The 115343-nt window shown below is 59.2% G+C and carries 100 protein-coding genes, 1 pseudogene and 1 riboswitch (2 of these 102 cut by a window edge); of the genes and pseudogenes, 40 read left to right on the forward strand and 61 right to left on the reverse strand.

The window, feature by feature from the left end; genetic code table 11:
• Positions 1-406, forward strand: partial view of an MFS transporter gene (locus tag LG294_RS17390; protein ID WP_404287977.1) — the 3' end only. 944 nt of this gene lie to the left of the window's left edge; 406 of the gene's 1350 nt are visible here — the last part of the coding sequence; its start codon lies off the left edge, out of view; its stop codon occupies positions 404-406.
• Between the two features lie 34 nt (positions 407-440).
• Here the strand turns inward: LG294_RS17390 and LG294_RS17395 are convergent, their stop codons facing one another.
• Positions 441-1367 carry a LysR family transcriptional regulator gene (locus LG294_RS17395; protein WP_404287979.1) on the reverse strand — a complete coding sequence of 309 codons (927 nt, stop codon included), beginning with the start codon at positions 1365-1367 and terminating at the stop codon, positions 441-443.
• Positions 1368-1532: 165 nt separating this feature from the next.
• Between LG294_RS17395 and LG294_RS17400 the strand changes: the two genes are divergently transcribed.
• Complete coding sequence (locus LG294_RS17400; protein ID WP_404287981.1) at positions 1533-1955, forward strand: hypothetical protein; 423 nt, start codon at positions 1533-1535, stop codon at positions 1953-1955.
• Positions 1956-2052: 97 nt separating this feature from the next.
• Here the strand turns inward: LG294_RS17400 and LG294_RS17405 are convergent, their stop codons facing one another.
• From LG294_RS17405 to LG294_RS17425, 5 genes are all read right to left on the reverse strand, one after another.
• Positions 2053-3285 (reverse strand): acyl-CoA dehydrogenase family protein, encoded by a 1233-nt coding sequence (locus LG294_RS17405; RefSeq protein ID WP_404287983.1) that lies wholly within the window; start codon positions 3283-3285, stop codon positions 2053-2055.
• Between the two features lie 114 nt (positions 3286-3399).
• Positions 3400-4626, reverse strand: coding sequence for an acyl-CoA dehydrogenase family protein (locus LG294_RS17410; protein WP_404287985.1), 1227 nt, complete (start codon positions 4624-4626; stop codon positions 3400-3402).
• A gap of 398 nt (positions 4627-5024) precedes the next feature.
• Positions 5025-5300, reverse strand: coding sequence for a hypothetical protein (locus LG294_RS17415; RefSeq protein ID WP_404287987.1), 276 nt, complete (start codon positions 5298-5300; stop codon positions 5025-5027).
• A 302-nt stretch (positions 5301-5602) separates the two neighbouring features.
• Complete coding sequence (locus LG294_RS17420; RefSeq protein ID WP_404287989.1) at positions 5603-6664, reverse strand: CdaR family transcriptional regulator; 1062 nt, start codon at positions 6662-6664, stop codon at positions 5603-5605.
• Positions 6665-6768: 104 nt separating this feature from the next.
• Entirely contained in the window at positions 6769-8277 is a 1509-nt protein-coding gene (locus LG294_RS17425; protein ID WP_404287991.1) for an aldehyde dehydrogenase family protein, read from the reverse strand.
• Between the two features lie 207 nt (positions 8278-8484).
• Between LG294_RS17425 and LG294_RS17430 the strand changes: the two genes are divergently transcribed.
• From LG294_RS17430 to LG294_RS17460, 7 genes and pseudogenes are all read left to right on the forward strand, one after another.
• Positions 8485-9489, forward strand: a complete 1005-nt coding sequence (locus tag LG294_RS17430; RefSeq protein WP_404287993.1) for an ABC transporter substrate-binding protein — start codon at positions 8485-8487, stop codon at positions 9487-9489.
• Positions 9490-9559: 70 nt separating this feature from the next.
• Entirely contained in the window at positions 9560-10336 is a 777-nt protein-coding gene (locus LG294_RS17435) for an ABC transporter permease (protein ID WP_404287995.1), read from the forward strand.
• Positions 10329-11156, forward strand: coding sequence for an ABC transporter permease (locus tag LG294_RS17440; protein ID WP_404287997.1), 828 nt, complete (start codon positions 10329-10331; stop codon positions 11154-11156). The genes LG294_RS17435 and LG294_RS17440 overlap by 8 nt, the downstream gene beginning before the upstream one ends.
• A gap of 45 nt (positions 11157-11201) precedes the next feature.
• Entirely contained in the window at positions 11202-12008 is an 807-nt protein-coding gene (locus tag LG294_RS17445; protein ID WP_404287999.1) for an ABC transporter ATP-binding protein, read from the forward strand.
• 2 nt (positions 12009-12010) lie between these two features.
• Positions 12011-13120: a zinc-binding dehydrogenase gene (locus LG294_RS17450; protein WP_404288001.1), complete on the forward strand. Its 1110-nt coding sequence runs from the start codon at positions 12011-12013 to the stop codon at positions 13118-13120.
• A 195-nt stretch (positions 13121-13315) separates the two neighbouring features.
• Positions 13316-13584: pseudogene (locus LG294_RS17455) on the forward strand (ABC transporter substrate-binding protein); the annotation flags it as partial.
• Positions 13585-13621: 37 nt separating this feature from the next.
• Positions 13622-14263: a hypothetical protein gene (locus LG294_RS17460; RefSeq protein WP_404291838.1), complete on the forward strand. Its 642-nt coding sequence runs from the start codon at positions 13622-13624 to the stop codon at positions 14261-14263.
• Here the strand turns inward: LG294_RS17460 and LG294_RS17465 are convergent.
• Positions 14253-15341 (reverse strand): zinc-binding dehydrogenase, encoded by a 1089-nt coding sequence (locus LG294_RS17465; RefSeq protein ID WP_404288003.1) that lies wholly within the window; start codon positions 15339-15341, stop codon positions 14253-14255. The two genes, LG294_RS17460 and LG294_RS17465, sit on opposite strands and share 11 nt — an antisense overlap.
• 110 nt (positions 15342-15451) lie before the next feature.
• On the opposite strand from LG294_RS17465, the gene LG294_RS17470 reads away from it, so the two are divergent.
• On the forward strand, positions 15452-16534 hold the full coding sequence (locus tag LG294_RS17470; RefSeq protein WP_404288005.1) for a zinc-binding dehydrogenase: 1083 nt from the start codon (positions 15452-15454) through the stop codon (positions 16532-16534).
• On the opposite strand, the gene LG294_RS17475 is transcribed toward LG294_RS17470, so the two are convergent.
• Positions 16535-16837: a helix-turn-helix domain-containing protein gene (locus tag LG294_RS17475; RefSeq protein WP_404288008.1), complete on the reverse strand. Its 303-nt coding sequence runs from the start codon at positions 16835-16837 to the stop codon at positions 16535-16537.
• 64 nt (positions 16838-16901) lie between these two features.
• Between LG294_RS17475 and map the strand changes: the two genes are divergently transcribed.
• Complete coding sequence (map, locus tag LG294_RS17480) at positions 16902-17678, forward strand: type I methionyl aminopeptidase (protein WP_404288010.1); 777 nt, start codon at positions 16902-16904, stop codon at positions 17676-17678.
• Between the two features lie 4 nt (positions 17679-17682).
• Here map and LG294_RS17485 read toward each other — a convergent pair whose 3' ends face one another.
• From LG294_RS17485 to LG294_RS17500, 4 genes are all read right to left on the reverse strand, one after another.
• Complete coding sequence (locus tag LG294_RS17485; RefSeq protein WP_404288012.1) at positions 17683-18237, reverse strand: hypothetical protein; 555 nt, start codon at positions 18235-18237, stop codon at positions 17683-17685.
• A 171-nt stretch (positions 18238-18408) separates the two neighbouring features.
• Positions 18409-19557 (reverse strand): flavin reductase, encoded by a 1149-nt coding sequence (locus tag LG294_RS17490; protein WP_404288014.1) that lies wholly within the window; start codon positions 19555-19557, stop codon positions 18409-18411.
• Positions 19554-20984: an MmgE/PrpD family protein gene (locus LG294_RS17495; RefSeq protein ID WP_404288016.1), complete on the reverse strand. Its 1431-nt coding sequence runs from the start codon at positions 20982-20984 to the stop codon at positions 19554-19556. The genes LG294_RS17490 and LG294_RS17495 overlap by 4 nt, the downstream gene beginning before the upstream one ends.
• 9 nt (positions 20985-20993) lie before the next feature.
• Positions 20994-22493, reverse strand: coding sequence for a 4-hydroxyphenylacetate 3-hydroxylase N-terminal domain-containing protein (locus tag LG294_RS17500; RefSeq protein WP_404288018.1), 1500 nt, complete (start codon positions 22491-22493; stop codon positions 20994-20996).
• Between the two features lie 258 nt (positions 22494-22751).
• On the opposite strand from LG294_RS17500, the gene LG294_RS17505 reads away from it, so the two are divergent.
• Together LG294_RS17505 and LG294_RS17510 are read left to right on the forward strand one after the other, a co-directional pair.
• Entirely contained in the window at positions 22752-24131 is a 1380-nt protein-coding gene (locus LG294_RS17505; RefSeq protein ID WP_404288020.1) for an MFS transporter, read from the forward strand.
• 202 nt (positions 24132-24333) lie between these two features.
• Entirely contained in the window at positions 24334-25662 is a 1329-nt protein-coding gene (locus tag LG294_RS17510) for an NtaA/DmoA family FMN-dependent monooxygenase (RefSeq protein ID WP_404288022.1), read from the forward strand.
• On the opposite strand, the gene LG294_RS17515 is transcribed toward LG294_RS17510, so the two are convergent.
• Positions 25659-26594: a LysR family transcriptional regulator gene (locus LG294_RS17515; RefSeq protein WP_404288023.1), complete on the reverse strand. Its 936-nt coding sequence runs from the start codon at positions 26592-26594 to the stop codon at positions 25659-25661. The two genes, LG294_RS17510 and LG294_RS17515, sit on opposite strands and share 4 nt — an antisense overlap.
• A gap of 100 nt (positions 26595-26694) precedes the next feature.
• Here LG294_RS17515 and LG294_RS17520 point away from each other — a divergent pair, with 100 nt between their 5' ends.
• A complete protein-coding gene (locus LG294_RS17520) occupies positions 26695-28272 on the forward strand; it encodes an FAD-binding oxidoreductase (RefSeq protein WP_404288025.1) in 1578 nt (525 codons plus the stop codon).
• Between the two features lie 89 nt (positions 28273-28361).
• Here LG294_RS17520 and LG294_RS17525 read toward each other — a convergent pair whose 3' ends face one another.
• Positions 28362-29072, reverse strand: coding sequence for a GntR family transcriptional regulator (locus tag LG294_RS17525; protein ID WP_404288027.1), 711 nt, complete (start codon positions 29070-29072; stop codon positions 28362-28364).
• 136 nt (positions 29073-29208) lie between these two features.
• Here LG294_RS17525 and LG294_RS17530 point away from each other — a divergent pair, with 136 nt between their 5' ends.
• From LG294_RS17530 to LG294_RS17560, 7 genes are all read left to right on the forward strand, one after another.
• Positions 29209-31191, forward strand: coding sequence for a flavin-containing monooxygenase (locus LG294_RS17530; RefSeq protein ID WP_404288029.1), 1983 nt, complete (start codon positions 29209-29211; stop codon positions 31189-31191).
• A gap of 2 nt (positions 31192-31193) precedes the next feature.
• Positions 31194-32567: a carboxylesterase family protein gene (locus tag LG294_RS17535; protein WP_404288031.1), complete on the forward strand. Its 1374-nt coding sequence runs from the start codon at positions 31194-31196 to the stop codon at positions 32565-32567.
• A 113-nt stretch (positions 32568-32680) separates the two neighbouring features.
• Complete coding sequence (locus LG294_RS17540) at positions 32681-32923, forward strand: nuclear transport factor 2 family protein (protein ID WP_404291820.1); 243 nt, start codon at positions 32681-32683, stop codon at positions 32921-32923.
• A 163-nt stretch (positions 32924-33086) separates the two neighbouring features.
• Positions 33087-33971, forward strand: a complete 885-nt coding sequence (locus LG294_RS17545; protein ID WP_404288033.1) for a VOC family protein — start codon at positions 33087-33089, stop codon at positions 33969-33971.
• Positions 33972-34012: 41 nt separating this feature from the next.
• The gene (locus LG294_RS17550) at positions 34013-34867 is read left to right on the forward strand and encodes a fumarylacetoacetate hydrolase family protein (protein ID WP_404288035.1); all 855 of its coding nucleotides are present in this window, start codon (positions 34013-34015) and stop codon (positions 34865-34867) included.
• A gap of 65 nt (positions 34868-34932) precedes the next feature.
• The gene (locus LG294_RS17555; protein WP_404288037.1) at positions 34933-36552 is read left to right on the forward strand and encodes an FAD-dependent oxidoreductase; all 1620 of its coding nucleotides are present in this window, start codon (positions 34933-34935) and stop codon (positions 36550-36552) included.
• A gap of 2 nt (positions 36553-36554) precedes the next feature.
• Complete coding sequence (locus LG294_RS17560; RefSeq protein ID WP_404288039.1) at positions 36555-37232, forward strand: GntR family transcriptional regulator; 678 nt, start codon at positions 36555-36557, stop codon at positions 37230-37232.
• Positions 37233-37245: 13 nt separating this feature from the next.
• Here the strand turns inward: LG294_RS17560 and LG294_RS17565 are convergent, their stop codons facing one another.
• Together LG294_RS17565 and LG294_RS17570 are read right to left on the reverse strand one after the other, a co-directional pair.
• Entirely contained in the window at positions 37246-38415 is a 1170-nt protein-coding gene (locus LG294_RS17565) for a glycerate kinase (protein ID WP_404288041.1), read from the reverse strand.
• Between the two features lie 109 nt (positions 38416-38524).
• A complete protein-coding gene (locus tag LG294_RS17570) occupies positions 38525-38965 on the reverse strand; it encodes a MarR family winged helix-turn-helix transcriptional regulator (RefSeq protein ID WP_404288043.1) in 441 nt (146 codons plus the stop codon).
• A 92-nt stretch (positions 38966-39057) separates the two neighbouring features.
• On the opposite strand from LG294_RS17570, the gene LG294_RS17575 reads away from it, so the two are divergent.
• From LG294_RS17575 to LG294_RS17585, 3 genes are all read left to right on the forward strand, one after another.
• A complete protein-coding gene (locus LG294_RS17575; RefSeq protein ID WP_404288045.1) occupies positions 39058-40509 on the forward strand; it encodes an MFS transporter in 1452 nt (483 codons plus the stop codon).
• A gap of 194 nt (positions 40510-40703) precedes the next feature.
• A riboswitch (TPP riboswitch) is annotated at positions 40704-40811 on the forward strand.
• Positions 40809-42551 carry a phosphomethylpyrimidine synthase ThiC gene (gene thiC / locus LG294_RS17580; protein WP_404288047.1) on the forward strand — a complete coding sequence of 581 codons (1743 nt, stop codon included), beginning with the start codon at positions 40809-40811 and terminating at the stop codon, positions 42549-42551. (Overlaps the previous riboswitch by 3 nt.)
• 1093 nt (positions 42552-43644) lie before the next feature.
• On the forward strand, positions 43645-45150 hold the full coding sequence (locus tag LG294_RS17585; protein WP_404288049.1) for a SulP family inorganic anion transporter: 1506 nt from the start codon (positions 43645-43647) through the stop codon (positions 45148-45150).
• Here LG294_RS17585 and LG294_RS17590 read toward each other — a convergent pair.
• Positions 45147-46067 carry a GGDEF domain-containing protein gene (locus LG294_RS17590; RefSeq protein ID WP_404288051.1) on the reverse strand — a complete coding sequence of 307 codons (921 nt, stop codon included), beginning with the start codon at positions 46065-46067 and terminating at the stop codon, positions 45147-45149. The genes LG294_RS17585 and LG294_RS17590 overlap by 4 nt on opposite strands.
• Before the next feature lie 240 nt (positions 46068-46307).
• Here LG294_RS17590 and LG294_RS17595 point away from each other — a divergent pair, with 240 nt between their 5' ends.
• The gene (locus LG294_RS17595; RefSeq protein ID WP_404288053.1) at positions 46308-47003 is read left to right on the forward strand and encodes an EAL domain-containing protein; all 696 of its coding nucleotides are present in this window, start codon (positions 46308-46310) and stop codon (positions 47001-47003) included.
• Here LG294_RS17595 and LG294_RS17600 read toward each other — a convergent pair.
• A complete protein-coding gene (locus tag LG294_RS17600) occupies positions 46965-47192 on the reverse strand; it encodes a hypothetical protein (protein WP_404288055.1) in 228 nt (75 codons plus the stop codon). The two genes, LG294_RS17595 and LG294_RS17600, sit on opposite strands and share 39 nt — an antisense overlap.
• On the reverse strand, positions 47189-48274 hold the full coding sequence (locus LG294_RS17605) for a glycosyltransferase (RefSeq protein ID WP_404288056.1): 1086 nt from the start codon (positions 48272-48274) through the stop codon (positions 47189-47191). The genes LG294_RS17600 and LG294_RS17605 overlap by 4 nt, the downstream gene beginning before the upstream one ends.
• Positions 48275-48951: 677 nt before the next feature.
• Between LG294_RS17605 and LG294_RS17610 the strand changes: the two genes are divergently transcribed.
• Together LG294_RS17610 and LG294_RS17615 are read left to right on the forward strand one after the other, a co-directional pair.
• Positions 48952-50322, forward strand: a complete 1371-nt coding sequence (locus tag LG294_RS17610; protein ID WP_404288058.1) for an MFS transporter — start codon at positions 48952-48954, stop codon at positions 50320-50322.
• A 33-nt stretch (positions 50323-50355) separates the two neighbouring features.
• Complete coding sequence (locus LG294_RS17615; protein WP_404288060.1) at positions 50356-50778, forward strand: DUF1801 domain-containing protein; 423 nt, start codon at positions 50356-50358, stop codon at positions 50776-50778.
• Between the two features lie 9 nt (positions 50779-50787).
• On the opposite strand, the gene LG294_RS17620 is transcribed toward LG294_RS17615, so the two are convergent.
• Positions 50788-51897, reverse strand: coding sequence for a hypothetical protein (locus tag LG294_RS17620; RefSeq protein ID WP_404288062.1), 1110 nt, complete (start codon positions 51895-51897; stop codon positions 50788-50790).
• A gap of 238 nt (positions 51898-52135) precedes the next feature.
• Here LG294_RS17620 and LG294_RS17625 point away from each other — a divergent pair, with 238 nt between their 5' ends.
• Complete coding sequence (locus LG294_RS17625; protein WP_404288064.1) at positions 52136-52786, forward strand: class I SAM-dependent methyltransferase; 651 nt, start codon at positions 52136-52138, stop codon at positions 52784-52786.
• Between the two features lie 212 nt (positions 52787-52998).
• Here LG294_RS17625 and LG294_RS17630 read toward each other — a convergent pair whose 3' ends face one another.
• Genes LG294_RS17630 through LG294_RS17650 form a run of 5 tightly spaced genes read right to left on the reverse strand, consistent with a single transcriptional unit; the run spans position 52999 to position 59408 of the window.
• Entirely contained in the window at positions 52999-54471 is a 1473-nt protein-coding gene (locus LG294_RS17630) for a rhamnulokinase family protein (RefSeq protein WP_404288066.1), read from the reverse strand.
• A gap of 8 nt (positions 54472-54479) precedes the next feature.
• Positions 54480-56516, reverse strand: a complete 2037-nt coding sequence (locus LG294_RS17635) for a bifunctional aldolase/short-chain dehydrogenase (protein ID WP_404288067.1) — start codon at positions 56514-56516, stop codon at positions 54480-54482.
• Positions 56517-56556: 40 nt separating this feature from the next.
• Positions 56557-57852: an MFS transporter gene (locus LG294_RS17640; RefSeq protein WP_404288069.1), complete on the reverse strand. Its 1296-nt coding sequence runs from the start codon at positions 57850-57852 to the stop codon at positions 56557-56559.
• Complete coding sequence (gene rhaI / locus LG294_RS17645) at positions 57852-59024, reverse strand: L-rhamnose isomerase (protein ID WP_404288071.1); 1173 nt, start codon at positions 59022-59024, stop codon at positions 57852-57854. The genes LG294_RS17640 and rhaI overlap by 1 nt, the downstream gene beginning before the upstream one ends.
• Before the next feature lie 48 nt (positions 59025-59072).
• Positions 59073-59408 carry an L-rhamnose mutarotase gene (locus LG294_RS17650; protein ID WP_404288073.1) on the reverse strand — a complete coding sequence of 112 codons (336 nt, stop codon included), beginning with the start codon at positions 59406-59408 and terminating at the stop codon, positions 59073-59075.
• Positions 59409-59646: 238 nt separating this feature from the next.
• Here LG294_RS17650 and LG294_RS17655 point away from each other — a divergent pair, with 238 nt between their 5' ends.
• Together LG294_RS17655 and LG294_RS17660 are read left to right on the forward strand one after the other, a co-directional pair.
• Entirely contained in the window at positions 59647-60669 is a 1023-nt protein-coding gene (locus LG294_RS17655) for a LacI family DNA-binding transcriptional regulator (protein ID WP_404288075.1), read from the forward strand.
• A gap of 62 nt (positions 60670-60731) precedes the next feature.
• Positions 60732-60992 carry a hypothetical protein gene (locus tag LG294_RS17660; protein ID WP_404288077.1) on the forward strand — a complete coding sequence of 87 codons (261 nt, stop codon included), beginning with the start codon at positions 60732-60734 and terminating at the stop codon, positions 60990-60992.
• Positions 60993-61003: 11 nt separating this feature from the next.
• Here LG294_RS17660 and LG294_RS17665 read toward each other — a convergent pair whose 3' ends face one another.
• Together LG294_RS17665 and LG294_RS17670 are read right to left on the reverse strand one after the other, a co-directional pair.
• Positions 61004-62755 (reverse strand): plasmid pRiA4b ORF-3 family protein, encoded by a 1752-nt coding sequence (locus LG294_RS17665; protein ID WP_404288079.1) that lies wholly within the window; start codon positions 62753-62755, stop codon positions 61004-61006.
• 94 nt (positions 62756-62849) lie between these two features.
• Positions 62850-64535 (reverse strand): formate--tetrahydrofolate ligase, encoded by a 1686-nt coding sequence (locus LG294_RS17670; RefSeq protein WP_404291822.1) that lies wholly within the window; start codon positions 64533-64535, stop codon positions 62850-62852.
• A gap of 455 nt (positions 64536-64990) precedes the next feature.
• On the opposite strand from LG294_RS17670, the gene LG294_RS17675 reads away from it, so the two are divergent.
• Positions 64991-65161 (forward strand): hypothetical protein, encoded by a 171-nt coding sequence (locus tag LG294_RS17675; protein ID WP_404288081.1) that lies wholly within the window; start codon positions 64991-64993, stop codon positions 65159-65161.
• 477 nt (positions 65162-65638) lie between these two features.
• Here LG294_RS17675 and LG294_RS17680 read toward each other — a convergent pair whose 3' ends face one another.
• Complete coding sequence (locus tag LG294_RS17680) at positions 65639-66208, reverse strand: plasmid pRiA4b ORF-3 family protein (RefSeq protein ID WP_404288083.1); 570 nt, start codon at positions 66206-66208, stop codon at positions 65639-65641.
• A 166-nt stretch (positions 66209-66374) separates the two neighbouring features.
• On the opposite strand from LG294_RS17680, the gene LG294_RS17685 reads away from it, so the two are divergent.
• Positions 66375-67073 (forward strand): maleylpyruvate isomerase family mycothiol-dependent enzyme, encoded by a 699-nt coding sequence (locus LG294_RS17685; RefSeq protein ID WP_404288085.1) that lies wholly within the window; start codon positions 66375-66377, stop codon positions 67071-67073.
• 99 nt (positions 67074-67172) lie between these two features.
• On the opposite strand, the gene LG294_RS17690 is transcribed toward LG294_RS17685, so the two are convergent.
• The 4 genes from LG294_RS17690 to LG294_RS17705 are packed head-to-tail and all read right to left on the reverse strand — an operon-like array spanning position 67173 to position 72336.
• Positions 67173-68006, reverse strand: coding sequence for a bifunctional allantoicase/(S)-ureidoglycine aminohydrolase (locus LG294_RS17690; protein ID WP_404288087.1), 834 nt, complete (start codon positions 68004-68006; stop codon positions 67173-67175).
• Positions 68007-68016: 10 nt separating this feature from the next.
• Complete coding sequence (locus tag LG294_RS17695) at positions 68017-69270, reverse strand: DUF6986 family protein (protein WP_404288089.1); 1254 nt, start codon at positions 69268-69270, stop codon at positions 68017-68019.
• On the reverse strand, positions 69267-70895 hold the full coding sequence (gene aceB, locus LG294_RS17700; protein ID WP_404288091.1) for a malate synthase A: 1629 nt from the start codon (positions 70893-70895) through the stop codon (positions 69267-69269). The genes LG294_RS17695 and aceB overlap by 4 nt, the downstream gene beginning before the upstream one ends.
• Before the next feature lie 55 nt (positions 70896-70950).
• Positions 70951-72336, reverse strand: a complete 1386-nt coding sequence (locus LG294_RS17705; protein WP_404288093.1) for an NAD-dependent malic enzyme — start codon at positions 72334-72336, stop codon at positions 70951-70953.
• 216 nt (positions 72337-72552) lie between these two features.
• On the opposite strand from LG294_RS17705, the gene LG294_RS17710 reads away from it, so the two are divergent.
• Positions 72553-73326: an IclR family transcriptional regulator gene (locus tag LG294_RS17710; RefSeq protein ID WP_404288095.1), complete on the forward strand. Its 774-nt coding sequence runs from the start codon at positions 72553-72555 to the stop codon at positions 73324-73326.
• A gap of 309 nt (positions 73327-73635) precedes the next feature.
• Positions 73636-74580, forward strand: a complete 945-nt coding sequence (locus tag LG294_RS17715) for a CHAD domain-containing protein (protein WP_404288097.1) — start codon at positions 73636-73638, stop codon at positions 74578-74580.
• Positions 74581-74684: 104 nt separating this feature from the next.
• Here the strand turns inward: LG294_RS17715 and LG294_RS17720 are convergent, their stop codons facing one another.
• Positions 74685-75281: a TetR family transcriptional regulator gene (locus LG294_RS17720; protein ID WP_404288099.1), complete on the reverse strand. Its 597-nt coding sequence runs from the start codon at positions 75279-75281 to the stop codon at positions 74685-74687.
• Positions 75282-75476: 195 nt separating this feature from the next.
• Between LG294_RS17720 and LG294_RS17725 the strand changes: the two genes are divergently transcribed.
• The gene (locus LG294_RS17725; RefSeq protein WP_404288101.1) at positions 75477-76508 is read left to right on the forward strand and encodes an aldo/keto reductase; all 1032 of its coding nucleotides are present in this window, start codon (positions 75477-75479) and stop codon (positions 76506-76508) included.
• Between the two features lie 151 nt (positions 76509-76659).
• The gene (locus LG294_RS17730; RefSeq protein ID WP_404288103.1) at positions 76660-77454 is read left to right on the forward strand and encodes a carbon-nitrogen hydrolase family protein; all 795 of its coding nucleotides are present in this window, start codon (positions 76660-76662) and stop codon (positions 77452-77454) included.
• Between the two features lie 169 nt (positions 77455-77623).
• On the opposite strand, the gene galE is transcribed toward LG294_RS17730, so the two are convergent.
• The 9 genes from galE to LG294_RS17775 form a co-directional block, all read right to left on the reverse strand.
• Complete coding sequence (galE, locus tag LG294_RS17735; RefSeq protein ID WP_404288105.1) at positions 77624-78586, reverse strand: UDP-glucose 4-epimerase GalE; 963 nt, start codon at positions 78584-78586, stop codon at positions 77624-77626.
• A complete protein-coding gene (gene galK / locus LG294_RS17740) occupies positions 78583-79779 on the reverse strand; it encodes a galactokinase (RefSeq protein WP_404288107.1) in 1197 nt (398 codons plus the stop codon). The genes galE and galK overlap by 4 nt, the downstream gene beginning before the upstream one ends.
• Positions 79776-80903 carry a galactose-1-phosphate uridylyltransferase gene (gene galT / locus LG294_RS17745; protein ID WP_404288111.1) on the reverse strand — a complete coding sequence of 376 codons (1128 nt, stop codon included), beginning with the start codon at positions 80901-80903 and terminating at the stop codon, positions 79776-79778. Before galT ends, galK begins: the two co-directional genes overlap by 4 nt.
• A 54-nt stretch (positions 80904-80957) precedes the next feature.
• Positions 80958-81902, reverse strand: coding sequence for an aldose 1-epimerase family protein (locus LG294_RS17750; protein ID WP_404288113.1), 945 nt, complete (start codon positions 81900-81902; stop codon positions 80958-80960).
• 104 nt (positions 81903-82006) lie between these two features.
• Positions 82007-83188 carry a multiple monosaccharide ABC transporter permease gene (gene mmsB, locus LG294_RS17755; RefSeq protein WP_404288115.1) on the reverse strand — a complete coding sequence of 394 codons (1182 nt, stop codon included), beginning with the start codon at positions 83186-83188 and terminating at the stop codon, positions 82007-82009.
• Positions 83185-84723 carry a multiple monosaccharide ABC transporter ATP-binding protein gene (mmsA, locus tag LG294_RS17760; RefSeq protein WP_404288117.1) on the reverse strand — a complete coding sequence of 513 codons (1539 nt, stop codon included), beginning with the start codon at positions 84721-84723 and terminating at the stop codon, positions 83185-83187. The genes mmsB and mmsA overlap by 4 nt, the downstream gene beginning before the upstream one ends.
• 99 nt (positions 84724-84822) lie before the next feature.
• Entirely contained in the window at positions 84823-85989 is a 1167-nt protein-coding gene (gene chvE, locus LG294_RS17765) for a multiple monosaccharide ABC transporter substrate-binding protein (RefSeq protein WP_404288119.1), read from the reverse strand.
• Positions 85990-86301: 312 nt separating this feature from the next.
• Positions 86302-86952: a hypothetical protein gene (locus LG294_RS17770; protein WP_404288121.1), complete on the reverse strand. Its 651-nt coding sequence runs from the start codon at positions 86950-86952 to the stop codon at positions 86302-86304.
• Between the two features lie 48 nt (positions 86953-87000).
• Positions 87001-87291, reverse strand: a complete 291-nt coding sequence (locus LG294_RS17775) for a hypothetical protein (protein WP_404288123.1) — start codon at positions 87289-87291, stop codon at positions 87001-87003.
• Between the two features lie 969 nt (positions 87292-88260).
• On the opposite strand from LG294_RS17775, the gene LG294_RS17780 reads away from it, so the two are divergent.
• Positions 88261-89622: a TIGR01777 family oxidoreductase gene (locus tag LG294_RS17780; RefSeq protein WP_404288125.1), complete on the forward strand. Its 1362-nt coding sequence runs from the start codon at positions 88261-88263 to the stop codon at positions 89620-89622.
• Between the two features lie 85 nt (positions 89623-89707).
• Here LG294_RS17780 and araA read toward each other — a convergent pair whose 3' ends face one another.
• From araA to LG294_RS17825, 9 genes are all read right to left on the reverse strand, one after another.
• The gene (gene araA, locus LG294_RS17785; RefSeq protein ID WP_404288127.1) at positions 89708-91219 is read right to left on the reverse strand and encodes an L-arabinose isomerase; all 1512 of its coding nucleotides are present in this window, start codon (positions 91217-91219) and stop codon (positions 89708-89710) included.
• Positions 91220-91261: 42 nt separating this feature from the next.
• The gene (locus LG294_RS17790; protein WP_404288129.1) at positions 91262-91978 is read right to left on the reverse strand and encodes an L-ribulose-5-phosphate 4-epimerase; all 717 of its coding nucleotides are present in this window, start codon (positions 91976-91978) and stop codon (positions 91262-91264) included.
• Positions 91979-92011: 33 nt separating this feature from the next.
• Complete coding sequence (locus LG294_RS17795; RefSeq protein ID WP_404288131.1) at positions 92012-93625, reverse strand: xylulokinase; 1614 nt, start codon at positions 93623-93625, stop codon at positions 92012-92014.
• A gap of 174 nt (positions 93626-93799) precedes the next feature.
• Positions 93800-94861: a LacI family DNA-binding transcriptional regulator gene (locus LG294_RS17800; RefSeq protein WP_404288133.1), complete on the reverse strand. Its 1062-nt coding sequence runs from the start codon at positions 94859-94861 to the stop codon at positions 93800-93802.
• Positions 94862-95187: 326 nt separating this feature from the next.
• Positions 95188-96060: an ATP-binding cassette domain-containing protein gene (locus tag LG294_RS17805; RefSeq protein ID WP_404291824.1), complete on the reverse strand. Its 873-nt coding sequence runs from the start codon at positions 96058-96060 to the stop codon at positions 95188-95190.
• Between the two features lie 39 nt (positions 96061-96099).
• Positions 96100-97164: an ABC transporter permease gene (locus tag LG294_RS17810; protein WP_404288135.1), complete on the reverse strand. Its 1065-nt coding sequence runs from the start codon at positions 97162-97164 to the stop codon at positions 96100-96102.
• 75 nt (positions 97165-97239) lie between these two features.
• A complete protein-coding gene (locus tag LG294_RS17815) occupies positions 97240-98241 on the reverse strand; it encodes a sugar ABC transporter substrate-binding protein (RefSeq protein ID WP_404288137.1) in 1002 nt (333 codons plus the stop codon).
• A gap of 205 nt (positions 98242-98446) precedes the next feature.
• On the reverse strand, positions 98447-99460 hold the full coding sequence (locus LG294_RS17820; RefSeq protein WP_404288139.1) for a LacI family DNA-binding transcriptional regulator: 1014 nt from the start codon (positions 99458-99460) through the stop codon (positions 98447-98449).
• 5 nt (positions 99461-99465) lie between these two features.
• On the reverse strand, positions 99466-100674 hold the full coding sequence (locus LG294_RS17825; protein WP_404288141.1) for a Gfo/Idh/MocA family protein: 1209 nt from the start codon (positions 100672-100674) through the stop codon (positions 99466-99468).
• A gap of 361 nt (positions 100675-101035) precedes the next feature.
• Between LG294_RS17825 and LG294_RS17830 the strand changes: the two genes are divergently transcribed.
• Together LG294_RS17830 and iolB are read left to right on the forward strand one after the other, a co-directional pair.
• Positions 101036-101776: a GntR family transcriptional regulator gene (locus LG294_RS17830; RefSeq protein ID WP_404288143.1), complete on the forward strand. Its 741-nt coding sequence runs from the start codon at positions 101036-101038 to the stop codon at positions 101774-101776.
• A gap of 32 nt (positions 101777-101808) precedes the next feature.
• Positions 101809-102711: a 5-deoxy-glucuronate isomerase gene (gene iolB / locus LG294_RS17835; RefSeq protein ID WP_404288145.1), complete on the forward strand. Its 903-nt coding sequence runs from the start codon at positions 101809-101811 to the stop codon at positions 102709-102711.
• 94 nt (positions 102712-102805) lie between these two features.
• Here iolB and LG294_RS17840 read toward each other — a convergent pair whose 3' ends face one another.
• Both LG294_RS17840 and LG294_RS17845 read right to left on the reverse strand, forming a co-directional pair.
• On the reverse strand, positions 102806-103600 hold the full coding sequence (locus LG294_RS17840) for a TIM barrel protein (RefSeq protein ID WP_404288147.1): 795 nt from the start codon (positions 103598-103600) through the stop codon (positions 102806-102808).
• Entirely contained in the window at positions 103597-104688 is a 1092-nt protein-coding gene (locus LG294_RS17845; RefSeq protein WP_404288149.1) for a Gfo/Idh/MocA family oxidoreductase, read from the reverse strand. Before LG294_RS17845 ends, LG294_RS17840 begins: the two co-directional genes overlap by 4 nt.
• A gap of 96 nt (positions 104689-104784) precedes the next feature.
• On the opposite strand from LG294_RS17845, the gene LG294_RS17850 reads away from it, so the two are divergent.
• Positions 104785-105786: a LacI family DNA-binding transcriptional regulator gene (locus LG294_RS17850; RefSeq protein ID WP_404288151.1), complete on the forward strand. Its 1002-nt coding sequence runs from the start codon at positions 104785-104787 to the stop codon at positions 105784-105786.
• 64 nt (positions 105787-105850) lie between these two features.
• On the opposite strand, the gene LG294_RS17855 is transcribed toward LG294_RS17850, so the two are convergent.
• From LG294_RS17855 to iolC, 8 genes are all read right to left on the reverse strand, one after another.
• Positions 105851-107341: a sugar porter family MFS transporter gene (locus tag LG294_RS17855; RefSeq protein WP_404288153.1), complete on the reverse strand. Its 1491-nt coding sequence runs from the start codon at positions 107339-107341 to the stop codon at positions 105851-105853.
• Positions 107342-107753: 412 nt separating this feature from the next.
• Complete coding sequence (locus LG294_RS17860; protein ID WP_404288154.1) at positions 107754-108638, reverse strand: sugar phosphate isomerase/epimerase family protein; 885 nt, start codon at positions 108636-108638, stop codon at positions 107754-107756.
• A gap of 7 nt (positions 108639-108645) precedes the next feature.
• Positions 108646-109659 carry a Gfo/Idh/MocA family protein gene (locus LG294_RS17865; RefSeq protein WP_404288156.1) on the reverse strand — a complete coding sequence of 338 codons (1014 nt, stop codon included), beginning with the start codon at positions 109657-109659 and terminating at the stop codon, positions 108646-108648.
• A gap of 54 nt (positions 109660-109713) precedes the next feature.
• Positions 109714-110634: a sugar phosphate isomerase/epimerase family protein gene (locus LG294_RS17870; protein WP_404288158.1), complete on the reverse strand. Its 921-nt coding sequence runs from the start codon at positions 110632-110634 to the stop codon at positions 109714-109716.
• 92 nt (positions 110635-110726) lie between these two features.
• Positions 110727-112241, reverse strand: a complete 1515-nt coding sequence (locus LG294_RS17875) for a CoA-acylating methylmalonate-semialdehyde dehydrogenase (RefSeq protein WP_404288160.1) — start codon at positions 112239-112241, stop codon at positions 110727-110729.
• Positions 112242-112303: 62 nt separating this feature from the next.
• Positions 112304-114232, reverse strand: a complete 1929-nt coding sequence (iolD, locus tag LG294_RS17880; RefSeq protein WP_404291826.1) for a 3D-(3,5/4)-trihydroxycyclohexane-1,2-dione acylhydrolase (decyclizing) — start codon at positions 114230-114232, stop codon at positions 112304-112306.
• 30 nt (positions 114233-114262) lie between these two features.
• Complete coding sequence (locus LG294_RS17885) at positions 114263-115192, reverse strand: deoxyribose-phosphate aldolase (RefSeq protein ID WP_404288162.1); 930 nt, start codon at positions 115190-115192, stop codon at positions 114263-114265.
• 2 nt (positions 115193-115194) lie between these two features.
• Positions 115195-115343: the 3' end of a 5-dehydro-2-deoxygluconokinase gene (gene iolC / locus LG294_RS17890; protein ID WP_404288164.1), read on the reverse strand. The gene runs 844 nt beyond the window's last position; only the last 149 of its 993 coding nucleotides appear in the window; the start codon falls outside the window, past its right edge — the gene reads right to left on this strand; it ends in the stop codon at positions 115195-115197.

Here is a 115343-nt window from a genome sequence, read left to right on the forward strand (position 1 = left end):
CAAGCTCGGCCGCCGACCGGTCATGATGGCTGGCATAGCCGCCGGTGCAATCATGGCGCTGCCAATTATGTGGATGCTGGAAATGGGCGAGCTCTGGCTCTTTGCCATCGCACTGTTCATCGCCAACGGCATCGTCCAAGCCACCATCTTCGGACCATTCGGTGCCTTCACCGCTGAACTGTTCCCAACCCGTATCCGTTATACAGGCGCCTCGCTGGTGTACCAGCTTTCCTCCACCGTTGGAGCAGGCTTCACCCCGATGATCGTTACCGGGTTGGTCTTGCTTGGGGGCGGCACACTGTGGATTGCCGGTGCAGTTTGGGCGGCCACATTCGTTGTCGCCGGGCTCGCCCTGCGTGGTGCGAAGGAGGGCCGCGAGGCGGATCTCGAAGCGGAAAACCTATAGCGGAATTCGGTTGAAAGCAGAGCTGGCTAGAGCCTCAAAGACTCTTGCCAGCTCTGCTTTCTTTCTCGACTCCAACCTCTTCACAGAAGTCGAGGAATGCGCGCAGTCGCAAGCTCGGACGGTTCGATGCCGTATAGGCGACACAAATATCGCTCTCACCTACCGGGCCATCAATTTCCAAGATCGCAAGAGGGAGTCCGTCATAGCTGAGATCTACCGGCGGCCGCTGCACCAGCACCGTGTAGCCCAAACCCCGTGCGACCAAACCGCGCACGGCCTCGAAGCTCTGCGAACTCCAGCGCACTTTTGGATCCAGGCCGGACATCCGCAGATTCACCAGCTGGTTATCGCGTACCGTCGGTATATCCAGGGACACGAAGTCGTCTCCTGCGAGTTCCGACAGGGCCACGCTTCCTCGCTTGGCCAGACGATGGTTCCCCCCAACTAGGACATATGGGCGTCCCGACATGACGCGGCGCCACCCTACATGTGGCAAGAGATGCCGGGTATGCGTGAGCACCGCATCTAAATGTCCTTGAAGCATCCGCTCCTGCAGCTCGGCGCCGTCTCCCTCAATGAGGGTCACCTGCAGATCCGGGTGCACGTTGGTGAAGCGTTCGCAGATCACCGGGATCCAGAAAGCCGCCAGCGAAGAATAGCATCCAATAACCAGCGGCCCGGAAAGCTTGGTCTGGCGCTCCACAATCTGGTCTTGCACTTCTTCCGCATGGCGCACCAGTTGCTTAGCATCATGGAGGAAGTCCGTACCTACCGCGGTGAGGACCACTCCACGCGCCCTGCGCCGTACGAGCAATTGGGAGCCAACTACCCGTTCAAGTTCGTCCATCGCTTGCGACATGGCGGCCTGCGAAATATGGCACACGCCGGCGGCCGCGGAGATGGACCCGGTTTCGGCGACGGCGACAAAATACTGTATTTGACGCAGAGTGTAGTTGATCACCCACTCAGTCTAGCCAGCGGCGCAAAGCCCGCCGAAGCAGAATCCATAAAGCATGCTGCGCACAAGCACTCGAAACAACCCAGGCTGGGCGCAGCTTGGAACGGATGCCTACAATGGAAATGCCCGTGATCTTCAGGCATGCCCGCCTAGTGAAGAGGATATAAGTTGCCGCAACACAGAACGTTCAGCAACACACTGAGAGCCCTCTTCCGGTGGGGATCCGCACCGCGCCTCGACATCTATCTGGTCTTCGGCAAGCAGCCCAGCCCCTACCCCGAGCTGGACTTCATCGAACCGATCATCGCGGTCGTGGCCGATGAGCGCCAGTGCTACAAGCTCGAACAAGAACTTTCAAACCTCGAGATCAGCTGGGAGACCCGCGGCGTATTCGACTGCGGCGAGCATCGGATTGCCGACGGTGACGTCCTCTACCTCGCCCATTCATTTCTGAAACCATATGCCACGGATTCTGCAGGGAAGGAGCTCTACGGAATCATGCAATCGCCGAGTCCGAGCGCTGCCTACTATCGGAAGGACACCGCGAATCGCCCGAGCTTTATCTGCAGAGAGTTGTTGTCGGCGAGGTGAATCCAGGGGGTGCCGGAGAGCTGCTCGGTGATTGATGCGCTACACGCTGCAGGCCCAGCACTCAAGATGAGTGCTGGGCCTGCAGCATTTGAGGATGCTACTTCGAGGCGCCGATGGCCCAAACCCGCGGCAGCTCGGTGCCATTGACCGCGAGGTCGCCGATCAGCCGGGCCTTGAACACCCAGGGGTTATGGTTTCCAGCGGTGCGGGCATTGCGCCAGTGCCGATCCAGGTTCTTCGGAATGCTGGTGGCCGAGGCGGCCAACGCGTCAAAGGCGTGGGTGATCGCGTTGAGCACCAGAGGTGTTAAGACCACCTGCGCTTGCGCGGATGCCAGCTCGGCCTGGTCATTGATGCGTTCTTCTTCAGCATTCTCCAGTTCCCCGGCTTGCACGGCGAGCGCCGCTTCATAGGCTGCTTGCAAGGTGTTGGAGACGCGTTCTACCGTGGCGGCCGACGCGAATGCTGCAGCGGATACCTCGCCAATGACCTGCAAAAGCTGTGGATCTTCGGCGGCCACGTTGGCGGCTGCATGGCTGAAGGTACGTTTGCGATTTTTGAGTTCGCGAGCAAAATCGCGTTCGGCAGCTTTGGCGGACCCGGCCAGCACAACCAGCAGCACCTGCTGGTAGAACGCGGTCTGGTACTTGAAGCGGGTGTCGAAGTCGATCAGGTCTTCTTCGGCGACGACCGCGTCGGTGAAGGTGGAGGTTCCGGTGCCGGTGGTGCGCTGGCCGAAGCCGTCCCAGTCATCGGCCAGCGCTACGCCGGACTGGTGCCGGTTGACTGCGGCAATCACACGCTTTCCGGTGTCGGTGCGCTCGGCATAGGTGTCCAGCCAGTCGGCGAAGATGGAACCGGTGGAGTAGTACTTGGTGCCGTTAATCTTAAATCCGCCGTGACCGTCGGGGCTCACCTTGGTGATCACCTCCCCCACCTTCACCGCGCCAATTTCGGTCCACGAATTTCCTACTAATTCGCCGGCGGCAAAGCGTGCAAGCCACGTGTCGCGGCCTTCACCAGGAGCGGCTATCAAACGGTCTTCCACAAAGGCGAAGTGCGCGCGCAGCGCCTGGGCAATGTTTGAGTCGGCTGCGGCCAGCTCAACGAAGAGTTCAAACAGTTCAGGCAACGTGGCGCCATCTCCCCCGCGGGCAACGGGAACACGCACCGCGCCAAAGCCGGCGGCGGCTAACTCTGCGATCTCGTCATAGGCAAGCTTGCCGGTGCGGTCGCGTTCCGCAGCGCCAGCAGCAATATTCTCAAAGTGCGGGCGGAAGCGTTCTTGCAGTGAGGCCAGCCGGTTACGCGAGGTAGCAAGGACAGTCATGTCTCTGATCCATTCTTCAAAGTTGTGGGAGTCTAGTGCTGGTGCCGCCCAACGAACGGTTTAGTCGGCACCAGCAAGCTTCGGTGATGCTCCAATCTCCTGGAGCGGCGCCGTTTAGGTGTATAGCGAGATTGGCTGCGGTTCACCGTGCAAGAAGTACTGACCGACCTCGATCTTCTTGTAATCAACTGGGTCGTGTAGCGAGTGTGTACGTACATTGCGCCAGTACAGATCAAGGCCAATATCGTTGCTAGTCGAGGAGGTGCCGGTGACCTCGAAGATCCTGTTGGCTACGTCAACCCCCGTTTCAGTGGAAACGATTTTCGCTTCGGCAATGGCAACGGCTAGTTCTGCGCGTTGTTGACCCGTGATTTCTCCGGCCTGGGAAATCAGCGAGTCATAGGCGCGGCCGAGCTTTTCAACTAGTGCCGCCACAGCAGCCGTGCGTGCTTTGAGCTCGCCGAGGGTGCGCTGGAAGATCACGTCTCGCGAGTAGGTCTGCGCCGCGGAGAGGAACCACGCGTTTTTGCGCCCCAGCAGGATCTGCTTACCGCGTTCCAAGGCTCCTTCTGCAATGCCGAGGTAGAAGTTCGCAAAGGCAAGCTGCAACCCCGGAATTAGCAGGGTCGATACCGGCTCTTCGGTAACTTCACCGAGAATCTCATCTGCGCCAACGCGAACGTTGGCATAACGCACAGAATTCGAGGCACTCAGTCGCTGCCCTAGGTAATCCCAGTCGTCAACGAGTTCCAAGCCCTCACGATCCGTGGGCAGGACAAAGGCCAATACTTTTCCGTCGTTTCCACCGCCTTGAACCAGTGCGTTGACGATAATTACCTCACCAACGCCAGAACCGGTGGAGAAGCGCTTGGCACCATTAAGTCGGTAGCCTTCAGAGTCTGGCGTCAGCACCAATGTGGGATCAACTGGATTGACCGAGTCTCCCCAAAGCCAGCCGCCGGCCACGGTACGCTCCCACCAGGCGGCTTGTTGTTCGGCCGGAGCGTAGAAAGCAATGCCTGTTTGATTGAAGTAATGGTATGCGAGCAGCTGCGCGATCGATCCGTCGGCAGTAGCCAAGATGCGCACCGCTTCGAAGGCCGTCGCGAAGTGTCCACCGGCACCGCCGAATTCTGCGGGCACCAACAGGTCCAGTAAACCGGAGGAGCGCAACAGCTGCGCTTCAACAAACGGCTGCTCGTTCTTGCGATCACGTTCTAGTGCGTCTTTGGCTAAGGTTTGTGCCACTTCGACGGCTACCGCACGCCATCTGGACAGTTCTTCGTCTGTGGCGTGGCCAAGAAATGGGGTACGAGCAAGTGGTGCTGCGACGACTGGCATGAGCATGATCTTCCTGTTCTCGGGTTCTTGATGGCTTAGACGCTAGCCAGTTATTGCCCGTCAGTCAGGTGCCTCGTTCATCTGGCCACACGGCCTGTCACCCTGCTACACATAGCGTCATGTTGAATCCAGGATGAAGCGCTGACCGCCTAATTCTCGACACAAAACTACTCATGAATCCGTTCATTACCCTCCACGGGCCGTGTGCTTGACAGCAGCGAACCGTCACTTGTAATGACCAAGAGACGAGAACCCAAATTGCTTCTCGTCTCTTGGCGGGATTCGCTGCGGCTAGAGCAGAATCGCTCCAAGAATCCACACGGCAATGAATCCTGCGATGCCCTGAATTGCAGTAGCAACATTCAACATCGTGTACGCGGTACCCACCGGAATGCGGCTCAACTGCGAGACCACCCAGAAATAGGAGTCGTTCGCATGGGAAACCACCAGGTTCCGGCACCGGTGATGATTAAATTGGGCGCCGCGGTACGCACCGATTCGTGCATCTGCTCGTTGAAGCCTGCAAGCTTCTTTTTCCCACGCAACAGCAGGGTGACGGCAAGCAGACCGAACTTCGAGGCGATCACCGGGGTGCCGAGGAAGGACGGAGTTTCCAGCGCCGCACCTTCGCCGAACGGATGGGATGGAAGATTGGCTACCGACGCACCAACCAAAGCAATGAATGGCTGACATTCCGATGTGCGGTAACCAGCACAATGGCTGCCACAAGGATCAGCAGAACTAAAAGTTCGTACATGCGGTAAATGGCTCATTCGCCAATATTTTTACGACTTGTGCAACGAGTCCGGGCACTCGACTGCCTTGGAGTGCCGCCGGGGTCCGCCGTTGGTCTGAACGATTGGGGCCTGTGTCTCGGGGGATAAAACACTTCGCGGCACAGAACATCTTGACAAGTTTAGATGGCACGACAAGGCACACCTATAGGCGTACGACCAGATCTTTTAAGTATCTGAGCTTAGAAGATGTGAAGTCGTCCTAGGGCGATGCTTGCATAGATGGAGTGCTGCAGTCGCAAAAACTGTGCGGAATGCCGGATATCGATGCCGGTCAACTGGCTCACCCGGTCGATGCGCTGCACCAGGGTATTTCGATGGATATGCAAAAACTCCGCTGCTTCCAGCATGCTGTTCGCCGAGGCGATCACCAGCAGCGTGCGGGCTTGTTCGGCATTCACGCTTGCGGCAAGTTCCGCCATCGAGTCAAGGTTTCGTTCAGGGGTGCGCGCAATGGCCACGGCCACTTCGGGACTCCACATGACACGCGAGTCACGACCTGGCACCAAGCGTGGATGCCGGCTCAGTACGCGTAGCACTTCGGCTTCGCTCAAAAGCTGCGCCGCATTTGCAGCGTGCGAAGATCCTAAATATTTGTCGCGTGGCGCCACAGATGCCGCAGCTGAACTCGCGAAGCTCGTGCGCAATCGCCAATAGCCACCTGAGAGGTAAACCCAGGAGGTTCTCTGCCCGTCAATTGCGTGCTGTTGACGCAAGTCCGGTTGCGGTTCGTGCGGGATCCACAATTCCAAGCACCATGGTGCACGCAACCTGTGAGCTGCAAGCCTCCGGGCTATCAGCTCCGTATCGGTTATCCCAGCTAGGAGCGCAGAGAGCAGATCACGGGCTTCGGTTTCACGCCGGTTGCTGCGCCCGTGTTCGCGCTCTTGGGCGAGAAGCAGCTGAACGGTCAGCGCAATCAAGTTCGCCAGTGGCCTGACTTCATGCGGCGCTCCGGTCACGCCGACGACGCCGCACAGCTGCTCATTGAGCATTAATGGTGCATTGACTCCGGGCTGAGTCCCCGCTTCAACGTCGGCTCGGTCAACATCGACAATTCGGTTGTCTCGAATTGCTTCTAGGCTGCTTTCATGGTGTGAGCCGATGCGTGTTTGATCGCTGGACGCAATGATGGTGCCATGGAAATTCATGATGTTCACATGGCGATTAATCGTCGGAGCAATCGTGTCGACGACTTTTTGCGCTAGGTCGCTACTGAGTCTGATCGGTTCGTGCTCTTCCATGACTTCATAGTATCCGCAAGAGCCCTGAGGCATTGAGCGCCTAGGCACGTCCCATTCTGGTTGGCGTCGCTTCGGTACGAGGCCAACCAGAAACAAGGTATTTACTAGTCGATCTTGACGGTGACCGACTTCAACGACGTGTAGGCTTCGATTCCTTCTCGTCCGTTTTCATGCCCCCAGCCAGATTGCTTAAACCCGCCGAACGGCATATTCGCGTCCATCCCTGATCCGGTGTTCACACGAACGTTTCCGGCCTGAATTTTCTTGGCAAACATCAGCGCCTTGGAAATATCTTGACTGAAGATGATTGAGTTCAGCCCATAATCGTTATCGTTTGCGCGGCGCAGGACATCTGCCAGCGAGTCTTCGTCGCTGAAGGTACTCACCGACAGGACTGGCCCAAAAATCTCTTCCTTGGCTACAGACATTTCGGGACTGACATTTTTTAGCACTGTCGGCTGCACGAAGAATCCTTCACCTTCTAGCCTTTCCCCGCCGGTCACGAGCTCGGCACCATCGGCCACCCCTGCGGCGATATAACCCAAGACCCGATCTCTTTGCATTTCGGATACCAGCGGTCCAAGTTGCGTAGTTGATTCTAGGCCTGGACCAATTTTCATATTCTTGGCAAAATTCGCTATGCCCTCGATGACTTGGTCTGCCACATCTTCGTGGACGTAGAGACGAGAACCTGCGGCACATACCTGTCCCGAGTTCGCGAAGATACTCATCGCGGCTCCCGGAATAGCCTTGGCCAGGTCTGCATCTGGATAGATGACTACCGGCGATTTTCCGCCCAACTCCAAACTCAAACGCTTGAGGTTGCCCGCGGCCGAAGCAAGGAGCCTCTTGCCCACTGCGGTGGAGCCGGTAAAGGATACCTTATCCACATCAGGGTGGTCGGCGAGCGCCTGACCGGCTACCGGCCCCAGCCCCTGAACCACGTTCAAAACACCGGCCGGAATCCCAGATTCGAAGGCAATCTGCGCGAGCCTGACTGCGGTCAGTGGAGTCAGCTCCGCTGGCTTGAGCACCACCGTGCAACCTGCCGCCAAGGCAGGGGCAATTTTAGACATGGCGATGGTGAAGGGCACGTTCCACGGAACGATGAGCCCTGCAACGCCCAGTGGTTGGCGCAGCGTGTATGCATGCCACGTTCCCGGAAGGGATATCTCTCTGGTTTCACCATTGAGCTTAGTTGCCCAACCCGCGTGATAACGAAGGATCTCGATGCCCATTGGCAGTTCGCCGAAGCGGGCGACATTAAATGGCTTGCCGCAATTCAAAGCTTCCAAGGTTGCCAGTTCTTCAAGGTTCTCTTCCAATGCATCGGCAAAACGGTGCAGCGCACGCTGGCGTTGCGCTGGAGTGAACTCCGCCCAGAGTCCCGATTCGAAAGCTTTCCGAGCCGCACTCACCGCAAGATTAACGTCTTCAACCGTGGCAGCGGAAGTCATGGCCAGCTGCATGCCGGTAGAAGGGTCGGTGACTTCCAACGGTTCGCCGCTTCCCGCGACGGATTCACCGTTGATGAACAACGGGAGTCGAGATGCTGCGAGCTTTTCACGTAACGGATCCGCCATCGGTGCGAGTGCGGTTTCGATTGCTGACATCTGAGTTCTCCTATTTCCCGGTGCGAAGCTCAAAGTTCTTCGCACACAATTTGCCTGTGAGCCTTGCCACATAATCTACTAGAAGATATATTGTGAAACAAGAAATAGATTTTGGTTCGATGTTTGTTTTCACGTTCCGGCTGCAGGGCACACCGGAATTCACTCGCAGGCCAGCCACTGGCCGACCAATTCCAAGGAGACCTTCCCATGGTCAAGAATCGACTCACCACCCGCAAGGCTTTTTCCGCGCTGGCAGTCTCGGCACTTGCGATAGGCGCATTGACTGCCTGCGGCAGTGGTGAAGACGCCAACGCAGACGGACCGACCAAACTGCGTGTTGCCGTCGCCCCCATCCAATTCGAAACCGCCTATGTCGCAGAATCAGAAGGATTCTTCGAAAAGCAGGGCCTCGACGTTGAAATCGTCAATGGAGCCGACCCCGCAGCACTGCTCGCACAGGTGGTCTCAGGTGACGTAGATGTCGCCATTGGCTCGTGGATCAACGTCGCAACGTCCTACTCTCAGGGCGTCCCGATTCAGGTAATCGGTGGCAATGGCATGGTCGACGACAAATCCGACAATTCAGGTGTTTTGGTCGCCAAAGATTCAAACATCAGCTCACTGGCTGATTTGAAAGGCAAAACCATTGGTGTCGTAGGCGTGAAATCCGGCGGTGACATCCCCGTCCTCCAGGCGCTGGAAGGCGCTGGAGTGAAACTCGATGAAGCCAAGGAGGTAGCCATTCCATACGCGGGAATGGAAGCCGCGCTGGAACAGGGCACCGTGGATGCGGTAGTTCCAGCGGACTCCTTCTACCACCAGATGCTCGATTCGGGGTACAAGTCGATTTCCAATCCGGTCCGCGAATACCAGGGCAATATGCCGGTCACCGTGTGGACTGCGAAGAAGGACTGGTTGGACTCCAACGCCGAAACCGCCACCGAGTTCCTCACCGCGATGGAGCAGGCAGTCGCCTTCTACGAAGATGACGCGAACCTGAAGACAGTTCAAGAAGCGCATGCAAAGGTCAACCAGATCGACGTGGCGAAGGCCCCCAAGGATTTCGTTCCAGCAGATGTCACCTTCAACAAAGCCGAAGCACAAGCCGGTATCGACGCGATGGTGCACTTTGAGCTCGTAGCCAACGCCATCAACGTTGATGACGTGCTCTGGGATCAGGCGCCAAGCCGAGAATCCGCAGACAGCAAGTAATTACCGAACTTGGGTGGCGTGCGGGCAACCCCCGCGCGCCACCCACTCCCATATCTTTCTAAGGAAAACCATGAAAGAGTCAACGATCTCTCCGGGCCTGCTCACGGTCCAGCGCATCGTGGCCATCGGCATCCTGTTTGGAATCTGGCAACTGATCATTGCTTCGGGAACCATGCCCTCCATGCTCCCCGGAGTAACTCAAATTTTCGCCGGCATCGGGGAAACATTTATCAGTCCGCTGTTCTGGGAGGCCCTGGGCAAAACGCTCCTGGCGGCTCTCACCGGCTGGGTTCTGGCATCCGTCCTCGGCGTGGTCTTGGGACTGACCATCGGATCGGTCCGCTTCCTGGACAGCTCCACCAACATCCTCATTGATTTCGGACGCTCCTTCCCGGTGCTCGCCCTGATGCCAGTGGTGATCATGCTGCTAGGCAGCAACTCGATCATGGAAATCGTCGTCGTGGCGCTTTCCTGCCTGTGGCCGGTGCTGGTGCAAACCATTTACGGTGCACGTCGCCAAGAAGCGGCAGTTGCCGATACCGTCGCAGTCTTCCGCATTCCCACCATGTTGCGATTCCGTCGTGTCTTGCTGCCTTCGGCTATGCCGTTCATCGCCACCGGTGTGCGAATTTCGGCGTCCATCGCGATCCTTGTCGCCGTAGGCGTCGAGGTCATCAGCCAGGCACCCGGCATCGGACGCCAAATCACCTTGATGCAGCAGGCACAGCGCTGGGACATGGCTTTCGCCTACTTGTTCTTCGCCGGCTTGGCGGGTTGGGGCATCGCGGCACTGTTGCAACTGGGCGAGAACCGCCTACTGAAATGGAAGAGGCAGAACGATGACTAATTCGACTCTCAAGGCTCCGGCCCCTGCGGCTACCAATAATTCCGCCCGAAGGCCCTCAAACGGCGCAGGAAAGAAATTACTGGCATCCATATGGCTCATCGTTGTGGTGGTGGTGATCTGGTGGTTCGCGTCTGCGAACTCGACGAATTTCTTCATCCCTTCATTGCAAGAGATCCTCGAATCCCTAGTCCGAGATCTAGGTAATGGAGTGATCCTCGGCGGCGCGCTGTACTCTCTGACGAACCTCTTCGTAGGGCTGGCCATCGCGGCGGCACTAGGTATTGGCGGTGGGCTGCTGCTGGGTGAACTCCACTGGCTGCGGCGTATCTTCGATCCAATCATTCACTTCTTCCGTTCGGTTCCGCAGGCTGCACTGGTGCCGATGATTATCGGCGTCTTCGGCATGGGCCAGGGCCCAAAAATGGGCACCATCGCCTTCGCCTGTATGTGGCCGATTTTGCTTAACACCATCGATGGCGTGCTCGGCGTGGAACCCACCATCCGAAAATTCTCCAAGGTCTACCGTATTCCCGGGCTACTGTATTTCCGCCGTGTCGTGCTGCCCGCAGCGTTGCCGCAAATCATGGCTGGGGTGCGTGTGTCCCTGCCCATCGGCATCACCGTCATGGTGGTCTCCGAGATGTTCGCGTCCATTGAAGGCCTCGGCTTCTTCATCCTGAATTCATCGGCAACCTTCAAGGTCCCAGAAACTTGGGCCGGCGCACTGCTTGTTGGCGTTATTGGTTACCTCATTTCCATCCTTTTCATCTTCGTGGAAAAGCGCGTCCTGCGCTGGTACCACGCCTCTGGCGCGCAGTAAGCAGCCATGATCCCCGAAGATAACTCTTTCCCCCAAGGAGCTAACATGACCATCCAGGCACCGAGCACCGAATCAACGCAAACAGCACCCCTGCTCATGAAAGTTCGTGGCATGTCCATGAGCTATGGCGAGGGCGCCCAAGAAAACAAGATCCTTGAAAATCTTGATCTAGATGTCGAATATGGACAATTCATCTCAATCGTTGGGCCCTCTGGAGTAGGCAAAACGACCTTGTTGCGTTGTCTCTCCGGACTGCTGCGGCCCAAGGCCGGAACTATCGAGGTCTCCGGCACAGAGATCTCCGGTCCGCACCCGGATCTAGCGGTGGTATTCCAGGATTACTCCCGTTCGCTGATGCCGTGGATGACGACCCGCGAAAATGTGGCCTTCCCGTTGCAAGGCAAGGGCATGGGAAAGGCCGAACGGAACAAGCTCGCTGATGAAAACCTTGCGGCCGTCGGTTTGGCCGGCCAGGGCGACAAGTTCCCCTGGGAGATGTCAGGTGGCATGCAGCAGCGCGTAGCTATTGCCCGTGCCTTGGCATACAACGCCAAGGTGCTTCTCATGGACGAGCCGTTCGCCTCCGTCGATGCGCAGACGCGTTTCGACTTGGAAGATCTGGTCTTGGATCTACAGCACAAACTTGGGGTCACGATCTTGCTGGTCACCCACGACATTGACGAAGCCTTGTACCTCGCCGACAAGGTTGTGGTGATCGCCGAAAAGCCTGCCACCGTCGTGGATGAGATCATCACCGATTTCGGTGACACTCGTGACCAGCTGGCAACCAAGGCCGACCCGCGCTTCTCCGAGGCCCGCGCTCGCATTCTTGTTCGTCTACGAAAGGACTAGATATGCCAACGAATGCACGCGCAGCACTGGTTCGGGGATTCGACGGGACCTTTAGCATTGAACAAATTCAGATCGATGACCCGCAAGGTGCAGAGGTACTGATCGAGGTCCGCGCGGTGGGCTTATGCCAGTCCGATGCGCATCTATCCAGTATTGATCTGGGGATTCCTGCACCACTGCTGATGGGTCACGAGATCTCCGGAATCATCACCAAGGTCGGTGAGCAGGCAGCCGGATTAAAAGTTGGCGATCATGTGGTGGCCACCTTGATCCAATATTGCGCTCACTGCACCGCTTGCCGCTCCGGCGAGGTCTACCGGTGTGAACGGCGTGAACATACCCTGCGTGCAGCTCACGACAACCCGCGGATCACCAGCGGCGAAGCACCGGTGACACAGATGTTCGGCACCGGTGGTTTTGCCCAGTATGCGCTGGTGCATGCGCATCAGGTAGTGAAGATCCCGAAGAACTTCCCATTCCCCCAAGCCGCGGTCATGGCCTGCTCAACGTTGACCGGCGCCGGCGCGGTATTCAATACCGCCAATGTCGGTACCGGAGATTCGGTGGCCGTCATTGGTGCCGGAGGCATCGGACTGAACGCGATTAATGCTGCCCGGATCGCCGGCGCCGCAAAAATCATCGCGGTGGATCTCGCGGATGAAAAGCTGGACCATGCCCGGCGTTTCGGTGCCACGCACACCATTAATGGGGGCACCGAAGATGCAGTAGCCACAGTCCGCGAGCTGACCGGCGGCGGGGTGGACCATGCCTTTGAAATGATCGGACTGGCAGTAACCAGCGCGCAGGCAATTCGCATGACGCGGGTCGCCGGGGATGCCTACCTCGTTGGCTTGCACAAACCAGGCGCGGAACTTGTGCTGGATGCCATGGCAGACATCATCCAACCCCAACGCACTGTGCATGGAATCTACATGGGCTCTTCCAACCCGCAGCGCGATATCCCCCGATACGTGGAGCACTATCTCGCAGGACGCCTTGAACTTGATGCGCTAGTGGCCAGGGAAATGCATATTGACCAAATCAATGAGGGTTTCGAAACAATGAAAAACGGCGCAGCCATGGCTCGCAGCGTAATTACCAGCTTCAGTTAGCCGATCGAGCACTGCCCGATCTAATTGGCTCGACGATTTTACAGAATCGTCGAGCCAATTTTCCTGCCATCCCGTTTCAGCCGCAAGAATCACCACCATGCCATTGGCAAAGCACGCAACTCGATTCCGTCGTGTCACAACGTACGCTGTCATTTCGTCATTAGCCCTGATGGGATTGGCGGCCTGCGGGTCTCGGTGGCAAATATTCAGTTTGAAACCGCCTACCTTGCCCAGTCCCAAGGATTCTTCGAGAATCAGAGACTGGACGTAGAAATCCTCAACGGGGCGGAACCCGCATCCCAGATCGCGCGAGCTATCTCCGGAGAAGTCGATATTGCCACGGGCGCTAGGACCAATGTCGCAACTCGGCGGCCCAAGGTGTCCCGATCAAGGCGGTTGCCGGCAATAGCGTCGTCGATGCCGAGATTGATAATTCAGGAGTCATAGTTGCCAAAGACTCGGAAATTAGCTCCCTGAAAGACTTAAAAGGTAAAACCGTCGGTGTCGTGGGGGATCAAAACCGGAAGCGGCATTCCGCTATTTCAGGCCTTAGAGGCCGTAGGGGTCACCGAAGATGCATTCAACGAGGTGAGCGTTCCCTATGCCGGCGTGCAGGCTGCTTTGGAACAGCACACGGTGGATAAGGCGCTCCCCGCCGGAACTTTCTACCAACAAATGATTGACGCAGGCTTCACGTCGATTGCAAACCCGATCCGCGAGTTCCAGGGCAATCAACCGGGCACCTTATGGGTCGCCACGGCTCAGGGGCTAGGTTCCAACGCCCAGGCTGCAGAGAAATTCGTGGCCGCGATGCGCGAGGCGGTGAGCTTCTATCAGGATCCGGAGAACCTCCAAGAAGTCCGCCAGACGAACGCCGAGGTAAACCAGATCGACATCGCCAAGGCACCAACGATGTTCGTCCCGGCGAGCGTTGATTTTAATATCGCTGAGTCGCAGTCGGGCTTAGACGCAATGTCGCATTTTGGGCTTATTGAGAATCCGGTAACCACCAAGGAAGTACCTTGGGATAAAGCTCCGCGCCGGGATTCTGCCGCCGTGAATTGGTCCGGTCCTTTTCACCATGGCCGTGGGGGCTGCGCAGGCAAATCCCACACAGCCATTAGAAAAAGTTCTAGAACATGATCACGTTGCGCGCGACGGCACCGCCGCGCAATTGCTCATAGCCCTGCTCGATCTGGTCTAGCGTGATGTGCGCCGAGACTAGTTCATCTAGTTTGAAACGCCCTTGCAGGTACAACTCGGCGTACATCGGGATATCCAGTTGAATATTGCTAGACCCCATGGCGACGCCACGAATCCCCTTCTGCTTACCCATCAGGTCGCCAAACGGGGTTACGTCGATAGTCGAGCCCGGCTTGTGGACCCCAATCAGGTAGGCCGTCCCGCCAATTTCCAACATCGCCACTGCCTGCTCCGTGGTGGGCTTCAACCCGATCACTTCGAAAGCGTGGGTCACTCCTCCGCCGGTCAGCTTTTGCACGGTGGCTACCGCATCCACCTCTGCACCGTTAATGACGTCAGTGGCACCGAAGAGCGAGGCAAGTTCCAGCTTCGCAGGCTGCAGGTCGATGGCGATGATGCGCGTCGCACCGGCAAGCTTGGCACCCTGGATCACGTTCAAGCCCACTCCGCCGGCACCGATCACCGCCACGGTGTCCCCGGGTCGAATGCGAGCGGTGTTAATTGCCGCTCCTGCGCCGGTGACCACGCCGCAGCCAAGAAGGGCCGCCCGGTCAAAAGGAATGCTGTTCGGGACTTTCACTACAGTATTTTCATGCACCAGTACCTGTTCGGCGAATCCACCCACGCCAATGAACTGAGTCAGCGCCTGCCCGTCGAGGGACAGCCTGGGGGCGGCGCCCTGGGGACGAGAGGTCTGCGAAGGAACCCGGCATTGGAAAGGGCGTCCGCTGCGGCATCCGGTGCACACCCCGCAGCTATGCACCGGTGAGGTCACCACGCGGTCGCCGACCTCCAGTGCGGTGACCGCTGAGCCCACGCCTACAACCAGGCCGGCTACTTCATGGCCAAGGACCGCAGGCAGTGGAAAACCAAGATCGTTGCTGGCCACGTGAAGGTCCGAATGGCACAGCCCGCTGGCTTTCACATCGATGAGCACTTCGTGTGCCGCCGGATTGTCCACCGTGATGTCCACAACGTCGAAGGCACCCTTGACTTCCGAGATGACTGCAGCCTGCATAGAGCTTCCTCCAAAAGATTTTCGCGAAAAGACGTGACGAAAAGCACGCTTGAAAATATACTAGTAGAAATAATGTATTTTCGATACACAAATCCAACAATGAGGTTTCCATGCGCGCAGCAATCATCAACACCATCGGTGCAGGGTTCGACATCCAAGACGTGGAAGTAGACCAGCCTCGCGGCAAGGAGGTCCTGGTCAAGGTCGAAGCGGCAGGCCTGTGCCATTCGGACCACATTGTGGCCAATGTTGACCGCGGGCGTCCGCTGCCGATGGTAGTTGGCCACGAAATGGCAGGGATCGTAATTGAGCTCGGGCCTGAGGCCACCGACTTTGAAATCGGCGACCACGTCATCGCCACCGAAATCAGCTTTTGCGGAACGTGCGCCGAATGCGTCAACGGGGCGAGCTACCGGTGCACCTCGCCGCAAACTGCCTTGCGCGGCCCGCAGGACCCGGCCAGGCTTACCCGCGATGCGCAACGCGTAGAAGGGTTCGGCGTTGCGGGGTTCGCTGAGTACACCGTCTTGCATCAGAACAAGCTCGTGAAGGTTCCCAAAGAGATTCCGTTTGCGCAGGCGGCGGTACTCGGTTGCGCCACCACGACGGGCGTCGGTGCTGTACTCAACGCGGCAAAGGTCGCTCCAGGTGAAACCGTTGCGGTAGTCGGCTTGGGCGGTATTGGGCTCAACGTCATTCAGGGCGCGCGGCTTGCCGGAGCCAAGAGCATCATCGGGATTGATCTGCAACCGGACAAGCTCGAATTGGCCAAAAAGTTTGGCGCCACCCATGTCATCAACGGCGGCGAGGAGGATGTCGTTGCAGCTATCAAGGAGATCACCGGCTCAGGGGCGCACCATTCCTTCGAAGCCATTGGCTTGGGAGCCACCCAGCGCCAAGCCATCGACGTGACGCGAACCGGCGGCCACGTGCATTTCATCGGACTGCCTCAGGGCAAGCCTTTGGAACTCAATGTCATGCTGGATCTCCTGCTCCACCAGCGCAGCCTGCATGGGATCTATATGGGGTCCTCTAACGTGCGCAAAGACATTCCGTATTATGCAGACCTCTACCTGCAGGGAAGGCTGAACCTGGATGATCTGATCGCTCAGGAAATTCCGTTAGAGAAGATCAACGAAGCCTACGAGAAGCAGGAAACAGGTGCCATTGCCCGTAGCGTCATCCGCTTCTAGCTAGCTTGCCAGCCGCTGCCGCGCAGGCTTGTCGTACTCATCGGCCGTAGGGCTGAAAGTATCGGCAGTCAAGGCCGCCCACAGCTCATCCAAGGAGATCTCCAGGACCCCTGCAATCGCCGCGATAGTGGCGAAAGCAGGGGTGGCAATCCTTCCGGATTCGATTTTGCGTAGCGTCTCCGGGGAGATTCCGGCTTCAAAAGCTACATCGACCATGGTGCGCTCGGAGCGCACACTGCGCAGGAGTGCACCAAGTCGTTCACCGCGCTGGAGCTCTATCAGGGTAAGGGGTAGTCTGACCATAAAACCTATTATAGTACCGGTATAGTATGAACGGTATTATTATTGGTTTATAAGAAGGTTGCTCATGATCGAAATTCTCAACTCCAAGGAAGCGGCACGCGCCCAAGTTACCGGCGCACTCGTGGGAAAGATCCTGCAGACGCTGCGCGAACGAAGCGCGGTAGGCACCAACCTGCTGGAAATTGATACGTGGGCCAAGGAAATGATACTCGGTGCCGGAGCGGAGTCCTGCTACGTGGATTACGCACCATCCTTTGGACGCGGCCCGTTCGGCCATTACATCTGCACCGCAGTCAATGATGCGGTACTGCATGGATTGCCCCACGACTACGCGCTAGCCGACGGCGACCTGCTGACTTTGGACCTTGCAATTTCCAAGGACGGAATCGCCGCTGACGCAGCCATCAGCTTTGTCGTAGGCCAGTCCAAGGACGAGGAAAGTGCCAAGCTAATCGAAACTACCCAGCGCGCCTTGGCTGCCGGGATCGCGGCAGCTAAGCCGGGCGTCAAAATTGGCGATATCTCCTACGCTATCGGGGCCGTCTTACGCGATGCAGGCTACCCAATTAACACCGAATTCGGCGGACACGGCATCGGCTCAACCATGCACCAAGAACCGCATGTCTCCAACACCGGACGGCCAAACCGCGGCTACAAGTTAGTTCCCGGGTTGATGCTTGCCTTAGAACCTTGGGTGATGACCGATACCGCTAATCTCATCACCGATCCGGATGGCTGGACGCTGCGCAGTGCTACCGGTTGCCGCACGGCGCATACCGAACACACCATTTTGATCACCGAAGTCGGCGCACAGATCATGACCCTGCCGAGCCGCGGCTAAGAACTCACTGGCTCTCTTGCTTGGCGCTCTCGGCTCGCTCGGCAACGATAGCGTTAGCAACACGGGAGTTATCCGGGGCAAAGGCGTACAGCTTGCCGTCGTCTTGATGTACCCACCAGCGCCCGCACAGGGTGGTGGTTCGTTGCTCGGCGTCCTGCGGCCACCAGTCAGCTTCGAGGGTACGGAAGGTGACAAAATTACCTGCGTCCAGCTTCTTAGTGCGTGGGTCTGCGGCATAACCCTTTGCCAGTTCGTTGTCGCTAGGCGCCCCCACGCGCTTGAGTGGTTTGCAGCTTTCCGGAGATAGTTCTCCCGAGTAGTCCATGACAAAGATTCGTTCATCTCCGGTACTGCGCTGTTCCAACTTCACGTCGGTGCCACCGTCCGGAACCCATGTGGGAAGCAATCCGGAGGCCACACCCTCCTGGGAAGTTTTTGCACTCTTGGATGCCGACTGTTCGTATTGATCTTGCACCAGATCACTAACGTTGCAGCCGGTCAGCAGCAGCGCGCTCGGGATCGCCAAGACCATCATTGAAAGATACTTTTTCTTCATCATGGCTTTAAATCTAGTCAGCAACGCTCCGGATGGCTTCCGTGCAGAGGGTGAACTCTGGCTACTGGACCTACACCCTGAGGATGAGCTCTGACCGCTGCCAACAGCTCAGGCCGGCCCGCGTCCCCCACTCGCTGAGGAAACGGACCGGCTTGAGTTGGCCTAGTGCAGGTTTTAGACCTGGCCGCCGTGGCGCGATACAACATCGCGTGCCAGCGACTTGGCAAACGCGGTGTGTTCGGCCAGCGCCGCTAACGCAGCTGCCATATCGCGAGTAGCCAAGGCTTCGGTCAGCTTCACTACGTAGCTGTGATCCAGCTGGCGGGCCCATTCTTCACCGGTGAGAGCCTGGCGCCATACGGTACCGATACCCAGACGTCGGAATGAGTCGATCAGCTGGGTAGATCCTGCAACGCCGACCAACGCATCATGGTAGGCCACGTTGAGCGCGAGGAATGCGTCCAGATCTGCGGCTGAATCCTGACGCAAGGTGCCTAACTTCTCGGTGATCTCACGCAACTGCGCAACAGTTTCATCGGTGAGCTTAGACAGGTGTGCGGCAATCACACCGGACTCAATGGTTGCCCGTGAATCGTAGGCTGAGTCGGTGAGCTCTGCGGTAATTGGCTTGGGCTGGTACTTGCCATTTTCGGTACGGAAGACCAGATGCTCACTTTCAAGCTTCACCAGGGCGGTAGCCACATGGTCCACGTCTGCGCGGGAGGCGGCCGCAATTCCGTCAAGATCCAAGTCTTCGCCCAGCGGACTGGTGCGCAGCAATACCCAGTTGCGGGTTGCCTGGTATGCGGCCAGTTCCTTGGTAGGTTCCAGCCGGCCCATGGTTCCGCGGTAGTACGCCAGCGGTTCGCGATCATGAGCTTCGGAGTGGGTGACTAGTCCAAGGAACACGGTATGAGTGCCACCGGTAGGGGTTTCGGCGACCTTGCAGACAATCGTGGCCAGCGCGCCGTCAATCAATGGCACGCCTTCTGCGGACAAAGTATGCGCAACGGTTGCGAACTTATCTTCGCCCTTGCGCCCGAAATGGAACGCGAGCGCACCCTGATCTTCGGCGAGGATATTGATGCCGAAGACGCCGGCTTCAACCACGCGGTCATGAGTGCTGCTGGAGCGATTCAGGCACGCAAGCATCATCGGCGGGTCCATGGACAAGGAGGAGACTGCCGAGGCGGTGGTGCCGTAAAGCTGACCGTCAACCACGGTGGTGATCACGGTGACGCCGGAGGCGAAGTGTCCCACGACGTTACGGAAGATGTTCTGGTCTACGGGCTGAACATTGTGGATTGGTGCGGTGGTGTTCATGAGTACTGCTCCTGACGAATCAAGGTGAAATTTTTGGTGGGATCGAGAGTTTCAAATAACTCTGAAAGGTTTGGGGCCGCACAGAGATTCTTCAACTGCTGCCGTAACGCGTCGCTGCGTTCGGTAAGCTGCGGCGTGCCAAAGCCGAGATTACGAGTGAACTTTTCATCCACCGCTTCTTCAGTCAGCGCGGTGCGTAAGATGTTGCCGTTCGGGTGTTCAACCCGCACATGCTTAATGCTTCCGTCTTTCAGACGGGCGGTGACTTCGGCGGTCAGCCGCTGATTATTAGGCAGTGTTCCGGCAATTTCAATCCGCCCCAACAGTGGAGGCAGCCGCGGATCTGCGAGCGCCTGAGCGGTCAGGTGTTCTGGTCGCACCGTGCCGTGCAGTAACGCCACTGCAGCGGTGAGATGAATCGAAAACAGGGCTGCGGTGGTGCGAGTATCGCCTTCACCGAACCGGGCACCAACAAATCCGCTAAGCGTCCTTTCGGTGACGTGCACGGTAAGGCATTCAATCTCCTGCGCACTCACCGAATGCTCGGTGACCAGTTCGGCACAGGCTTGCAGCGAAGGCTGGGCCGCGCGGCAGGAAGCAAATGGTTTGATAGTGCAGTCCCCGTGGAAGCTTTCACCCAATCCCTGGACCGCAAACGCTGGTTCAGGATCCGTGGTGAACACCTCGAAATAACCATGCTTCCCAGTCAGCGGGTCTTTAGGTCCGCGGATCCCTGCCTGCGCAAGCTGTACTGCGGTGATGCCGGCCCGGGCGGCAAAGGCGATGGGAAGCTTAAAGCCATTTTCTCCGTCGAAGATCGCAGCCACCGTTCCGGCCGCCTGGTTCAACGCGATGCCTACCGCATGGCGGGTCGTTTCGTGATCCAATCCAAGCATTCGCGAGGCAATCAGGCTTGCGCCGATCGCGTTGACGGTTCCGGTATTGTCCTGCCCGGAGTAGACATCGAAGCCACCGGCCACCGCGAGCCGGGCGGTGAGATCATCGCCTACCGCAAGGGCTGTGATGACCTCCGCTCCGCTGGCACCGGTGGACTCCCCTAAGGCGAGAACCACAGGGACGGTGGTGCCGGAGATGTGCGCCGCAACAGTTTTCCCGCCTGGCCCATCGGCTTCCACCGGTTCGAAATCAAAGGAACGGATCAGCACCGCATTAAGGAAAGCCGCCGAGGCTGCCGGAAGCTTTTGGTCGGTACCAAGCACATGCGCTTGCCCCCCGTCTCCCCAAGCGGTGACCGCCTGACGCAACGTGGCCGCATCATCGGCTTGATGCCCGGCCAGCCCCGCACCGACGCTGTCGAGCAGCCGCTGGGTAACTCGGTGCACGGTCTGCGTGGGCAGGTCCGTGAATTGAATTCCCAACGCATGATCAATTAGTGCGTCGAGCAGGTCCGGCGTTCGCGTTTGCATGTCAATTCCTTAGGCGCGCGCCGGGGCGGCTGCGTCGAGGTCGAGGCCTTCGGTGGATACCGGGGCGGGAAAGATTCCCGCTTCGGCAAACATTGCCTCGTAGGCTCCGGTCTCGCCCTTCATCTGGGCCTTCTTGTGGTCCAGCGCGCGAGCGCGGCCAATGGAGCCCAGGTAGAAGCGTTCGTAAAGTTCGTTGCGGCTTCCCAAGGCGGAACCGGCGAAGTCCCACGCGGTGCGGAAAATCTTCGCGCGCTCCTCCGGTGCGATGCCGTTGGCCCCTGGCAGGTACTTCTTCAGCAGCGGACCAAGACGGGTCTCTTCGAAGGCTGCCGCGGTAGGCGTAGCCAGCAGGTTGTGCGAGCCCATGGACTTGATGATGTCGTTGACCCGAGCCATCCACAACGGCATCATGGTGCGCAGGCTGGAGATGTCATCGTGGCAGAAGAACGCTCCGCCACCCCACTCGGAGGCATTAACCTCAGCCGAGTGGATCACCGCACGGGCAATCCGCAGGTAAGAGTAGATTTCGCCGAGCATCGACGCGGTTTCCGGCTTGGTGTCCGTGGCGGTCACCTTGGCCATCTGCACGCACAGATCATAAGCGAATTCGAGCTTCACCGACGCGCGGATGGCGGTCTGCTGCTGGGTGTTGCCGGTGGCGGTACCCGCATTCAGGGAGTTGTAAACGTCCAGCTGGCCATCGATGAACACACGATCCCAAGGCACCAGAACATCATCAAAGATGATCACCGCATCCTGCTCATCGAAGCGTGAGGAGAATGGCTTGTCCACGATTGGCTGGTCCACGCCGTAGTGATCACGGCAGACCGAGACGACGCCCTTGGTAGCAACCGGGATCGCGAAGGATAGTGCGTATTCCTCGTAGCCCTTCTGAATTGGCACCGCTGGGTAAACGTAGAGTTCGTCGGCAATTGGGCCCAAGGTTGCGAGCATCTTTGCTCCGCGGACAATAATGCCTTGATCGGTGCGCTCAACTACGCGCAGAGTTAATTCTTCGTTGATGCCCTGCAGTTCGCCCACCGACTTGTCAATGGCGGCATGCACGATGGTGTGGGTCAGGGCCAAGTCCTGCTCCTGGACCAGACGCCAGTAATTCTGCAAACGCTCGAAGTAGACCGGGTCGCCGGACTTGGCGAAAATGTCCGGGCGGGAGGCGTGGCCGGCCAGTACTACGTTGACGTAGTCCGGAGTGCGGCCGAGCATGCCGTTGGAGTAGCGGGCCAGGCGATCAAAAGCACGGTGGCGGCGTGCGATGTCCGCAGCGTTGCGCGGGCGCAGCAGTGAGACGTTGTGCTGTTCGCCGGTTTCCGCATCTTCCATCAGGCAGTCATCAGCGTACTTGTGCTGGTAGTCAAAGTAGGCGGCCATGCCGTTGATCGAACCTTGGAACGCGGGATGCTCCGTGATATCGATCTGTTCGTTGCCGAGCCATACTTCACGGGAATCCTTCAGACCTGCCCGGTACTGCTCACCAGTGCGTGCACTCATGTGATTACTCCTAACGGATCGTCCCTCACTCGGGATTAAAAATATATTCTGTGCTGAAGTTTATATAACTTGTGTGAAGCAAATCAATCCCTTGGGCGATATTTTTCTCAGAACCCTCGATTTACCGCGGATTTACGGGGAGGTTGCACTCACGGAAAAAATATTCTCTGTTACATAATAGGTAAAAACTGGACGAGAGCATGTGTCGTGGGTCATTATGGGTTGAGTCACAAATCCCCATCAGGAAGGAGTTCCCTCGTGTCTGCACCACGTTCGAACACCGGAGCCGAAAGTTCTCCAGCAGTGCCCAAGAACGATTCGCTCAATACCAAAGACCTGCGCCGCATCCTCGGCTCCAGCTTCCTGGGTAGCGTCATTGAGTACTACGACTTCATTCTCTACGCCACCGCCGCGTCGATTATTTTCGACAAAGTCTTCTTCGGAAACCTCACCCCGGGGCTGGCATTGTTCGCCTCCTTCGGCACCCTCGCCGTGGGCTACCTGGCCCGCCCATTAGGCGGAATCATCTTTGGCCACTTCGGTGACCGCGTGGGCCGCAAGAAAATGCTGGTGCTGTCCATGATGATGATGGGCTTTGCCACCATCGCCATCGGCCTGCTGCCAACCACCGCTACCATCGGCATTGCCGCGCCGATCATCTTGATCCTGCTGCGCTTGGTGCAGGGGGTCTCGGTGGGCGGCGAATGGGGCGGCGCCACCTTGATGGCTCTGGAACATGCACCGGCTAATAAGCGCGGCTTTGCCGCTTCTTTCGCCAATGCCGGCGCACCTGCTGGTGGCTTGCTTGCCACCTTCCTGGTTTCCTTTGTTTCCTTCAGCACCGGGGACGCCTTCCTCACCTGGGGCTGGCGAATTCCATTCTTGTTCTCCGCCGTCTTGATCCTCATCGGCATGGTGATTCGCTTGAAGGTCGCCGAATCGCCGGTATTCCAGGAGCTTGACCAGAAGGCAGCGAGCAAGCAAAAGGAACGCAAAACTCCGATTTCCCTAGTGCTCAAGCACCACTCCAAGACCGTCGTCATCACCTTGGTCGCCTCCCTGGGCTTCTATACCTGCCAGGGAATCCTGACCTCCTGGGGCGTCTCGCAGGCCGTCGGGCTTGGCGTTGACCGTTCCTTCGTGTTGAACACCAAAGGCTACGCCGCGATCATCACCATCGTGGTCTGTCTGCTCGCCGCGAGGCTTTCGGACCGCTATGGCCGCAAAACGATCTTGACCGTCGGCGCTGTAGCCGGCATCCTATGGGCCTTCCCGGCCGTCGCTCTGATGAGCAGCGGAACCGGCTGGGGATTCATGATCGCGGTGCTGGTTGGCAACGGCTTGATCCAGGGCATCCTCGCCGGACCGATCGGCGCCTACATCTCCGAACTATTCCCGGCAGACGTGCGCTACACCGGGGCATCCCTGGCTTACCAGGGGTCCTCCACCCTAGGCGCCGGCTTCACACCGATGATTGCCACCGCGCTGGCCATGACCTTCGGCGTCATGTCGGTCGGCATCTTCTGGGTCGCCATTCTAGTGATCGGATTCATCGCGATCCGCATCAGCCCCGAGGGTGCAGCCTTGGAGCACAAGAAGCTCACAGTGGACAACAGCAAGGGCCGCGTCAGCGCCTAACCTGCCCGGTTTCCAACGTTTGCCGCGGCGCCATTCGGCCCGCGGCAAACTTTTAGAACCAATCATCAATTTTATTGATGCTATACAGCAAAAACTTCTCTATTTACGACTTACTACTCGCTTGGCACCATAGATATAAGTGCCCTGGGTTACACCCGCGAAATTCATGCCGCGGGTTCCCATTTGGAAAGGAACAGCCAGAATGACTCCCAAAAATCCGAAGCACATGGTGCTCACCACGTTCATGCTTCCCGCCGGATACCACAAGGATTCCTGGCGCATGGATGGCTCGCGTTCCGACGAGCTCGCTAACCTCGAATTTGTCTATGACCTGACCAAGATGGCCGAAGACGCCAAGCTCGACGCGATCTTCTTCGGAGATATCGTGCACGCCAATACAGTGATGCGCGGCGACATCAAGATGAACGGCTTCTACGAGCCGATGACAGTGCTCGCGGCGTTGGCGGCGCGCACCAAGAACATCGGTCTGATCGGCACCGTGTCCACTTCCTTCTCCGAGCCGTACAACGTGGCCCGGCAGATGGCTGGACTGGACCACATGTCTGGCGGGCGGGCCGGCTGGAATATCGTAACCAGCTCCGATGGCTTCCAGAACTACGGCATCGAATCCGCGCCGGATCCGGCCACCCGTTACCGCCGCGCCACCGAATTTGTCGACGTCGTCCAGCAGCTCTGGGATTCTTGGGAAGATGACGCAGTCATCAACAACAAGGAAACCGGCTGGTACGTAGACACCGAAAAGATCCACCCGATCAATCACTCGGGCGAGTTCTTCCAGGTCCAAGGACCTATCAACATGCCGCGCAGCCCGCAGGGCCGCCCGGTTCTCGTGCAGGCAGGCTCCTCCGGCCCGGGCATGGACCTGGGCTCCTCGGTGGCGGACGGCATCTACACCGCGCAGCCGCTGAAGGAACCTTCGGTGGAGTTCTATGCCAAGTTCAAGGCCATGGCGGCAGCCAAGGGCCGCAATCCTCACGACATCAAGGTCATCCCAGGCATTCTGCCGATCCTCGGCGACACCCAGGCCGAAGCCGATGAGCTGGCCGAGCACCTCGCCAACCACTTGCACCTGGACAACGGCCGCGTACAGGTCGGAGCGGATCTGAAAATGGACCTGTCCGAGCTGGACTTCAATGAGAAGATCCCGGCTTCCTGGTTCTCCGATGATCCGGCGCTGGGCTCGCGCTACCAGATCTACCGCCGCAAGTCGGTGGATCAGGGCATGACCCTGCGCGAATTAATCGTAGATCTTGCCCGTTCCACCGGACACCAGTGGATGGCTGGTACCGCAAGCACCGTGGCAGACCGGATGATCGACTGGTTCGATTCCAAGGCCTGCGACGGGTTCAACCTCAACGCTCCGTTCAATCCGGGTGGTTTCAAGCTGATCTGCGACAAACTGGTTCCAGAACTCCAGGAACGCGGCTACTTCCGCACCGAGTACGAGGGCACCACCTTGCGTGACAACTTTGGACTGTCACGTCCGGCCTCGATCCGCGAACGAGTCTAGTTCCCAGCGGCCTGGTCAAAGAGTTCGGCGGCAACTTCCACCCATGCTTGGGCACGGGAGTTCAGCCGGGAACTACGCGGCCAGGCCACCGAGACCGGCACCGCCGCCGTTTGGTTATCTGGCAAGGTCAACGGTTTCAGCACTACTTTCAGCTCCACATACGGCGCTTCCAGTGCAGGTTGCTGGAAAATCACCGCTACGCCACGACCGGTTCCCACGAGGGAACGCATCGTGGCGTAGGAGCGGGAACGATGCCTGATCTGCGGGATGATTCCGCAGCCTTGGTACATCCCTAGGATGCGTCGGGTCAGTGGTTCAGATTCGTAGAGCACCAACGGGTCTTGCGCAATCTGGGCTAAGGAAACAGAGGACTCCGCGGCCAAGGCATGGTCCGCCGGAAGCAGCACGTAGGCCGGGGCCATGGCCACGGTGGCCGAACGCAGGGCCGGGGAAATATCTGCTCCGTAAAGGAAGGCGACATCGATGGAACCATCTAGCAGCGCATCTTGCATGTCTTGGTGGAATCCTTCCATGAAGTCCACCTCTACCTTGGGGCACTGCAGTGCAAAGGCGTTGAGCATCGGCGGGATGATGGTCGGCCCCAGCGGCATGAAACAACCCACCGTCAGCGGACCGGTCAGCGACGCACGGGTTCCGTGCCCCATGGTTTCCAGGTCATGGGCCAGTTCCAGCAGCTCACGGGCCTGGCGCACGACGGTGCGGCCGGTGGCGGTGAGCGTCAGCCCCTTGGCGCGGCGCTTGATGGCCAGTTCGGATCCGACAATGCGTTCCAGCTCGGCAATTGACATTGAAATTGCCGAGGGTGCCATATGCAGCCGTCGTGCGGCTTCGGCCATCGTGCCGGCCTCGGCGGCAACCACGAAGTGCCACAGCTGACGCAGGGTAAGTTGCGGATGCGATACGAGGCTCATGTCGTCAATCATATTGATGGCAAAGATAATGCAAAGCAAAAGTTTCGATTAAGACTTAACTGCCACCGCCCTTGTGCCGGTGGCCAAAGAAGGGTGAATCATGGACCGTCGTGAAGACTTCCTGCGCGAAGCCGCTGTCATCGTTGGCGAGGAAAACATTGTCTCGCTTGGAGATTCCGAAGGGTACCTTGACCCTTACCCGCTGAACCCCGGACGTACACCGTGGCCCGGCATCCGCCCTGCCAGCACCGAAGAAGTCCAGGGAATCGTCGCGCTGGCCACTAAGCACGAGGTCCCGCTGTGGACCTTCTCCTGCGGCAAGAACCTGGGCTACGGCGGACCTGAACCCCGCGACGGCGGCATGGTTGCCTTGGACCTGAGCCGGATGAACCGGATCATCAAGGTTGATGACCGGCTGTGCTACGCGGTGGTGGAACCCGGAGTGACCTTCTTTGATCTCTTTGAATACATCAAGGAGCACAAGCTCAATCTCTGGATGTCGGTTCCGGCCCTGGGCTGGGGCTCGGTACTGGGAAATATGCTCGACCGCGGATACGGCATGACACCTTACGGTGATCATGTGAAGTCCCTCTGCGGCATGGAGGTGGTGCTTGCGGACGGCGAGCTGGTGCGCACCGGCATGGGCGCCATGGATGGCACCGAACTTGGCCCAATCTTCCAGGGCGGGTTCGGCCCGACCCTCGACGGACTGTTCACCCAGTCCAATCTCGGCGTGGTCACTCAGGTTGGCCTCTGGCTGCAGCCCGCTCCGAACACTTACGTCAATGGCGACATTGCGGTGCATCGCGAGGAAGACCTCCCGCAGCTGATCGACGTCCTCACCACCTTGCGTCGCGAAGAGATCATCCAGAACAATGCCCTGTGCGGCAATGTGGTCCGGGCGGCCACCATGCGCGGAAACCGCGCCCAGTTCTGGGATGGCGAAGGCTCAATCCCCGACTGGCGTTTGGAAGAGATGCGCCAGGAGTTCGGCATCGGACAATGGAACGGCAAGTTCGCCTTCTATGGCGATCGCGCACTGTGCGAACGCCGTCTTGAAATAGTCAAGGAACGCATCGCGCAGATCCCAGGCGCCACGGTGAACGCACGCTTCTACTCCGGAGCCGAGGGCCTGACCCTGCAGCATGATGACATTGCGCCGCTGGATAAGACGCAGATGGCAGGCGTGCCAACGCTGAAACCGCTATCCACCGTGGGATGGGCAGCTGAAAACGGTGGCCACATCGATGCCGCACCGATCATCCCCGCGCGCGGCGAAGCGGTCTACGAGTTCTACCAGGAAGCCAAGAAGCTCTACACAAAGTACGGCTTCGATCTGTATATCGGCTACCACCTGTACCCGCGTCATATGGTTCATGTGACGATGATCTTCTTCGAGCGCGGCAACGAGGAAATGCTCGCGCGGGCCCGCGCCCTGTATACCGAACTGCTGGACGCTGCGCGAGCCCGTGGTTACGCCCCGTACCGCAGCCACGTGGACTACATGGATCGCATCGCGGACGGCTTCGACTTCAACGACAACGCCGCTCGCCGCCTGCAGGAGAAGATCAAGGATGCACTGGACCCAGCCGGCATCCTGGCCCCGGGCAAGCAGGGTGTTTGGCCGGCACGCTACCGCCAGGCGCGTTCTAGCGCTCCGCAGGAACAGCTGAGCTAACAGCCCGCGAAACATCAATGGCGTGGCATGCAGAATTTTCTGCGTGCCACGCCATCAGCGTTACTGCGTTCAACCTCAGGGTGCTGGCTTTAGCTTGCTACGGCTCCGTGGCCCGCGCAGGCCAGCCCGGCCTCGCCGCCGTTGCGCACCGCGTGCAAGGTGATTTCGTAGTGCTTGCGCAGCAGCGCGCCGGTCAGCCGTGCATCGCGGTCCAGTGCCGCGGCCAGGATATCGGCGTGTTCTTGTTCAATATCGCGTTTGACGTCGCGCGTCGCCGGTCCCGCCCAACGCCCGTAAAGCTGGATGAGGTCCGAAAGTGTCTGCGTGAGCTCCGTCAGCATGGGCACACCGCAGGCCTCGACGAGCTTGTTGTGGAATTCCTGGTGCGCGTGGTTCCACGCGGGGGTGTGATTATCCGGATCTTCTGCCGAACGACGCGGGGTGCGGTTCAGTGTGTGGTGGGCGGCTATCAGCTCGCTCTCCCATTCCAAAGGCGCACGTTCAAAGCCGAGCGTGAGTGCGAGTTGCTCGTTGGCGCAACGCATTTCCACGATGTCGCTCAGTTCGGCGAGCGAGAGCTCCGGGACGAAGAATCCACGATTCGGGCGCAAGGTCACCAGCCGATCACCGACCAAGCGCGTGAGCGCCTCTCGAATGACGGTGCTTGAGGTGGCGTAATACTCCGAAAGATGCGTCAATTGCAGGCGCGCGCCCGGCTCCCATCGACCGTCCAAAATATCGGTACGCATGGTGTCTCTGATGTGCTTTGACATCGTTTCCGAGTCGGTCCGCTTAGCCATGACACAAATCATACCAAACAACTCAAAGAATACATTTTTAGTTGACTTATGCATAACTTACGAGTGACACTGGTTACAAATAACGTTGCTGGGAGATCACAATCCGCGCAACCGCCGAAGTCCTGAGGAGTGAAAAATGAGCGAATCCCTGATCGAAACCCGTGCACAGAACAAGGTTGATGACCTGTACTGGCGCGAAAGCTATAGCCCAATCACCGAAGACGACGCAAAGCTGCGCCAGATTGTTGATAGCACCGATCTGCCGCCGCTGATGATCGCCCTCGCCGCCGCGACCGGCGACTACTCGATTCTCCGCGACGAGCTGCGTCCGCCACAGCCGCCAGTGGACACCGTAGGCCAACCGCACGGTGGCATGGATGAGGCCGCGCGCACCGCGGCCCGCGATCTCGCATTCAACGCGCTGCGCCGCGTGCGCGACGAAAAGATCACCAGCATCGGCACCCTCGCCGAAGATCAGGCGACTCAGATCTTGGACTGGCTGACCAACGGCGCTACCCGCGAATACCACCCCATGCTGATGCACGATATGGCACTGGTCCCAGAACACACCGGAGCCCCGCGTTTCCGCAAGGACGAGCTGAACCCACAGCGCAATTTCACCGTGGCGGTCATTGGCTCCGGCGTCGCAGGAATGGCCTCGGCATACCGCCTGAAGCAGGCCGGCCTTGATTACACCGTGTTCGAAAAGGGCCACGAAGTCGGTGGCACCTGGTGGAAGAACACCTACCCAGGCGTGCGTCTGGATACCCCTAACTACGCCTACTCGTTCTCCTTCGCGCAGCGCGACAACTGGCCGCAGCAGTTCTCCGAAGGCGCAGAAATCCACAAATACACCAAGGATGTCGCCTCGCGTGGCGGCATCACCGAGAACATCCAGATGGGTACCGAAATCCTTTCGGCGACCTGGGATGAATCGGCCGGCGAATGGATCCTGGCGATGGTGGTTGACGGGGGCGAGGTTGAAGAACGCCGCTTCAACGCGATCCTCTCCGCCGTCGGACAGCTTGACCGCCCGAAGTTCCCGGACACCCCCGGCCGTGACAAGTTCGCCGGCACCCAAGTGCACTCGGCCCAATGGGATCCATCCATCGACCTGACCGGCAAGAAGGTCGCGGTGATTGGCTCAGGTGCCAGCGCCTACCAGATCGTTCCGGCCATCGTGGATCAGGTCTCCGAACTGAAGATCTTCCAGCGCTCCTCCCCATGGATGCTGCCTACCCCGTTCTACTACGAGGACATGCCCGAATCGGTCACCTACCTCGTTGAGCACCTGCCGCAGTTCGGCCAGTGGCTGCGACTCTGGCAGCACTGGCTGGGCGTCGAAGGCCGCCAGCACTCCACCGCCGCGGACCCACACTGGACCAAAGAAGGCTCGGTCTCGGAGATCAACGAGCGGGTGCGCCAGGAACTGACCGAAATGCTCAAGGTGCAGTACGCGGACCGTCCAGACCTGCTGCCTAAGGTCACCCCGGATTACATTGTCGGCGGCAAGCGCATGCTGCGCGACAACGGCGTCTGGTCCGCGAGCCTGAAGAAGCCGCAGACCACCCTGGTCACCGACGGCATGGTCGAGGTAACCGAAACCGGAATCATCGACGGCGAAGGCACCTTGCACGAACTGGATGTCATCATTTACGCCACCGGTTTCCAAGCCTCGGAATTCTTGGAACCGCTGCGTGTGACCGGTACCAACGGCGTGGATCTGCATGATTACTGGGCAGGCAACGCCACCGCATACGCCGGCATCACCGTGCCGGGCTTCCCAAACCTGTTCATCGTTTCCGGCCCGAACACCGGGCACGTGGTCAACGGCTCGCTCTTCTCCATGATTGAGTACGGTCTGACCTATATCTTGGATGCGATTCGCCTCGTTCTGGAAAAGGACATCAAGGCCCTGGATTTGAAGGAGGAAGTCCTGGAAGAATTCGTGACCGACTTGGACGCGGCGAACCGGATGAAAGCCTGGGGCCACCCAGACGTGAAGACCTGGTACAAGAACAAGTTCGGCCGGGTATCGCAGATCTGGCCTTACCCCATCGTTGAATACTGGAATGTCACCCGCGCCGTGGATGCCTCGCAGTACACAGAGGTCCGCTAGGCATGAGCGTCTACTCGTATGCCACCACCGGCGGTGAACGGTTCGCGCCACTGTCCGCGGTGGCGGAGCTGAGCCCCGTGCAACCGGCAGTGTTCCCGCAAACTCCTGGATCACTGGACTGGTTGCTGGGCCCGGCCCTGCAAGAGCTTCCGCAATCAGAGGATGCCTTCCAGCTAGCGGTCTTTGCGCCGTCGGGAGCAACAAATCTTCCGGTGATGGTCTTCCTGCCGGGCGGCGGCTTTGTCTCCGGCGCCGGAACCGTGCGCTGGTACGACGCGCAGAACTTCGCCGACGCCCAGCAGGCAGTGGTGGTCGTGGTCAATTATCGTATCGGACTGCTCGCCCATCGGCGTTCGGTCGGCGGCGGAAATACCGTGCCCGAAGAGCTGTTGCTGGCGCTTCAATGGGTTCAGCGGCATATCGGCGCCTTGGGCGGCAACGCAGCCAACACCACCCTCGCTGGCCAGTCCGCCGGCGCCTTCTGGGCTTTCGCCCTGGCCCAGCTTGCAGAGGCCAGGGGCCTGTTCCAGCGCGTCTACTTCGGTTCGTTGTCCTTCCAGCCGCCACTGCACAGCGATGCAGCGGCCGAACGCCAAGCAATCGTGGACGCACGGCTGGGCGAGTACGGATTGGAAACAGCCACCACCGACGAATTATTGGCCACCGCCGGAACCATCGGCAAACATTGGGCCGGGCGCGGGCTTGGCCTGTACCCAAGTACCGACAATTCAGTTCCGGGCGATCTGTTCGATGTCACCGCCGCGGCATCTCGTATGCATGTGGATCAGGTGCTGTTGACCCATACCGCAGACGAAGCCACCGCCTTCATCGGCCAAGCGCCGGAGCAAGCATTTGGCGAACCTGCCGTGCAGGGATTTGTTGCCGCGCACTTCACGGATCCGGAATCGGTCGCGGCTCTCTTCGCCCGGGAGGCATCGCTGCAAACGCCGAAGGACTGCATGATTCGAGCCATGACCTTGCATCAGATCGAGTTGTACGCCATCGAACTGGCCGACGCGCTCGCTGCGGCGGGCAAGCAAACCCATCTTGTTCGCTTCGCCGTGGCTTCCGAATTGGCCAAGGCCGGCTCCGCGCACTGCTTTGAGCTTCCTTTTGTTTTCGCCAATGCGCACCGCTGGGCCGATGCACCGATGCTCACCGGCTTGGACCCCGAAACCTATGCGGTTGCGTCCACCGAGTTTGGCGCCCTGCTTGGTTCCTTCTTAGTGGACGGATCTGCTTCCGACGCGCAAGGCAACCATCTGCCAGCCCATCAGGCCGGAACTCCGCGGGCGCAGCAGATCACCGCCGCGGGCATCGAGCCGAGTGACCTGGAGCGCCGCGTGATTGCCAAACGACTGGTAAGCACCCGGTGAAACCTATCTATAAAGCGGAGCAATTGCGCTTGGAAGCGTTCCGCACCGGGGATCTGGAATCCCTGGCGAGCCTGCTTGCCAACGACTTGAGCTACACGCATTCCACCTGACGGATTGATAGCAAACACTCCCTTCTGGAGTTATTGGCATCCGGCGGCAGCAAATATCTCGATCTCACTCACGAGTTCGAAGAGCTGACCGAAATCGGGGACCTAGTGGTGGCCAACGGACGCATGCAGCTGCACCTGTTCACGGCAGGCGTTGAAAAGCGGCTCTCCACCACCACCTGTAGCGTCTGGGTTCAATCGAGCGGGCAATGGCAACTACGCGCATTCATAGATAGCAGCGCGGGTTAGTTCCGCTTCAACTCATCGCCATTTTTGATGCCTGGCCCGAAAATAATCGGGGCAGGCATCAACTCTTTGAAAGAAACTTTGCAACAACTATAGATAATCTGCTTAAACGTAGATAATCTAATTATTGAGACAGATTATATTTGCGTCCTAGGAGAGGATCACCATGGCTTGGGGACTAATCAGGGAAATGGGCCACGTGTCCATCCAAACCAACGACATCGAAAGCTCGATCTTCGATGCCACCCAGCTGTTGGGATTGCGTGTCACCGAACGCACCGAGAACGAGGTCTACCTGGCCGCGAACTCCGTGCACCACGAACTGACCTACGTCGAGTCCGAGGTCAACGGGATCCATTCGCTGGGTTTGATCGCCCGCGACGGCGACGCGTTGCGAGAGATCCGTCGCCGCGTGGAAACCGAGAACTTCAAGGTACTCTCCGAGCGTGCGATCTCCGCCGGCGTCCAGGATGGCTTCTCCTTCATCGGTCCGGAAGGCTGGATCTTCGAGATCTACACCGGCATGCAGCACGACGATCCAGGACTGCTCTCCTTCGGTCCGGACCGCTATGGGCACATCAACTTCCACCCCCGCGATGCCCGCGGGATGATGGAGTTCCTGCGCCGCATCTTTGACTTCCGCCTCTCGGATGTCATCGGCGACGACTTTGCCTACTTCATGCGCTGCAATCCGGACCATCACGGCATTGCGCTGATACAAGGCCAAGGCACCTTCCACCACCACGCCTGGCAGGTGCAGTCCATTGCAGACCTCGCCAAGCTCGGGGATCGCCTGGGACGTGCGGGCCGCGAATTGATCTGGGGTCCGGTGCGCCACGGTGCCGGACATAATATCGCCGCATACTATGTGGAAACATCCGGCGCGGTAGTCGAGCTTTACACGGATCTTGAGCAGATCTATGACGATGAGCGCGATCCGATCATCTGGGGCGAAGACGAAAACTGGTGGAACATGTGGTCCAACCGACGCACCGATGACTTCCGCACCTTTGGCATCCCTACGGTGACCGAACTGAAAACCTTCATCTAATAACTTTCCTTGTTTTGCACTTTTTGAAAGGCACTAATCACATGCAGTACGTATCCTTCCTCGCAGCAAACGGCACTGAAACCTGGGGCGTCGTTGTCGACGGCACCGTGTATGACCTGGGCCCGACCGGCACAAACCTCGCGGCCAACGTCCGCGAACTCATCGAGGCCGGCACCTTCGGCACCGAGCTGGATCTTTCCGGCGCACCGACCCTGCCCGAGGCAGAGATCGAGCACCTGCCCTCGATCACCAACCCGGGCAAGATCATCTGCATCGGCGTGAACTACCTGGCCCACCAGGAAGAGTCCGGCAAGACCGGGCAGACCGCACCAACTGTATTCACCCGTTTTGCCGATACCCAGATGGGCCACCTGGCTCCTGCGGTGAAGCCTACTTCCACCACCAAGTTCGACTACGAGGGTGAAATGGCTCTGGTGATCGGCAAGGAAGCATGGCGCGTCTCCGAGGAAGATTCTTGGGATCATATCGCCGGCTACGCCTGCTACAACGACTTCTCGGTCCGCGACTGGCAGAAGGCAGCCAGCCAGTGGATCCCGGGCAAGAACTTCCCCGCCACCGGCGGGTTCGGCCCTTATCTGGTTCCGGCCAAGGATCTGGGCGATGTTAACAAGCTGACCTTGGAAACCCGCGTCAACGGCGAGGTCCGCCAGAACGCTCCGGTGTCCAATTTGGTCTTCAACATCCCACAGCTGATCAACTACGTCACCGGCTTCACCAAGTTGAACCCGGGCGACGTGGTAGTCACCGGAACGCCGGGCGGCGTGGGTCTGTTCTGGGGCGAAGACGGCCTGCTTAACGACGGCGACGTCGTCGAAGTGGAGATCACCGGGTTGGGCATCTTGCGCAACACCGTCAAGGACGAAGCCGCGGTCTAATCGCCACCGTTTTCGGACCGAAGAAATCCACGCAACACCATTTGAAGCAAAGTAAGGAGCGGGCTGTGGCTGAACGCGCAGAAGTCGACGTACTGGTAATTGGCGCAGGTCCCACGGGACTAACCACCGCCAATCTGCTGGCGGATGCGGGGCTGAGCGTCGCGCTGATCGAGAAGAACTCGGGCAGCGGCGACGAGCCGCGCGCCATCAGCGCCACCGACGAAACCCTGCGCGTGATGCAGCATCTGGGCATCATGGACCTGCTCGCTCCAGAAATGCTCATGGACACCGGGGCACGCTACTTCGGCCTCGGCGGCAAGGTGATTGCCGATGTCCGCCCAGGCAACCCCCGGTTAGGCCAGCCGGGTAAATCCCAGTTTGACCAGCCAGTGCTCGAAGGCCTGCTCTACGAAGCGGCTGCGCAGAACGAGAAAATTAGCCTGCACTTCAACACCGCAGCTACCTCAATCAGTCAGCATGATGACCGCGTTCGCGTTACCGCCACGCGCCTCGGCGAGCGCAGCACCGGGTATAACGGTGCGCTGGCCGGGGACGCAGGATTGCACACCGCACCGGATGCCGATGCCCCCGCCACCGATCTGGAGTTCACCGCCAGCTGGGTGATCGCCTGTGATGGTGGACGTTCCTTTACCCGGCGAGAACTCGGCATCGGGCTGGAGGGATCCACCCAGGTGGAACGCTGGATCGTCGTAGACTTGCTCGATGTCCCGGGAAATCCCGAACCTTTCGCATCCTTCCACTGCAATGGCACCCGGCCAGCGGTAGTCGTCCCCGGCGTCAATGGCAGACGACGCTACGAATTCATGCTCTTTGATCATGAAAACGGCGAAGCGATGATCAGCACCGAATCGATCACGAAACTTGTGGCCCCTTATCAAGACATCACTAAAGTCACTGTAAGGCGAGCCACCGTCTATACCGCTCATCAGCGCATTGCGGACTCTTACCGCTCGGGTCGAGTGCTGCTCGCCGGAGATGCTGCGCATCTCATGCCTCCGTTCGCGGGCCAGGGCTTGAACGCCGGCATCCGGGATGCGGTAGGAGCCTCTTGGCGAGTGGCAGCGGTCCTTAAAGGTGAAGCCGACGAGGCAATTATTGATGACTACGCCATTGAACGGCGCCCACATGCGGCGGACATGGTGAAACTGTCCAAGCGCATTGGCTGGGTGGTCATGAATACGAACCCACTGATCACCCGGATTCGAGATGCGGTGGTTACCGGCACACGTGTCATTCCAACGCTAAACCGCTGGTTGACGCAGATGCGGTTTTTGAAGCAGCCGCATTACACCCGTGGCACCGTAGTTTCGGCGCTTGCCGGGGTGCCTCACCTGGCCGCCGAATTCGTTGGGCGCAGCTTGCCACAACCAGATCTCACCGTCGGCACAAAGACCCAAAAGCTCGATGAGCTCTTAGGTCGGGGCTGGAACCTCATCGAGGTGGCCGCGGGGCATCGGTTGATTTTCACGGACCAACACGGAAACACGCAGATCGCAGTCGATTCCTCACGCGTCTTTGACGCTGCTACGGGAACCGTGCTTTTGCTTCGACCAGACTTCTATGTAGCAGGCATCGCACCAGCACGTGAACGCCGGGCGTTACTGCAGGCGCTGACAGACAAGGTCCCAGGGTTGGGCGCCTTCGATGCTGCGCGAAAACATTAGTGATGGCTAAAGCCTCGACGCATTCCGTGGTGGGGATTCGCAGCGCAATTCTAGAGGGCGATTGGTCCCCGGGCCAGCGGCTCCAGCCGCCGGTGCTGGCTTCACGTTTTGATACAAGCACCACGGTGATTCGAGAATCATTGACTCGACTTGCTGGTGAAGGTCTGGTGCAAATCAAACCCAACCGCGGGTTTTTCGTTCCGGAACTCAACCTGCGCGAGCTGGCGGACATTACCGAGTTGCGCTGCGTCAACGAAGAGTTGGCCAGCGCGCTGGCCACGGAGAGAGGCGATCTCGGCTGGGAGTCCGAGCTGATTGCCGCGCACCATAAGTTGGGGCGAATTCCGCGCCATTTATCCGAGTCCCCTGTGGTCCTAAACCCTGAGTGGGGCCTCGCCCACCGCGAGTTCCATCAGCTGCTGCTTGCCCCTTGTGACTGCGCCCCGATGCTGACGCTGTCGGCAAATCTGGCGAATTCCACACTGCTTTACCGGCGTTGGGCCGCTACTTCCGACGCGGCAAACTCACGTGATGTGGAGCGCGAACATGAAATGCTTCTCGAAGCGGCCCTGGCACGCAATGCACGCGGTCTGGCTACCTTGCTACGGGAGCATTACGAGGAATCGGTACGTGTGATCATGAATGCTGGGTTGCTCAGCGCCGATCCACTGAACGCTTGAAGAGGCGCCTGTCTTAACACAGGTACGTGCGCGCCACGTTGTACGCAGCGCGCCGGATGAGTTCCAGGGCTCGCGCCGAAAGCTCACTGAGATCGGCAGGGCCTTGGGCAATCGAATAAGCTGCCAGGATTCCCGACTCGACGAGCATCTCTTCGTCAAGCTCTACCGATCCGGCGATAACGATAATGTCCGCGTCTTTGCGCGCAGCCTGGAGCACCCCGCTGACCACCTTGCCCTGCAACGATTGAGAATCAAGGCGTCCCTCGCCGGTAATGACCAGCTGCGCGTCGGCAAGAACCTCGTGCGCATTCAATGCCTGCGCTACCAGCTCCCATCCAGGCACGAGTTCAACCTCGCAGTAGGAACCAAGGCAGAGAGCCAAGCCGCCGGCTGCCCCCATGCCGGACTGCTCGCGCAGCTTTCTTCCGGTCCCGGCTTCCAAAGTGTCTGCGAGTCGCGCCAATCCCGCATTCAGCACTTCGACCTCTTGGGGCGAGGCGCCCTTCTGCGGTCCGAAGACCGCGGCCGCCCCGTTGTCTCCCAGCAGCGGGTTGGTGACATCGCAGGCAATTTGCCAGTTAACTCGGGTGGCTCGCGAATCTAAGCCGGAGATATCGATGCATGACAGGTCATTGAGCGCCCCGCCGCCCGCAGTCAATTCTTGGCCCTGAGCGTCTAGGAACTTTGCACCCAGAGCTGCGAGCAAGCCAGCGCCGCCGTCGGTGGTGGCCGAACCGCCAAGGCAAAGAATGATTCGCTGCACCCCAAGCTCCAAGGCTTGGCTGACAAGTGAACCCAGTCCAAAAGTGGTGGCTTGAAGTGGTTGCCGCGGTACGTCGCTGACCTGAGGCAATCCTGCAGCTTCCGCCGCTTCGATCACGGCGGTCCTACCATCTGCAGACAATCCGAAACGCGAGCTGACGGCTCTGCCAAGCGCATCGGTGGTTTCAACGATCTTCGCTTCGGTTCCCCACGCGTCGATCAACGCATCGAGGGTCCCCTCGCCGCCGTCGGCAAAGGGAACGGCGGTGATCGATACCGTGCGGGCTAAAGAGGTAGCCGCCGCATTCACCCCGTCGGCGATCGCGGCCGCGACTTCGCTGGCCTGTGCGCTGCCCTTAAAGGAATCCGGAACGATTGCCACGTTTAGTGCTTGGGTCGTCACTGGGGTGCTCTGTGTCATGGACTCAACATTAGATGCTCGTGAATCCCAGGAATATAGGCAGGAATACATACTTTTGAGTTCCAGCGAGAGAATTTATATGCATTAAGCACCCAAGGTGGGCAAGCTCCTACTTACTTCCACGCTGTTCGCGGTAGTCCTCGATCGACTCATTGAACTTATGCAGAAGTTCCGCAAACTTGTTGACCTCTTCGGCAGGCCAATCCGAGGTAATGCGGTCTATCGCGCTGACCGAAGACTCGCGAACTTCCTTCAGCCGCGCCTCGCCCAGGTTAGTCAAAGCAAACTTTCGCGCAACGCTGCCCGCGGGATCAAGAATTCGTTCGAGAAAACCGTCCCGCACCGCGGTGGTGGTTTGACGTTGCAGGGTCGAGGCATCAAGGAGAAAGACCGTGCTCATTTCACCGATCGACATCGGGCCCTCAACTTCAATGCGGCTCATCAGCAGATAGACGCTGCGATCCAAGCCATCGCCGTTTCGGTGCTGCGCTATGGTGTAGCGGCTGAGCAGGGTTTGCTCGTACTCGATATCTGCTGTGCGACGTTTCATGCAACCAATTCTCCTCTTCTACTCACCCGAGCATACCCGAACATGTATTATGAACATTTTATGTATCTTACATATTGCCCTGAAAGGCCCACGTGTCCAAAACAACCTCTGCAGGAAGACCCGGCTCAGGTCTAGCCGTTGCCGTCCTCGCTTCCGCCGGTATCGCTTCGTCGATCACCCAGACAATGGTCACGCCGCTGATCCCCCAGCTTCCCAGCATCTTCAACACCTCTGCGGACAACACCGCGTGGATCATCACGGCGACGCTTCTGGCAGCTGCGGTAGCCGTGCCTATCTCCGGACGTTTGGGAGACTTGTTCGGCAAACGCCGCATGCTTCTCATCCTGGCCCTGCCCTTGATCCTCGGCGCCATCGTGTGCGCTATGGCTCCCACTGTGGAGGTCATGATCATCGGCCGCGCGCTGCAGGGCCTGGGTGCAGGCATGGTTCCGCTGGGTATCGCCATGCTCCGTGACCTTGTCCCGCAGGAACGCCTCTCCTCGGCGATCGCCACGGTCAGCGCCACCTTAGGTGTAGGCGGCGCAATTGGCATGCCGATCTCTGCCGCTGTCATTGATTTCGCCAACTGGCGCGCCCTGTTCTACGGCAGCGCGGTAGTCACGCTGCTGGTAGTCATCGCCATCTGCAAGTTCATCCCCGCGCTACCGGCCGGCGCCGCCGGACAGCGCTTCGACTGGCTAGGCGCCATTGGTTTGGGCATTGGCTTGATCTCGCTCATGCTCGCAGTCTCCAAGGGCTCCTCATGGGGCTGGTCCGCACCGCTGACGCTGGGACTCTTCGGAATCGCCGCCGCCGCGCTGGGGCTCTGGGGCATTTGGGAAATGCGGACTAAGGATCCGCTGGTTGACCTGCGAACCGCGGTCATTCCGCGCGTACTGCTGACAAATATCGCCTCGATCTTCGTTGGTTTCGGCATGTACGCCAGCATGCTGGTCATGCCTCAGATCCTGCAGCTGCCTTCGCAGACCGGTTATGGCTTGGGTCAGACGATCCTGGCAGCCGGCCTTTGGATGGCGCCGGGGGGCCTGATGATGCTGGTGCTCTCCCCCATCGGCGGACGCCTTTCCGACTCGCGGGGCCCGAAGTTCACGCTGGTTCTCGGCGTTTCGGTCATCGCCGCCGGTTACGGCCTGACCCTCCTGGGTATGGGCAGCGCATGGAGCTTGATGCTCACCAGCCTCGTCATCAATGGTGGTGTGGCACTGGCTTACGGCGCCATGCCTGCAATCATCATGGGCGCGGTACCCCGCAGCGAAACTGCTGCAGCCAATGGCTTTAATACGCTGATGCGCTCTCTGGGCACAACCACCGGCGCCGCGGTGATCGGCCTGGTGCTAGCTCAGATGACCACCGACTTTGGCGGGGTTGAACTACCGTCAGAATCAGGATTCCGCATGGCACTGATCCTTGGCGCTGGCATCTCCGTGGTCGCGGCAATCTTGGCAGCCTGCATTCCCGCAGCCGCGGCGAAGAAGGCCGCGATTGAAGTCGACGCGGCGCAGATGGCCACCTCAAGTAAGTAGTTGCCTCGACTCCTCGCATTTGCCGAGTTTATGCTCAGCTTTGACATAGAAACCCCGAGTAATGTCGTAGACACCTCCTTGAAGGTGCGAGTGATGATCGTAAAGCTCCCGTTGGATATTGCCCAACGGGAGCTTTTCACTTTAAATCGTAGCGACTTCGTTGCAATGCAAGGAAGTTGGTCGTGATACCTTGTTTGAGACCACACGGGTGCCCTGGCAGGGGCTGAGATCGGACTATCGCCGTCCGCGACCGTTGAACCTGTCCGGGTAATGCCGGCGAAGGAAGTGAGTTTCCCAAAGTGGAACAATTTGAACAGCACTCTGCCCACACCCTTGCCTACCGTGAGTCTGAGGGGATTTCCGTTCCCGTCACACAGATCCAGTTGGCGGACTCCCCCAATGGCGAGCCGAACGAACCGCTACAGGTGTATCGCACCAGCGGCCCGGGAAGCGATCCGACCACGGGGCTGAAACCATTTCGAGAGTCCTGGATTCTTGAACGCGGGGATGTAGAAATCTATGCCGGGCGAGAGCGCAACCTGCACGACGACGGCAGATCCGCGGTGCGCCGCGGGACGGCGAGCGCCGAATGGGCTGGGCGATCAGCCCCACCGCTGCGTTCGGTCCCCGGGACGCGAGTCACCCAGATGCATTACGCGAGGCAAGGGATCATCACCCCGGAAATGCGTTATGTGGCCTTGCGCGAAGAGTGCGACGTCGAGCTGGTGCGCAGCGAGCTTGCAGCTGGCCGGGCGATCATCCCGGCGAATATCAACCATCCTGAATCCGAACCGATGATCATCGGCAAGGCCTTTTTGGTAAAGATCAACGCGAACATCGGCAACTCTGCGGTGACTAGCTCCATCGCCGAGGAAGTCTCCAAACTGCAATGGGCCGCCAAATGGGGCGCCGACACGGTGATGGACCTTTCCACTGGCGACGATATCCACACCACCCGGGAATGGATCATCCGCAATGCGCCGGTTCCCATCGGCACCGTTCCGATCTACCAAGCATTAGAGAAAGTCAACGGCGAAGCGAACGAACTGACCTGGGAGATTTTCCGGGACACCGTAATCGAACAGTGCGAACAGGGAGTGGACTACATGACCGTCCACGCCGGCGTGCTGCTGCGCTACATCCCGCTGACCGCCAACAGGGTCACCGGAATGGTCTCCCGCGGAGGGTCGATTATGGCCGGCTGGTGCCTTGCACATCATCAGGAGAATTTCCTCTATACCCACTTTGACGAACTCTGCGAGATTTTCTCCCGCTATGACGTCGCATTCTCCCTAGGCGACGGGTTGCGCCCGGGCTCCATTGCGGACGCCAATGATGCAGCCCAATTCGCCGAACTGGATACCTTGGCAGAGCTGACCAAGCGTGCCTGGAAATACGATGTTCAGGTGATGGTCGAGGGGCCCGGACATATACCCTTCCATCTGGTTCGCGAGAATGTGGAACGTCAGCAGGAACTTTGCGACGGGGCGCCGTTCTACACGCTTGGCCCGTTGGTCACCGATATCGCCCCGGGTTATGACCACATCACCAGCGCCATCGGGGCGACCGAAATTGCACGGTATGGAACAGCGATGCTTTGCTACGTGACTCCGAAAGAACATCTTGGTCTGCCTAATCGGGATGACGTGAAAACCGGGGTAATCACCTACAAGATTGCCGCGCATGCAGCGGATCTTGCCAAGGATCATCCGGGGGCCAGAGACCGCGACAATGCCTTGAGCAAGGCGCGGATTGAGTTCCGCTGGAATGACCAGTTCGCTCTCGCACTGGATCCCGTCACGGCGCAGGAGTTTCACGACGAGACGTTGCCGGCGGAACCTGCAAAGACCGCGCACTTTTGCTCGATGTGCGGCCCGAAATTCTGTTCCATGCGGATCTCCCAGGACATTCGGGACGAATACGGTTCCGCCGAGGCACAGGCTGCACTGGCCGGGATGGCTGAGAAGAGTCGGCAGTTCCTCGCAAGCGGTAGCAAGGTTTATGTCGGGGAAGAGATACCCGTTGGGCCCGGCACGCACTAAGGTAGGGAAATCCGAAGCGTAGCCAAAGTGCCTGCACAGAAAGCACGCTTAGAGTTATAAGTACCTCATTGAAGGTGCGAGTGATGATCGTAAAGCTCCCGTTGGATTGTATTCAACGGGAGCTTTTCACTTTTAACTCTTCGGCTCACTACGCGATCCGCGTCTGTGCACGCCTACGGGAGTGCACAGCGGGAGCGTCGCGTCCGGGCCCCGATGCGAGAGCGATTTTAGAGGATTCAAGAATCCGGCGAAGACGCGGGTCGCCATCGGCTTTGGCCATTTAGGTCTAGTTGTTGGGCCAGTTCTCGGTCGACGGACCGCTTGCCAAACCATTCCCGATGGTCTGCTATCAGGTGCTGAGCTGATCCATGGAACCTTATAACGCAAAATTCCCCGCTGGCCTCAGCAATGCCAATAGTCATCATCTTGGCCACCTGCTCGTCTGATCTTCTTCTTTTGCTGCCCGTTGGATCCAGAGTTCTCACGCTCCGGTATCGAGGCATACCGCCTGCAACCTGCCCATTGCTTGAATACAGAGCCCAACCAAAGCTCCAGCATAGAGTCGTGTTTTAGAGTGGAATTACCTCATTGAGGGTGCGAGTGATGATCGGGAGCATCCCGCCGGGCAACCGGCGGGATGCTTTTGTTAATCGGACAGTTAATACCTGTCAGTGGATTGCCTGGTTACCTCTCCGAATTACTCAGCTCCAGCACAGAGTCGACTCTTAGGCTGGAATTACCTCATTGAAGGTGCGAGTGATGATCGTTAGAATTCCCGCCGGCTTTGCCGGCGGGAATTCTTTGTTAAGCTGGGCACCGCCCATGCCCGTCCCACAGACGACAGGTAGAAAAGCTGTCCAGATTGAAAATCTCATACGGGACGCCGTGAGAGTCAGAACGCTCCCCCTCAGTGGCAGCGTAGAGCGGGGTATTCACCGAGGCCCTAATCGAAGGTTGCGTTTGGGGCTGCTCGGCTAGGACATGTCCTAGTCGTCGTGCACGTGGCGCTCGTTGAGGCTTCGATAAATGCGATAATTTGGTCAGGCCCCTTTGGCAATTTCGACTCGGGGATTTCTAACTGAATGGAGCCCCTATGGCAATCGTGGCCACCGACCTCACTCCGCTAGAACGCCAATCCGTATGGCGCACGCTGAAGTCTCCGAGACTTCTGAAAACCGAGCTTCTAGCCGGGCTAGTAGTCTCGCTAGCCTTGATCCCGGAGGTCATCGCCTTCTCGATCATTGCCGGAGTAGACCCCAGAATCGGTATTTTTGCTTCGTTTACCATGTCGATTGTGATCGCTTTTACTGGTGGCCGCCCTGCCATGGTCTCCGCCGCTGCCGGTGCAGTCGCCCTGGTGGTCGCTCCTCTGGTGCGAAGCCATGGGGTGGATTACTTGTTTGCCGCGGTTATTCTGGCCGGAATCATTCAGGTCGTACTTGCACTGCTGGGTGTGGCGAAGCTGATGCGTTTCATCCCCAGACAAGTGATGCTTGGCTTCGTCAACGCATTGGCCATTCTGATTTTCCTCTCGCAGATGCCCGAGCTGAGGGCTGTACCATGGGCCGTTTACCCTCTGGTGCTGCTTGGCCTCGGCATCGTCTATTTCTTCCCCAAGATCACCAAGGCAGTTCCCGCCCCGCTGATCGCGATCGTGGTGCTGACCCTGATCACCGTGTTTGCAAAGGTCACCGTGCCGACGGTGGGAGATAAGGGAGAACTGCCCGATTCGCTGCCCTTCTTCATCATCCCGCAGGTTCCCTACACCATGGAGACCTTGAAGATCATCGCACCCTACGCGTTAGCAGTCGCATTTGTTGGCTTGTTGGAGTCGCTGCTGACGGCCAAACTCGTGGATGACATCACCGATACCCCGTCAAGCAAGACCCGGGAGTCGTGGGGCCAGGGGACCGCCAATATCGTGACCGGATTCTTTGGCGGAATCTGCGGCTGCGCGATGATCGGCCAAACCATGATTGGGGTGAAGGCATCAGGCGGGCGTACCCGCATCTCCACCATGTTCGCCGGTGTATTCATGCTCTTGCTCGCGGTTGTCTTCGGTGACATTGTGGCGCAGATTCCCATGGCAGCGCTCGTCGCGATCATGATTTTCGTGTCGTTCACGACCTTCAATTGGCACAGCATCCGTCCGAGCACGTTGAAGATGATGCCTAAGAGCGAAACCGCGGTTATGGTCGTCACCGTGGTCTTCACAGTGGCCACCAACAACCTCGCCATCGGGGTAGGCCTAGGAGTGCTGACCGCAGTCGTTCTCTTCGCCAACAGGGTGGCACACTTCGTGACAGTCAAACGCAGCGTCACCGGGGTGAAAGAAGGCCAAGCGGCTATTTACACTGTCGACGGCGAATTGTTCTTCGCGTCCTCCAACGACCTATATACGCAGTTCGACTACGCTGGGGATCCGCATCAGATCATCATCGACATGTCTGCTTCCCATCTGTGGGATGCATCCACAATCGCAGCACTGGATTCCATAACCGATAAATACGAGAAGTATGGCAAGCAGGTTCAGATATTGGGGCTAAACGAGGCGAGCTTGAAAATGCGCGAGCGATTAGGCGGAAAACTCGGCGACTAGGTCAAGCCGTTGCGCTGGCGTTTAGCTTCGTACATGGCACGATCCGCTCGGAGGATCACTGTGCTCAAATTGTCTTCTTTGTGGGCTTGCGCGAGACCATAAGACCACGCATGATTTGAGGTTTCCTTGATCCTAGCCATGAGAACTTGAGCTTCTTCGAACGAGGTATTCGGAAAGACCAAGACAAACTCGTCACCGCCCAACCGGCATACTATGTCTGATTTTCGCGTGGTTTGGAGCCAGTGCTTAACCAGTTGCTTTAGCACCTCGTCTCCGGCGGTATGCCCTTGCTCGTCATTGATCAGCTTGAAACCGTCTAGGTCCACTAGCGCAACGGTCAACGCTTTGGAGAATCGCAGAGATCTGGCTAGCGCTGGCTCGCCATGAACCGACAACCCACGACGGTTCAGTGCGCCAGTGAGCACGTCGAACTCGGTTTCATTCCTGAACCTCCTGCGTACAAAGGTGCCAACACTGGTCCCTAGAATGGTGAAGAACATCAGTGCGAAAACGTTGAGCAAACCTTGGCTGTGTTCTGTTCCTGCGGCCGGACCAACGAAAACAGAATATGGAATCGTAAAGGCCATCACAGGGTAAATCGTCAGACGAGTCAACCACGACGGAAATAGCCACGACAAATACATGGCGATCAATGGGAATTCCTGCAACCTGAATACGACTTGTTCATGGTCCATGGTGAATCCGACGAAATAGACGAATGAAGCAACTTCTGCCAAAGCTCCGAGGTATCCCAGCCACAGCGGAAATTTATTGCGCATGATGATCGCGGCCGAAAGCACCCCCAGTGCACCGACGCAACGAGCAATCCGTACGACAAATTGATCAGGGAAATCCAGTGGCTGAAACAAATTCAACAGGTAGAAGAAGAACATGAAAAACGCCACCAGTGCGGTCACCGCAACGCTCGGATCTGTGATCCCCCGTAGTCGTGGAGGAATGAGCCTCCCCCGCCAGCTCTGGGCCACAGGCCGGCGCCGTTCAATACGATTATTCACAAGTCTCCCCACTTGGCAATTGTTTCTGTATCCACATGTAGCTTTACCCCATTGAGCACTGTATTATCTGCTTCGAGCGTCCCGTCCCGGAGGCTTGGTCGAAGTCACAAAAACGACATCCCCACATTCGGGAGGCACCGCGTGAAGTTTGTTTTCCAACCCCTCATAGATCTAACCAAATGGAGCTTGCTGGGTTTCGAAGCATTGGCGCGCTTTGAGGATTCCGCCAGTCCTGCCGAACATTTCGATGCAGCGCGAGGTGAAGGCCGTCTAACGGACTTGGAGCTGCAAGCGATTGAAGGGATCATCGCGGCAACCTCCTCACTACCTGACGGCACCTTGGTGACGCTCAATGCCTCCGGCCCAACCATCGAAGCATTCTCAAATTCTCCTTTAGCATTGGATCCTCGGTTGAAGTGGGGCTTAGAGCTGAACGAACAAAGCGAACCTTGCGTCTGCGACGGAGCCCGGCGACTCGCTACCTCTCTGGACTGCCTGCTGTTGATCGACGATGCAGGAGTAGCCCACGCCACCAGGGAACGGATACTGCGCCTTTGCCCAGATATCGTGAAGCTGGATCGCACGATGATTAGCGAATATGGCGAATCGGAGCAAGTTCGACTAATGGTGGACTCTTTGCTGGAGGCAGCGACGTCAATCGGCGCCAAAACCTTGGCAGAAGGAGTTGAATCACCACAACAGTTGGAGCTGGTCCGTACATTAGGGTTCGATTATGCGCAGGGGTACTACTTCAGCCCCGGTCAACAAGTGAATCAGCTCAGATCCACCCTTTCGGCTCTACACCGACGCATCGGGATCGATATTCCGAGTTTCTGAGCGGCGTTCACGCCCGCGCCCAGCGGAGAGCCGGATCACCGGAATGATCTTCATGACTCCAAGAACCAAGTAAATCAAGGTGTTGATGGCCACGAATGACGCGAGAACGCTGAACCACGACGAGTAGAGCACGTTTTCAGGAAGGATCAGTCCACGAGGAACAATCAAACCGAGATCTATCATTGTCATGCCCCTCGCTGTGCTGGTTCTTTATGCTCTACGTGTTTCCACGCGGCGCTGCGCCCAAAGGCAATATCTCCGACGCCTTTGAGAAATGCCAGATTCAGAAATACATCGTAGATCAGTTCCGGGATGACAAGCACTGCCAGGAGTCTGGCTCGCCAGCCACCGCGCCATGTGGTGATCACTCGTTCAATGGCGAATACGAAGCCTAGCAACATCCAGAAGGGGAACCATACCCAGGTATCCATGGATACCAACATCAGAATCATCAGGGCGAAATAACTGAACAGAGCGATCACGCCATAACCTATGCCAATTTGCTGGGCCCAGTATCGCATGGTCTGCGGCGTTACCCCGTAAGCTCCAAGGTTTTCCAACGCACCGCGTTGCCAGCGTAGTCGCTGTGCCCACAGCATCTTCCATGACGGCATCAGCTCAGTGACTACCGTGCATTTTTCGGGAGACGTTGTTAGCCCACCGAGCGTCTTGATGGCAATTGTCAGTTCGTTATCTTCGGTTAGTGCCGCCGTATCGTAGACATCGCCTGGCTTACCTGGCAGAGTCTGCCCTCGTGCCTCAGCCACCCCGCGCAACGCTGCCGAACGGAAAATGGATGCAGTCCCGGTCAAAACGAAAACTCGTCCATCACGACGCTCGATTTCACGCTGATAACGCGTATATTCGTTGCGTTGGAACTGCCCAATCAGCCCATGTCCTTCTTCACCATGGAACAGCCCGCCAACGGACATCAACGCACGGTCCGAGGTAAACCGGTCTCTGGCCGTGGCTAGATATTCGACGCCGATCTGGCTGTCTGCATCCATGACCATGACGCAGTCGTTGTCACCTAATGTTGACAAAAGGTACTCCAGCGCTTGATTCAGCGCACCACCCTTTTTATGGACGTTTCCAACGGATTCGAACACATCAACGCCATGCTCGCGAGCAACGGATACGGTGCCGTCGGTGCAGTTATCCGCGACGACTACCACTCTGCGGGGCGGGAATGTTTGTGCTTGCAAGGCGCGCAACGTATGCGGGAGCGAAGCCTGCTCATTGTGAGCGGGTATCAGCACAGTGACAGTCACCGGGCCTGCGTAAACTCCGCGAGTTCGTTCCATGACCGTTCGAGGGGCCAATGGTCGCGTTGATTTTTCCACCGGTGTTCGTCGAAAACGCCACGTAACGAGACGCTCACCGAGCACTACCAACGAAACCAGGAGCACGGCTATGCCTACGGCAAGAATCAAGATATTAGTATTTGGAAGCTCAGCACTATAGAAAGTGGACCAGATGCCAGCCAGTTGAACTTCGACGGGCTTCCACAAGACGGGAGTTTCTGTCGCGCTCAGTGCCCACCACATGATTAGCGCGGCAACAGAGACAATCGCTATAACCGCGAGTCCTACGAGTCTTTGAAAATATTTCTGCAATGCCCCTCCGACACCAATTCCGAGATAGAAGAGCTCGAAAGTTAAATAGCGAGATCCTCGCGCCTCACTACTGCGCGGGGTTTCCGATCTCTTCGCCAATCTCCCGGACAACAGGAATGATGTTTGACCAATGAAAGGACTATTGATGACTAGTCTAAGCGTTTGATGTAGGCCCCCATCTCACTTTTAGGAATATTGATCAAAATGTAACCATCGTTGATTTTTGTCCAAATGCACGAGCGATCCTACGGACATCTACCGCTCTTGGCGCAGTCGTCGTATCCTGTTCTCAACGCAACAGAACTTTCCATTCCAGCATCGTGGTTCGCAAAATGTCAGAGCACACCCCTCGCAATGAACGGTATGAACCCAGCATCGTAGCGCCCGAAAGTGGGCAGCGATCCTTCATGCACATCCTCGTAAATACTGCGGTAGCAAACCTCACCACAAGCTACCTTTGGTTTGCACTGACATTCTGGGTCTACCTCGAAACCGAGAACGTGATGGCCACCGGAATCATCGGTGGTACCTTCATGCTGCTGATCGCAATATTCTCCATGGTGTTCGGAACCATCGTGGACAACCATAAGAAGAAGTCGGTCTTCGTTTTCTCTGCGGTGTTTACCGCTCTCATGTTCACTCTGGCCGCGTTGATCTACCTGTGGCTGCCCACCGAGTCCATTCTGAATATCGGCGGTTGGCAATTCTGGTTGTTCTGCGGCGTCATCCTCATTGGCGCTGTCGTTGAGCAAATGCGTGGCATCGCCTTGTCCACCACAGTGACGCTGCTGATTCCTGTTGAACGCCATGCCAACGCCAATGGCCTGGTTGGCACGGTTCAGGGCATCGCGTTTATCGTCACCAGCGTATTTAGCGGACTGTCCATTGGCCTGCTGGGCATGGGGTGGACGCTGACTCTAGCCTTGGTGCTTGTAGTCGTGACGCTCATACATCTATTGACGGTATCGCTGCCCGAAGAAGCGCCCGAGGTGGAACCGGGGCATACCAAGCGGACCGATTTCAAACTCGGGTTCACCACTGTTCTGGCAATCCCGGGCCTGTTCGCACTGATCATTTTCTCCATGTTCAATAACTTCATCGGCGGGGTCTACATGGCGCTGATGGACCCCTACGGACTGACGATTATGAGTGTGGAGGCTTGGGGCATTGTCTTTGGCCTGGCTTCGACTGGTTTCATCATTGGCGGCCTGCTCATTGCCAAATTCGGTTTGGGCAAAAATCCGATTCGCACCCTACTGCTGGCAGTGGTGGTGATGGGCCTGCTCGGTGCACTTTTCACCATTCGAGAATGGACCTGGCTGTATATAGTGGGGATCTGGCTGTACATGATTCTGATCCCAGCGGTTGAAGCTTCCGAGCAGACCGTGATCCAGAAAGTCGTTCCCTTCCGACGGCAGGGTCGTGTCTTCGGGTTTGCGCAGATGATGGAAGCCGCAGCCGCGCCCATCACCGCATTTATGATCGCCCCGTTGGCCCAGTACCTAATCATTCCATTTATGAAGACCGCCGAAGGCGACGCAAGCCTAGGATGGCTAGTTGGCCAGGGTGACGCCCGAGGCATTGCGCTCATCTTCCTCGGTGCGGGCCTGATTATGGTTGTTGTGGCCTTGCTGGCAATGACCAGCAACCAATACCGCAAGCTCTCTGTTATATTCCAAGCACCCGAACCGGCGAACACATAAGAAACGGCCGCGCCACCTATTGAAAGGCCACCTGTGAGCACCGCGAAAACACAACCCACTGATGCTAGCGTCGAAGACTTTATCCAGGCAGCCACCCCGCTAAAGCGGCGGGAAGACGGGCAGTTGCTCGATGATATCTTTCGTGAGGTCACAGGCGTTGAACCGGTGCTGTGGGGGCCGTCGATTGTTGGCTACGGGCAGTACACTTACGTCTCACCATCAAACCCTAGGAATACCGGAATCTGGCTCAAAACTGGTTTTTCCCCGCGCAAGGCGCAGCTTTCGATCTACGGGCTGAAAGACCAGGAAGCTGGCGCAAAGCTGCTCCCCCAGTTAGGAAAATATACCGAGGGAGCAGGCTGTGTCTATGTGAAAAAGCTGGAGGATATCGACTTGGAGATCCTGCGTCAGCTCATCAAGATTGCTTTCGCCAGGGCAGAGGATCCTCTGGCCTGACCATCAAGACTATTCCGATTCTTCAATCAGGCTTTCTGCTTCGCTCAGGCCGGCAGAAATTACCGGAAGCAGACGCTCGTCGACGCCATACTCTTCGCCCTTGACCTGAAGCAGTCCAAAGGCGGCCAGCGATGCGAGTGCCTCGCGAGCTTCGGGAAGGACCGCGTCGAAGTTCTTCGGACCACAGTTGCGACGCAGGCCTTCGAAATCGGCTTCTCGTCCGGTGACAGCGGTGACCAGCAGATTTCGTAGCACGAGGAAGAAAGCTTCGTCGCGTTCGGTGAAGGCATCGTTCGGAATCAAGTGGCTTTGCACGCAGCCGACGCCCATCTCGAAGAGCAGCTGCGCACTCTCGGATTCTTCGCCGTCCACGAAGTGCGCAAACGCCTCTTCGTCGCGAACGATCTTGCCATCGGATGGGTCAACTACGGAGAGGATAGCCGCGTTCCAGACGTGAGCGAACACATCCGGTGCTGGCTCGTCGACCTTCACTGTGGCCGCGTCAACACCGACCGATTTCATGACACGTACTCGTGCCTCGTTATCGGCTTCGCTGAATGCGCTGATGTCCACTCCGTCGCCCAACGCTTCGGAGAAGGCCTTGACCTTGGCGTACAGTTCCGTGCCGCGCAGCAGTGCGCACAGTTCCGCGTCTTCCTCAGCGAAACCCTTCAGTGCGTCGTCGAGCAGTTCACGCAGTTCGGTGAGGTTTTCTTCTCCGCCTTCCCAAGTGCCACGGGCAGCCAGGAAGGAGAAGTAGTCCAGCCATGCGGTGAAGATTGGCTCGGCTTCGAGACCCTCGGGCAGGTTCACCAGGAATTCTGCGAATACCTGTCCGAATAGCTCTGGATCGATATCTCGCAGGTTGGAGCTCCGGGCTAGTTCGGCATACTCCGCACCAACCGAGCGCACGACGCCCAACTGGATTTCGGCGATCTGTGCGGCTTCTTCTGCTCCGAAGGCCGGCACGGTTTCGGTAACCCATGCGGCGTAGTCCTCGCGCATCGCATCTACCGAAATTTCTGCCTGGACTCTATAGACACTGCGCCCGCGCTGTGCTGCTTTCGCAGGGTTGCCTGCGCCCGAATTCTTCTTGCCCTGCTTCTTTTTGCTGGCCATGAAATGTCCTTGGTTTTCGTACGGATTCGTTTTGTTAAAGCCTACGGGGTGAGTCCGGCTGGCACCCCTTCGATCCGCGCCGGCCGGGGTGCGAATTATCTCGATCAATGACTGTCCAGCGGCGAATAGCATTGATCACGATCCCACTATTTGCGCGTGAAGCAAATCCGAATGCCAGCAGCGCGGAGTGCTCCTAGGCTAGGGGTATAACTTCCACTAACTGCTAAGCGGGGACTCAATGCACGAACACCACCACACCACAGCACCAGATGCGGTGGCATTCTGGGAAGACCACTACGGTCAGTCCGAACGGGTCTGGTCTGGGAAAGTCAACAAAGTGCTCGCAGATACCGTTGCGGATCTTCCCGCTGGCAAGTCCCTGGACTTCGGTTGCGGAGAGGGCGCAGATACCATCTGGCTGGCAAATAAGGGGTGGCAGGCAACTGGTGTCGATATTTCCGCGACCGCGGTAGAACGCGCACGCACCGCGGCGAAGGAACAGGGGCTCAGCGAGAAAGAAGCCAACTTCATCGCGGAGGATCTCTCTGAGTGGCACAGCGACGAACGTTTTGATCTGGTGACTCTGAGCTTCTTCCAGGCACCTTTCGAAATCCCGCGTGCAGAAATCATGCAGAAGGCAGCTTCGCTTGTAGCTCCGGGCGGGCACTTGCTGGCGGTTTCCCACGCCGCGGCACCCTCATGGGTAGCCAGCGAACAAATGGCTCAGCATAGATTTCCCACCCCGGATTCTGAGCTTGAATCGCTGGACTTGGATTCTAGTGGGTGGACAATCCTGCGAGCTGAAATTGTGGAACGTGAGGTCTCAGACCCGGACGGTAATCCGGCGACCTTAGAAGATACGATCGTGTTCGTTCAGCGTCGCAACTAGGCAGGGTCAAGGCACGCGTCGTTGACGGCCGTCGCCGACTCGGTTGGGACCCTCCCAAGCCACCGAAATTACGGGTGTCCTGGTTCTTATCCGTTTCGGCTCACGAGGCATTAACAAACAAGACCTAGTGAATGAAGAAAATTTTCATTCACTAGGTCTTGGCGCTATTCATGGACTATGAACAGCGCTGATGCGAGATGCCCACACGGATCTCACACCAAGTATTTAGCCAACTGCGGTTGATAGCTCACCCAATCAACAGAATTTCGCACCCGTTCACGAATTTCTCCCGCTGCCCAGGTGCGTGAGTCCATGGCGCGCAGTTGAACCAGCACGTTGCCTAGGGCCGTGCATTCGACCGGTCCGGCGATGACCGGAATTCCCGCGCGATCGGCGGTGCGCTGGCAGAGCAGACTGCCTTGTGAACCGCCACCCACAAGATGAATCGCATCCAGCACAAATCCGCCAAGTTTCGCGGCCTGAAACGAATGGCTTGCGAAGCTCTCGGCGAGGGACTCGATAACGATTCGAATGATCTCTGCCCGAGATTCCGGTCTCTTACCTCCGGTCTCGATGACCGAGCGACTAATTCTTTCGGGCATGCCTCCCGGGGCCAGGAAGCTATCGGCCTGCGGGTCGATGAGCGTCGTAGAAACCGCCAACTGCTGGGCCTGGGCCAAAAGCTGCTCCAGACTTACGCTGTCGCTGCCGTCGGCTTCTGCCTGCTCGTTCCATTCTCGAATTGCTTCGCTGAGCAGGAAAGTGCCGGTCACGTTTTTCAAGAATCTGACAGTTTCATCCAGGCCCAACTCGTTGGTGAAACCCGCTTCCTGCGCACGTGGCTCAAGTACCGGTGAGCCAAGCTCAACCCCTACCAATCCCCAGGTGCCGCACGAGATATAAGCCGACTTCGCGCTCGTCAATGGGGTGGCCGCTACGGCGCTTGCCGTGTCGTGCGAGGCAACAGCAAGCACTTGGACCCCAGCATGGGCACCGAGCTCTTTGGCCAGCGATCCTCGCAAGGTTCCAACGACTTCACCCGGGCGAATCAACGGTGCTAACAAGTTTGCGACTTGCAAGTGCTCGCTCAGTTCCGCGTCCCACGTCTCGGATTTCAGGTTCAATAGCCCTGTGGTGGACACATTGGTCCACTCGCTGCGCGCCACTCCCGTCAACAAATAATTGATGTAGTCCGGGACCAAGAGCAGCGTATCGGCTTGGGCCAGCCGCGATTCCTGCCGTTCGGCTTCCAGCTGGTACACCGTATTAAAAGGCAGGAACTGCAATCCATTGCGGGTAAACAGGTCCTTGCGGTCAAAGCTGGCTTCCAGCGCCGGAACGGCGAGCTCATTGCGCGGATCCCGGTAGTGGCGCACCTGCCCGAGACGTTGCCCATTCTTCAGCAGCGCGTAGTCCACAGCCCATGAGTCCACGCCGATGGAAGCGATGTCTGGATGCTGTGCGAATGCCATCCTCAACCCGTGGCGAATTTCTCGCCACAGCTGGTCGATGTCCCATGCCAACGCTCCGGCGTCCGCCCCGTCTTCCAGCGTGGACAGCGGAACCGCACCATTGGCGAAGCGATGCACCAAGCTGAGCTCGACCTTGCCCTCCACCAGCTGGCCGAGCATCACCCGGCCGCTAGTGGCGCCCAAATCGATCGCCGCAACCGGTGCGGTGTCCAAACTCGAACTCATCGCAGGAAGGCCGCAGCAACGCCCGAGTCAACCGGGATGTGCAGGCCGGTGGTGCGAGTCAGTTCCGGACCGGTGAGCACGTACACGGCGTCCGCCACGTTTTCCGGGACCACTTCACGCTTGAGAATGGTGCGGTTGGCATAGAACTGGCCCAAGTCCTGCTCGTCGACCCCATAGGTGGCCGCGCGGTTGGCGCCCCAGCCCGAGGCGAAGATGCCCGAGCCGCGCACCACTCCGTCGGGGTTAATGCCGTTCACGCGGATGCCGTGCTCGCCGAGTTCCACGGCCAGCAGGCGCACCTGATGGGCCTGGTCGGCCTTGGTCGCCGAGTAGGCGATGTTGTTCGGGCCGGCGAAGACAGAGTTCTTGGAGGAGATGTAGATGATGTCTCCGCCCATACGCTGGTCAATCAGTGCTTTGGCCGCCGCCTTGGACACCAGGAAGGAGCCCTTGGCCATCACGTCGTGCTGCAGGTCCCAGTCCGCCTCGGAGGTTTCCAGCAGCTTCTTGGACAGCGACAAACCGGCGTTGTTCACCACCAGGTCGATGCCGCCAAAAGCGAGCACCGCGGCATCCATAGCTGCCTGAACCGCAGCGCCATCGGCGACATTTGCCGCAACTCCGATGGCCACATCGGAGTTGCCCAATTCCGCGGCGGCAGCCTGCGCCTTGGCCAAATCCAGATCGGCGATGACAACGCAAGCACCTTCGGCAGCCAGCCGGGTAGCGATCGCCTTGCCGATGCCAGACGCAGCACCAGTAACCAGGGCGATGCGACCGGCATGGCTCTTCGGCTTAGGCATGCGAGCAAGCTTGGCTTCTTCCAGCGCCCAGTATTCGATGCGGAACTTCTCCGCGTCGGTGATCGGAGTGTAGGTTGACAGGGCTTCGGCGCCACGCATCACATTGATGGCGTTCAGGTAGAACTCGCCGGCTACGCGAGCAGTCTGCTTGTTTGCACCATAGGAGAACATGCCAACGCCGGGGATCAGCACGATCAGCGGATCTGCCCCGCGGATGGCTGGGGAGCTTTCATCCTTGTGGGCATCGTAGTAGGCCTGGTAATCGGCACGGTATTCCACGTGTAGTTCGCCCAGGCGGACCAGCTGCTCCTCGAGGGTCGCGGTGGACGGAAGATCCAACACCATTGGCTTGATCTTGGTGCGCAGGAAGTGGTCCGGGCAGGAGGTGCCCAGCGCGGCAAGCTCGGCTAGTTTTTCGCTCGTCAGGAAGTCAAGGACTCGCTCGTCGTCGGTGAAATGGCCAATCATTGGCTTGTCCGTTGAGGCCAGACCGCGAAGAGTCGGCGCCAGCGCCGCTGCGCGTGCCAGGCGTTCGCTTTCCGGCAGTGCTTCGAAGCCGGGCAGCTGGGCCCCGAATGGCTGGGCCGTGCCGTGTTCTTGAATGTAGGCAGCCGCGGTGTCGATGATCCACAGCGAGTTGCCTTCGCATTCCTCGGAGCTCTCGCCCCACGCGGTGATGCCGTGTCCGCCGAGGATGCAGCCGACTGCGTTCGGGTTTTCATCTTTGATTGCCGCGATGTCCATACCCAGCTGGAAGCCCGGTCGGTGCCAGTCGACCCAGAGCACCTTGTCGCCGAAGATCTGTGCGGTTAGTTCTTTGCCGTCCTTGGCGGTGGCGATGGCGATGCCGGAATCCGGGTGCAGGTGGTCCACATGAGGTGCGTTCACCAGACCATGCATGGCGGTATCGATAGAAGGCGCGGCTCCACCCTTGCCGTGCAGGCAGTAGTCAAAAGCCGCCACCATCTCATCTTCGCGGTCCACGCCCGGGTAGACGTTGATCAACGAGCGCATCCGGTCCAAGCGAAGGGTCGACAGCCCCTTCTCGGTCAGGGTGCCCAGATCTCCGCCCGATCCCTTGACCCAGAGCAGCTCAATCTGTTCTCCGGTGACCGGGTCGGACTCGAAGCCCTTGGCCGAGGTGTTGCCGCCGGCAAAATTGGTGTTCTTCTTATCCGCACCGAGGCGGTTTGAACGGGTAATGAGCTGTTCTGCGGTACTGATAGTCATGGTCTCTCTCGACATGTCTGTGTTCAATCCTTGAGTCGTATTAGGCGTTGATCTTGGTGCCGTAGCGCTGGGCTTCGATTTCTTCGAGGGATTTGCCGCGGGTTTCCGGAGCCCAGATGGTGCCGATCAGCAGGGCAGCTACCAGCAGTCCAATGATCAGCAGGCCAAGCTTTTCCAGCCCAATGCCGGATAGCAGGACCGGGAAGACCAGGGACAGCAAGCCGACCAGGACGCGGGCGAGCATGAACAGCACACCCTGGGCGCTGGCACGGTATTTGGTGGCAAAGAGTTCCGCAGTCCATAGGCCATAGAAGGCCTGGGCTCCCAGACCAGCGGAGATGCCCCAGGCGCAGGCGAAGAACAGCAGCGAGAAGGCTCCCGGAGGAGCGAAAATCAGCACAACCCAGGCGACAACGCCCAGGGCGGCGCCGGCAAAGTACAGCCAGCGGCGTGAGACGCGATCCCCGTACTTCATGAAGCCGAAGTAGGTGGCGGCCGCGGTGAGCACCCAGACCAGAACCTGCAGCAGGTTCTGCTGCGTGGCTGATTCGACCCCAGCGGCGGCGTACACGCGTGGCTGGAAGATACCTGCCTGACCGGCCACGGTGTTCCACAGTCCGTACACGCCGAGCAGGAAGAGCAGCGCCGACCAGTTCTTTCGTTCGGCCAGCAGCCCCTTGATGCCGGAGAAGAATGAGATCTTGGCTCCGGAGGCGATTTCTTCTGCACGCTGCTGCTTCCAACGCGTGGATTCGGGAAGCCCGCGGCGCACCCACCAGGTGATGGCGGCGACGATGAACAGGTGGAAGAAGATCAGCCGGGACCCGTTCACACCTAATGGTGCAACCATAATTGCCAGGGCAAAGCCGACCGCCGGGCCGAAGGACCAAGCCAGCTGTGCGGTTCCCACGTGGGCTGCGCGCGACTCCTGCGGAGCCTCCTCGGCAATGTAGGTCCAGGAAGCCGGAACTCCGGCGCCCACCGCGATACCCATGAGGATCACGCCGATAATCAGCAGCACGGTGCTGGCGGCGAAGGTAATCATCAGCGCACCGACCATGAACACGATCAGGTCGTAGGTGTAGATGAATTTGCGTCCCAGCCGGTCGCACAATGGGCCGCCGATCAGAGCGCCCAATGCGGCACCGAAGGCATTGGCTGAGATCGCCGCGATGACGCCCACCAGGCCGTCGTCAAATCCGAAGGCGCCCTGCCACAGGGTCAGGCTGGTGGCCAAGGCGATAATTGCCCCGGCTTCGATGTAGTTGCTCATGGCCACGGCAATGGTGGCTTTCCAGCCGCTGATGCCGCGCTTTTTCGCCAGTGCCGTAGTCATCAGGCGCCCCACCCTGCCTGCACGCCGCCGGCGCGTTCGGCTTCGATGCGGTTCTGATAATCCGAGGCGCGGAAAGCTTCCATTGGGTCCGCAGGCAGGCCACGCGACTCTCGCCAGCTGGCCAGTTCGCTACGAATATCGGTGTAGAACGCGTTCATGAAGATGTCGTTCGCCGCCAGCACATCGCCGGAGAGCTGCGCCTCGGTGAGTGCGACCCGGTCGATGAGCAGCGCCCGCGCGGTCATTTCCTGCACGTTCAGTACGCTGCGGATCTGGCCGAGGATCTTGTTTTCCACGTTGTGGCACTGGTCCAGCATGAAGGTGATCGGGGTATCGACATCCAGTCCGCCACCGCGGGCCACCTCGGCCATGATACGGAAGAGCTGGTACGGGTCGGCGGAGCCGACAATCAGGTCATCATCCGCGTAGAAGCGCGAGTTGAAGTCGAAGGAGCCGAGCTTGCCTAGGCGCAGCAGCTGCATCACGATGAACTCGATGTTGGTGCCCGGTGCGTGGTGTCCGGTGTCCAGGCAGACCAACGCCCGATCACCGAGCGCAGCTACCTGGGCGTAGGAAGTGCCCCAGTCCGGAACATCGGTGTGATAGAAAGACGGCTCGAAGAACTTGTACTCAAGTACCAGGCGCTGTTCGCCGGTCAGACGGGCGTAAATTTCGGACAGCGAGTCCGAAAGCCGGTCCTGGCGGCCACGCATGTCTGCCTGCCCCGGGTAGTTCGAGCCTTCGGCCAGCCAGATTTTCAAATCTTGGGAGCCGGTGGCGTCCATGACGTCAACGCACTCTATGTGGTGGTCGATGGCCTTGCGGCGAACCTTTGGATCTTCGTGGGTTAGTGCGCCGAACTTGTATTCGTCGTCCTGGAAGGTGTTGGAGTTGATGGTTCCCAGTTCAACCCCGAGGCCGTTCGCGTGAGTGCGCAGCGAGCCAAAATCCTCCACCTTGTCCCACGGAATATGCAGGGCCACGGCCGGAGCCAGACCGGTCAGGCGGTTGACCTGCGCGGCGTCGGCGATCTTTTCAAAAGCATCGCGTGGGGTACCCGGGGTGCCGAACACTTTAAAGCGAGTGCCGGAGTTGCCGTAGGCCCAGGAAGGAACTTCGATGGCCAAACGTTCAAGCGTGGTAAGGATCTCGGGGGTCAACTTTGCGCCCATGGATCTCTCCATTCTTCGGTGGTGGAATTGGATTGCTGGTGATGCCGTTTAGAGCTGGGCCAGCTGGTCTTCGAGGTTGAAAACCTCGGTTAGACGGGGCGCGTCCTGATCGGGGCGTCCGTCGAGAGAAATAAAGAACTCGGACATTTGCGCTTCCCAGGCTGAGGTGCGTGGATCCGCATCCAGCGCGGCTTGGGCAGCAGCGTCGTCCGCAGTTTCGTAGTAACCGATCAGCAGGCCATCACCGCGAAGAAAGAGCGAGTAGTTGCGGCGTCCCGCCTCGTTGATTGCCTGCAGCATGTCTGGCCAGACGGCGGCGTGGCGTTCGGCGTACTCGGCAAGCCGGCCTGGCTTGACCTGCAGCTGAAAACAAACCCTGTACATGCGTTGCCCTCTTCGTTGAATGCTTGTGACGCTGAATCGGTGATGATTGAAGCAAAATGAATCGTTTCAATAAGTGAACTTCACCGACTGTAGACCACATCACATCTAAATTTCAAGCAGGTTTTAGGAATTTGCCAAAATTTATTGAAACCATTCAATTTCGAGTCTCGGGGCAAGACGAGTAGGCGCTGCGCGATATACTCAAGGGAAGATCATCAGGGCAAAGACGGGAAACTACGTGTCGGTAAGCGTGAAGGAAGTCGCTAGCGAGGCAGGTGTCTCGGTCGGAACGGTTTCCAACGTACTCAACCGCCCAGAGGTCGTCTCCCCCGCAACGGTGCGCAAGGTCACCGACGCTATCGACAAGCTCGGGTTCGTGCGCAACGACGCTGCCCGCCAGCTGCGCGCCGGGCATAGCCGCAGCTTTGGACTGGTGATACTCGACGCCCGAAATCCGTTCTTCATGGACGTTACCCACGGAGCCCAGCACCGCGCCCTGGAAAACGGCTACACGGTCTTGATGGGCACCAGCGACAGCTCACTGACCACCGAGCAGCAACTGCTTGACCTTTTTGATCAGCAGCGCGTCGCCGGGGTTCTCATCTCACCTATGCACAATGACCTGAGCCGGCTCTGGCGCATCCGCGAATCCGGCACGCCGGTGGTTCTGGTGGACCGCGGAAGCGGCGACCGCAGCTTCTCCTCGGTCTCCGTCAACGACGTGGAAGGTGGCCGAATCGCCGTCCAGCACCTCGTCGACCTTGGACGAAAGCGCATAGCCTTCGTGGGCGGGCCGCAGAGCATTGAACAGGTCCGGCATCGTCTGGAAGGCGCGCAAGCGGTCATTGCCGGCACTTCGGATGCTGCCCTTGAATATCTGCCTACCAAACAGCTGACAGTCATCGAAGGTCGAGCCGCCGGGGAACGCATCTTGGCCATGGCACCCGGGCAACGCCCAGATGGTGTTTTTGCAGCTAATGACCTACTGGCTCTAGGTATCCTGCAGGCGTTTGTGATGTCCGGGAATCTGAAGGTTCCCGAGGACATTGCGCTGGTCGGATACGACAACATAGCTTTCGCCGAGTCAGCGGTCGTCCCGATCACCACGGTGCGTCAGCCCGCCGAAGAAATCGGGCGAACCGCGGTCGATGTCCTGCTGCGCGAAGCCGAAGCCGGCGAAAATGCGGTAAGGGAGCAGTTTGTTTTCACCCCGAAACTGGTTATCCGCGCCTCCACAATAGGTACCGCCAGCGCTCCCTGATTTCCTGCAGGTGGCGCCGAAAGCCCACGCGCGGCATCCTGGCCAGTGGCTAAGGGCTCCAGTTGGCAATCGGCATCCCTGACTCCGCGTGGACCGCTAAAGCTCCCCGGGCGGCAACGCGACTGTTGAGCGCCGATACCCGAGAAGCACGGCAGACGGCTCAGGAACTGGCCAAAGAACTCGACCTAGTTCTTCATCCCGCCACGGCGCCAATTGACGGCGACCAACTACTGCTCGGGCAGGACTACCTGGAGCTCAAAGGGGCGGAAGAGGCTCCGGTCAAAACGACCAACCGCAAGGCAAACCAGAGCCTGTGCGGCTGAGCTTTGCTCGGCTAGAACTCCTGGTCCAGTGCTGCGTTAATCTCCTGCATGTTGAAGGCCGACGGATCAAACTCATCCAGGCCCATCTCTCCAAGCCATTGCATGGTTTCCCCATGCTCTGGATGGGCGGGATCACCGATGGCGGCGGCTCTTGTCGACCATCCCCAAATGCCGCCGCTGTCTTCAAGCGGTGCCATGCGGCGGCCTCCGGTGCAACGAGGCAGTTGCCCGGCATCGGTATCCAGCACCTTCTCCACGTCGATGCGAATTTCCCAGCCATCACCGAAATCATAGGCGTAGTCCAGGCGGTCCTTCTCGGTCTTGAGTAGTTCAGATATCAGGACTCCTGACTCGTCGTGGTCATACTCCATATGCTCGATATCTGGCCCGTAGCTGGTGCCGCCATATCCGCCTGCGCGGAACTCGTGCAGATGCCCGTCGTACCAGTCAAAGCTTGCCTGGATGATGTCGTGCAGGTCCTCCAGGTGCAGGTCCAGCGGAACCAGTACCCTGCGCCAGATCGGCGGTTTGGCGTCCTTCAGGCTCAGCTTCAGCTGCAGCACCTTGCCGGTATATGGCTCGGCACGCTTATCCCGTTTGGGTTCTTCGGAATCGAAGCCAAAGAGCGCGTCCAGCTCTCCGTCTTCTGAGTCCTCCTCGTCGAGCTCGTCTCCGTCCAGATCGGTGAGTGTCACTGCGACGAGGCGTGGGAGGGTGTAGTGCTCGCCTTCTTCGACCAAGCCGAGGATCCGCAATTCGCTCATCCGCTGATGGGCCTGTTCCCAAGCCGTCTCAGACCATTGGGCATCTCGCGGCTCGGCCACCAGATGCGCGGATTCTTCAATGGCTTCCAGCAGCCAGAGATTAGACAGCCCCCATGCTTCCAGAGTTTTCTCGTCGGCTTCCTCGGGTGCTTCGAGGAAGAGATCGAGGAATGTCTGCAGGAAGACGTAGTTCGCAGAGAACGCCAGCTCCCCATCGAACTTCAGGAACGCCTCGGCGGCAGGTCCGGCTTTCGGTGAACTCTGCGGCTCTAGCGTGATGACGCCGGCCACCGCGAGCGAAGCGATGGCCATTGAAAGCACCAGCTCGATTTGCGCCTCCTCCAGCTCCTTGGGAAGTTCCCCCTCCAGAGCACTGGCCGCAACGGCCAGGAATTGCGCTCCGGGTACGGCCCCCAATGCGGGGACATCTTCGTCAATGCACCAGCGAGCCAAGCTATGCGCCAATTTCACAACGGGAAGCTGGCTCAGTTCGGCGAGCGCCTGCTCCTCGAACTCACCGAGATCCGCTGGCCCGGCAAAAGCCTTGTCGGTAAACGGATCCGCGGTTTCCAAATTGCCGCGCAGCCAATTCAGCTCGGCGGGGTCTTGGGTCCAGCGGTCGGTGTCCTCGATGAAATCAAGGTAATCGGCCCAGGCCATGTAGAGCACCATGCGCAGTTCTCCGGAGAGATCTTCCGGCTCTTCGGCTTCCTCGAACTCGATCATGGAGTTCAGTACCCCGAGCAGCTTGGGGGCGTTGAAATTGGTGACGGATTCCAGCCCTACAACATCGGCGTACATGCCCAGCGTTTCTCGCACGGCTGCCAAGGCAAGCAAGACCGTTTCCGGATCTTGCCGGTACTCTCCATACCACCGTACGAATTCAGGCGTCAGCGCATCCATGCCGCGGTCAACTTTTACCCGTTCCATGGACACCACCGCACCCTGAATACGTCCAGGGTGGCCCTGCTTCACTTGCTTTTTCTTCTTCTTGGCCACAGGGTCTCCCTCACGCGCTTGGACATCTTTGCTTCAAGGCTACGTGGGATAGGCACTTCCGGCTCGGAAATAGGGCATTATTCGGCTGCCTGTCCTATGAGAGCCCCACGGCGTTCCCGTTGCCGTCGACGTCCATGTGCATGGCGGACGGAACCTTGGGAAGGCCCGGCATGGTCATGATCGTCCCGGTGATGACCACGATAAAGCCAGCACCCGTCTTGGGAATCAGGTCATGGACCTGCAAGGTGAATCCCTCCGGGGCTCCCAGGAGCTTGGGGTCATCGGAGAACGAATATTGGGTCTTGGCCATGCACACCGGCAGGTCGTCCCAGCCGTTGGCATGGATCTGCTCGAGCATCCGCCTTGCGCGGGTGGAGTATTCGACGGCCTTTCCGCCGTAGATCTCGCGCACCACGGTCATGATTTTTTCCTCGATAGGCAGCCCCAGCTCATACAGCGGGGCGAAATTACTTGGCGCATCGATGGCCCGCAAGACCGCAGAGGCCAGGTCTCCCGCCCCCTCGCCGCCTTGGCCCCAGACATCGGCAACTGCGCATTCAACACCGTTCGCCTCCGCCCATCCGGTGACCACCGACAGTTCGGCCTCCGTATCCGCGGTGAACCTGTTGATGCCGATAACAGGCGCGATACCGAACTTCTTGATGTTCGAGGCATGCCGCGCAAGGTTGGCTAAGCCAGCGTGCACGGCCGCGACGTTCTCTGCCCCCAGCTCGTCTCTGGGCACTCCCCCATGCATTTTCAGTGCACGAATGGTGGCCACGATAACCACCGTGTCGGGTTCGCACCCGGCATAGCGGGCCTTGATGTCCATGAATTTCTCGGCACCCAAGTCGGTTCCGAAGCCCGCCTCGGTCACCACGACGTCCGCCAGCGCGCGTGCGGTGTTGGTGGCTATGGCTGAGTTGCAGCCGTGCGCAATGTTGGCGAACGGGCCGCCGTGGATGAAGGCGGGCGTGCCGCCCATGGTCTGGACGAGGTTGGGTTTAATCGCTTCCTTGAGCAGCATTGCCATGGCGCCCGCGGCTCCCAGGTCATCGACAGTGACCGGAACCTTGTTGTAGGTGTATCCAATGGTCATGCGGCCAAGCCGGGTGCGCAGGTCCTCAAGTCCAGTGGCCAGACAGAAGACCGCCATGACCTCGGACGCGACGGTGATCTCGAACCCGGTTTCTCTCGGGACTCCCTCGGTCGGTCCGCCAAGACCGATGACCACGTTGCGCAGCGCGCGGTCGTTCATGTCCAGAACACGCTTGAATGTGATGCGCCGCGGATCAAGGCCCAGTGAATTACCTTGGTGAAGATGGTTGTCGACCAGCGCCATCAAAAGGTTGTTGGCGCTGGTGATGGCATGGAAATCCCCGGTGAAATGCATATTGATCTCATCCATGGGGAGCACCTGCGAGTAGCCGCCACCCGTGGCCCCGCCCTTCATGCCGAAGTTCGGGCCCATGGAAGGTTCGCGTAAGGCGATCATGGTTTTGGCCCCGGCGGCCGCCAGCGCATCGCCCAAGCCCACCACCATGGTGGATTTCCCTTCCCCCGCGGTTGTCGGGGACATTCCGCTGACCAAGACTATCTTTCCGGGACGGACACCGCGAGCAGCTAAAAGCGACGGATCGATTTTGGCCTTGTACCTGCCGTAGGACTCTACTGCGGCTTCCGGAATCCCAGCCGATTCGGCGATCTCGGCAATGGGCCTGAGCACCGCCCGCGAGGCAATCCCAAGATTGCTCATGTCAGTTCCTGGCGTTGCTGTCATCGCGTGTCCCCTGATCTGGCTTCCCGTATTTCCGAGGATGAGGAAGGCCAAGGTTTTTGGTTTTCCTTGATTTACCTTCAAGCTACCACTGTGGAAGTGTCGGGCGCTGGCACGGCTTGTTTGAACCTACGTCCGTTTGGACCCACGGGTGTCCGAGTTGGTCGGAGTAGAACACCTGTCTTTTCGTCGGAGTATTGACCTGAGGCATCCTTCGCTGAACTTCTGGAGACTCAATCCATTTACATGGCTCTGCCCCCGAGGGCGGTTAGCTCGGTGAATGATTCAAACTCATCCGAACGTACTTAATGAGTTAGCTGGGAGCTTGCTCCAAACGGCTCGCATACCGGAGCGTCTGGTGCTACATTGGCCGGGTAAGGATCGCTCGGCCCCTTAGTCCTTGGCCATTAGTGGCAGGCAAGTAGCTGGCGGCGGAAGTTCGAGTAAAGGGAGAAGATATGAACGAACACGTCCCAACGAATTCCACCGATATTTCGGATAAAACGCTGGAGGATCATATTTCGGATCCCGCGCTTTCCGATGAAGCGGGACATGACTGGACCGATGAAGGTGGGGCAACCCCCGATGGTCCTGCATCAGATGTCAGTCCCGAAGAACCCCAGCGATAACCTACCGACAAGCGCATTCGCTCCCCGGCAGTGGCCAAGCCATTGCCGGGGAGTCTTACTTTTGCCGGTCGAATTTGGCCCTAGAACTCAAACTCAATCAACTAATTGATCTCCCCGGCGCCACAGAACCCCGGCTCAACTGCATGGTAGGCAGCGCGCAAAACCTCAGTGCTAGGCACGCGAGGTGAAACCTGATCATCTCGACCACCGCCGTCTCCTCGCGTTCTCCGGTATCTGGCGTCTGTCTAATGCCGTAGCCGCAACTGGATCCACCATCTCAAATTTGTCGCTCAGCCATTGCACCCCCTCGGCGTCTTGCGCGCAAGGCCAGTGCCTCAAGACAACCAGGCAGTCGGCCCACCACGAGGAAAATGCTGAGAAGACGTGTAAAGGTTTTTTACATGCCAGAAAAACGTGTAAAAAATACGCACATTTTTTACACGTTTACCTGACGGGCTCAACGTGTCCGGCCAGCAGCTAGCGGGCATATTCAAGCATTTCGTTGACTCGATGCTTGTCAAAGAGCGAAGCAACAAATGGCTCACCTTCTCGGAGGAAGAGCCAGTCTCGGTATTCTGCCTGATCCGGATGATCCGGGTCCTTCAGCGCTTCGATCACCATGGCCCACCCAAGTGGCCCACCCGAGTCTTCCCGAGGAGCCATCCTGCGTCCACCAATGCAACGCGGCAATGGTCCAGCGTCGGCCGGTGGCAGCGCTTCCAGTTTGATGCGGACTTCCCAATAGTCTCCGAAGTCATAGACGTAATCGAGCCTGTCCTTCCCGTCGCTTAAAAGCTCTCCGAGGCATACCGTGCTCTCATCGACGTCGGATTTAACCTCCGAGTCGGCGGACCCGTAGCTCACCCCGTTGACGCCGTTGAGCTCAAATTGGTGCGGGTGCGCGTCATACCAACCGAAACTGTACTGAATCACCTGATGCAATTGATCTAGCCTCATCGAACTTGGAACCAAAACCCTGCGCCAGATAGGCGGACTGGTTCGTCTAATTCGGAATTTCAATTGCAATACCGAAGCGTAGGAAATCATCAGTGGCTACTCCTGAAAATTCGACTTCTCATACTCAAATCCATCTTGCCCGCAAAGGCTCCAAGCACTAAAACTTCTGACGGGTGCGGTGATACTCGTTCGATATAGATCGGTTTTCCGAGTCATTTTCAAACCACCCATTGGTACCCATTGGTAGGGTGACAGCATGATCAACACCGCCCGATTGCATTCAGATCTCTCCCGACTCAACCGTGAAACCTCGATGATGATGGCCACGATTGACACACTGTCCGCCGATGAACTCGCAGCCGACACCCTCTGTGAGGGATGGAACCGTGCGCACGTCATCGCCCACCTAGCATCCAACGGCCGCACCCTGGTCAAGCTCATCGACTGGGCCATTACCGGGGAACCGCAGCAGCTTTATGCCTCCACTGAGGCGCGCAACGCAGAAATCGCTGAACTTGCCGCGTTGCCTCGCGAAGAACTGCTCGCGAATTTCCGCGACGCGGCAACCTACTTTGCCGAGCAGTCCGAGCGCCTCACCGGTGAGCTTGCCGTCGAGGAAGTGGATCTGCACGGCAAGATCATCCCTGCGACTTCCATCGTGGCGCTGCGCATCGCGGAGATCGTCATCCACCACCACGACCTGAACACCGCTTGGACCATTGAAGAGGCGGATCCGGATTCCCAGGAGAATGCGGTGGAGGCAGCGGTACGCACCATGCGCGTCAAAAACGCACCCGGCATGACATTGCTAACCGAAGAAGGCGACGAATGGGTTATCGGTGACGGCGCGCTGAAGGTCCGTTCCGACCGCGAAGGCCTCATCGAATGGTTGGCTCGCGGCCAGGCGCGGCACATCGAGGCAGATGGACCGATCCCGGCCCTGCCTGCCTGGTAGCAATCCCCACGAGCATGCCCGGATTTTTTCGCCGGTGAGCTCGAAGCTAACGCTGGCTGCGGAACTCAATGAGTTCCGCAGCCAGCGCTTTGTTATGGCCTACAAGGCGACCTGGCGGTTCTGATCCTTGTACAACAGGTAGCGGAAGTTGCTCGGCCCGCCGGCATAGCAAGCTTGCGGGCAGAAGGCACGCAGGGACATGTAGTCTCCCGCCTCGACCTCGACCCAGTCTCCGTTCAAGCGGTAGACGCCCTTGCCTTCTAGGACAAAGAGGCCATGTTCCATCACATGGGTTTCGGCGAATGGGATCGAGGCTCCCGGCTCGAAGGTCACGATATTGACCCCGAAGTCGAAGGCAATGTCATTCGGGTCAAGCATGCGGGTGGTGCGCCACTTGCCGTCCGTGCCCGGCATCTCGCCCGGTTCCACGTCGCGTTCGTTGCCCACTACCGGCCCCGGAGCCGCAATTCCGGACACTGGCTCGTAGCGCTTTCGGATCCAGTGGAAGTTTGCCACCTCGGCGCCGTCGTTGCGTGCGGACCAGTTGGAGCCTGCGGGCAGGTAGGCGAAGCCGCCATCGGTGAGCACATGCTCTTGGCCCTCGATCACCAGGGTCAATTCACCGCCCAGCACGAAGATGAAGCCTGCTACTTCGGCCTGCGGTTCTGGCTTGGCAGCTCCTCCACCGGGAGAGACTTCCAGGATCGACTGGGAAAAGGTGGTGGCGCCCCCCGCCACCGGACGGTTCAACACCCAAGCTCGGGTGCTGCTCCATTCGGGGAACACGCTGGTGACAATATCGCGTAGCACTCCCTTGGGGATCACTGTGTAAGCCTCGGTGACGATCGCACGATCGGTCAACAGGTCTGTCTGCGGCGGATGGCCACCGAAATTGGTGTAGTACCCGGCTTTTTGTGCGGCTGCTGCGGTCATGATGTTCCTCCTAGGCGTGTGAACGGTTTAGCGCGATTGCTTCGAGTTCGGCGGTTGAGATTTGGGCTAGTTCTTGCACTTCTTCTTCGCTCACCGCACCGCAGCTCACGCCGCGGTGGATATAACGAGCCAGGGCCCGCGCGGTGGCAGGCTCATCCATGATGGCCGAGTCGATCCGGTGGACGTAGTTGCGCAGTCGCGTCGCTGCGGCCTGCAAACCTTCACGGAAGAACGCGAAGGTTGCCAGATAGCGGGTGGGTAGCTGATTCGCGTGCATATCCCAGCCCTGGTAGATCCCGCGTTCCAGATGGCGGCGCACCAGTCGGGCATGCAATGCCCAAGCCGCCGCAATATTCTCGGGGTCTCCGGCCGGAATGATGTTGGTGGAGCCATCGGATAGTTCCACTCCGGTACCCGCGACAGCCACTTGCATGATGTCCTTGGCGAAGTCGGCGACGGGGTGCTCCATTGACTGGTAGGCGGCCGCGATGCCAAGGGAAGCCGAGTAGTCATAGGTGCCGTAGTGCAGGGAGGAAATTCTGCCTTGGCCGGCGTGGATCAGCTGCGCCACCGGATGGGAACCATCCGCTGCGATGATCACCTGCGGAGTTTCTACCTGCACTTCGAAGCGGATCCGTCCGGCTTCGAGCCCATGGTTCTCCTCTAGCTTCTCGGCGAGGAATACCATTGCCTCTACCTGAACCACGGTGCTGACCTTTGGCAGGGTCAGCCTCAGCCCGGCGGGCAGCGGACCATTTTCAAGCAGCCGGGAGATAAAAAGATCTAAAGTGCGAATGCCGCGGGCACGGGTCGGCGCCTCAAAGCATTTGAAGCGGATGCCAAGGCAAGCCGGAGCCTGCCCGGCGGCCACGGCGGAGGATACCGAGTCGGCAGCAGCCAGGGCATGCTCGTCCTCCTCGGCATCCGGCCGGTTGCCGTAGCCATCCTCGAAATCGAGGCGCAAATCTTCGATGGGTTCAACCTCTAGCTTGGCCGCCACCAAAGCTCCGAGCCGCTCGGGCTCGGAGAGCCCTAGCGTGGAAGCCAGCTCGCCGAGTCCCGCGGCACCGCCGGCTACCGCGAGGGCTGCGGCGCCCCACTGCGCGGCAAGTTCACCGGTAAACCGGTCCCCGGGAACGTACACGGTGTGCACCGGCTGGCGCGCTCCGCTCTCCCCCGGGTAGCTCTGGGCGAGAAGCTTGTCGGTGTCGGCCAGCCGCGCTTCCACGGCGGCTAGAGTTGACTCATCGAAGAGGTTGCTCATGGTTTGGTCACGAATTCCTTATCCAATAGTTCGTACGCTGGGGTGGTCAAGAAGTCCGCGAAGTCCTCATCCTTGCCGCTGGTCAGCGTCGAGATCAGCTCGGCTGCCGGCTGGTAGTAGGCGGCGAACTGCTCCTCGTTGTTCACTTCGGAGCGCAGTCGCTCGACCTCTTCGGCGAGGATCGTGGACACCAGCTGCGTGGTAATGGTGTTGCCGGTATCGGCGGCCACGACCTTGTTGCGGATTTGCTGCCAGATCTGCGAGCGGGAGATCTCCGCGGTGGCGGCATCTTCCATCAGGTTGTGGATGGCTACCGCGCCGTTGCCCGAGAGCCACACGGCCACGTAGTTCACCGCGACGTATAGGTTTGCGCGGACCCCGGCTTCGGTGACATCACCCGGTGCACTGGCCACGTCGAGCAGCTGCGCGGCGCTGACCTCAACCTCTGGACGCTGGCGGTCGATCTGGTTTGGCTTATCGCCCAATACGCCGTCGAAGATTTCCTTGCAGATTTCCACCAGGTCCGGGTGGGCAACCCAGGAGCCATCGAAACCGTCGGCGGCTTCACGGTTCTTATCTTCGCGGACCTTGGCGAAGGCCGCGGCGGTGACCTCAGGCTCGCGGCGATTCGGGATGAAGGCGGCCATGCCACCCATGGCGAAGGCGCCACGCTTGTGGCAGGTCTTCACCAGCAGTTCCGTGTAGGCGCGCATCATCGGCGCGGTCATGGCCACGGCCGAACGGTCCGGCATGATGAATGCCTCGCCCGCCTCGCGGAAGGTCTTGATAATCGAGAACAGGTAATCCCAGCGTCCGGCATTCAGACCCGAGACATGGTCACGCAGTTCGTAGAGGAACTCTTCCATCTGGAAGGCAGCGGGGATCGTTTCAATGAGCATTGTGGCGCGCACGGTGCCGTACTCGATGCCGAGCTCCGCCTGCGCGAAGGTGAACACCTCGTTCCACAGCCGGACCTCCAGGTAGTGCTCCATTTTCGGCAAGTAGTAGAACGGGCCCTGGCCCGATTCTGCGAGCACACGCGCATTGTGGAAGAAGTGCAGGCCGAAGTCGACCAGCGCGCCGATGGCAGGCTTGCCGTTGATCAGCACGTTGTTCTCCGGCAGGTGCCAGCCGCGTGGGCGGACCACCACGACGGCGCGTGGCGCGTCGGTGCGCAGCGCGTAGGTCTTGCCCTCCGGCGAGGTGAAGGACAGGTCCCCGCGAGCCGCGGCGCTCAGGTTAGCTATCGCGTCGATGACATTGAACCAGTTCGGGGTCGAGGCATCCTCCAGATCCGCAAGCCAGACCTTGGCGCCTGAATTCAGTGCGTTGATGGCCATTTTGGCGGGGCTTGCCGGGCCGGTGATCTCCACTCGGCGGTCGCGCAGCGCTTCGGGAGCCTCGGCGACCTTCCAGTGCCCGGTGCGCACCGACTCGGTTTCCGGGTCGAAGTCGATGGCGCGTGCATCGGAGAACTGCTGGCGGCGCACATCGCGGGCCTCCAGCAGGTCATTGCGCGTGCCGGCGAACTTTTCGTGCAGCTTTTCAATGAAAGCCAGCGCCTCGTCACTGAGGATCGCTTCTGCGCCGCTTACCTCTGGGATTCGTGTAATTGAGATGGTCATGGTGCTCCTTAACCTGTCAGTGTCGTGTTCCATCGACATTATTTACGTGTGGGTTCTACTGTTTGCCTGCTGCTTGAACCACCGCTGCCGCTACGTCTGCGGCTACCAGCGGGTCAAAGACGGAAGGGACAATAAACCCGGGATTCAGCTCTTCCGGCGCAACCCGGGCGGCGATCGCATCTGCCGCGGCTAAGAGCATGGCGTCGGTAATATCGGCGACGCCAGCGTCGAGCAATCCGCGGAAGAATCCGGGGAAGGCCAGCACGTTGTTGATCTGGTTCGGGAAGTCGCTTCGTCCGGTGGCAACCACCATCGCGTGGCGACCTGCAACCGCCGGGTCCACTTCGGGATCCGGGTTGGCCATGGCGAAGACGATCGCGCGTTCGTTCATCGCGGCGATATCCTTTTCGTCCAGGACGTTCGGTGCCGAAACCCCGATGAAGACATCGGCGTTGACTACGGCCTGCTTCAGCGTTCCGGTGAAATTCTCGGGGTTGGTGTTCTCCGCCAACCAGGTACGGTGCGCATCGGTGTACTGTTCGTTGCGGTTGATCGCTCCGTTGCGCCCGCAGGCGATGATGTTGCTTGCACCGCGCGCCTTCAGCAGCGCGATGATTGCATTTCCGGCGGCCCCGACACCTGAAACCACAATGCGCAGGTCCGCGAGCTTCTTGTCCGCTACCTTCGCCGCGTTGACCAAGGCGGCTAGCGTTACGATGGCGGTTCCGTGCTGGTCGTCGTGGAAGACCGGGATGTCCAGCTCTTCGCGCAGGCGGGCTTCGATTTCAAAGCAGCGCGGCGCGGAGATGTCTTCGAGGTTGACCCCGCCGTAGACCGGGGCTATGGCTTTGACGATATTGACGATCTCGTCCGTGTCTTGGGTGTCGAGGCAAACTGGCCAGGCATCAACGTCGGCGAACTGCTTGAAGAGCGCTGCCTTGCCTTCCATCACCGGCAAGGCGGCGGCTGGACCGATATTGCCCAGTCCCAGGACGGCCGAACCGTCGGTGACCACGGCGATGGTGTTGCGCTTGATCGTGAGATTGCGGGCATCTGCCGGATTCTCGGCGATAGCCATGCAGACTCGCGCCACACCCGGGGTATAGGCCCGGGAGAGGTCATCTCGGTTGCGCAGCGCCACCTTGGGCGTCACCGAAAGCTTCCCGCCGAGGTGCATCAAGAAGGTGCGGTCCGAAACGTTGCGGACATTTACCCCGTCAAGATTGTTCAGGGCATCGCGTACCGTATCGCCGTGGGCGACGTCGGTGGTGTTGCAGGAAACGTCGACCACCATGTGAGTATGGTGCGATTCGGTGACGTCCAAGGCCGTGACGTGGGCACCAGCTGAGCCTACTGCCGCAGCCAGTTCACTGGTCGCGGTAATCGATGCTGGGGTCTCTACGCGAAGCGTCAATGAATATCCCGGGCTTGGTGCTGCCATCAGATCCTCCTGTAAAAGTTTTCCGTATAGCGGATACTATTATCCTCAAAATGAAAATGCAAGAGGCTTTTGTGTCTCGGAGCACGATTTTTCATCCACTAATTTTCGGATCGTGGAAGAAAATGGGGTTTTCGGGGTATTCTTGGGGCTAGGATTTCGCATCGTAGAACTGAAACGTAAGCTAATTCCAAAATCAGTGCCCTAAAGGAGCAGTAGATGACGCAGACCGCCAGCAAGTCCACCACCGGTGGGGTTCAGTCCGTTGAACGAGCCTTTGAGCTTCTGGAAGTCATCGCTCGGGCCGGAGGCGAGGCGGCACTCAGCGAACTGGCCGCAGACACTCCCCTGCCGCTGCCGACCATCCATCGCCTGCTGCGCACTCTGGTCGGAGTCGGCTACGTCCGCCAACTGCCTAACCGCCGGTACTCGCTGGGCCCACGGCTGATCCGCTTGGGCGAAGTGGCCAATCGCCAGCTCGGGGCCTTAGCTTCCCCCGTGCTGAAGGATCTCGTAAGCAAGCTGGGCGAATCAGCCAATATTGCGGTACTCGATGGCGATATGGTCACCTATATCGCCCAGGCGCAGTCCCCCCACTCAATGCGGATGATCACCGAGGTGGGCCGCCGTGCCATGCTCCACAATTCGGGAGTTGGTAAGGCAGTGCTTTCGGTGCTGGATGATGAACGCGTACAGCGCTTGGTCGCCCAGGCCGGGATGCCGCCAAAAACTGCAAACACCATCACCACCCTGGGCAAGCTGTTCACCGATGTCGAAGCCACCCGTGAGCGCGGGTACGCCATCGATGAAGAAGAGCAGGAACTCGGCGTGCGTTGCATCGCCGTCCCGGTCCCGGGTGCACCCACCCCGATGGCCATCTCGGTCTCCGGGCCGGTCACCCGCGTTGATGAAGTCTTTATCAAGTCAGCCGTGCCGGAATTGCAGGAAGCCGCCCGCGTACTGGGCCGGCAGCTGGTCGCCGTCGCGGAATAGTCCGCACTCCCTCGGGGGCGGCCTCTTCTTCAATCGGCAAGCACCCGAACCCGGGTTCGCAGCTGCTGCCAGTTTGGGCGAGCGATTCACCATGCCCACGGCGCCCAAAACCCTGGCATCTTCCATGCTCAGTTCGGCTCGGCCGAATGGCAGGTCGGCAGCCAGGGGCGAGTTACCGGGTACGACTGGGTCGCCAGAAGGCATCATCCCGGGCTCATAGTTAGCGGCGATGCCCTCAACCCCCACGGTGTTCATGTCCGCCAGCTAGAATCGGGCATACCGACCGAGGACTCGTGAGGGGAGCTGCTGATGGCCAATCACCAATTGCCCAAGAATCCCCATGTGCGGCCACGCGGCACCGACCTCCCGGACAGCGAAGAGCCATCGATGCTTGGGGTAGCGCTGCTATATTTCCACGAGCAATTCGCGGAACTCTGCATCCAAGAACCCCTGGTGCATTCCGGGGACCCCGAAGCAGTTCACGACATGCGCACCGCAACGCGGCGCCTGCGCTCGGTCCTGGAAATCTACGGGAATCTTTTCGCAACGGACCCATGCCAAAGCCTGAAGCGGGAATTGAAATGGCTTTCCGGAGTTCTGGGCCGCACCAGGGATGCTGAGGTCATCCTCGATCGGCTTCGCACCCGCATCAACGAACTGCCAGCCGAATGGCAAACCGCAAAAATTACCGGAGCACTCGAACACGGGCTTCACGCGCCAGGCACCACCGGACACAAGCGGACACGCAAGAAGCTGAGTTCCAAACGCTGCCGCCGGCTCTTGAAGAATCTCGAGCATTTTCGAGATCATCCCCCGGCTGCCGGCCCGGTTGTCCGGCCCACCCGCGTCGAGGTAGCAACTTTGGTCAACCATCAGGCCCGGCTCGCGGATCGTTCGTTCCGGGCCGCGCTCCGAAGCGAACCCGGACGCGAGCGCGATGAGGCATTGCACCGGCTGCGCAAGGACACGAAACGACTGCTCCACGCCGCCGAAGCGGCGGCCGCACCCCATCCAAAACATTCCGTCGCATTGGGCCGCCGGGTCCGCAAGCTGCAGCGCATCCTCGGCAACTATCAGGACAGCGTGATGACCCGCGAGTATCTTGAAACATTCATCGTGGATCCCGACCTTCCGGCAGAAACCCGGCAGGCATACCAACGCATAATCGCGGTGGAGCGACTCATCGCAGAAGCCGCGGAGAGGCAATACCTCCAGGTCCGTAGAAAATCCCCGGCACTTCGATTACGCCACTGAGGTTCTGGCCCTTGCTGTAATCACCTTCTCCGCGTGGATCCACGGGCACGGTCCAGCACGAACTCCATGAAAGTTCCCCGTCTGCCATAGCGACGTTTCTGTAATTACTTCGATCCAGCCCATTGATCATCGATCATGGCGGCAAAGTCGAATACTTCATCTAGGATTTCGCGCAAGCTCTCTCCGGGCGCGTTAGCCCAGCGGACTAGCGCGTGGTCATAGAGCGTCAAGGCCAGCGCTGCGGAGGTTTCCGCCCGACGAACGTTGGCGCAAAACGAGGATAGCGCCTGCGCCAGGGAGGCCTGCTGCTCACGTCTGAAGTCTTGCCAGCTGGCGCGTAACGCGGGGCTCCCCCAGACCAGCTGGATTCTCTCGCGCATAGCCTCTGGCTCCACTTCGGCGGCCACGACTGTCGATTCAAAGCTTCGGCGCAAAAGTTCCAGCAGGCTTTCACCGGGATGCGAGGCCATGGAGGCTAGCGCTTCAGAAAAATGCACGCTGAACGAACGCAGGGCGGTGATCACCGCATCTTCTTTTGAGGAAAAATATCTGAAAAAGGTAGCCCGGGAAATGCCCAACGACTGCGCAGCTTGCTGTGCGGTAACGTTCTCCAGTCCGCGTTCGGCAAACAGGGCATAGGCCTGTTCGGCCAACTCGATCTTCATCTTCTCGCGCACCCGTTCACGCACCGCAGTGACCATGGCAGAAACTTTACTCTGAGATGATCACCCCCTTTTGAGACTGCGTCTCTTTACCCATGTCAATGCGTATTTAGTCTCGGCGTGTCGCATTGAGATAAGTTAATTAATCTCAACAATCATCCAGTTTTGATGTCTTGCAGATGACTTTTTCGTTAGGCTCGGCAATGGATAACATTGAAAAATTAAGGGATACCCATGGCACAGGACGACAAGGTAGGCACCATTGATCTCGGGCAAGGACTGCAGGTAACCGGTCAAGGTTTTGGGAGTATGTCACTCAGTGGTCCCTATGGCCCGGCCGAGGACGACGAATCCCTGCGCACCCTAAATCACGTCATAGATAGAGGAGTTACTTTCCTCGACACCGCCAACATCTACGGCGAAGGACATAACGAGTCGCTGCTGTCCCGGGTACTCAAGACCCGCCGTGATGAAGTTACCCTGGCCACCAAGGCTGGCATTGTCCGCCCGAAAAACCCGGGCGACCCACGAGCCAATGGCGATCCGGCCTTCATCAAAAAATGCCTCGATGAGAGCCTGCAACGACTCGGCGTGGACGAGGTGGACCTGTACTACTACCACCGGGTTGATAGCCGCGTGCCGATCGAGGAAACCGTCGGAGCCTACGCGGAACTGGTTCAAGCAGGCAAGGTCAAGCACATCGGATTGTCCGAGGTAACTTCCAACGAGCTTCGGCGAGCGCACCAAGTCCACCCGATCACGGCAATTCAGATGGAGTACTCAATCTTCAGCAGGGATATTGAGCGCTGGCTGCTTCCTGCAGCCAGTGAACTCGGCGTCGGCTTAGTGCCCTATGCTTCGCTGGGCCGCGGCTACTTCACCGGACAGGTTGATTCCTTGGAGCAGTTGGAAGCCAGCGACATCAGGCATAACTTCCCACGCTTCGAACCAACGAGCATGGAACGGAATCTTCGGTTGCGCAAGGTCATCGAGACTGTGGCCGAACGTGAAGAATTCACCACGGCTCAGGTAGCCCTGAACTGGGTCTACGAGCAAGCTGACCGCCACGATGTGGCCGTTGCACCAATTCCAGGTACCCGCTTCCGCGCCCATTTTGATGACAATTTAGAGGCACTGGACATTCGACTCTCAGAGCAGTCAATGAACGAGTTGAATGCCTTGGCTGCGCAGGTGGATGGCGAGCGTCAGCGAGACATCTATTCTGTTTCCAAGGGCCGCGAAGAACAGCAGATGGCAAAAATGTAGCGCGGGTAGCCTCGAGATCGACCGACGCATGCATCCGCGAAGCTTGTTCTACCATTCAGCTCAGCTTTTCGTTGTCCCTTTCTACCGCTACTGCGTAGAGTTTCGAACGCAGGGCTTTTCCATTAATTAGCGTAGGAAGGACTAACCCACCATGAGAATCGCATTGGCTCAGGTATTGAGCACCGCAGATCCGACGCGAAACTTGGTGACCATCCGCGATCATGCGCGGCAAGCTAAAGAAGCCGGCGCGACCTTGGTGGTCTTTCCCGAAGCCATGCAGGTGTCCTTTGGCCACCCGCTTGCCGATTTTGCCCAGCGCTTAGACGGGCCGTGGGCGACATTGGTCCGCCAGCAGGCCCGCGACATCGGCATCACCATCGCCGCGGGCATGTTCACCCCGGGGCAAGAAGGCCGGGTGCGCAACACCTTGCTGGTCGCCGGCGCTGGAGTCGATACGCACTACGACAAGATCCACCTCTACGATGCCTTCGGCTTCTCCGAGTCGGATACCGTGACCGCCGGAAGCACCCCAGTGCAGTTTGAGCATGAGGGAACCGTCATCGGGCTTGCCACCTGCTATGACCTGCGTTTCCCCCAATTGTTCGTGCATCACGCCCGGGCGGGAGCCGCCATCAATATCGTGTCCGCTTCCTGGGGCCAGGGCGAAGGCAAAGCCGACCAGTGGACCACCCTGGCTCAGGCCAGAGCCCTGGATTCCACGACTTTTGTGGTTGCCGTTGATCAGGCTGACCCTGCCAGCGTCGGCCGGAAGGTTTCGGGCACTGCGCCATTGGGAGTCGGGCATTCCGTGGTGGTGGATCCCATGGGCCGGATCATTGCCCAGGCAGGGATAGATCCGCAGTTGCTGGTTGTGGACCTTGACCTGGATCAAGTCGCGCACGCCCGGAAGCAGCTCCCGGTACTCGCCAACGCGGTGGACCTGTAAGCCAACTGTCCGGGCTTCCTGCCGGCAAAATATCGAGGATTCGACACAGTTCCGGGCAGGGCTCGGCCGCCTGCACCGTGCCTCACAGGTTACGACCACCCACATGTCCTGCTGGTCGCAATTGCACAGACCAGGGATCAGCTTGCCCCCGAGCTACTCAATCACCTGCTCAGCTCCGATGCGCGGAGGCCCGCCACGCGCTGTCCACCATCTTCTCCAAGCTGTGGCGCATCCGCCAGCCCAAATCCCGGGCGGCCAATTTGCCATCGGCGACAATCCTCGCGGGATCCCCTGGCCGGCGAGCTTCCTCAAGGGCGGTGAACTCATTGCCGGTCACCCGGGCCACCGCTTCCATGATCTGGCGTACCGAAACCCCGTCGCCGGAACCCAGATTGTAGATCGGTTCCAGTTGCTCTCCGGCTTCCAGCTTCTTGGCCGCTTCGACATGCGCCAGGGCCAGGTCAGCCACATGCACGTAGTCCCGCACGCAGGTGCCATCGGCGGTGTTGTAGTCCGTGCCGAAGATCTTTGGAGTCTTGCCCGCGCTCAGCGCCGCAAAAACCAGCGGGAACAGATTGTGCGGGCTAGCATCGTAGAGCCCTTCGCTTCCCGAGCCGACCACGTTGAAGTACCGCAGCGAGGTATGCCGCAATCCGTGGGCCACCGCCTGGTCGCGGATCAGCCATTCACCGATCAGTTTGCTCTGTCCGTATGGGGATTCTGGCAAGGTGCCCGTCGCCTCGGTGACGATGTCCTCATCCGGGGTGCCGTAGACGGCAGCGGAAGAGGAGAAAACCATATTTTGCACTCGGCAATATTCCATGGCTTCGAGCAAATGCGCCGTGCCGGTGACATTCTGCTCGAAGGTCAGCAGCGGATGCTTGACCGACTCCCCTGCGTACTTGTAGCCGGCCAGGTGAATCACCCCGGCAATGTCGTGCCGCTTCATGATTTCGGTGAGCTTCTCGGTTTGCAGCACACTCACCGAGTAGAAAGGCACATCATCTGGCACAAATCCGCGGACACCGCTGGTCATCGAGTCCACAATGACCGGGTCCAGTCCCGCCTGCGTCAGCGAGCGCACCACATGGGATCCGATATATCCGGCGCCGCCGGTCACTAGCCAACTCATGCTTTACCTGCTCCTTCGTCTGCAATCACGGTGAAAATGGCGGGCCGCACGTACCCGGCCCGTTCAAAAGCGGTCTCTACCGCCTGGCTGACATGCGCAATCTGCTGCACGGAAATCAGTGCGATGGCACTGCCGCCGAATCCTCCACCGGTCATCCGCGCGCCGATAGCCCCGGCCGCCATGGCCGCTTCAACGGCTGCGTCCAGCTCTTGGCTGGAAATCTCGTAGTCATCACGCATGGATTCATGGGACTGACAGAGCAGCTGGCCCACGGCCTTCAAATCACCATCGCGCAAGACGCGCACGGTGTCCAGCACCCGCTGGTTTTCGGTCACGATGTGCTTAGCCCGACGCCGAACCACCGGATCTTCCAATGCTTCAAGTTCCGCCACGTTGCTGACCTCGCGCAGCGAAGCCACGCCCAGCGCCGCGGCGGCCTGCTCGCAGCTGTCCCGACGTGCGGCGTAACCACCATCAACGTGCGAATGCTCCACCTTGGTGTCGATTACCAGCACCACCGCCTCCTGTTCAATCAGCGGCAGGGGCACCGCTTCGGATTCCATGCTTCGGCAATCGAGAAACAGTGCGTGGCCAGCATGGGACATCAGCGAGGCGCTCTGATCCATGATCCCGGTGGGTGCGCCCACAAATTCGTTCTCTGCACGCTGGGTCAGCCGGGCCATATCCGTCTCGGCCAGCCCCAGGTTGTAGAGGTCATTGAGCGCCACGATGGTGCCAACTTCCAGCGCATGCGAGGAGGAGAGCCCGGAGCCGACAGGGACATCGGAATCCACCAGCAGTTCGAGCCCCGTCAGCTCGAGCCCCTCCAGCTGGTTCAATACCCAGAGAACGGCCGCCGGATAGGCCGCCCACCCGGGCACCGCCCCGGGTACCAGTTCATCCAGCTCCACCGAGGTGATTGCCGGGGTTTCGCCGTGCCCAAAGGTGGAGGCGAAATCCAGCACCTTTGCATCAGGCTCGAGCTGGGACTTGCGGCGCACCGCGACCAGCGCATTTTTGTCGATGGCGAAGGGCAGCACATAGCCGAGGTTGTAGTCGGTGTGCTCGCCGATCAGGTTCACCCGTCCCGGAGCGCGCCAGATCCCTTCGGGGTGATGCCCATAGATCTTCACGAATTTCTCACGCAGCTGGCCGATGCGCTGCGCTGTTTCCTTGCTGTCGCTGGTGCTCAAGGCGTCACCTCGCGCAGCCGGGCCGCGGTCTGCTCGGCGGAAACGTCATTGATGAACGCGCCCATGGCGGCCTCCGAGCCTGCAAGGAACTTCAACTTGTCGGCGGCGCGGCGCGGACTGGTCAACTGCAGGTGCAGGCGTGAGGCCGCCCGGTCAGCGTCGTTCAGCGGCGCCTGATGCCAGGCAGCAATATACGGGGTGGGAGTGTCATAGAGCCCGTCGAAGCGTCGAATCAGATCTCGGTACATGAGCGCAAGTTCAGCTTTTTCGGCTTCGTACAAGGCGGCCAGGTCAGGGACCTGCCGGTGCGGAACCAGGTGTGCTTCCAAGGGCCAGCGGGCCGCATAGGGGACGAATACCGAAAAATGCTCGCCGCGTGCCACGATTCGCGAGCCGTCGGCAAGTTCGGAGTCCAGGATCTCCCCCAGCAAGTTCTTCCCGGTATCGGCCAAGTGCTTGCGGGCCTGCGCAGCCATTTTTTGCGCCGTCGGGCTCACATAGGGGTAGGCGTAAATCTGGCCGTGCGGATGGTGCAGGGTCACCCCGATATCCTGTCCCCGATTCTCGAAGACAAAAACCTGTTTGATTCCCGGCATCGCCGAGAGGCTGGCGGTGCGCTGCGCCCACGCGTCGATGACGGTGCGCGCCCGGTCATCTCCTAGGGATCCGAAGGATCCGTCATGGTCCGAGGTGAATACGACTACCTCGCAGCGGCCCACCGCGCGGATCTGCGCTTCGGGCAGTGCCGCTGCCTCATCTGGCGTTGGGATCTCGCCCAGGACCGGGCCGAGCGAGGGGAAACGATTCTCAAAAACTACGACATCGAATTCGCTGGCCGGAATCTCGCTGTGCCGGGTTCCCTTGCTGGGGCAGAGCGGGCATTCTTCCTTCGGCGGCAGGTAGGTGCGCGCCTGCCGGTGGGCTGCCACGGCCACCCAATCTCCGGTCAGCCGGTCATAGCGCAGCTCGCCGGGTTCCCCGCGCGGATCCAGGGCTCGCTGGTCGGTGACCTGCTCCGGAATGCTGTGCCCGCGGTCGGCGAAGAAGATCGCTTCTCGGCCGTCGGCCAGATGGTGGATCCGGTGCGCGGTCTGCGACTCGTTGTGCTGTGTGCCCTGTGGCATGGTGCTACTCCAGTGGTGGCTAGGTGATGCGGCGGTGGGACTGCTGGTAGCTAGTTAGGCAGGCTGCAGCGCACCGATAATCCAGGAAGCGTGGTGGCTGGCACCTGGGGCCAGGCTGATGACGTCGGTTCCATCGTTGAAGGCACCCGGCGGGCAGCTCATGGGTTCCACCGCAAGTCCGGTGCGGTGCAACTGCGGATCTGCCTGGTCCGCGGTGTGCACCTGGACCCAAGGGCATTTTTCATCCCAGCTCAGGTAGCTGCCAACACCATCAGCGTCGGTGAGCTGCACTCGGAACTGCTCCCCTTCTTGCATCCGCAGCCCGGTGAACGCATGGTCCACGAAGGTTTGCGCAATGCGCCGCGGTTTACGGAAATCCAACTCCGTGCCTTCCACGGCAACGACCTCTTGCGGAAGCAGCCGTTCGCCGCTCACCTGCTGCACCCGGTCGGCCGGCATTTCCAGCAGCCAGCCATCCACGCTTCGTCCCGGAGCCACCAGGTAGCAGTGCGAACCGAAACCATAGGGGGCATGTTCCGTACCGAGGTTCCTCGCGTTGATCGTGCTGCGCAGCCCGGTCGCTTCAAGCTGGTAGCTCACGTTGAGCAGCAAGGCGAAGGGATACCCCTCCTGCTTTGGCACCAAAACCTGGAGCTCAACGCGATCATCGCTCTGGCTGAGGATCGAGAAATCGCTGGAAAACACCAGTCCGTGCAGCGCATGCCGGCGGGCCACCTCGCTGAGCGGAAGCTGCAGCTCTGTGCCGCTCCAGCGATAGCGGCCGTCGATCACCCGGTTCGGCCAGGGCGCGAGAATTGCCCCGGAATACACCGGACGCAATTGCTGCGGATCGAAGGTACGCACCAGCGGTCGCTGCAGGTATTCCAAGCTCACCACCGTGGCTCCCACACTGGCAATCTGGGCACTGTACCCGTGGGCTTCCAGGTTGATCAGCTGCCCGTTCGCGGTGGGCAGCGCAGGCCTCTGCTTCGTTTTCATGTCTTCTTGTCCTCGTCACCATGCGTTGTTGAGCGCATAAAGAAACCCTTCCGCCGGTGTATTGCGGGACTAGCCCAGCAAACCGGCGGAAGGGTCTGCCGCATTTAGCTAGCTTCGCCTGCGCGGCGCTTGTTGTAGATGTCGAAGGCCACCGCGAGCAGCAGCACCAGGCCCTTGACGATCTGCTGCGTGGAGGCGCCGACACCCATCAGCTGCATGCCGTTGGACAGCACCGCCATTACCAGGCCACCGACAATCGCGCCGGTCACCCGGCCCACACCACCGGTGGTCGAGGCGCCACCGATGAAACAGGCGGCAATTGCATCAAGCTCGAACATATTGCCCGCACCGGGCTGCGCGCCGTTTGACCGCGAAGAGAACACCGCGCCGGCGATGCCGGCGAGCATGCCCATATTCACGAAGATCCAGAAGTTGACCTTTTTGACGTTCACGCCGGAAAGGCGGGCGGCCGAGAGGTTGCCACCGATGGCATAGATGTGGCGGCCGAATACGGTCCGCGTGGTCAGCACGTGGTAGCCGATCACCAGTACGCCCAGGATCATCAGCACGATCGGCATGCCGCGGCTGATGGAGATCTGCCAGAAGAACCAGAGGATCACGATGGCGGCCAGCGCGTTCTTCGCGATGAACATGGCCATCGATTCGACGTCCTGGCCAAACTTCACGCGTCCACGGCGGGTGGAATACTGCGACCAGACCAAACCGGCCACCGCAATCACACCGATGAGCACAGTGAACATGTCAAAGCCGTAGCCGCCAAGCAAGCCGTTGAGGAAGCCGCCGGCCACCTGCTGGTATTCGCCAGGGAACGGGGAAAGCGAAACGTTGTTCAGTACCTCATAGGTCAACCCGCGGAAGAGCAGCATGCCCGCCAGGGTGACGATGAATGCCGGGATGCCCACATAGGCAACCCAGAATCCCTGCCAGACACCGCACAGCGCACCCACCGCGACCGCGGCGAGAATGCCGATCCACCACGGGGCACCGGTTTTGATGACCATCACCGCGGAGACCGCGCCGGTCAGCGCAACGAGCGAGCCAACCGACAGGTCGATATGCCCGGCGACAATGACCATGATCATGCCCAAGGCCAAGATCAGCACGTAGGAGTACTGCAGGATGATATTTGTCAGGTTGATCGGGCTGAGCAGCAACCCGTCGGTCATGATGGTGAACAGCACCACGATGAGCACGAAGGCGATATAGATGCCGCTGGTGCGCAGATTCTTGGTGAAAATGTCTTTCAGCTCGGATTTCAGTGTCATCGGGCGTTTTCCTTCTCGATGGTCATAAGCTCCATGAGGCGTTCCTGGGTGGCTTCGCTTCGCGGGAGTTGGCCGGTCATCCGGCCGTAGGCAAGTGTGTAGATGCGGTCGCAGATGCCCAGCAGTTCGGGCAATTCGGAGGAGATCACCAGTACCGCCTTGCCGGAGGCCGCCAGCTCATTGATGATCGTGTAGATCTCGTATTTCGCGCCGACGTCGATTCCGCGGGTCGGTTCATCCAGGATCAGCAGTTCGGGGGCGGTATGCAGCCATTTGCCCAAGACAACCTTCTGCTGGTTGCCGCCGGAGAGGTTTCCGGTTTTCGCCAGTACGCTCGGTGCCTTGATCCGCATGGATTTGCGGTAGTGCTCGGCAATCTGGATTTCCTTATTGCCGTTGACGAACCCGGCCGAGGAGATCTTTCCCAGCCCGGCGGCGGTGGTGTTCACCCGGATGTCCTCGATGAGGTTCAGGCCAAACTTCTTGCGGTCCTCGGACACGTAGGCGATACCCGCCTTGATGGCCTTGCCCACGGTGGAGGTGTCCACCTTGCGCCCGTCCATCAGCACGGTGCCGGAGATCCCGCGGCCGTAGCTATGGCCGAATACGCTCATGGCCAACTCGGTGCGTCCGGCGCCCATCAGCCCGGCGATGCCCACGATTTCGCCGGCGCGCACGTCCAGTGAGGCCTTGTCGACGACAACGCGTTCTTGCTGGGTGGGGTGGCGAACGGTCCAGTCGCGAACCTCGAAGACCACTTGGCCGATATCTGGTTCGCGTTCCGGGTAGCGTGCCGACAGTTCGCGGCCCACCATGCCCTGAATGATCCGGCTCTGCGTCGAGGCAGGGTCAGCCATGTCCAGGGATTCCACGGTCTGCCCATCACGGATGATCGTGGTGTTATTGGCGATATCTTCGATCTCACCCAGTTTGTGCGAGATGATGATGCAGGTGATTCCCTGCTCGCGCAATTCACGCAACAGATTCAACAAGTGTGCGGAATCGTCATCGTTCAAGGCGGCCGTTGGCTCATCGAGGATGAGCAGTTTGACGTCCTTGTTCAAGGCCTTGGCGATCTCCACCAGCTGCTGCTTGCCGACGCCGAGCTGGCCCACCGGGGTGACCGGCGTTTCGGCCAGTCCTACCCGAGCCAATAGCTTGGCGGCCCGCTGATTAGCGTCGTTCCAGTCGATGAATCCGCGGCGCTTGGTCTCGTTACCTAAGAAGAGGTTCTCGGCCACCGAAAGATAAGGCACGAGGGCCAATTCCTGGTGGATGATCACGATGCCTTGGGACTCGGAGTCCTTGATGTTCGCGGCCTTCAGCTCCTGGCCGTTGAACAGGATCTTCCCGTCGTAGCTGCCATGCGGGTAGACGCCGGATAGCACCTTCATAAGGGTGGATTTTCCGGCCCCGTTCTCGCCGCAGATGGCGTGGATTTCACCCTGCCTGACGGAAAGGTTCACTCCGTCTAAGGCCTTGACCCCGGGGAATGTCTTGGTGATGTCCTGCATCTGCAGGATGGTGCTGTCCATAGTGCAGCCGTCCTTGTCATGATCTGAGTACTGCGTGAAGCGCTTTTGCTGCGTCGGCGGGCGCGGTACGCGGTCCCGCCGACGCGGCAACAACCGGTGCTACTTGGTCTGTCCTGCCTTGACCTCAGCCGCGGTGTAGTACCCGGAATCTACGAGCAGCGACTCGATATTATCGGCGGTGACGATGTCGGAGTCCAGCAGGAATGACGGGACAACCTTCTTGCCGTTGTCGTAGGACTCGGTGTCGTTGGCTTCTGGCTCGGTGCCTTCGGCGTAGGACTTCACAGCGGTAACTGCCTGGGAGGCCAGCTTGCGAGTGTCCTTGAAGATGGTCGCGTACTGCACGCCGTCATCGATCAATTTCACCGAAGCGATTTCTGCGTCCTGGCCGGAGATGATCGGCAGTCCGTCTTTAATGGACTTGCCGTAGCCGGCGTTGGTCAACGCGGTCTGCACGCCGCGGGAGATTCCATCGAATGGCGAGAGGATGCCGTCGATCTTGGTCTTTCCACCGGCGTAGTGGGCGGTGATCAGGTCCTCCATGCGGCTCTGGGCCTCTTCCTGGGACCAACGAAGGGTAGCTGCCTGTTCGATCTTGGTCTGCTTGGACTTCACCACGAGTGTGCCGTCATCCATAAATGGCTTGAGGGTTTCCATGGCCCCCTTCCAGAAGAAGTGGGCGTTGTTGTCATCTACGGAACCGGCGAAGAGCTCGATATTCAGCGGCCCTTTCTTGCCGGTCTTTTCGCCCTTGTCGTCGACAAGGCCGAGACCGGTCAGCAGCGAGGTAGCCTGCTGCACACCGACGTTGTAGTTGTCGAAGGTGACGTAGAAGTCGACGTTCTCGGTGCCATTGATCAGGCGGTCATAGGAGATGATCGGAATGTTCTGGTCTGCTGCTGCCTGCAACTGGTTGGACAGTGCGGTTCCATCGATCGAAGCGACCACGAGGATGTCTGCACCCTTGGTGATCATCTGGTCGATCTGCTGCTGCTGGGTCGGGATGTCATCGTTGGCGAACTGCATGAAGACCTCGTAGCCGGCTTCTTCAAGCTGCGACTTCACGGCTTCGCCGTCGGCAATCCAGCGCTCGGAAGTTTCGGTTGGCATTGCGACGCCTACCTGGATGTCCTCCGGTGCCTTGGTTTCGCCCTCGGCGCCCGCGCCACCGCCGGCACCGCTGCCACCACATGCGGCCAATGCGCCAACGAGCGCGAGGGATCCGAACGTAGCTACAGCCCGACGAGCCCAGTTATTCCGTGCCATCTTTTCCTCCTGCGTTTACCGATTCACCCCGGCAGTGCGACCGGGCTCACACCATGTTAGCGCTAACAACGTGAATTGCGCCACCCCTAGTGGCAACAATTTGATATTGGCCGAACCGGACAGGCTAGACGCTCCAGCATGTTGAAGTGGACCATGAGCGCAGGTTCACTGATTTATCCCTGGGGCGCAGTGAGACCAAAGTGTTTACAGAAGCGCTTTCAACGCGCTTATGGGAAGACTCGGAACACCGCAGGTCTGAGTCCTCTAGCGTCCAGCTGCATTTTTTAAGAAGATAGATCTTCCCCAAGACGCTTAGATGTATTCGGCAATAATGCCACCAGCACAGCTAATCGCGCCAAACCAACCAAGGCGGCGGATGACGAACTTAGCTGCGTTTTTGGGAGTCGCGACCATCTGAATAATGGCCTCGATCGACAGCGCTCCATCTGTACCCACTCCTATACACGCCTTGATGATTCGTGCGGCTTCTGACAGCGCGCTAGACGGGGTTGCGACGATGAAATCGCCGTACTTCTTCTGGGCAGATGCATCGGCAGAGTATTCAGCAGCGATCTCTTCAACGATTTTTCCACTACCATCCAGAGTTACGATTCGTCCAGAATCGAAATAACGCATGGCTTTAACGTTTTTCCTCAGGGACGGCTTCCCCGCCACTATCCGCGATTCGTTGATCTTCGCTAGCATCTTCGCGTCCACCGCTTCAGAAATACCAGCCCCCAGGTTTTCACCTAGTCTGCTAAATCTAGGAGCTGGGGCATCCATTGCTGGACACTCTTCGAAACGCTCAAGGAACAACTCTTCTGCTATCGGCGTGGAAACCGAAGGTGTGATGACAGCAGATGAGGATAGTTTTTCGTCTGCAAATGCACCACTTGGAGCCGCGACTAAGAGGGTTCCAGCAAGAACCCCTGAGCAAATCATAACAACGCTCTTTTTAAACATTAGAAAGTTTCCCTAGTTGGACTCTAAACAAACGGATCTGGATATTTACTACTCGTTCTTGTGATGTTCCGGTGCATCTTTTACGCGCACCAGAGAGCGTTCAGAAATCACAATAGAAAGAAGAAGAGTGAACGCACCGAACATTCCAGGGACATACTTGACGAAGCTACCTTCTTGAACATCCGCAAGCAGCCAACGCGTTAAGAAGAACATTGCTAGCGCAAGAGCAATGGAAACTGCGCATGCGATTACACGCTTTTTCTTGGTGACGCCAAGCCAACTCGGCAAAGTTTCGTTGGAGTCGGTGGCGTCTTTAGTAAGCCCTAGATATTTCAGCATTTTTCTCCTGCGTACTGTGTATGGCTGACGTAGGTTCAGCCATCACTCTCAAGATGCTTTCACTCCGAGAGAAGATGAACATTCTTTTGATTTCCTATATACACACTAGCCAAGTAGAGAATGAAAGAGAATCATACTTTAGTAGGAGGGGTATCAACCAAGCCGTTTAGGGGAAATACAACTCTGGAGGCGAGCATTTCCCTCGGTGCAACTAACCGCTTGGTCTTGCTACACGGCCACGGGATGTTGCATTCAGGGACTTTGGCAACGCGGGTACTAAGCCCGCTAAGGCGCAAGAGATTTCAAGCATTAGAGCCTCCTCAGAGTGACATGTCATTCTGGCAACCAATGATTTGAACAAAAGCGCATTGCATGTACTTCATCCATAGGCGAGAAAAGATGTGAATACTAATCTTGCAGGAGGCCCGTAGAAATTTCCCCCGGAAGACCTTCGGAAACCTACGTTGCCGGTGACCCTTGATATTAAGGAACTAGCAGTGAGTTTTTAGGGCAAAATGGCCCATCCGGGCACTCCCACTATATTTAGAACGTGGCCAGATGAGTTCCTGACTGGAATATTGGTGGCCTGACATGACGTGGCGTGCTGTTGATTCCCGTAGCGTGGACGCTAGATGCTTCACTAGCCAATTGGCGTCAGCTGCCCTCGGCGCCCCTCCGGAATTTGCCAAGACCCCAACATTTACGGTAGGAGCCTGGTCTCGATTAGACGATGAAGAAACGTGTTCTTGGAGAGCGCTGGCGTGCACACTTCACCAGAGAATTCTCATTGCCAGGCATTGCCTCTGACCAAACTGAGAACCAAAGAGACGATGGAGACTGCTGATCTCGCAGACGCGCGCAAACAGCTATCCCCTTCCCCGGGGACAGCACGAGCATTCCCCTGCATACCCGCCGACGCGCGATGCGCGTGGGGTATGGCGTCAGGGGTCCCGGACATAGTATTAGGCCATGACTACACAAAGGTCCAGCGTGCTTCCGGCACCCCCGGACGAGGTATCCGCCTGGTTTGCCCGACCCGGCGCGATCCGCCGGCTCCTGCCGCCCTGGCTTCCGCTCAAGGTCATCGAAGAGGCCAGCTCCCTGCGCGAGGGAACCGCGGTGCTGGGGCTGCCCGGCGGACTGCGCTGGTACGCCCAGCACAACCCCTCCGAATACCTCGAGAATCGCCAGTTCGTTGACGAGCTGCAGGTTCGTGGCTTGCGGGCTGCCCCCACGCGCGTGGCTCATTGGCGCCATGAACACCTCACCGAACCTGCGGGACCTGGGCACACCACCGTCACCGACCGTGTCAGCTCCAATATGCCCGCAACGCAGATCGAACGGATGCTGGACTACCGCCACCGCCAGCTCGCGGCCGATTTCGCCGCCCACGAAAGGGCTTCCGAGGCAGGACTGGAACCTTTGACCATCGCGGTCACCGGAAGCCATGGCATGGTCGGCACCGCGCTATGCGCCTTCCTGTCCACCGGAGGACACCGAGTCATCAAGCTGGTGCGCCGCGCGCCGCAATCAAAGGACGAACGACGTTGGGATCCGCAGGCTCCGGAGCACGACCTGCTAGACGATTGCGACGCGGTCATCCACCTCGCCGGGACAAGCATCTTCGGCAGGTTCGGCGACTCGCACCGGCAGGCAATCGAGGAAAGCCGCATTGAGCCCACCCGGGCACTGGCTGAGCTGGCGGCTCGCTCCGGCGTCTCCCGATTCATCAGCGCCTCGGCCATCGGCATCTATGGCGCCTCAGCCGGAGCCGCCCCGGTTGATGAGCAGTCACCTCCTGAGGCAGGGGGCGCGGACTTCCTATCCGGTGTGGTCAAACGCTGGGAGCAGGCAGCCGAGCAAGGCGAGTCGAATATGCGCCGGGTGCAGATCCGCACCGGCGTGGTGCTCAGCCCTTCGGGTGGCATACTCGCGGTGCTGCGCCCGATCTTCGCCGCCGGTCTGGGAGGCCGTTTGGGCACGGGAAAGCAACGCCTGTCCTGGATTGGCCTAGACGATCTCATTGATATCTACCATCGGGCTTTGTGGGACACACGGCTGAGCGGACCGGTGAACGCGGTGTCCCCTCACCCGGTCAGCAACGCTGAATTCACCAGTGCCTTGGCCAAGGCGCTGCACCGTCCGGCCATCATTCCGGTGCCTGCAGCCGCCCCGAAACTTCTGCTGGGCACCCAAGGCTCCAAGCTATTGGCCATGGCAGATCAACAGGTGATCCCGCAGAAGCTGCTGGATGCCGCGCACCACTTCCGCTTCGCAAAAATCGAGCAAGTTCTGGCCCACTGCTTGGGCTCACCGTCCCGGGAAGACTGAGCCGGGTCGAACCCGCTTCCGCCCAAGCCTTAATTGGCGTTGGCCAGCACCCGGTGGTGCTGGCCAGCTTAAGACCCCTGCGCTCTTACAGGCCTTGAGCCAAACGGTAGTACGCCTGGTTCAGGCGCACCTGTTCGGCAAAGCCGCGGCGTGTGGTGCTCTCGTCGATCACCAGCAGCTCGGTGCCGGCGATTTCCGCGAACACCTCGAAGGCCTCGATTCCGGCAGCGGTGGACATGACCGTATGATGGGCCCCGCCGGCGGTCAGCCAGGACTCCGCCGAGGTGGAGAAGTCGGGTCGCGGCTGCCACACGGCACGCGCCACCGGCAGGTTCGGCAGATCCTGTGGCGGGGTAACCACGTCAACCACGTTTGCGGTCAAGCGGAAACGCTCACGCATATCGGCCATCGAAACCACCACGGCCCCGGTGGTAGCCGCTGCGTTGAACACCATGCGCACCGGGTCCTCGCGTCCGCCAATGCCCAGCGGATGAATCTCGATGCGCGGCTTGTCGGTGGTCAGCGAAGGGCAGACCTCGAGCATATGGGCGCCGAGGATCAGCTCCTTGCCCGGGGTCAGGTCATAGGTGTAGTCCTCCATCAGCGAAGCGCCTCCGGGCAGCCCAGCACCCATCACCTTCGCGGCACGCACCAGCACCGCGGTCTTCCAGTCGCCTTCGGCGCCGAAGCCGTAGCCCTTGCCCATCAGTCGCTGGACCGCGAGGCCCGGCAGCTGCTTGAGCCCGCCGAGGTCCTCGAAGTTCGTGGTGAAAGCCCAGGCGCCCAGCGCGCGCAGGAACGATTCGATAGCCAGTTCCTGACGGGCGGCGTAGCGCAGCGAATCGTGGCGGTCTCCGCCGGCGCGCAGCTCGGCGACGACATCGTATTCACGCTCGTATTCGGCCACCAGCGCGTCGACATCACCCTCGGCAACCGCTTCCACGGCTTCGACCAAGTCATTGACCGCCCAAGTGTTTACCGAGACGCCAAACCGCAGTTCGGCCTCGGTTTTATCCCCTTCGGTGACCGCGACATTGCGCATATTGTCTCCGAAGCGGACAAGCTTCATCGACTGGGTGGCATTCCAGCCGGCGGCACCGCGAACCCATGTGCCCACACGACCGGCAACCGCCGGATTGGAAACGTGGCCGACCACGGTCGTCCGGGTGGCCCCGATCCGGGTGGCCAGATAGGCGTATTCACGGTCGCCGTGAGCGGCCTGGTTCAGGTTCATGAAGTCGAAGTCGATGGTGTCCCACGGCAGCTCCACATTCGCCTGGGTGTGCAGGTGCAGTAGCGGTTTGGCCAATGCCTTCAAACCCGAGATCCACATCTTGGCCGGGCTGAAGGTGTGCATCCAGGTGATTACGCCAAGCACGTTGTCGTCCGAGTTCGCATCCAGCATGGCTCGGCGGATGGATTCCGCGTCCTTGAGCACCGGCTTCCATATGACTTTCGCCGGAACCTGCTCGGAGCCGTCCAGGGCCTCGGCGACCTCGCGCGATTGCTCGGCGACCTGTCGCAGGGTTTCTTCTCCATACAGGTCCTGGCTTCCGGTGAAGAACCAGATTTCCTTGGATTCATATGCTTTGCTCATGATGTCCTTTCGGATTGAAATTTTTTGGCCGCCAGCGAGCGGCTATTGTCCGTAAACGTTTTGGTAGCGCGCGTAGAGTGCGTCAATATCTTCGCCTCGCATCGGCAGTGGATCACCGAGTTGGCGGGCAATATGGACCGTGCGGGCGACTTCCTCACACATCACCGCTGCTTTCACCGCCGCACGGGCGTCCTTGCCGATGGTGAAAGGACCATGGTTTTGCATCAGCACGGCCGGGCTGCGCGATTCGCTCAAAGTTTCCACGATGCCGCGGCCGATCGAATCATCGCCAATGATCGCGAACGGGCCCACCGGGATTGGCCCACCGAATTCGTCGGCCATCATGGTCAGCACGCAGGGGATTTCTTCGCCGCGCGCGGCCCAAGCAGTGGCGTAGGTCGAGTGGGTGTGCACCACTCCCCCAACGTGGGGCAGGTGCTGGTACGTGTAGGCATGCGCCGCGGTATCCGAGGACGGGGCACGTGTACCCTCCAAAAGCTCACCGTCTAGCGTGCAGACCACCATGGACTCGGCTGTCAGCTCGTCATAGGAGACTCCCGAGGGTTTGATCACGAACAGGTCCGCGCTGCCGTCAGGAACCTCAGGGTTCCGTACTCGCTGCGAGACATTGCCGGCGGTCCAGACAACCAGCTCATAACGAGGCAGTTCGGCGTGCAGGGCAGCGACGACCTCGCGAATACGGGCAACTTCTTGACGCATGCTCTTCGGGTAGCTGGCTAAAGTTTGAGCGTGGCTCATCGATTTCTCCTAAGTGCCGGGATGAAAGTGTTTTCAGATGGCCTTGATGGCCGCGCGTTCGATATCCAGACCGGCCTGATAGGCGTGCAGGTATTGCGCGTATCCAGCCACGTCCTGTTGTTGCGGGGCTAGCTCCTGCAATTTGGCGTGCGCAAAAACCTGCGAGTTCAGATATTCTGCGAGGCTGACTGCCGAGTTTGCCGCGACCTGGTGCCGGTAGGAAGCCAAGACCGCAATTCCCCAAGCACCGCCATGTTCCGCGGTGCTGCCAACCGATACCGGGACGTTAAGTGCAGCCGCGAGGAGTCGCTGCGCGGCCTGCGCGGTTCGGAAGATGCCGCCATGGGCGAATAACTTATGGATTTTCACTCCCTCTCCGGCGAGGATTTCCATGCCCAAGCTCAGCGTGGCGAATACCGAATACACCTGGGTGCGCATCAGGTTCGCGAGACTAAAAGTTGAATCCGGGGTGCGTACCAGCAATGGGCGCCCCTCGGGCAAACCGGTTACCGGTTCTCCGGAGAGGTAGTTGTAGGCGAGCAGCCCGCCGCCGTCAGCTGCACCGTCCAGCGCCGCGGTAAGTAGTGTCTGATAGACCTGATCCGTGGAGGTTTCATGGCCTAGCCCCTGGGCAAACTGGCCGAAGAGCGCGGCCCAGCTGGCGAGTTCGCTGGCACCGTTATTGCAGTGCACCATGGCCACCGGGTCCCCGGTGGGAGTGGTGACAATGTCGATTTCGGGGTGCACTTCACGCAGCGGGGCATCGAGGATAACCATTGCAAAGATGGAGGTTCCCACCGAGACGTTCGCAGTGCGTTGCGCTACGGAATTGGTGGCAACCATTCCGGTGCCTGCGTCCCCCTCCGGCGGGCAGAAGAGCGCTCCCGGCTGCAGTTGCCCTGTTGGATCAAGTAAGAGCGCGCCGGCCTCAGTCAGGTTGCCAGCCTCGGTTCCAGCGGCAAGGACCTCCGGTAAGAGCTCTTCCAAGGAACCCGTAGCTCCCAATGGCTTCGCCATTCGATCAAAAGTCTGTACGAATGATTTGTCGTAAGCGAGTTCAGCGCTGTCCAGAGGGAACATTCCCGAGGCGTCACCAGCACCGAGTACCCTGCGCCCGGTTAGCTGATGATGGATGAACCCGGCCAGCGTGTTCAAACTTGAGACGGCGCCTATGTGTTCTTCTTGATCCAGCAGTGCCTGATAGTAGTGAGCAACCGACCAGCGTAGTGGGATGTTGTAGCCAAATGCCTCACTGAGCTGAACGGAGGCCCGTTCGGTCGAGGTATTGCGCCAGGTGCGGAAGGGAACCAACAGTTCATCGGATTCATCAAAGGCAAGGTAGCCGTGCATCATCGCCGAGACGCCAATGGCCGCAAGGGTAGTTGGCCGCACGCCATATTGATGTTGGGTATCGACCAGCAGATCCGCAAAGCAGCTCTGCAGTCCCGCAATCATTGCTTCTCGAGAATAGGTCCAGCTTCGATCAACGAACTGGTTTTCCCATGCGTGATTGCCAGTGGCAAGTTGCTCGTGGTCAGGTCCAATCAGGCTGGCCTTGATATTCGTAGAACCAAACTCGATTCCCAGAACTGCGAGCCCTGAGCCAATCACCTCGGGCGCGGACAAACCTGATTGCTGGCCAGTCATGGATACTCCATCCTCGCACCCGCACGGCAGGTGGCTATCGTTGCGTCACCGCACCGCTGTTCTTCGAGAGAAGAGATCACAGAGTTCGGTCGGAACATTCACATTATGTTAGCGCTAACAAAATGCGATGCGCAACACATGACGAAAATTAGCCAACTACCTTTTGCGCAGAATTCAGCTTCGCGGTGGTGGAGCGGTGCTGGCACGAACGATCATGGTGGGTGCGATCATGCGCGGCACCTGCTGTCCTCGTTCGCCACCGAGCAACTCGGCGAGCGCGGCGCGACCCACGTCGGCAAACGGCTGGCGCACCGTTGTGAGCTTGGGAATGTAGAACTCGGCGATCTGCAGATCATCAAAACCAACCACCGAAACGTCCTTGGGCACACTCAGACCGGCCTCCCAGAACGCCCGAAGCAAGCCGATGGCCAAATAGTCGTTAGAGGCAAAGACCGCGGTGATTTCTCCGGCCTTTACCCGAGGAGCGAGGCTTACTCCCGCGTCATAACCGCTGGGTGCCAACCAAGATTCTGCCGGGAACTCCACAGCTTCATAACCTGCGGCGGCCATGGCTTCACGCCAACCGATATTTCGTTCTGTGGCATCAAACCAACCGGATGGGCCCGAAACATGGACGATCTTTTGGTGCCCCAAGGCAAGCAAATGCTCCGTCGCCTGTCGGGCACCGTTGCGCTGATCGACGTAGACGTAGTGCACCGGATCCCCCGCCGGTACATCCGTGCGGGCGGCGACGACCACCACCGGTACCTTCAGCTTGAGATCGTCAATCGCCTCGGTAACTTTGTCATGCGGGGCGACCACCACCACGCCGTCCACATTTTGGTCGGTGAGATGGTTCAGGGCCGTGACCGCTCCACCAAAGTCATAACTATCCATGGAGGTCACGGTGACGAAATATCCCTGTGCGCGAGCAGCGGATTCCACCGCAAGCACAGTGGATTGCGGCCCAAAAAATTCGCTGCCAATGGTCAGGATGCCGATGGTGCGCGATTGCGCCGTGGCCAGGGCACGAGCCGCGAGATTACGCCGATACCCAAGTTCCTTGATGGCCTCCAGCACTCGCACTCGCGTGCCTTCGCGGACATTCGGGTGATCATTCAATACGCGGGATACGGTTTGGTGGGAGACCCCGGCGACGGCTGCTACGTCCGCCATCGAGGGCGGCCGGTCCGATGCGTTGCCGTCTTCAGGCTTGAATGTATTCACATCCGTCATTATTGCAAACACTAACCCGTGAGCTTGAGCGGCATCTATGTTCTCGGGTCGGCTGGAACCTCAGAATTTAAATTCTACGATAGGAATATACGTTCCGTTTAAGAATAAAACCTAGGCTTCAGCTGGTTCAATGCTTCATTCTCGCATCCCAAGCAACTTCAGTTTCTTGACTAGTAATGGTTGGGACATTCCGTCAAATATGCCTTTCCCAGTCCCCTTCACAAAGCCAAAAGTGCTCAAGGCACCAATTGAACGGCGTCGGCCAAGGCCAAGGAGGTGGCCGCTTCAGACAGAAGCGGCCACCTCCTTGGCAAATCGACTCGCAATTATCTGGCAACCTGAGGTCCAGCACCCGCTTCGGCTTCGGCCAGTTCCTCGTCGTGGCCACCGAGCTGTTCCAGCTCATGTGCCAGCTCGGCCAGTTCGGCACCACCGGCCATCTGGGCGGTCAACTCTTCTACGGTAATTTCCGATTTGGAATAGTAGCCAATAGCGCGGCCACGCTTTAGCAGCAGGAATGAGTCACCCACGGGGTAGGCATGGTGCGGGTTGTGCGTAATAAAGATGACCCCCAGCCCGCGGTCCCTCGCCTGGAGAATATAGCGCAGCACCACACCAGACTGCTTGACGCCCAGTGCGGCTGTGGGCTCATCCAAGATCAGCACCTTCGCACCGAAATATACGGCTCTGGCGATGGCCACGCACTGGCGTTCGCCACCGGAGAGCTGTCCGATGGGCTGTTCCACATCGCGCAGATCAATGCCCATGTCAGCGAGTTCCTGCTTGGTGATTTCCTTCATCCGCTGCACATCAAGCTTCTTGAAGGGACCTACGCCGGTAGTCAGTTCCGAGCCGAGGAAGAAGTTGCGCCAGATGGGCATCAGCGGAACAACCGCCAGATCCTGATACACCGCAGCGATGCCGGCATCCAGGGCAGTACGTGGGCTCTTGAGTTTGATAGCTGCGCCATGAAGCATGAATTCGCCTTCATCGTGTTGATGCAAACCGGCGATGATTTTGATCAGCGTGGACTTACCCGCACCGTTGTCTCCCAGTACGCAGGTGACCTTCCCCGGGTCAACTACCATGTCAACACCACGCAACGCGATGATACTTCCGTAGTGCTTACCCACGTTCTTAAGCGTAAGTAAGTTGTCACTGGTCTTGGGTTCAAGCTTCTCCAGCAGTTCCTCGGTCATTTTGTTCTTTCGAGATTTCATGATCATGTCCTTGGCTTCCTATTTGCTGGATTCCGCGCGCTTCTTCACCACGATGTTCACAACCGTGGCAAGCAGCAGCATTAGGCCCAGGAAAAACTTGAACCAGTCTGGGTTCCACTCGGCATATACAATGCCCTTATTTGCCATTCCGAAGATGAAGGCACCAATGGCGCCACCGATGGCTGAACCGTAACCGCCAGTGAGCAGGCATCCACCGATCACCGCGGCAATGATGTAGAGGAATTCATTTCCGATACCTTCGCCGGACTGCACCGAGTCAAAGGCGAACAGGTTGTGCATGCCCAGCACCCAGCCGCAGAATCCCACTGCCATGAAGAGTCCGATCTTGGTGCGGACCACCGGGACGCCGACGGCGCGAGCGGCTTTCTCGTCCCCGCCTACGGCAAAGATCCAGTTCCCGATTTTGGTTCGGAGCAAGATCCAGGAAGCGATGATTACCAAGGCCACCCAGATGAACACGGTGACTTTAATGTCAACCTCACCGACGCTCACCGAGGACGCGAAGACCGCCTTGGCGCTCTGGAATCCTTCCATATCCGCAATAGATGGTGAGGACACCGATCCGCCGATAGCGCGAGTCAGACCTAGATTCAGACCTGTAAGCATCAAGAAACTGGCCAGGGTCACGATGAAGGATGGCAGCTTGGTCTTAATCAGAATGATTCCGTTAATGAACCCGATCAGCAGTGAAACGACCAGGGCCAGAATAACGCCGACCCAAACATTGATCCCGAAGTACCAGGAGATCATCGATGCACTGAGTGCCGAGGAAATCACTGCCACACCGGTGGAAAGGTCAAACTCGCCACCGATCATCAGCAGTGACACACCAACGGCCATGATGCCAATGGTCGAAGCACCGTAGAGGACGGTGGCCAAGGACGCTGGACTCAAGAAGACCGGTGCAACGATGGCGAAGAAGATAAATAGGGCGATGGCGCCGACGAGGGCACCGATCTCCGGACGGCCCAGAAGGATTGACAGTGCGCTTTTCTTGCCGATGCGCTCGTCTGCGGTCGGAGAGGTTTTCTTTTGAGAGGGTGAGGCTGTTATTGATGACATGAGATTTCCTCCGTGTCCTGGCTGCGCGCCGGCTCGCCGCTACCGGCAGACTCGGCGCGCGCCGAGGGGACGTGGCTAGCGGACGCCTTCTTTGGCGAAACTGGTAATTTTCTCAGCGACGGCCTTGTCTACGACAGCTGGGCCGGTCAAAGTCGCCTGTCCACCGCCGATGGTGAAACCGCCACGGTTGTTCTGCCACAGCGCATCAACTGCCATGTAGCCCTGCAACCAAGGCTGCTGGTCAACGGTGAACAGCACGTTGCCATTGGTGATTTCTTCAACCAACTGCGAGTTCATGTCGAAGGAAGCTACCTCGACCTCGGACTTCGCCGTGGCTTTGGCCTTGAGCAGTGTCATCGTGATTGGTGCACCCAGCCCGATGATCGCGTCGGCTTGCTTATCAGCTTGGAGCTTTGCGGTTGTCGTAGATTCAACCTGGGTCATGTCGGTGCCCTGTACGTAGAGCACTTCGGTGTCTGGCACGACTTTTTTTACGCCTGCACAACGTGCTTCGAGGCCAACATGCCCCTGATCCTGAATGACACAAATAGGCTTCTTAATACCTTCTTCTTTGAGCTTTTCCCCGGCGGCTTCACCGGCCAGCTGCTCATCCGAACCGAAGTGGGCGAATGCTCCCAACTCCTTAAATCGGTCTTCGCCGGCATTCAAGCTGACGATGGCGATTCCGGCATCCGTTGCTCTTTTAAGCGCTCCGGCCATAGCGTCGGGCTTGGCCAGAGTGACGGCAATACCGTCCACTCCCTGGTCAATTGCCTGCTCGATCAACTGGGATTGACGTCCACCATCGGGGTCACCCAGGTACTGCAGTTCCACGTTGTCTTTGGCGGCAGCTTCTTCGGCACCCTTGCGGATGATGTCCCAGAAGGTGTCTCCCGGAGGAGCGTGGGTGATCACTGCGATTTTGATGCGATCGGTGGTCGCTACTGCCCCACCGCCCGCGTTGCTTTCCGGCTCTGGAGCTCGTCCACCCGTGGATGAGCAAGCAGCCAACCCAAGGACCGGAACGATCACTAGCGACACTGCGAGTTTGCGCCAAGAAGGCTTTCCCTTTTTCATTTTTCCCCTTCAGGAATCCATCGGCGCACCCCAAAAGTCCCCAGGAGCGGGCCACCTAACCAAGAATTTCGTGATTCGAATCACAAGATGTCTAAAGTGTGCGCGATGAAATACGATCCGTCAAGACTTTGTAAAGACATGAGGATGTGAAGACGAGAACTTTGCGGCCTTCAACAGGCGACGCCAAGTGCTGATTCCTTAAGGTTCAACGGCGCGAATGGGATGAGGAACGCACGATGAGCCGTGGCGGAAGCATCAATTGACGTGCAAATTTTCCTTCCGGATTCCGCATTAATTGGAGAAGCAGCCGCACGCTGCTGCGACCGAGATCTTGCGAATCCGAACCGACGCTGGTCAGCGAGATTCTTCCCAGCGACGATAAGGAAATATTGTCGTAGCCAGTCACCGCCGCAGACACGCCCGCCTCATCAAGAGCCTGCAGCGCGCCAAATGCGGAAAGATCATTGAAGCAGGCCAGCGCTTCGGGTCGAGCCCCCAAGGCCAGCAACCGCACTACGGCTTCATGCCCGGCCTGAACCGTTGGGCCGGCTTCCACCACCTGCACTTGCTGGCGCAACCCATGGCGCAGCATTGCCCGATGATAGGCAGCTTCTCGCGCCGCCGAGACCGGCCCAGCGCCACCGGCGATATGGGTGATCCGCGCATTTCCGTAGTGAACCAAATGGTCAATCACCAAACCATAGCCTTGCTTATCATCTACTGAAACCACAGCGGTATTAGACTGAGCCTGGCGCCCGCTGCCCACAAATACCGCAGGAGTCTCACCCAATGCGGCATCGAAGCTGGCTGAGTCATCGGCCGATCCAACGACCAGGATTCCACTGACCCGCAAATCGCGCAGGGTCTGCAGTTCCGCGGGACCAACGCCCTGACCGTCATGGATCGCGGCCGCACTGAACAGCACGTCAAGCCCTGCTGCTTGCAACTGTTCGCGAACCACTTCCGCGACGGTCAGAACCCAGGGATTATGCAGTTCCCCTAGGACGACGCCAATGGCATGCCGGTTCTCGGCCGCCAGCGAGCGAGCTGCCAGGTTGGGCTGATAGCCCAACTCGCGGATGGAGTCCTCGACCAGCGAACGCCGCATCGAACTGACCTTGCTAGGATCCGAGAGCACCAGAGAGACCAAGGATTTGGAAACCCCGGCATGCTTGGCGACGTCTCGGATCGTGGGGCGGCGGCGCGACGAGTCAGGCATGGCGGTCAGTATTGCACATTCGCAGCGCGCACCGACTCATCCAGCGCCTGCCACGTGCCGCTTGCGGCAGATATTTCGGCCGCTTCCACCAATGCGGCTGCTGCCACCGCATCGGCGATGGTGGAGTTCGCTTTCTCGCCACCGTTGACAGCCAGCAGGAACTTCTTAGCCTCGATGGTCTTGAGGTCATCAAAGCCCATCGCATTTCCTGGGCCTGGCTGGAACCGGGAATATTCGCCATGTTTTGGCGAGCCAATCACCGTCGTGAATCCCTGTTCTTCATTGTCTCGACCGAGCACGACTTCCAGTTCATTCAAGCGTTCAAAATCCCATTTGACCGAGCCTTCCGTGCCGTAGATTTCTAGTCGATAACCGCACTGCGGGCCCACGGCCACTCGGGATGCCTCAATAGTTCCGATCGCGCGGTCCGCCACCCCTTCTGGACTGAAACGCACCAACGCGGCGGCGTAATCCTCATTCTCGACTTCACCTTGCTCACCGCCTTCGATCAGGTCGAAGTGCGTGCCCTGGCCCATGGATAGTTTCGGCCGGTATGGGATCATGACGTTGGTTGATGCGGAAATGCTCTGAATGGGGCCAACAACATGACTGCATAGATCTGCTGCATGACTGAACAGGTCAGCGAGCACGCCGCTGCCGGCCAGTTCCCGGTTGAAGCGCCACGACAGAGCTGCACGGGGGTCTGCCGCATATCCGGCAAGGAAGCTGGCGCGGACATTCGTGATTGATCCCAACCGGCCGTCGTGCACCAGCTGGCGGGCGCGTGCGATAGCTGGCGCATGCCGGTAGTTGAACCCGATGGAGGTGACTACGCCATTGCGGATGGCGGCTTGCTCGATGGCCTGCGTTTCGGCCAGGCTTCGACCAGCGGGCTTCTCGATCCAGAAGTGCTTGCCGGCCTCTGCTGCGGCGATCGCCATTTCGGCGTGTAGGAAGTTCGGAGCGCAAATCGAGACGACATCTACCTCGGGATCTGCGAGCACCTGGTGGTAGTCCAGTGTTCCACGCTCAAAGCCCAGCGTTGAGATCGCGAAGTCGACTCGCGACTGCTCGGTATCCGCGGCTATGACCAGTCTTGGCTTGATGCCCAACTCTGGATAAACATAGGGCACTGAGCTATAAGCTCGAGCGTGCAGCTTGCCCATCCAACCCACCGAGATCAGCCCCACGCCGATGCCGTGCTGTTCATTCATGATTTTCTCCTGTCTGCGGCGTTTAACGCCGTAATTCCCTGCGGCCGCCGTGGCTCACCTCAAGTCTTGGACCGTTCCAAAAAACCATATGTTCCACTTGAAGCCTTGGGCAATGAAATCCAGCGAATTTTTTGTCAGGACAATTGGACAAGCGAACCATATTGTCCAATTCCCCTTGTCGCAATCGTATTTCAAGTCCAAATTACCGCCTAGACAGGCGGGTGGCGCTCACCACCTGGCAACGAAAAAGCCATGGACCGCAAAGATATCCAGCCAAGAGATGCCCAAATCATGAACTTTCATATATAGTTTGTCCTGTCAAAGCGACATATAATGACAAAGTCGCCGGCAAGGAGCAACTGTGAGCACACCACTGAGCATCAAGATCGACCGATCTTCACCGATTCCTCTCTACCACCAGGTAGCGCAAGGCATCGAAGGCGCGATCCGCGACGGTTCGCTGGCCTCGGGCACTCGACTGGAAAATGAGATCGAGCTCGCCCAGCGGCTGCGGCTTTCACGTCCCACCATTCGCAAGGCCATGGACGACCTCGTCCAGTCCGGCCTTCTAGTGCGCAAGCGCGGTGTGGGAACGCAGGTTGTTTCCAGCCAAATCCGCCGACACCTTGAACTATCAAGCCTTAATGATGACCTTGAACGCGCCGGAAAGAAGCCTTCTACCAGTTTGCTCAGCTTTGAACACATTCCAGCTCCTCCGGAGATCCAGGAACTTCTCACACTGCCCAAGGACGTCTCGGTTTACCACTTCACCCGGCTGCGTTCTGCCAGCGGAAGCCCACTGGCGCTGATGGAGAACTGGGTTCGCGACGACATAGTTGAGCTGGATGAAAAGTCCCTGCAAGCCCATGGTTTGTATGAGCTTCTGCGTGAAGCAGGGGTCAACTTCCGGCTAGCCCAGCAGCGCATCGGGGCGACCACCGCCGACGATATCCAAGCCAAAGCCTTGGACACAGCGGCAGGTTCGGCCCTGGTGACCATGCAGCGCACTGCCGTGGATGACACCGGGCGCAACGTAGAGACCGGTGCCCACGTTTATCGCGCTGATGCCTACAGCTTTGAAATGACCTTGGTGCAACGCTAAGCACCTGGCACCGCCGTCGAAAGGAATGACTGATGACCGATTGGATTTACCCAGCAGGTTCCGCCGCTAGCGGAGAGTGGAGCATCTCGCTCGGTGCCCATGACTCGACCGCATCCATCGAAGGCTGGGCCCACACCGGGCTCAAGGTAGCCGAGCTGGCTCCTGGTCAAACAGTTGAGCTGGCGGCCACCATCGAAGAACGTATTGTCGTCCCGCTCAGCGGAGAATCATTCACTGTCGCTATCGCCGGCAAAGACTATGTTCTCAACGGTCGCGAATCAGTCTTTGCCGGACCAGCTGATGTCCTCTACACCGGCATCAACACAGCGCTGTCCATCAGCTCCGCCAAGGGCGGCCGGGTCGCCGTGGCACTGGCCCCGGCCAAGCAGTCCTACCCAACCCGCCTGATCAAGGCAGAAGAGACTCCAGTGGAGCTGCGCGGGGCAGGAAACTGCTCCCGCCAGGTCCACAACTTCGGCACCCCGGCCGCCTTGGAAGCAGACCGATTCATCGTCTGCGAAGTCATCACTCCGGCGGGCAACTGGTCTTCCTATCCTCCGCATAAGCATGATCAGGAAAAGGAGGGCGAAACTAGCCTCGAGGAAATCTACTACTTCGAGACGCAGCTAGCCCAAGGCATGCCGGCGGTAGCGGCTACCGATCCTATCGGCTATGCGCGTGTTTATGCCTCAGATGAACGCCCCATTGACGTTAACGCCGAAGTCCGCACCGGGGACGTTGTCTTGGTTCCCTACGGCTGGCATGGTCCAGCCATGGCAGGACCGGGTTATGACCTTTACTATCTGAACGTCATGGCCGGCCCGGGACGCGTGCGCGATTGGCTGATCAGCGATGATCCCCACCATGGCTGGATCCGCCAGACTTGGGATTCGCAGAGCATGGATCCTCGTTTGCCCTTCGGAGCCGGCGCGTAGCCTTCCCGGATTGCGATTGGCAGCGGCGGCAGCAGGTTTCCCTGCTGCCGCCGCTGGGCTTTAACTCTCAATCCGACGCCCGGTACATGATCCCCTAGCGCGCCACGGGCTTGGCCAGGGGTGCAAAGGCCTGGGCAAAAGCCGCGATGGCCCCTTCGGAATCTGCGCTGGCGTAGGCTTCCAGGCCGATCGGGCCAGAATAATCCAGATCCGCCAGAGCCTGGGCAACTGCCCGGTAGTTGATTTCCCCGGTGCCCGGCTCGCAACGCCCGGGAACGTCTGCGACCTGAATTTCTCCGATATGCGGCAGTGCCGAACGCACCAATTCGATGAGGTTCCCCTCGCCAATTTGGGCGTGGTACAGATCAAGCATCATCTTCACGTTCGGGTGTCCCACGGCCTTCACCAGAGACATCGTGTCCTTGGCGCGTCCCAGAGGGATGCCCGGGTGATCCAGAATCGTATTCAGGTTCTCTAGCATGAAGGTGACCTGATGCTCTTCGCCGATCCGGCCCAGTTCTTCCAAGGTTCGCGCTGCGGTGAGCCACATGTCTCCGGTAGCCCGAAAACGTGGGGTGGCTGCCTGTCCGTCAATGAGGTGAGCCGGATGCACCACCAGACGGTTGATGCCCAGCTGCCGGGCGGCCGGGATCAATTCCTTGGCGGAGCGAACCACTTCGTGCGCGCTGTCCGGATCGCAGAGGCTTCCTTCGCTGTAACCTGTCATGGAGCCGAAGCGGGCACCGGTGGCCGCCAAAGTCGAAAGGTCTTTGTCTCTGATATCCCAGAGCTCAATTTCAAAGCCGGCCTTGTCCAAGCGCTTGACCCGGTCGATCAGCGGAAGATCCAGGAAGACCATCTCGGCACAGACCGCCAACTGCGCACTCATGCATTCACCGCAAGGCGGGTGGCCGATTCCAGCTTCACCGGCAGGCCAGTTTCCGAGGATTCCAAGGCCGCCAGTGCCACGCGCAGCGCTGCACGTGCGTCAGCGCCAGTGGGAACCGACAGGGCCGCATCGGCCGAACCGTCGCGCAGGCCGCGGATTTTGCGGGCGAAGATCGAGAGCTGCTCGCGGTAGGCCTGGGCAAACAGCTCGATATTCAGCCGTTCGGTTGGTGCATGGGCGCCCGCGCTGTCAAAGCTGGCCGCTGCCAGCTGCACTGGATTCCCTGCCTGCACCATGCCCTTTGAACCGAAGACTTCTCCGCGCACATCGTAGCCGTAGCTGGCCGAGAAGTTCGCCTCGGCCACTGCGATTGCCCCGTTCGAGTAGCGCAGGCTCACCACGGCGGTGTCCAGCAAACCCGCATCCCGGCGCTCTGGCGCCACCAGCGCATCGGCCATGACGTAGACTTCCACAACTTCTGCACCCGGGTTCATCCAGTTCAGTGTGTCAAAATCGTGGATCAGGGTTTCAGTGAAAATCACGTGGGAGCGGATCTTCGCTACGTTGGGCAACCCACCTGCAACTTCAGGATCTCGGGTCAGCGACCGCAGTAGCTGAGGGGTGCCAATAGCTCCGGATTTCACCTGTTCTGCCACGGCAGCAAAGTCGCGGGAGAAGCGCCGGTTGAAACCGATCTGCAGCAGCACTCCGGAATCTTCCACGGCTTTCAAGGCGGTGTCGAGATCTGACAGCGCGTGCGCTGCCGGCTTTTCGCAGAAGATGTGCTTTCCCGCCGCGGCGGCTTGGGCGATCAAGCCGGCATGGAAGCTTGAAGGTGCGCCGATGACCACGGCGTCCACGGTTTCGTCGGCAAACACATCCGCAATGTCTTCGGTGTAGTTCGTGCAACCCAGTTCTGCGGCCAGTTCGGCGGCGCGGCCTGGTGCTGGATCTGCTACGACGTGCAGCTGTGCATCTGGCAGGTGCTGGGCAACAGTGCGGGCGTGGAATGCGCCGATCCACCCGGTGCCGATGACAGCAATGCGCAGTGGCCGCGCAGAAGTTTCTGGCAGGGATTGGTAAGCCATGGAGTGTCTCCTAGAACGTTCTAGATTTGGTGTTATGGAAAATCATGGCACACTGGATAGCAGGTGTCTATAACGTTCTAGAAGAAAGTTTCACCAATGTCGCAATCATCTGCGCCGCGCCCCGCCAAACGCCCCACGTTGGCAGATGTCGCCCGCGCCTCAGGGGTCTCGGTAGCACTGGCCTCGATTGTGCTGCGCGACGCCGAGGGCGCCAGCGGAGAATCCCGGGCTCGGGTCAAGCAGACGGCCACGGATTTGGGTTACCGCCCGGACTCACGTGCACGGTCGCTACGCAGCAGCCGCAGCCGAACCCTTGGACTGGCCCTGGCGCTGGGAGAGCCGCTGCACGCGGAGCTGGCAGATGCCTTATATGCGCAGGCGGACCAAAGCGGATTTGAAATCATTCTGGGCGCCACCGGCAGACACCGGGATGAACGCCGCGTGCTCAATACCCTCATCGATGCCGGAGTCGAGGCGGTGATCGGCGTGTTCCCCGAGCTGCCAGCCACGCAACTGGTCCAAGTGTCCAAGCAGCTTCCCGTTATCAGCCTGCTGCGCAAGGTCAGAGGCATTCCATCGGTCATTACAGACGAGGCTGCTGGCGTTGAACAAGTCGTCAGCCATTTGATGCAGCGCGGCCACACTCGGCTGCTGCATCTGGATGGCGGATCCGCCGTCTCGGCGAAACAGCGGCGCGATGCCTTCATCAAATCCGCTACCCGCGCGAACGCCAGCGTCAAGATCCTTCCAGCCAGTCCAGACGAGGCGACCGCTTTTGCGGTCCTGCGCGAGTATCTGGAGAAAACGCCCCAGTCCGAACGTGCCACTGCGGTTCTGGCCTTTAATGACCGCGCAGCGCTCGGCGCTCGGCAAGCGATCGATCTTGCAGGTCTGCAGGTTCCCGAGCAAATCTGCCTGGCCGGATATGACGACAGCGAATTCGCCAGGCTTGCGCACGCCGATCTGACCAGCGTTCGCCAAGATGTCGCAGCCCTGGCCCAGGCCGCCATGCAAGCGGCCCTTAATTCCCCGGGAACATCCAGCACCCATGCGCCGCAGCTGGTGGTGCGCGGCAGTACCGGACAGCGCCGAGCATAGAAATCAGCCCAGCCCCTGCCACTTGGCGGGGGCTGGGCTCATTAGCTCAGTGAATGGTCGCGCCTTAGGCGTTGACCGCCGGCTTGACTTGGTAGATCGCTCCCGTGGAGACGTCCTCTTCCAAGGCTTCCAGTGACCGTCCGCGGGTTTCGGGAACCTGGGTGGCCACGAAGATCAGCGCCAGCACGCCGATGCCTGCGAAGATAAAGAAAGATCCGGTAATTCCGACACCGGAGACTAAAGATGGGAAGAACAGTGCCAGCACACCGTTGGTGGCCCACCCAAAGAACACCGAGATGCCAATTCCCAGCCCGCGCATATGAAGCGGGAAGACTTCAGCCAGCCACACCCAGACAGCCACGTTGAGGAATGTCTGCATGGACATCACGAAGGCAACCACCAAGATTAGGATCACCACTGGTCGGATGGGGCTACCGACCGGCAGCAGCATGCCCGCGATGGCTACCAGCAAGTGGCAGGTGGTGGTCAGCGATAAGCCGATAACGAAGGTCTTGCGGCGGTCCATGCGGTCCATATTGCGTAGGGCGATGATACCGCCAATCACGGCGACCACGCCGAAGGCGATATTCGCCAGCACTGCCTGCTGCTCTGACATGCCGGATTCTTCCAGTACACGTGTTCCGTAGTACATGATGGAGTTGATGCCGGTGAGCTGCTGGGTCATGGAAACGCCGATGCCGATGGCTATAATTCGCAGCAACCACTTATTTTTCAGCACGGCCTTGATGCCCACAGGCTTGTTGTTCCGCTTTTCCTCGTCGGCAACGATCTCGATCTCGTGGACTTCGGCCAGTGCACGCTCAGCCGAACGCACGGTCTTGAGCACTCGCAGCGCCTCGGCGTAGCGGCGTTTTTCTACGAGCCAGCGGGGAGATTCGGGCATGCGCAGCATGCCGAAGAACAATGCCAGCGCCGGCAGAGCGCAAATTGCGAACATGATCCGCCAGACGCCGTCCACAGTCCCGCCCAGGACGGTTCCAATGATCGCATTCATGACGAAGGCGGCCAGTTGGCCCGAGACGATGGCCAGCTCATTGCGTCCGGTGATGGATCCGCGGATTTCGTACGGGGCTAGTTCGGCTAGGTACACCGGCACGACCGTAGATGCGCCGCCCACGGCCAATCCGAGCATGATGCGTCCGGCGATCAAAACACCGAAACCTAGTGGTGAGAAAGTTCCCAGCTCCGGGCCGGCCGGCGAAAAGACAACCAGCAAGCTTCCAGCGAAGAACAGAACTGCCAGCATGATGATGGTTTTGCGGCGACCCCATACGTCGGCAATTTGCCCGCCGATGAGCGCCCCGAACGCGGCGGCGAAGACCAGGGAGCTGATCACCACGCCGATCTGCAAGAGGTTTAGGCCGAGTTCCTCTGCCATGGGGCCTTCGGCACCGTTGGCAACACCGGTGTCGTAACCGAAAAGCAGGCCGCCGAAACAGGCGATGATGGAAATCAAACCGAGCCGCTTAACATGAGGCCCCGCGGTGAGGGGTGGCAGACTCGGCTCAGCAGAAGCTTGCTGCGCACTGGACATGGGAACTCCTTTGGATTGCCCGGGTGAAAGCATTACTGGCCTTGGGCCATCCATCGGATCGACTGCGATCCGGCTTCCTCCACTCGGTGCGGCGGGAACCACTTTGCATCATTCTGTCCCCTTGCCGGTAACTGAAAGTGATGGGCTTCACAGCCCTTATGTAAGGACAATACGTCATCAGGGTTTTCGAGGCAAGCATTATTGCTATTTTGTCCTGACAAATACCGATTCTTGGGCCGTCCCAGCCCTCCGGGCCGCTGGTTCCTATGACTATACCCACAGATCAACGCTGCATTTTGCGGCTCTTTCTTGATCCGTCCACTGCCCAGAATGACGCCCGGGCAGGATGACGAAAGCCGAACCCGCAAGGGTTCGGCTTTCGTCATCCTGCAACTCAGCGTTGCCTGATTTGCTAGGAACTCGCAGCTTGGGCAGAAGCTACACGGCTGCGCATCTGCTCCAACTGGTATTTGGAGACCCCGACGGCGTTCTCGTTCTCGGCAAAGACGCTGGAGACCATCACGCTCTCCTGGCGGTCGGCAAAACCGTTGGCCACGAGGCCGGAGAAGAATTCATCCCAGTTCACATCTCCATCGCCAAGCTTCAAATGCTGGTGCACGCGCACAGCATTGCCCGGCGGATTGGTGATGTAGCGCAATCCGTGCGATGCATGATGGTTCATGGTGTCGGCCACGTGCACCACTCGCAGCCGCTCCCCCACGGCCTGCATGATTTCCAGCGGCTCGTCCTTCATGTGGAAGGAATGCGAGGCGACGTAGGCAAAGGACAGATTCGGCGAGTTCACTCCGCGGATTACCCGCCAAGCGGCCAAGCCCTCTTCGACAAAATCATCCGGATGCGGGTCAATGGCCACGTTGATGCCCTCGCGCTCAATGATTGGCACGAGCTCCTCCATGGAGCGGTAGAACGCGGCCTCGGACTCCTCGGCACGTTCTGGCCGCCCGGAGAATTCAGTGTTCATCTGGTTCACACCTAAATCAACGGCAATCTGGATGGCGCGCTTCCAGTAGCGCACCGCGGCCTGGCGCAAATTCTCCTCGGGCGAGGACCAGCGCAGCACCGGCAGCACCGAAGCGATCCCCACCCCGGTGGCCTTGCACTGGGCCGCAAGCTGCGCGACCAGGTCATCGTCGGCCTTGGGGTGGGTGAAGAACGGAATCATGTCCGCATGCGGGGTCAGCTGGATGCAGTCATAGCCCAGCTCCGCTGCCAGTTCCGGGAACTGGAGCAGCGAATGGGTGGAATGGAACGGGGTCGGGTCCAATGCGTATTTCATGATGCCCTTAGCTGTAGAGATCCGGCTTGCTGTTCAGCTTGACTGCCACCTTATCGCCGGTGCGCTGGGCCTCGACTCCGGCCTCGCAGCACGCCGCGGTGGCATAGCCGTCCCAGGCGCTCGGTCCGCCCAATTCCCCTCGCAGCGCCGCGTTGACCCACGACTGGATCTCGGTGTCGTAGGCAGCGCCGAAACGTTCCTCGAAGCCCGGGGTGATCTTCCCGCCCCACTGCCCGGCGGTACGCACATACGGTCCAGCGTCATTGCCGATGGACACAATGCCATCTTCAAATGATGCTTGCGTTGCCACCTCGTAGCCGAACTTCGCGTTGACGTAGATCTCCACGTCGGCGAGCACTCCTGCAGAAGTTTCCAGCAGCACGTGCTGGGGGTCGTGCTGGCCATTGGGTGCATTGCGGGTGGCTTTGCCCAAGCGCACCTGCACCGAGGTGATCTCTTCGCCGGTGAAGTAGCGAATGGCATCGAACTCGTGGACCACCGAGTCGTTGATCAGCATCTCATTGGTAAAGCCTTCCGGGGTGGAGGGGTTGCGATGCTGGTGGTGCAGCACCAGCAATTCGCCCAGGCTCTCATCCTCGATCAGCTGGCGCAGCTGCTGGTACTCGGCGTCAAAGCGGCGCATGAAGCCCACCTGGATACGCTTGCGGCCCAGCCTGGCCTCCGCCTCGACGATCTCCCAGGAGGAAGCGGCATCAGGGGTCAGCGGCTTTTCGCACAGCACCGGAATATCGGCTTCAAGCACCGTCAGCAACGCATCGTGGTGCAGGAAACCGGGGGTCGCCAGCAGTACGGCGTTGACCTCGCCGTCGGCGAGCGCCGCGGGCAGGTCGGTGTAGCCCTTGGCGCCCGGGATGCCGTCGATGGCAGCGTTGACCCGGTCGGTGTCAATGTCGACAACGGCCGCCACCTCGGCGCCGGAGATGCGGTGGTGGATCCGCTGGATGTGGTCGGCGCCCATGCGTCCGGCTCCAACAACGGCGACGCGCAGGATTTCTGGCACGATGTGTCCTTTCAAGATTTTTTGGTGGTCCTGGTTTGCGTTAGGCAAGCTGGCCTAGACGCGGGTGTGCGAGCCGCAGCTGAGCAGGTAGTCGCGCGTGCGGGTGGCGATGGGCAGTGGCACCGTGAAGTCAGCGACCGGGTACATGTCCTGTTCGACAATGCCGAAGATCGGGCGGCCCAGCTTCTCCACTTCCGCCAAGACCTCATTGAGGTCAGGCAGCCCGGAAGGCGGTTCGCACATGACCCCGGCTAGGTTGGCCGCAGCCCAGGTCATATCTTGCGCGCGCACCGTGGCCAGAATGTCTGGGTTGATCTGCTTCAGGTGCAGGTAGCCGATGCGTTCCGGGAAGCGGCGGATCAGATCCACGCTGGAAGCTCCACCGTATTCGGCATGTCCGGTATCCAGGCACAGGGTGGTGAACTGCGGGTCGGTGAGTTCAAGGAACTTCTCGATATCGCTCTGGCCGCAGACATGCGAGTCGGCGTGGGAGTGGAACTGCTGTTTCAGGCCGAATTCCTCTTGCAGGATCTTGCCCAACCGGTCATGGCCCTTGGCAAGCGAATCCCAGGCCGTGGCGTCCAATGTGCCCGATTCGATAGCCTGACCGGTGACGTCATCACGCCACATGGCCGGGATCACCACAATATGCTCCCCGCCCATGGCGGCAGTCAGTTCGGCCACCTTGCGGGCTGGCTCCCAGGCTTCTTCCCATGCACTGGCACTGCCGTCGATGCCACGGTGGAAGGCGGTGAAGACTGTGCCGGCGCAGACGTTCAGGTCGCGGGCTGCCAGCTCATCGGCCAGCTGGGCGGGGTCGGTGGGCAGGTACCCGTAGGGGCCTAGTTCGATGGTTTTGTAGCCGGCCTCGGCCACCTCATCGAGGAAGCGCTGCCAGGGGGTCTGCTTCGGGTCATCGGCAAACCAGACGCCCCAGGAGTCGGGGGCAGTTCCGATGGTGATGTTCTGTGCCATGGCATGTACCAGAATCTTTCAATACTCATTGCCGATGCCGACCGATTACTGGCCGGCATCGGCACGATGGAAATTAGTTGCAGTGCAGGAACCTAATTTGAGGGGAAGTTGTACGAGGCGGTGGATAGCTGAGCCGGCTCCGGCCAACGCTGTGTTACTGCCTTGCCACGGGTGTAGAAACGCACACCGTCCGGGCCATAGATGTGGTGCTCGCCAAACAGTGAATTCTTCCAACCACCAAATGAGTGCCATGCCACCGGTACCGGTAGCGGAACGTTTACCCCGACCATGCCCACATGGATACGCCGGGTGTAGTTACGAGCGTGCGAACCGGAGGAGGTGAAGATTGCGGTGCCGTTGCCGTATGGGTTGGCGTTCACCGCGTCGATGGCTTCATTCAAGGAATCAACACGAAGCACCACGAGTACCGGACCGAAAATTTCCTCGGTGTAGGCACTCATTTCCTGGTTCACCCGGTCCAAGATGGTCGGGCCAACGAAGAACCCGTTTTCGTGGTCCTTGACCACCAGGTCTCGACCGTCCAAGATGAGCGCGGCACCGGCCTGTTCGGCCTCGCCAACGATCTTCTGCAGGCGAGTCTTTGATGCCGGCGTGATGACCGGTCCCATATCTGCTTTTTCATCAAAGCCGTGGGAGACGTTCACGCCACGGGCTCGTTCGGCTAGCTTGTCCACGAGGATGTCAGCGGCCTCGCCAACGGCCACGGCCACGGAGATCGCCATGCAACGCTGGCCTGCCGAGCCGAATGCCGCAGCATTGATATGGTCTGCAGCCTGCTCCATATCCGCATCCGGCATGATGACCGCGTGGTTCTTGGCACCGCCCAGCGCCTGGACGCGCTTTCCGTACTTGGTTGCGGTCTCGTGTACGTACTTGGCAATGGGTGTTGATCCGACAAATGAAATTCCGTCCACATCTGGGTGGGACAGCAAACCATCTACAGTTTCCTTGCCACCATGCAGTACCTGGAATACTCCGTCGGGAAGCCCTGCCTGCTTAAAAAGCTCGGCAATCAACAGCGCAGCCGAAGGGTCGCGCTCGGATGGCTTGAGGATGAAGGCATTGCCGGTAGCGATGGCAACTGGCGCCATCCACAAGGGAACCATGACCGGAAAGTTGAACGGGGTAATTCCGGCAACTACGCCCAGTGGCTGACGGAATGAGAACACGTCTATGCCGGTGGATACCTGGTCCGAGTATTCTCCCTTGAGTGACTGGGAGATTCCGGCGGCGTATTCCACGACCTCGATACCGCGGGCTACTTCGCCGGCCGCATCCGAGAGTACCTTGCCGTGCTCGCTGGTTACCAAGCGGGCCAGATCATCGGTGTGCTCGGTGAGCAGTTGCTGGAAGCGGAACATGACCTTGGTGCGCTTGACGATGGAGACCTCGCCCCAGCTGTCGGCGGCGGCGCGGGCCGCTGCCACGGTCTGAGCCAGGTCTTCGGCGCTAGCCAAGTGCAGCTGACCGGTAATTTCGCCGGTCGCAGGGTTGTAAACCGGCTGGGTGGCGGTTCCGTTGCCCGCGGTTGGCTGTCCGTTGATGAAGTGCTTGATGTCGGTAATTTCGGTGGCGGTTGTGCTCATGATTAGCTCTCGTCTTCCTTTAGTAGCGAAAAAGTGTTGGATCGGCGATAACGCGCGGCGATTTAGCCTAGGTAAGGCTTCTGTCGTGCCTTGTGGTTTTCGTAGACTTCACGGGCCTTCGCCGTGGAATCCAGCTCGGATGTTTCACTGACCGGCACGTCCCACCAAGACTGGCTGGAAGGGGCATCGGCGTAGAGATCCGATTCAATATGGATGAGGATTGGGCCGGATCCTTCCGGCGCTGCCTTTGCGGTGGCAATGGCGGTCGAGAGATCCTCGATGGCCCGATCTCCGGGGGCAATTCTTATGACCTTGACTCCCAATGATTCGGCGTTCAGCGCCAAATCGATTGGCAGCGTTTGCCCCTCGTCGAAGGAGTGCGTTTGGGTGTCTAGTGCACGGTATTTGGTGCCGAAGCGCTGGGATCCCAATGATTCGGAGAGCGATCCGATGGAGGCATAACCGTGGTTCTGGATGAGCACCGTGATCAATTTGATCCCTTCGGCCACTGCGGTGACCAGTTCGGTGTGCATCATCAGATAAGAGCCGTCCCCGACCATGACCACTACGTCACGGTTTTCCGCGCCGCGCGCGGTCTCCGCAAGTACTGCACGCTTCAGACCCAGCCCACCGGCGATTTCGTAACCCATGCAGGAGAAACCGTATTCGACGTGATATCCGAAGGGGTCCGAAACCCGCCACATCTTATGCAGGTCTCCGGGCAAAGATCCGGCCGCGCAAACTACAACGTCGCGGGAATCCATGGCCTGGTTGGTTGCACCAATAATGGCATTCTGGCTGACTAACGGGCTAAGCCTTTCGGCGAATGCCTCATCCACGGTCGCATCCCAACGTTGTTTCTCTTGGGCGGTGAACACCTCAAGAGCGCCTTCCACTCGATACCCGGTGAGCGCTTCGCGCAATGCAATGAGCGCCTTGCGAGCATCCGCGACGATCGGCAGCACCGTGGCGTGCTTGTACGCATCAAGTGCGGCAACGTTGATATTTACGAACTTCACCCCAGGGTTTTGGAAGGCCGTACGGCTGGCCGTGGTGAAGTCCTCATAGCGGGTACCAATACCGATAATCAGATCCGCTTCTGCGGCCAACGCGTTCGCCGCAGAAGTACCGGTGGAACCAATGGCTCCTAGCGAATACTTCGAGTCCCAGGGCAGGGCGCCAACGCCGGCTTGAGTATTGCCCACCGGAATTCCGGTGGCCTCAGCGAAGGCTGCAAGCTCCTCGGTCGCATAGGCATAAAGCACTCCGCCACCGGCAACAATCAACGGGCGCTTGGCAGCACGAATCAGCTGCGCGGCCTGAGCTATGTCTTCTGTTTCCGGGGCCGGGCGGCGGATCTTCCAATCGCGTTCGGCAAAAAACTCTTCCGGGAAATCAAAGGCCTCGGCCTGGACGTCCTGCGGCAAGGAGATGGTCACCGCACCAGTTTCGGCGGGGTCGGTGAGCACGCGCAGACCGTGGTGCAGTGCGCTGGCCAACTGTTCCGGCCGGGTGACCCGGTCAAAGTACTTTGATAGTGGTCGGAAAGCATCATTAACCGTGATGTCGTAGCCGTGTGGCATTTCCAATTGCTGAAGTACTGGATCAGCGGCACGGGTGGCAAAGGTATCGCTGGGCAAGAGCAATACAGGCAGACGGTTAGCGGTGGCCAGAGCCGCACCGGTCAACAGATTTGAGGACCCAGGACCGATGGATGTGGAGACGGCATAGGTGGCGCGGCGGCGGGTATGCCGGGCATAGGCCACCGCTTGATGCGACTGTGCCTGCTCGTTGCGACCTTGGTAATACGGCATGAGGCTCGGGTCTTTGAGCTGCCACTGCTTCAGGGCCTGCCCCACTCCGGCGACATTGCCGTGACCGAAGATGCCGAACATTCCTGGAATCAGGCGCTCACGATAAGCAGCTCCACCGATGTTATCCACCGTGTACTGTCGTCCCAGGAATTCTACGACCGCCTGAGCAACGGTCATTCTGCGTGTAGTCATCGAGCTTTGTCCTTCTCAGCTGCGTACAGGTGTGGTGGTGTTCAAGAGCGAGGCTGCCGTGGCTACGGCGGCGGCCACATCCCCGTCCTCGGGATACAGCAGGGTCCGGCCCACGGTCAGTCCCTGCACTCCGGGCAGAGCCAGTGCATCCTGCCAGGAGGCGAACACCTTGTCGGGACTGCCTGCGGGATCCCCGCCGAGCAGAACCGTGGGCAGGGTGGTGGCGGCCATAACCCGCTCCATTTCTTGAACCACGGGGATTTTCAGCCAGGTGTAGGCGCTGGTTTCGCCCAGTCCGGAAGCGATGCCCATGGACTTGATCACTGCCTCCGGGCGCAGGTCGTTGACTACTTTGCCCTCGGCCCGCTTGGAGATGAACGGTTCGACCATGGCGACCAGCTGGTGCCGGGCCAGATCGGACACGGCATCGGCGGTAGCGGCCAGGGTTTTCACGGTGTCCGGATCCTCGTAGCTGATCCGGGTGAGCATCTTGCCGCCGTCGGCGCCCAAGGCGGCCAGGGCCGCTGCACTATGCCCGGTGAAGCGGTCATCAATCTCGTTGACCAGGCCGGCAAGCCCGCCGCGGTTCATCGAGCCGAAAACCAGCTTGCCTTCCAGTGCGCCCAGCAGCAGCAGATCATCGAGGATATCCGGCGAGGCCAGGACCCCGTCGCAGGCCGGGTTCTGCAAGGCGATCTGCAGCCGGTCAAGCAGTTCGCGGCGGTCGGCCATGGCCGTGGCGCGTTTGCCTACGGACAGGGCCCCGCGGGCTGGATGGTCGGCGGCGATGATAAAGTTCTGCCGGCCCAGCACCGGGCCGGCATGCTTCTGGCGCAGCGAGGCGGCGCGCTGCACCGCTGCCGGGTCTTCTAGTCGCTGGCGGGTAATGGATTCGTAGCGGCGCGGGTCTTCGCGGTCCACGTGCGGTGCGGATGCCTGTTTCATAACTAGACCAGGTCTTTCTGGGAGGTGGGGACGGTGCGGCCGCGCTCGGCCAGCAGGGCGTTCACTTCTTCTGGGTCCGGCATCGCGTCGGAGCAGGCGACCTTCGAGGCCACGATGGCCCCAGCGGCATTGGCGTAGTCCAAGACCTGTT

Origin of the sequence: Glutamicibacter arilaitensis (assembly GCF_044793945.1) — a bacterium.
GTDB lineage: Bacteria > Actinomycetota > Actinomycetes > Actinomycetales > Micrococcaceae > Glutamicibacter > Glutamicibacter arilaitensis_B.

What these genes read in the sequence shown, in the direction of transcription:
- LG294_RS17405 (WP_404287983.1), bottom strand. Translation starts at nt 3,285, where the DNA reads ATGACTGTCCTTGCTACCTCGCGTAACCGGCTGGCCTCACTGCAAGAA.
- LG294_RS17410 (WP_404287985.1), bottom strand. Translation starts at nt 4,626, where the DNA reads ATGCCAGTCGTCGCAGCACCACTTGCTCGTACCCCATTTCTTGGCCAC.
- LG294_RS17420 (WP_404287989.1), bottom strand. Translation starts at nt 6,664, where the DNA reads ATGGAAGAGCACGAACCGATCAGACTCAGTAGCGACCTAGCGCAAAAA.
- LG294_RS17425 (WP_404287991.1), bottom strand. Translation starts at nt 8,277, where the DNA reads ATGTCAGCAATCGAAACCGCACTCGCACCGATGGCGGATCCGTTACGT.
- LG294_RS17430 (WP_404287993.1), top strand. Translation starts at nt 8,485, where the DNA reads ATGGTCAAGAATCGACTCACCACCCGCAAGGCTTTTTCCGCGCTGGCA.
- LG294_RS17435 (WP_404287995.1), top strand. Translation starts at nt 9,560, where the DNA reads ATGAAAGAGTCAACGATCTCTCCGGGCCTGCTCACGGTCCAGCGCATC.
- LG294_RS17440 (WP_404287997.1), top strand. Translation starts at nt 10,329, where the DNA reads ATGACTAATTCGACTCTCAAGGCTCCGGCCCCTGCGGCTACCAATAAT.
- LG294_RS17445 (WP_404287999.1), top strand. Translation starts at nt 11,202, where the DNA reads ATGACCATCCAGGCACCGAGCACCGAATCAACGCAAACAGCACCCCTG.
- LG294_RS17450 (WP_404288001.1), top strand. Translation starts at nt 12,011, where the DNA reads ATGCCAACGAATGCACGCGCAGCACTGGTTCGGGGATTCGACGGGACC.
- LG294_RS17465 (WP_404288003.1), bottom strand. Translation starts at nt 15,341, where the DNA reads ATGCAGGCTGCAGTCATCTCGGAAGTCAAGGGTGCCTTCGACGTTGTG.
- LG294_RS17470 (WP_404288005.1), top strand. Translation starts at nt 15,452, where the DNA reads ATGCGCGCAGCAATCATCAACACCATCGGTGCAGGGTTCGACATCCAA.
- LG294_RS17475 (WP_404288008.1), bottom strand. Translation starts at nt 16,837, where the DNA reads ATGGTCAGACTACCCCTTACCCTGATAGAGCTCCAGCGCGGTGAACGA.
- map (WP_404288010.1), top strand. Translation starts at nt 16,902, where the DNA reads ATGATCGAAATTCTCAACTCCAAGGAAGCGGCACGCGCCCAAGTTACC.
- LG294_RS17485 (WP_404288012.1), bottom strand. Translation starts at nt 18,237, where the DNA reads ATGATGAAGAAAAAGTATCTTTCAATGATGGTCTTGGCGATCCCGAGC.
- LG294_RS17490 (WP_404288014.1), bottom strand. Translation starts at nt 19,557, where the DNA reads ATGAACACCACCGCACCAATCCACAATGTTCAGCCCGTAGACCAGAAC.
- LG294_RS17495 (WP_404288016.1), bottom strand. Translation starts at nt 20,984, where the DNA reads ATGCAAACGCGAACGCCGGACCTGCTCGACGCACTAATTGATCATGCG.
- LG294_RS17500 (WP_404288018.1), bottom strand. Translation starts at nt 22,493, where the DNA reads ATGAGTGCACGCACTGGTGAGCAGTACCGGGCAGGTCTGAAGGATTCC.
- LG294_RS17510 (WP_404288022.1), top strand. Translation starts at nt 24,334, where the DNA reads ATGACTCCCAAAAATCCGAAGCACATGGTGCTCACCACGTTCATGCTT.
- LG294_RS17515 (WP_404288023.1), bottom strand. Translation starts at nt 26,594, where the DNA reads ATGAGCCTCGTATCGCATCCGCAACTTACCCTGCGTCAGCTGTGGCAC.
- LG294_RS17520 (WP_404288025.1), top strand. Translation starts at nt 26,695, where the DNA reads ATGGACCGTCGTGAAGACTTCCTGCGCGAAGCCGCTGTCATCGTTGGC.
- LG294_RS17525 (WP_404288027.1), bottom strand. Translation starts at nt 29,072, where the DNA reads ATGGCTAAGCGGACCGACTCGGAAACGATGTCAAAGCACATCAGAGAC.
- LG294_RS17530 (WP_404288029.1), top strand. Translation starts at nt 29,209, where the DNA reads ATGAGCGAATCCCTGATCGAAACCCGTGCACAGAACAAGGTTGATGAC.
- LG294_RS17535 (WP_404288031.1), top strand. Translation starts at nt 31,194, where the DNA reads ATGAGCGTCTACTCGTATGCCACCACCGGCGGTGAACGGTTCGCGCCA.
- LG294_RS17545 (WP_404288033.1), top strand. Translation starts at nt 33,087, where the DNA reads ATGGCTTGGGGACTAATCAGGGAAATGGGCCACGTGTCCATCCAAACC.
- LG294_RS17550 (WP_404288035.1), top strand. Translation starts at nt 34,013, where the DNA reads ATGCAGTACGTATCCTTCCTCGCAGCAAACGGCACTGAAACCTGGGGC.
- LG294_RS17560 (WP_404288039.1), top strand. Translation starts at nt 36,555, where the DNA reads ATGGCTAAAGCCTCGACGCATTCCGTGGTGGGGATTCGCAGCGCAATT.
- LG294_RS17565 (WP_404288041.1), bottom strand. Translation starts at nt 38,415, where the DNA reads ATGACACAGAGCACCCCAGTGACGACCCAAGCACTAAACGTGGCAATC.
- LG294_RS17570 (WP_404288043.1), bottom strand. Translation starts at nt 38,965, where the DNA reads ATGAAACGTCGCACAGCAGATATCGAGTACGAGCAAACCCTGCTCAGC.
- LG294_RS17585 (WP_404288049.1), top strand. Translation starts at nt 43,645, where the DNA reads ATGGCAATCGTGGCCACCGACCTCACTCCGCTAGAACGCCAATCCGTA.
- LG294_RS17600 (WP_404288055.1), bottom strand. Translation starts at nt 47,192, where the DNA reads ATGACAATGATAGATCTCGGTTTGATTGTTCCTCGTGGACTGATCCTT.
- LG294_RS17610 (WP_404288058.1), top strand. Translation starts at nt 48,952, where the DNA reads ATGTCAGAGCACACCCCTCGCAATGAACGGTATGAACCCAGCATCGTA.
- LG294_RS17620 (WP_404288062.1), bottom strand. Translation starts at nt 51,897, where the DNA reads ATGGCCAGCAAAAAGAAGCAGGGCAAGAAGAATTCGGGCGCAGGCAAC.
- LG294_RS17625 (WP_404288064.1), top strand. Translation starts at nt 52,136, where the DNA reads ATGCACGAACACCACCACACCACAGCACCAGATGCGGTGGCATTCTGG.
- LG294_RS17635 (WP_404288067.1), bottom strand. Translation starts at nt 56,516, where the DNA reads ATGACTATCAGTACCGCAGAACAGCTCATTACCCGTTCAAACCGCCTC.
- LG294_RS17640 (WP_404288069.1), bottom strand. Translation starts at nt 57,852, where the DNA reads ATGACTACGGCACTGGCGAAAAAGCGCGGCATCAGCGGCTGGAAAGCC.
- rhaI (WP_404288071.1), bottom strand. Translation starts at nt 59,024, where the DNA reads ATGGGCGCAAAGTTGACCCCCGAGATCCTTACCACGCTTGAACGTTTG.
- LG294_RS17650 (WP_404288073.1), bottom strand. Translation starts at nt 59,408, where the DNA reads ATGTACAGGGTTTGTTTTCAGCTGCAGGTCAAGCCAGGCCGGCTTGCC.
- LG294_RS17670 (WP_404291822.1), bottom strand. Translation starts at nt 64,535, where the DNA reads ATGACAGCAACGCCAGGAACTGACATGAGCAATCTTGGGATTGCCTCG.
- LG294_RS17675 (WP_404288081.1), top strand. Translation starts at nt 64,991, where the DNA reads ATGAACGAACACGTCCCAACGAATTCCACCGATATTTCGGATAAAACG.
- LG294_RS17680 (WP_404288083.1), bottom strand. Translation starts at nt 66,208, where the DNA reads ATGATTTCCTACGCTTCGGTATTGCAATTGAAATTCCGAATTAGACGA.
- LG294_RS17685 (WP_404288085.1), top strand. Translation starts at nt 66,375, where the DNA reads ATGATCAACACCGCCCGATTGCATTCAGATCTCTCCCGACTCAACCGT.
- LG294_RS17690 (WP_404288087.1), bottom strand. Translation starts at nt 68,006, where the DNA reads ATGACCGCAGCAGCCGCACAAAAAGCCGGGTACTACACCAATTTCGGT.
- LG294_RS17695 (WP_404288089.1), bottom strand. Translation starts at nt 69,270, where the DNA reads ATGAGCAACCTCTTCGATGAGTCAACTCTAGCCGCCGTGGAAGCGCGG.
- aceB (WP_404288091.1), bottom strand. Translation starts at nt 70,895, where the DNA reads ATGACCATCTCAATTACACGAATCCCAGAGGTAAGCGGCGCAGAAGCG.
- LG294_RS17705 (WP_404288093.1), bottom strand. Translation starts at nt 72,336, where the DNA reads ATGGCAGCACCAAGCCCGGGATATTCATTGACGCTTCGCGTAGAGACC.
- LG294_RS17710 (WP_404288095.1), top strand. Translation starts at nt 72,553, where the DNA reads ATGACGCAGACCGCCAGCAAGTCCACCACCGGTGGGGTTCAGTCCGTT.
- LG294_RS17715 (WP_404288097.1), top strand. Translation starts at nt 73,636, where the DNA reads ATGGCCAATCACCAATTGCCCAAGAATCCCCATGTGCGGCCACGCGGC.
- LG294_RS17720 (WP_404288099.1), bottom strand. Translation starts at nt 75,281, where the DNA reads ATGGTCACTGCGGTGCGTGAACGGGTGCGCGAGAAGATGAAGATCGAG.
- LG294_RS17725 (WP_404288101.1), top strand. Translation starts at nt 75,477, where the DNA reads ATGGCACAGGACGACAAGGTAGGCACCATTGATCTCGGGCAAGGACTG.
- LG294_RS17730 (WP_404288103.1), top strand. Translation starts at nt 76,660, where the DNA reads ATGAGAATCGCATTGGCTCAGGTATTGAGCACCGCAGATCCGACGCGA.
- galE (WP_404288105.1), bottom strand. Translation starts at nt 78,586, where the DNA reads ATGAGTTGGCTAGTGACCGGCGGCGCCGGATATATCGGATCCCATGTG.
- galT (WP_404288111.1), bottom strand. Translation starts at nt 80,903, where the DNA reads ATGCCACAGGGCACACAGCACAACGAGTCGCAGACCGCGCACCGGATC.
- LG294_RS17750 (WP_404288113.1), bottom strand. Translation starts at nt 81,902, where the DNA reads ATGAAAACGAAGCAGAGGCCTGCGCTGCCCACCGCGAACGGGCAGCTG.
- mmsB (WP_404288115.1), bottom strand. Translation starts at nt 83,188, where the DNA reads ATGACACTGAAATCCGAGCTGAAAGACATTTTCACCAAGAATCTGCGC.
- mmsA (WP_404288117.1), bottom strand. Translation starts at nt 84,723, where the DNA reads ATGGACAGCACCATCCTGCAGATGCAGGACATCACCAAGACATTCCCC.
- chvE (WP_404288119.1), bottom strand. Translation starts at nt 85,989, where the DNA reads ATGGCACGGAATAACTGGGCTCGTCGGGCTGTAGCTACGTTCGGATCC.
- LG294_RS17770 (WP_404288121.1), bottom strand. Translation starts at nt 86,952, where the DNA reads ATGTTTAAAAAGAGCGTTGTTATGATTTGCTCAGGGGTTCTTGCTGGA.
- LG294_RS17775 (WP_404288123.1), bottom strand. Translation starts at nt 87,291, where the DNA reads ATGCTGAAATATCTAGGGCTTACTAAAGACGCCACCGACTCCAACGAA.
- LG294_RS17780 (WP_404288125.1), top strand. Translation starts at nt 88,261, where the DNA reads ATGACTACACAAAGGTCCAGCGTGCTTCCGGCACCCCCGGACGAGGTA.
- araA (WP_404288127.1), bottom strand. Translation starts at nt 91,219, where the DNA reads ATGAGCAAAGCATATGAATCCAAGGAAATCTGGTTCTTCACCGGAAGC.
- LG294_RS17790 (WP_404288129.1), bottom strand. Translation starts at nt 91,978, where the DNA reads ATGAGCCACGCTCAAACTTTAGCCAGCTACCCGAAGAGCATGCGTCAA.
- LG294_RS17795 (WP_404288131.1), bottom strand. Translation starts at nt 93,625, where the DNA reads ATGACTGGCCAGCAATCAGGTTTGTCCGCGCCCGAGGTGATTGGCTCA.
- LG294_RS17800 (WP_404288133.1), bottom strand. Translation starts at nt 94,861, where the DNA reads ATGACGGATGTGAATACATTCAAGCCTGAAGACGGCAACGCATCGGAC.
- LG294_RS17805 (WP_404291824.1), bottom strand. Translation starts at nt 96,060, where the DNA reads ATGACCGAGGAACTGCTGGAGAAGCTTGAACCCAAGACCAGTGACAAC.
- LG294_RS17810 (WP_404288135.1), bottom strand. Translation starts at nt 97,164, where the DNA reads ATGTCATCAATAACAGCCTCACCCTCTCAAAAGAAAACCTCTCCGACC.
- LG294_RS17815 (WP_404288137.1), bottom strand. Translation starts at nt 98,241, where the DNA reads ATGAAAAAGGGAAAGCCTTCTTGGCGCAAACTCGCAGTGTCGCTAGTG.
- LG294_RS17820 (WP_404288139.1), bottom strand. Translation starts at nt 99,460, where the DNA reads ATGCCTGACTCGTCGCGCCGCCGCCCCACGATCCGAGACGTCGCCAAG.
- LG294_RS17825 (WP_404288141.1), bottom strand. Translation starts at nt 100,674, where the DNA reads ATGAATGAACAGCACGGCATCGGCGTGGGGCTGATCTCGGTGGGTTGG.
- iolB (WP_404288145.1), top strand. Translation starts at nt 101,809, where the DNA reads ATGACCGATTGGATTTACCCAGCAGGTTCCGCCGCTAGCGGAGAGTGG.
- LG294_RS17840 (WP_404288147.1), bottom strand. Translation starts at nt 103,600, where the DNA reads ATGAGTGCGCAGTTGGCGGTCTGTGCCGAGATGGTCTTCCTGGATCTT.
- LG294_RS17845 (WP_404288149.1), bottom strand. Translation starts at nt 104,688, where the DNA reads ATGGCTTACCAATCCCTGCCAGAAACTTCTGCGCGGCCACTGCGCATT.
- LG294_RS17850 (WP_404288151.1), top strand. Translation starts at nt 104,785, where the DNA reads ATGTCGCAATCATCTGCGCCGCGCCCCGCCAAACGCCCCACGTTGGCA.
- LG294_RS17855 (WP_404288153.1), bottom strand. Translation starts at nt 107,341, where the DNA reads ATGTCCAGTGCGCAGCAAGCTTCTGCTGAGCCGAGTCTGCCACCCCTC.
- LG294_RS17860 (WP_404288154.1), bottom strand. Translation starts at nt 108,638, where the DNA reads ATGAAATACGCATTGGACCCGACCCCGTTCCATTCCACCCATTCGCTG.
- LG294_RS17870 (WP_404288158.1), bottom strand. Translation starts at nt 110,634, where the DNA reads ATGGCACAGAACATCACCATCGGAACTGCCCCCGACTCCTGGGGCGTC.
- LG294_RS17875 (WP_404288160.1), bottom strand. Translation starts at nt 112,241, where the DNA reads ATGAGCACAACCGCCACCGAAATTACCGACATCAAGCACTTCATCAAC.
- iolD (WP_404291826.1), bottom strand. Translation starts at nt 114,232, where the DNA reads ATGACCGTTGCTCAGGCGGTCGTAGAATTCCTGGGACGACAGTACACG.
- LG294_RS17885 (WP_404288162.1), bottom strand. Translation starts at nt 115,192, where the DNA reads ATGAAACAGGCATCCGCACCGCACGTGGACCGCGAAGACCCGCGCCGC.